Annotated in this window: 104 protein-coding genes, 4 tRNA genes and 3 pseudogenes (1 of these 111 running past the window's edge); 59 read left to right on the top strand and 52 right to left on the bottom strand. The window is 38.6% G+C overall.

The features are described 5' to 3' along the window. Positions 1 to 86, bottom strand: the beginning of a protein-coding gene (gene pheA, locus ACS604_RS05100) for a prephenate dehydratase (protein ID WP_003650703.1). It extends 1,024 nt beyond the left edge of the window; 86 of the gene's 1,110 nt are visible here — the first part of the coding sequence; its start codon is at positions 84 to 86; its stop codon lies beyond the left edge, outside the window. 184 nt (positions 87 to 270) lie between these two features. On the opposite strand from pheA, the gene ACS604_RS05095 reads away from it, so the two are divergent. Both ACS604_RS05095 and ACS604_RS05090 read left to right on the top strand, forming a co-directional pair. Further along, the gene (locus ACS604_RS05095) at positions 271 to 1,215 is read left to right on the top strand and encodes an alpha/beta hydrolase (protein ID WP_474770491.1); all 945 of its coding nucleotides are present in this window, start codon (positions 271 to 273) and stop codon (positions 1,213 to 1,215) included. 108 nt (positions 1,216 to 1,323) lie between these two features. Next, complete coding sequence (locus ACS604_RS05090) at positions 1,324 to 1,950, top strand: hypothetical protein (protein ID WP_474770489.1); 627 nt, start codon at positions 1,324 to 1,326, stop codon at positions 1,948 to 1,950. 51 nt (positions 1,951 to 2,001) lie between these two features. On the opposite strand, the gene ACS604_RS05085 is transcribed toward ACS604_RS05090, so the two are convergent. Together ACS604_RS05085 and ACS604_RS05080 are read right to left on the bottom strand one after the other, a co-directional pair. Then, positions 2,002 to 3,147 (bottom strand): acyl-CoA dehydrogenase family protein, encoded by a 1,146-nt coding sequence (locus tag ACS604_RS05085; RefSeq protein WP_004791229.1) that lies wholly within the window; start codon positions 3,145 to 3,147, stop codon positions 2,002 to 2,004. 163 nt (positions 3,148 to 3,310) lie between these two features. After that, positions 3,311 to 4,669, bottom strand: a complete 1,359-nt coding sequence (locus ACS604_RS05080) for a dicarboxylate/amino acid:cation symporter (protein WP_174759360.1) — start codon at positions 4,667 to 4,669, stop codon at positions 3,311 to 3,313. A gap of 505 nt (positions 4,670 to 5,174) precedes the next feature. On the opposite strand from ACS604_RS05080, the gene ACS604_RS05075 reads away from it, so the two are divergent. Next, a complete protein-coding gene (locus ACS604_RS05075; protein WP_474770487.1) occupies positions 5,175 to 6,188 on the top strand; it encodes a glycosyl transferase family protein in 1,014 nt (337 codons plus the stop codon). Between the two features lie 202 nt (positions 6,189 to 6,390). On the opposite strand, the gene ACS604_RS05070 is transcribed toward ACS604_RS05075, so the two are convergent. Both ACS604_RS05070 and ACS604_RS05065 read right to left on the bottom strand, forming a co-directional pair. Beyond that, positions 6,391 to 6,663, bottom strand: coding sequence for a YeaC family protein (locus ACS604_RS05070; RefSeq protein WP_004791223.1), 273 nt, complete (start codon positions 6,661 to 6,663; stop codon positions 6,391 to 6,393). Further along, complete coding sequence (locus tag ACS604_RS05065) at positions 6,660 to 7,568, bottom strand: NAD(+) kinase (protein WP_003650688.1); 909 nt, start codon at positions 7,566 to 7,568, stop codon at positions 6,660 to 6,662. The genes ACS604_RS05070 and ACS604_RS05065 overlap by 4 nt, the downstream gene beginning before the upstream one ends. A 185-nt stretch (positions 7,569 to 7,753) precedes the next feature. On the opposite strand from ACS604_RS05065, the gene mrcB reads away from it, so the two are divergent. Then, entirely contained in the window at positions 7,754 to 10,150 is a 2,397-nt protein-coding gene (gene mrcB / locus ACS604_RS05060) for a penicillin-binding protein 1B (RefSeq protein ID WP_004791219.1), read from the top strand. A 21-nt stretch (positions 10,151 to 10,171) separates the two neighbouring features. Beyond that, positions 10,172 to 10,720, top strand: a complete 549-nt coding sequence (locus ACS604_RS05055) for a hypothetical protein (protein ID WP_004791217.1) — start codon at positions 10,172 to 10,174, stop codon at positions 10,718 to 10,720. A gap of 22 nt (positions 10,721 to 10,742) precedes the next feature. Here the strand turns inward: ACS604_RS05055 and ACS604_RS05050 are convergent, their stop codons facing one another. After that, positions 10,743 to 11,645 (bottom strand): NUDIX domain-containing protein, encoded by a 903-nt coding sequence (locus ACS604_RS05050; RefSeq protein WP_474770483.1) that lies wholly within the window; start codon positions 11,643 to 11,645, stop codon positions 10,743 to 10,745. 136 nt (positions 11,646 to 11,781) lie between these two features. Between ACS604_RS05050 and hemP the strand changes: the two genes are divergently transcribed. Further along, the gene (hemP, locus tag ACS604_RS05045; RefSeq protein WP_004643472.1) at positions 11,782 to 11,952 is read left to right on the top strand and encodes a hemin uptake protein HemP; all 171 of its coding nucleotides are present in this window, start codon (positions 11,782 to 11,784) and stop codon (positions 11,950 to 11,952) included. A 72-nt stretch (positions 11,953 to 12,024) separates the two neighbouring features. On the opposite strand, the gene ACS604_RS05040 is transcribed toward hemP, so the two are convergent. From ACS604_RS05040 to tfpB, 4 genes are all read right to left on the bottom strand, one after another. Then, a complete protein-coding gene (locus ACS604_RS05040) occupies positions 12,025 to 13,365 on the bottom strand; it encodes a sensor histidine kinase (protein WP_474770481.1) in 1,341 nt (446 codons plus the stop codon). Further along, positions 13,362 to 14,024 (bottom strand): response regulator transcription factor, encoded by a 663-nt coding sequence (locus ACS604_RS05035; RefSeq protein ID WP_474770479.1) that lies wholly within the window; start codon positions 14,022 to 14,024, stop codon positions 13,362 to 13,364. Before ACS604_RS05035 ends, ACS604_RS05040 begins: the two co-directional genes overlap by 4 nt. 107 nt (positions 14,025 to 14,131) lie before the next feature. After that, positions 14,132 to 14,491 carry a NirD/YgiW/YdeI family stress tolerance protein gene (locus ACS604_RS05030; protein WP_004791209.1) on the bottom strand — a complete coding sequence of 120 codons (360 nt, stop codon included), beginning with the start codon at positions 14,489 to 14,491 and terminating at the stop codon, positions 14,132 to 14,134. Between the two features lie 80 nt (positions 14,492 to 14,571). Next, positions 14,572 to 16,329 (bottom strand): type IV pilus assembly ATPase TfpB, encoded by a 1,758-nt coding sequence (gene tfpB, locus ACS604_RS05025; RefSeq protein ID WP_174732310.1) that lies wholly within the window; start codon positions 16,327 to 16,329, stop codon positions 14,572 to 14,574. A 290-nt stretch (positions 16,330 to 16,619) separates the two neighbouring features. On the opposite strand from tfpB, the gene ACS604_RS05020 reads away from it, so the two are divergent. Beyond that, positions 16,620 to 17,891 carry an MgtC/SapB family protein gene (locus tag ACS604_RS05020; protein WP_474770476.1) on the top strand — a complete coding sequence of 424 codons (1,272 nt, stop codon included), beginning with the start codon at positions 16,620 to 16,622 and terminating at the stop codon, positions 17,889 to 17,891. A gap of 6 nt (positions 17,892 to 17,897) precedes the next feature. Here ACS604_RS05020 and tsaA read toward each other — a convergent pair whose 3' ends face one another. Further along, positions 17,898 to 18,632, bottom strand: a complete 735-nt coding sequence (gene tsaA / locus ACS604_RS05015; protein ID WP_474770475.1) for a tRNA (N6-threonylcarbamoyladenosine(37)-N6)-methyltransferase TrmO — start codon at positions 18,630 to 18,632, stop codon at positions 17,898 to 17,900. A gap of 101 nt (positions 18,633 to 18,733) precedes the next feature. Between tsaA and ACS604_RS05010 the strand changes: the two genes are divergently transcribed. Then, on the top strand, positions 18,734 to 19,513 hold the full coding sequence (locus ACS604_RS05010) for a ferredoxin--NADP reductase (RefSeq protein ID WP_174732427.1): 780 nt from the start codon (positions 18,734 to 18,736) through the stop codon (positions 19,511 to 19,513). A gap of 56 nt (positions 19,514 to 19,569) precedes the next feature. Here the strand turns inward: ACS604_RS05010 and ACS604_RS05005 are convergent, their stop codons facing one another. Beyond that, entirely contained in the window at positions 19,570 to 20,439 is an 870-nt protein-coding gene (locus ACS604_RS05005) for a PhzF family phenazine biosynthesis protein (RefSeq protein ID WP_474770473.1), read from the bottom strand. 230 nt (positions 20,440 to 20,669) lie between these two features. Between ACS604_RS05005 and ACS604_RS05000 the strand changes: the two genes are divergently transcribed. The 4 genes from ACS604_RS05000 to abeS all read left to right on the top strand — a co-directional run bounded on the left by ACS604_RS05000 (position 20,670) and on the right by abeS (position 24,393). Beyond that, a complete protein-coding gene (locus ACS604_RS05000) occupies positions 20,670 to 22,136 on the top strand; it encodes an aminotransferase-like domain-containing protein (RefSeq protein WP_474770981.1) in 1,467 nt (488 codons plus the stop codon). A gap of 56 nt (positions 22,137 to 22,192) precedes the next feature. Beyond that, complete coding sequence (trhP, locus tag ACS604_RS04995) at positions 22,193 to 23,563, top strand: prephenate-dependent tRNA uridine(34) hydroxylase TrhP (protein ID WP_474770471.1); 1,371 nt, start codon at positions 22,193 to 22,195, stop codon at positions 23,561 to 23,563. 2 nt (positions 23,564 to 23,565) lie between these two features. Beyond that, positions 23,566 to 23,829, top strand: a complete 264-nt coding sequence (locus tag ACS604_RS04990; protein WP_151963224.1) for a YfhL family 4Fe-4S dicluster ferredoxin — start codon at positions 23,566 to 23,568, stop codon at positions 23,827 to 23,829. A gap of 234 nt (positions 23,830 to 24,063) precedes the next feature. Continuing rightward, complete coding sequence (abeS, locus tag ACS604_RS04985; protein WP_004791191.1) at positions 24,064 to 24,393, top strand: multidrug efflux SMR transporter AbeS; 330 nt, start codon at positions 24,064 to 24,066, stop codon at positions 24,391 to 24,393. Positions 24,394 to 24,468: 75 nt separating this feature from the next. On the opposite strand, the gene ACS604_RS04980 is transcribed toward abeS, so the two are convergent. The 5 genes from ACS604_RS04980 to ACS604_RS04960 all read right to left on the bottom strand — a co-directional run bounded on the left by ACS604_RS04980 (position 24,469) and on the right by ACS604_RS04960 (position 28,735). Then, a complete protein-coding gene (locus tag ACS604_RS04980; protein WP_474770468.1) occupies positions 24,469 to 25,245 on the bottom strand; it encodes an ABC transporter ATP-binding protein in 777 nt (258 codons plus the stop codon). A 9-nt stretch (positions 25,246 to 25,254) separates the two neighbouring features. Next, positions 25,255 to 25,968: an ABC transporter permease gene (locus tag ACS604_RS04975; RefSeq protein ID WP_004791187.1), complete on the bottom strand. Its 714-nt coding sequence runs from the start codon at positions 25,966 to 25,968 to the stop codon at positions 25,255 to 25,257. Then, positions 25,965 to 26,654, bottom strand: a complete 690-nt coding sequence (locus ACS604_RS04970) for an ABC transporter permease (RefSeq protein WP_013197222.1) — start codon at positions 26,652 to 26,654, stop codon at positions 25,965 to 25,967. Before ACS604_RS04970 ends, ACS604_RS04975 begins: the two co-directional genes overlap by 4 nt. Positions 26,655 to 26,745: 91 nt before the next feature. Then, positions 26,746 to 27,531 (bottom strand): ABC transporter substrate-binding protein, encoded by a 786-nt coding sequence (locus tag ACS604_RS04965; RefSeq protein WP_353157294.1) that lies wholly within the window; start codon positions 27,529 to 27,531, stop codon positions 26,746 to 26,748. 175 nt (positions 27,532 to 27,706) lie between these two features. Then, positions 27,707 to 28,735, bottom strand: coding sequence for a LysR family transcriptional regulator (locus tag ACS604_RS04960; protein WP_004791182.1), 1,029 nt, complete (start codon positions 28,733 to 28,735; stop codon positions 27,707 to 27,709). 200 nt (positions 28,736 to 28,935) lie between these two features. On the opposite strand from ACS604_RS04960, the gene adeF reads away from it, so the two are divergent. From adeF to ACS604_RS04945, 3 genes are read left to right on the top strand one after another with little or no spacing between them, the layout of a single operon-like run. Beyond that, on the top strand, positions 28,936 to 30,156 hold the full coding sequence (gene adeF / locus ACS604_RS04955) for a multidrug efflux RND transporter periplasmic adaptor subunit AdeF (protein ID WP_474770465.1): 1,221 nt from the start codon (positions 28,936 to 28,938) through the stop codon (positions 30,154 to 30,156). Positions 30,157 to 30,162: 6 nt separating this feature from the next. Further along, the gene (adeG, locus tag ACS604_RS04950) at positions 30,163 to 33,342 is read left to right on the top strand and encodes a multidrug efflux RND transporter permease subunit AdeG (RefSeq protein ID WP_474770463.1); all 3,180 of its coding nucleotides are present in this window, start codon (positions 30,163 to 30,165) and stop codon (positions 33,340 to 33,342) included. Between the two features lie 12 nt (positions 33,343 to 33,354). Beyond that, positions 33,355 to 34,830: an efflux transporter outer membrane subunit gene (locus tag ACS604_RS04945; protein ID WP_474770462.1), complete on the top strand. Its 1,476-nt coding sequence runs from the start codon at positions 33,355 to 33,357 to the stop codon at positions 34,828 to 34,830. 62 nt (positions 34,831 to 34,892) lie between these two features. On the opposite strand, the gene glyA is transcribed toward ACS604_RS04945, so the two are convergent. Then, the gene (gene glyA / locus ACS604_RS04940) at positions 34,893 to 36,146 is read right to left on the bottom strand and encodes a serine hydroxymethyltransferase (protein WP_032052288.1); all 1,254 of its coding nucleotides are present in this window, start codon (positions 36,144 to 36,146) and stop codon (positions 34,893 to 34,895) included. Between the two features lie 61 nt (positions 36,147 to 36,207). On the opposite strand from glyA, the pseudogene ACS604_RS04935 reads away from it, so the two are divergent. Beyond that, a pseudogene (locus ACS604_RS04935) lies at positions 36,208 to 36,300 on the top strand (hypothetical protein); the annotation flags it as partial. 92 nt (positions 36,301 to 36,392) lie between these two features. Here ACS604_RS04935 and ACS604_RS04930 read toward each other — a convergent pair. Then, entirely contained in the window at positions 36,393 to 37,622 is a 1,230-nt protein-coding gene (locus ACS604_RS04930; RefSeq protein WP_238611716.1) for an alpha/beta hydrolase, read from the bottom strand. 252 nt (positions 37,623 to 37,874) lie between these two features. Between ACS604_RS04930 and ACS604_RS04925 the strand changes: the two genes are divergently transcribed. From ACS604_RS04925 to ACS604_RS04875, 11 genes are all read left to right on the top strand, one after another. Further along, positions 37,875 to 38,561: a 3'-5' exonuclease gene (locus ACS604_RS04925; protein ID WP_474770459.1), complete on the top strand. Its 687-nt coding sequence runs from the start codon at positions 37,875 to 37,877 to the stop codon at positions 38,559 to 38,561. Between the two features lie 147 nt (positions 38,562 to 38,708). After that, a complete protein-coding gene (locus tag ACS604_RS04920) occupies positions 38,709 to 39,341 on the top strand; it encodes a hypothetical protein (protein ID WP_474770456.1) in 633 nt (210 codons plus the stop codon). A 101-nt stretch (positions 39,342 to 39,442) separates the two neighbouring features. Further along, positions 39,443 to 39,519: transfer RNA gene (locus tag ACS604_RS04915), tRNA-Arg, on the top strand. 117 nt (positions 39,520 to 39,636) lie between these two features. Beyond that, on the top strand, positions 39,637 to 40,572 hold the full coding sequence (locus tag ACS604_RS04910) for an ATP-binding cassette domain-containing protein (RefSeq protein WP_312822632.1): 936 nt from the start codon (positions 39,637 to 39,639) through the stop codon (positions 40,570 to 40,572). Further along, positions 40,569 to 41,342 (top strand): ABC transporter permease, encoded by a 774-nt coding sequence (locus ACS604_RS04905; protein WP_004791025.1) that lies wholly within the window; start codon positions 40,569 to 40,571, stop codon positions 41,340 to 41,342. The genes ACS604_RS04910 and ACS604_RS04905 overlap by 4 nt, the downstream gene beginning before the upstream one ends. Beyond that, positions 41,339 to 42,151, top strand: a complete 813-nt coding sequence (gene queF, locus ACS604_RS04900) for an NADPH-dependent 7-cyano-7-deazaguanine reductase QueF (protein WP_312822636.1) — start codon at positions 41,339 to 41,341, stop codon at positions 42,149 to 42,151. Before ACS604_RS04905 ends, queF begins: the two co-directional genes overlap by 4 nt. 23 nt (positions 42,152 to 42,174) lie before the next feature. Next, positions 42,175 to 42,825, top strand: coding sequence for a hypothetical protein (locus tag ACS604_RS04895; protein ID WP_005307108.1), 651 nt, complete (start codon positions 42,175 to 42,177; stop codon positions 42,823 to 42,825). Between the two features lie 127 nt (positions 42,826 to 42,952). Beyond that, positions 42,953 to 44,095 (top strand): rod shape-determining protein RodA, encoded by a 1,143-nt coding sequence (rodA, locus tag ACS604_RS04890; protein ID WP_004791019.1) that lies wholly within the window; start codon positions 42,953 to 42,955, stop codon positions 44,093 to 44,095. A gap of 19 nt (positions 44,096 to 44,114) precedes the next feature. Further along, positions 44,115 to 45,116, top strand: coding sequence for a lytic murein transglycosylase B (gene mltB / locus ACS604_RS04885; RefSeq protein WP_174731569.1), 1,002 nt, complete (start codon positions 44,115 to 44,117; stop codon positions 45,114 to 45,116). Between the two features lie 289 nt (positions 45,117 to 45,405). Beyond that, positions 45,406 to 46,017, top strand: coding sequence for a septal ring lytic transglycosylase RlpA family protein (locus tag ACS604_RS04880; protein WP_004791014.1), 612 nt, complete (start codon positions 45,406 to 45,408; stop codon positions 46,015 to 46,017). A gap of 570 nt (positions 46,018 to 46,587) precedes the next feature. Next, complete coding sequence (locus tag ACS604_RS04875) at positions 46,588 to 47,037, top strand: Mpo1 family 2-hydroxy fatty acid dioxygenase (protein WP_013197214.1); 450 nt, start codon at positions 46,588 to 46,590, stop codon at positions 47,035 to 47,037. 43 nt (positions 47,038 to 47,080) lie between these two features. On the opposite strand, the gene ACS604_RS04870 is transcribed toward ACS604_RS04875, so the two are convergent. From ACS604_RS04870 to rpsB, 6 genes and pseudogenes are all read right to left on the bottom strand, one after another. Next, entirely contained in the window at positions 47,081 to 47,398 is a 318-nt protein-coding gene (locus tag ACS604_RS04870) for an AzlD domain-containing protein (protein ID WP_312822642.1), read from the bottom strand. Between the two features lies 1 nt (position 47,399). Next, positions 47,400 to 48,117: pseudogene (locus ACS604_RS04865) on the bottom strand (AzlC family ABC transporter permease). Between the two features lie 93 nt (positions 48,118 to 48,210). Further along, positions 48,211 to 49,035: a helix-turn-helix domain-containing protein gene (locus ACS604_RS04860; protein WP_312822644.1), complete on the bottom strand. Its 825-nt coding sequence runs from the start codon at positions 49,033 to 49,035 to the stop codon at positions 48,211 to 48,213. Between the two features lie 104 nt (positions 49,036 to 49,139). Next, positions 49,140 to 49,625 (bottom strand): DUF3465 domain-containing protein, encoded by a 486-nt coding sequence (locus tag ACS604_RS04855; protein WP_151963240.1) that lies wholly within the window; start codon positions 49,623 to 49,625, stop codon positions 49,140 to 49,142. A 65-nt stretch (positions 49,626 to 49,690) separates the two neighbouring features. Further along, a complete protein-coding gene (gene tsf, locus ACS604_RS04850; protein ID WP_004791001.1) occupies positions 49,691 to 50,566 on the bottom strand; it encodes a translation elongation factor Ts in 876 nt (291 codons plus the stop codon). Positions 50,567 to 50,703: 137 nt separating this feature from the next. Further along, positions 50,704 to 51,456 carry a 30S ribosomal protein S2 gene (rpsB, locus tag ACS604_RS04845; RefSeq protein ID WP_002118204.1) on the bottom strand — a complete coding sequence of 251 codons (753 nt, stop codon included), beginning with the start codon at positions 51,454 to 51,456 and terminating at the stop codon, positions 50,704 to 50,706. Positions 51,457 to 51,666: 210 nt separating this feature from the next. Here rpsB and map point away from each other — a divergent pair, with 210 nt between their 5' ends. From map to ACS604_RS04825, 4 genes are all read left to right on the top strand, one after another. Continuing rightward, positions 51,667 to 52,491, top strand: a complete 825-nt coding sequence (map, locus tag ACS604_RS04840; RefSeq protein WP_004790999.1) for a type I methionyl aminopeptidase — start codon at positions 51,667 to 51,669, stop codon at positions 52,489 to 52,491. A gap of 207 nt (positions 52,492 to 52,698) precedes the next feature. After that, positions 52,699 to 53,817 (top strand): OmpW/AlkL family protein, encoded by a 1,119-nt coding sequence (locus ACS604_RS04835; protein ID WP_474770447.1) that lies wholly within the window; start codon positions 52,699 to 52,701, stop codon positions 53,815 to 53,817. A gap of 397 nt (positions 53,818 to 54,214) precedes the next feature. Then, complete coding sequence (locus ACS604_RS04830) at positions 54,215 to 55,561, top strand: MFS transporter (RefSeq protein ID WP_312822655.1); 1,347 nt, start codon at positions 54,215 to 54,217, stop codon at positions 55,559 to 55,561. Positions 55,562 to 55,733: 172 nt separating this feature from the next. Beyond that, on the top strand, positions 55,734 to 56,948 hold the full coding sequence (locus tag ACS604_RS04825; protein WP_474770445.1) for an MFS transporter: 1,215 nt from the start codon (positions 55,734 to 55,736) through the stop codon (positions 56,946 to 56,948). A gap of 242 nt (positions 56,949 to 57,190) precedes the next feature. Here ACS604_RS04825 and sthA read toward each other — a convergent pair whose 3' ends face one another. Then, the gene (gene sthA / locus ACS604_RS04820) at positions 57,191 to 58,603 is read right to left on the bottom strand and encodes a Si-specific NAD(P)(+) transhydrogenase (protein ID WP_004790990.1); all 1,413 of its coding nucleotides are present in this window, start codon (positions 58,601 to 58,603) and stop codon (positions 57,191 to 57,193) included. Between the two features lie 196 nt (positions 58,604 to 58,799). On the opposite strand from sthA, the gene lipA reads away from it, so the two are divergent. The 3 genes from lipA (at position 58,800) to ACS604_RS04805 (ending at position 63,044) form a co-directional block, all read left to right on the top strand. Then, positions 58,800 to 59,813, top strand: a complete 1,014-nt coding sequence (lipA, locus tag ACS604_RS04815; RefSeq protein ID WP_003650609.1) for a lipoyl synthase — start codon at positions 58,800 to 58,802, stop codon at positions 59,811 to 59,813. Between the two features lie 278 nt (positions 59,814 to 60,091). After that, positions 60,092 to 62,557 carry an acyl-CoA dehydrogenase gene (locus ACS604_RS04810; RefSeq protein ID WP_474770443.1) on the top strand — a complete coding sequence of 822 codons (2,466 nt, stop codon included), beginning with the start codon at positions 60,092 to 60,094 and terminating at the stop codon, positions 62,555 to 62,557. A gap of 103 nt (positions 62,558 to 62,660) precedes the next feature. Then, entirely contained in the window at positions 62,661 to 63,044 is a 384-nt protein-coding gene (locus ACS604_RS04805) for a carboxymuconolactone decarboxylase family protein (protein ID WP_000043120.1), read from the top strand. A 37-nt stretch (positions 63,045 to 63,081) separates the two neighbouring features. Here ACS604_RS04805 and ACS604_RS04800 read toward each other — a convergent pair whose 3' ends face one another. Next, positions 63,082 to 63,618, bottom strand: a complete 537-nt coding sequence (locus ACS604_RS04800) for a cysteine peptidase family C39 domain-containing protein (protein WP_238611781.1) — start codon at positions 63,616 to 63,618, stop codon at positions 63,082 to 63,084. Positions 63,619 to 63,840: 222 nt separating this feature from the next. On the opposite strand from ACS604_RS04800, the gene ahcY reads away from it, so the two are divergent. The 6 genes from ahcY (at position 63,841) to ACS604_RS04770 (ending at position 73,701) form a co-directional block, all read left to right on the top strand. Continuing rightward, positions 63,841 to 65,223, top strand: coding sequence for an adenosylhomocysteinase (gene ahcY, locus ACS604_RS04795; protein ID WP_004790982.1), 1,383 nt, complete (start codon positions 63,841 to 63,843; stop codon positions 65,221 to 65,223). 74 nt (positions 65,224 to 65,297) lie between these two features. Continuing rightward, positions 65,298 to 66,134 carry a methylenetetrahydrofolate reductase [NAD(P)H] gene (gene metF / locus ACS604_RS04790; protein WP_474770438.1) on the top strand — a complete coding sequence of 279 codons (837 nt, stop codon included), beginning with the start codon at positions 65,298 to 65,300 and terminating at the stop codon, positions 66,132 to 66,134. 18 nt (positions 66,135 to 66,152) lie between these two features. After that, a complete protein-coding gene (locus ACS604_RS04785; RefSeq protein ID WP_474770436.1) occupies positions 66,153 to 66,884 on the top strand; it encodes a 16S rRNA (uracil(1498)-N(3))-methyltransferase in 732 nt (243 codons plus the stop codon). 125 nt (positions 66,885 to 67,009) lie between these two features. Then, a complete protein-coding gene (locus ACS604_RS04780; RefSeq protein ID WP_474770434.1) occupies positions 67,010 to 69,862 on the top strand; it encodes a putative bifunctional diguanylate cyclase/phosphodiesterase in 2,853 nt (950 codons plus the stop codon). A 238-nt stretch (positions 69,863 to 70,100) separates the two neighbouring features. Next, complete coding sequence (locus ACS604_RS04775; protein WP_474770433.1) at positions 70,101 to 72,371, top strand: NADP-dependent malic enzyme; 2,271 nt, start codon at positions 70,101 to 70,103, stop codon at positions 72,369 to 72,371. Positions 72,372 to 72,462: 91 nt separating this feature from the next. Further along, positions 72,463 to 73,701 (top strand): multifunctional CCA addition/repair protein, encoded by a 1,239-nt coding sequence (locus ACS604_RS04770; RefSeq protein WP_151963247.1) that lies wholly within the window; start codon positions 72,463 to 72,465, stop codon positions 73,699 to 73,701. 42 nt (positions 73,702 to 73,743) lie between these two features. Here the strand turns inward: ACS604_RS04770 and ACS604_RS04765 are convergent, their stop codons facing one another. Beyond that, complete coding sequence (locus ACS604_RS04765; RefSeq protein ID WP_474770430.1) at positions 73,744 to 74,919, bottom strand: S1C family serine protease; 1,176 nt, start codon at positions 74,917 to 74,919, stop codon at positions 73,744 to 73,746. 194 nt (positions 74,920 to 75,113) lie between these two features. On the opposite strand from ACS604_RS04765, the gene ACS604_RS04760 reads away from it, so the two are divergent. The 6 genes from ACS604_RS04760 (at position 75,114) to ACS604_RS04735 (ending at position 77,709) form a co-directional block, all read left to right on the top strand. Further along, positions 75,114 to 75,872 (top strand): Nif3-like dinuclear metal center hexameric protein, encoded by a 759-nt coding sequence (locus ACS604_RS04760; RefSeq protein WP_174728093.1) that lies wholly within the window; start codon positions 75,114 to 75,116, stop codon positions 75,870 to 75,872. Positions 75,873 to 76,019: 147 nt separating this feature from the next. Next, a complete protein-coding gene (locus ACS604_RS04755; protein ID WP_003650584.1) occupies positions 76,020 to 76,646 on the top strand; it encodes a superoxide dismutase in 627 nt (208 codons plus the stop codon). A gap of 146 nt (positions 76,647 to 76,792) precedes the next feature. After that, positions 76,793 to 76,868 (top strand) — tRNA-Asn (locus tag ACS604_RS04750). Between the two features lie 8 nt (positions 76,869 to 76,876). Then, positions 76,877 to 76,952 (top strand) — tRNA-Asn (locus ACS604_RS04745). Positions 76,953 to 77,133: 181 nt separating this feature from the next. Further along, positions 77,134 to 77,209 (top strand) — tRNA-Asn (locus tag ACS604_RS04740). 56 nt (positions 77,210 to 77,265) lie between these two features. After that, positions 77,266 to 77,709 (top strand): DUF2726 domain-containing protein, encoded by a 444-nt coding sequence (locus ACS604_RS04735; protein ID WP_107882727.1) that lies wholly within the window; start codon positions 77,266 to 77,268, stop codon positions 77,707 to 77,709. Between the two features lie 11 nt (positions 77,710 to 77,720). Here ACS604_RS04735 and ACS604_RS04730 read toward each other — a convergent pair whose 3' ends face one another. The 5 genes from ACS604_RS04730 to glnA form a co-directional block, all read right to left on the bottom strand. Next, positions 77,721 to 77,921, bottom strand: a complete 201-nt coding sequence (locus ACS604_RS04730) for a hypothetical protein (protein ID WP_151766924.1) — start codon at positions 77,919 to 77,921, stop codon at positions 77,721 to 77,723. A gap of 114 nt (positions 77,922 to 78,035) precedes the next feature. Beyond that, positions 78,036 to 79,340 carry an alpha/beta hydrolase family protein gene (locus ACS604_RS04725; RefSeq protein WP_474770427.1) on the bottom strand — a complete coding sequence of 435 codons (1,305 nt, stop codon included), beginning with the start codon at positions 79,338 to 79,340 and terminating at the stop codon, positions 78,036 to 78,038. Positions 79,341 to 79,452: 112 nt separating this feature from the next. Then, complete coding sequence (gene ubiA, locus ACS604_RS04720) at positions 79,453 to 80,331, bottom strand: 4-hydroxybenzoate octaprenyltransferase (protein ID WP_416661961.1); 879 nt, start codon at positions 80,329 to 80,331, stop codon at positions 79,453 to 79,455. Further along, on the bottom strand, positions 80,328 to 80,837 hold the full coding sequence (locus tag ACS604_RS04715; protein WP_004790961.1) for a chorismate--pyruvate lyase family protein: 510 nt from the start codon (positions 80,835 to 80,837) through the stop codon (positions 80,328 to 80,330). Before ACS604_RS04715 ends, ubiA begins: the two co-directional genes overlap by 4 nt. A 126-nt stretch (positions 80,838 to 80,963) precedes the next feature. Further along, a complete protein-coding gene (gene glnA / locus ACS604_RS04710) occupies positions 80,964 to 82,379 on the bottom strand; it encodes a type I glutamate--ammonia ligase (protein WP_171056845.1) in 1,416 nt (471 codons plus the stop codon). A gap of 732 nt (positions 82,380 to 83,111) precedes the next feature. Between glnA and ACS604_RS04705 the strand changes: the two genes are divergently transcribed. The 6 genes from ACS604_RS04705 (at position 83,112) to ACS604_RS04680 (ending at position 89,930) form a co-directional block, all read left to right on the top strand. Further along, complete coding sequence (locus tag ACS604_RS04705; protein ID WP_474770423.1) at positions 83,112 to 84,671, top strand: peptide MFS transporter; 1,560 nt, start codon at positions 83,112 to 83,114, stop codon at positions 84,669 to 84,671. Beyond that, a complete protein-coding gene (locus ACS604_RS04700; protein ID WP_474770421.1) occupies positions 84,668 to 86,470 on the top strand; it encodes an aminopeptidase P family protein in 1,803 nt (600 codons plus the stop codon). The genes ACS604_RS04705 and ACS604_RS04700 overlap by 4 nt, the downstream gene beginning before the upstream one ends. A gap of 295 nt (positions 86,471 to 86,765) precedes the next feature. Then, positions 86,766 to 87,350, top strand: a complete 585-nt coding sequence (locus ACS604_RS04695) for an anthranilate synthase component II (protein ID WP_003650566.1) — start codon at positions 86,766 to 86,768, stop codon at positions 87,348 to 87,350. 9 nt (positions 87,351 to 87,359) lie between these two features. After that, a complete protein-coding gene (gene trpD, locus ACS604_RS04690; RefSeq protein WP_174729862.1) occupies positions 87,360 to 88,409 on the top strand; it encodes an anthranilate phosphoribosyltransferase in 1,050 nt (349 codons plus the stop codon). Between the two features lie 9 nt (positions 88,410 to 88,418). Beyond that, positions 88,419 to 89,225, top strand: coding sequence for an indole-3-glycerol phosphate synthase TrpC (gene trpC, locus ACS604_RS04685; protein ID WP_474770417.1), 807 nt, complete (start codon positions 88,419 to 88,421; stop codon positions 89,223 to 89,225). Positions 89,226 to 89,234: 9 nt separating this feature from the next. Continuing rightward, positions 89,235 to 89,930 (top strand): Smr/MutS family protein, encoded by a 696-nt coding sequence (locus tag ACS604_RS04680; RefSeq protein WP_004790947.1) that lies wholly within the window; start codon positions 89,235 to 89,237, stop codon positions 89,928 to 89,930. Positions 89,931 to 89,940: 10 nt separating this feature from the next. Here ACS604_RS04680 and xdhC read toward each other — a convergent pair whose 3' ends face one another. The 3 genes from xdhC to xdhA are packed head-to-tail and all read right to left on the bottom strand — an operon-like array spanning position 89,941 to position 94,807. Further along, the gene (xdhC, locus tag ACS604_RS04675) at positions 89,941 to 90,924 is read right to left on the bottom strand and encodes a xanthine dehydrogenase accessory protein XdhC (protein WP_474770415.1); all 984 of its coding nucleotides are present in this window, start codon (positions 90,922 to 90,924) and stop codon (positions 89,941 to 89,943) included. A 6-nt stretch (positions 90,925 to 90,930) separates the two neighbouring features. After that, positions 90,931 to 93,306 (bottom strand): xanthine dehydrogenase molybdopterin binding subunit, encoded by a 2,376-nt coding sequence (xdhB, locus tag ACS604_RS04670; protein ID WP_474770413.1) that lies wholly within the window; start codon positions 93,304 to 93,306, stop codon positions 90,931 to 90,933. 1 nt (position 93,307) lies between these two features. Next, positions 93,308 to 94,807: a xanthine dehydrogenase small subunit gene (gene xdhA, locus ACS604_RS04665; protein WP_474770411.1), complete on the bottom strand. Its 1,500-nt coding sequence runs from the start codon at positions 94,805 to 94,807 to the stop codon at positions 93,308 to 93,310. Positions 94,808 to 95,067: 260 nt separating this feature from the next. On the opposite strand from xdhA, the gene folE reads away from it, so the two are divergent. After that, the gene (gene folE, locus ACS604_RS04660) at positions 95,068 to 95,616 is read left to right on the top strand and encodes a GTP cyclohydrolase I FolE (RefSeq protein WP_001187844.1); all 549 of its coding nucleotides are present in this window, start codon (positions 95,068 to 95,070) and stop codon (positions 95,614 to 95,616) included. Positions 95,617 to 95,764: 148 nt separating this feature from the next. Next, on the top strand, positions 95,765 to 96,916 hold the full coding sequence (blaADC, locus tag ACS604_RS04655) for an ADC family extended-spectrum class C beta-lactamase (protein ID WP_474770398.1): 1,152 nt from the start codon (positions 95,765 to 95,767) through the stop codon (positions 96,914 to 96,916). Between the two features lie 63 nt (positions 96,917 to 96,979). On the opposite strand, the gene ACS604_RS04650 is transcribed toward blaADC, so the two are convergent. The 4 genes from ACS604_RS04650 to hemE form a co-directional block, all read right to left on the bottom strand. Next, on the bottom strand, positions 96,980 to 98,863 hold the full coding sequence (locus tag ACS604_RS04650) for an Lnb N-terminal periplasmic domain-containing protein (protein WP_474770397.1): 1,884 nt from the start codon (positions 98,861 to 98,863) through the stop codon (positions 96,980 to 96,982). Between the two features lie 70 nt (positions 98,864 to 98,933). After that, positions 98,934 to 99,404 (bottom strand): DUF3015 family protein, encoded by a 471-nt coding sequence (locus ACS604_RS04645; protein ID WP_003650547.1) that lies wholly within the window; start codon positions 99,402 to 99,404, stop codon positions 98,934 to 98,936. Positions 99,405 to 99,552: 148 nt separating this feature from the next. Beyond that, positions 99,553 to 100,347: a DUF817 domain-containing protein gene (locus ACS604_RS04640; protein ID WP_004790935.1), complete on the bottom strand. Its 795-nt coding sequence runs from the start codon at positions 100,345 to 100,347 to the stop codon at positions 99,553 to 99,555. Positions 100,348 to 100,352: 5 nt separating this feature from the next. Then, positions 100,353 to 101,426, bottom strand: a complete 1,074-nt coding sequence (hemE, locus tag ACS604_RS04635) for a uroporphyrinogen decarboxylase (protein ID WP_004790933.1) — start codon at positions 101,424 to 101,426, stop codon at positions 100,353 to 100,355. A gap of 304 nt (positions 101,427 to 101,730) precedes the next feature. Between hemE and ACS604_RS04630 the strand changes: the two genes are divergently transcribed. Further along, the gene (locus ACS604_RS04630; protein WP_004790931.1) at positions 101,731 to 102,969 is read left to right on the top strand and encodes a L,D-transpeptidase family protein; all 1,239 of its coding nucleotides are present in this window, start codon (positions 101,731 to 101,733) and stop codon (positions 102,967 to 102,969) included. A gap of 187 nt (positions 102,970 to 103,156) precedes the next feature. After that, the gene (locus tag ACS604_RS04625; RefSeq protein WP_004790929.1) at positions 103,157 to 103,843 is read left to right on the top strand and encodes a pirin family protein; all 687 of its coding nucleotides are present in this window, start codon (positions 103,157 to 103,159) and stop codon (positions 103,841 to 103,843) included. A gap of 33 nt (positions 103,844 to 103,876) precedes the next feature. On the opposite strand, the gene ACS604_RS04620 is transcribed toward ACS604_RS04625, so the two are convergent. Beyond that, positions 103,877 to 104,113, bottom strand: a complete 237-nt coding sequence (locus tag ACS604_RS04620) for a hypothetical protein (RefSeq protein ID WP_128825148.1) — start codon at positions 104,111 to 104,113, stop codon at positions 103,877 to 103,879. 211 nt (positions 104,114 to 104,324) lie between these two features. Beyond that, positions 104,325 to 104,948 carry a helix-turn-helix transcriptional regulator gene (locus ACS604_RS04615; RefSeq protein WP_174758729.1) on the bottom strand — a complete coding sequence of 208 codons (624 nt, stop codon included), beginning with the start codon at positions 104,946 to 104,948 and terminating at the stop codon, positions 104,325 to 104,327. A 255-nt stretch (positions 104,949 to 105,203) separates the two neighbouring features. On the opposite strand from ACS604_RS04615, the gene ACS604_RS04610 reads away from it, so the two are divergent. Continuing rightward, positions 105,204 to 106,172, top strand: coding sequence for a threo-3-hydroxy-L-aspartate ammonia-lyase (locus ACS604_RS04610; protein WP_474770392.1), 969 nt, complete (start codon positions 105,204 to 105,206; stop codon positions 106,170 to 106,172). A 113-nt stretch (positions 106,173 to 106,285) separates the two neighbouring features. After that, on the top strand, positions 106,286 to 107,197 hold the full coding sequence (locus ACS604_RS04605) for an ornithine cyclodeaminase family protein (protein WP_474770391.1): 912 nt from the start codon (positions 106,286 to 106,288) through the stop codon (positions 107,195 to 107,197). Between the two features lie 89 nt (positions 107,198 to 107,286). On the opposite strand, the gene ACS604_RS04600 is transcribed toward ACS604_RS04605, so the two are convergent. The 4 genes from ACS604_RS04600 to ACS604_RS04585 form a co-directional block, all read right to left on the bottom strand. After that, positions 107,287 to 107,907: a M17 family peptidase N-terminal domain-containing protein gene (locus ACS604_RS04600; protein WP_474770389.1), complete on the bottom strand. Its 621-nt coding sequence runs from the start codon at positions 107,905 to 107,907 to the stop codon at positions 107,287 to 107,289. A 17-nt stretch (positions 107,908 to 107,924) separates the two neighbouring features. After that, on the bottom strand, positions 107,925 to 109,385 hold the full coding sequence (locus ACS604_RS04595) for an alginate export family protein (protein ID WP_474770388.1): 1,461 nt from the start codon (positions 109,383 to 109,385) through the stop codon (positions 107,925 to 107,927). 109 nt (positions 109,386 to 109,494) lie between these two features. Then, positions 109,495 to 110,409, bottom strand: coding sequence for a glyoxalase (locus ACS604_RS04590; RefSeq protein ID WP_474770386.1), 915 nt, complete (start codon positions 110,407 to 110,409; stop codon positions 109,495 to 109,497). Positions 110,410 to 110,440: 31 nt separating this feature from the next. Continuing rightward, positions 110,441 to 110,872 (bottom strand): DoxX family protein, encoded by a 432-nt coding sequence (locus tag ACS604_RS04585; RefSeq protein WP_474770385.1) that lies wholly within the window; start codon positions 110,870 to 110,872, stop codon positions 110,441 to 110,443. 276 nt (positions 110,873 to 111,148) lie between these two features. Here ACS604_RS04585 and ACS604_RS04580 point away from each other — a divergent pair, with 276 nt between their 5' ends. Continuing rightward, entirely contained in the window at positions 111,149 to 112,021 is an 873-nt protein-coding gene (locus ACS604_RS04580; RefSeq protein WP_004790914.1) for a LysR family transcriptional regulator, read from the top strand. Here ACS604_RS04580 and ACS604_RS04575 read toward each other — a convergent pair. The 6 genes and pseudogenes from ACS604_RS04575 to ACS604_RS04550 form a co-directional block, all read right to left on the bottom strand. Continuing rightward, positions 112,011 to 112,613, bottom strand: a complete 603-nt coding sequence (locus ACS604_RS04575; RefSeq protein WP_051075340.1) for a TetR/AcrR family transcriptional regulator — start codon at positions 112,611 to 112,613, stop codon at positions 112,011 to 112,013. The two genes, ACS604_RS04580 and ACS604_RS04575, sit on opposite strands and share 11 nt — an antisense overlap. A 751-nt stretch (positions 112,614 to 113,364) precedes the next feature. Beyond that, positions 113,365 to 113,571 carry a hypothetical protein gene (locus ACS604_RS04570; RefSeq protein WP_004790912.1) on the bottom strand — a complete coding sequence of 69 codons (207 nt, stop codon included), beginning with the start codon at positions 113,569 to 113,571 and terminating at the stop codon, positions 113,365 to 113,367. Positions 113,572 to 113,639: 68 nt separating this feature from the next. Next, positions 113,640 to 113,867, bottom strand: coding sequence for a hypothetical protein (locus ACS604_RS04565; RefSeq protein WP_174742652.1), 228 nt, complete (start codon positions 113,865 to 113,867; stop codon positions 113,640 to 113,642). 111 nt (positions 113,868 to 113,978) lie between these two features. Continuing rightward, positions 113,979 to 114,194 carry a cold-shock protein gene (locus tag ACS604_RS04560; protein WP_004790911.1) on the bottom strand — a complete coding sequence of 72 codons (216 nt, stop codon included), beginning with the start codon at positions 114,192 to 114,194 and terminating at the stop codon, positions 113,979 to 113,981. A gap of 631 nt (positions 114,195 to 114,825) precedes the next feature. Beyond that, the gene (gene catC / locus ACS604_RS04555; RefSeq protein WP_075383557.1) at positions 114,826 to 115,116 is read right to left on the bottom strand and encodes a muconolactone Delta-isomerase; all 291 of its coding nucleotides are present in this window, start codon (positions 115,114 to 115,116) and stop codon (positions 114,826 to 114,828) included. Between the two features lie 13 nt (positions 115,117 to 115,129). Continuing rightward, positions 115,130 to 115,343 (bottom strand): annotated as a pseudogene (locus tag ACS604_RS04550) (acetyl-CoA C-acyltransferase); the annotation flags it as partial.

Genomic DNA, 115,343 nt, shown 5'->3' with positions numbered 1-115,343 from the left:
TGAATCTGTTGATCCACGCTATCAATATCTTCGCGAATTTGTTCTAAACTAAGAGAAGTCGTTTTGTTTTGATCATCGTTGATCATTAGAATGCAGCCTCAGTAAAATCATCTTTTAAACGAGAGTATAACAATAGTCTGCTTTGATTTGTTAGGCAATATAGCTGTAAGAGCTTTTTTCATTAACCTTTTTACGCACATTCCTTGAATTGCTTTATTTGATAATGATTTTCATTTATCATTTGCGTAATAAATTTTATTATCACTCATTATGCATAAATCATTTTTCTTTTTACCTTGCTGTTTCCTTTTGAGCTCATTAATAAACAGCTCTGTTTTGGCTCAAACTTCCACACAAAATCAATCAAAAATCGTTTTTCAAAATAATCAGGCACAATTTCAAATTAAATCTAAAAATACAGGCCATGATTATCTTATTCAAATTTATAAACCACCCGTTGCCCCACCCCAACATGGTTATCCAGTACTTTATATATTAGATGGCAATGCCACATTTCCAAGTGCTGCCAATATTGCCCAGTCTATTGGTGCAGGTTCAGCAAAATTAGGCCTAGACCCACTCATGATAGTCGCGGTTGGTTACCCGCAGCAAAAAACTTTTGATGTGCAAAAACGCGCTTATGATTACACACCAAAACCTTCTGCTGAATTTCAGGCACAAGGTAAATATAAATATGGTGGTGCTGACAAATTCATCAATTTCTTAAATGATGAACTCAAACCAGAAATTGCAAAACAATTTCCAGTTAATAGTCAACAACAGAGTCTATATGGACATTCTTTTGGAGGCTTGTTGGTTCTTTATCATTTTTTTCAAAAGCCAGATGCATTTCAGCGTTATTTTGCTGCCAGCCCTTCTCTTTGGTTTGACCAAGGCATGTTATTTCAAAAGTTAAATCATTGGCAAAGTCAAAAACAAAGCAATTCTCCGATGCTTTTGACCACGGTCGGTACACATGAACAAGGCGGGCCACGTACTCAACTTGATAATAAATTTAACGAAACAGATTTCTTTAAAGCTCTGGAAAATAAACGTTCAGATCAATTTACTTATTGGCATTTTTATAACCCGGCTGAACAACACATTACAAATTTGTATGCAAGTCTACCCAAAGCACTTATGTTTGCTTCGTGCAAAGACCTAGAAAGCTGTAAATCCTTGTTTGATGGGCCAGTGCAGCAGCCAGCCAAGTAAAAACATAATTATATTTAAATATGATTATTTCGTTGTTCTTAAAGATAGACCTCTTAATGCATAGATTGGTTATACTGACCCAATATGTCATAACAACAGTAAAATAGAATGAATAAAATTATTGTTTTAGGCTTACTGGGTCTTACAAGTTTTAGTTTAACGGCTTGCGGCGGTTGCCCCTTAATCGCAGGATGCAATGGTACTGATAATTCTCCATACTATATGACAACTGTCAGTAATCAAGTTCGCGGTATTCCAATTCCACCTCAAACCAAGCTGACCTATCAGGCCCAAAATTTCAGAGAGAAATTTGAGCAAACGCATGCTTTAAAAGAGAAAAATTTATCAGGCATTGCTTTACCAGAAAATACAGCAATCATTTGGGGCGGTATGCCAGTAGACATGTTTATACAGTTTTCTAATCCCGAAATGAAAGGCTTCTCGGTCTATCCAGCACGAGGATTTAAAGCAGAGTTATCAAATGATTTTTTACGTTTATGGAAAAGCTGTGAAAGTGATTTAAACATTAACTTAAAGAATCCAAATGATTGGTCATTTAATCCTGAAAATATGAAAATAACTGGTTGTGGTGTCGTCTTTCAAGAACGTAGTGAATACACCGAAGATTCATTTCATCAAGATGAAGCAGATGAGTTTTTAAGAAAGATGAATCATGAATTACAGCAATTACCGAAACAACAAGACTATCCTGTCATTCAACAGAAGACTAAATAGCTAAAAACAAAACAGCCTGTTCTAAGACAGGCTGTTTTGTTCTATGCTTAATTAGGCTTTGCCAATTAATCCACGCGCTACGATTTCTTTCATAATTTCATTTGTACCACCGTAAATACGTTGGATACGGGCATCTACAAAGAAACGTGAAATTGGATATTCAGTCATATAACCATAACCACCAAAAAGTTGGAGTAAGTTGTCTGCAACCTTCATTTGCATATCACTACTGAAACTTTTCAATGCTGCAGCTGTTTCTACATCTAGTTTGCCTTCTTGATATAAGGCAACGTTTCTTTCATAAAAAGCTGCTGTAGCAAGCTCATCAATTTTTGCTTGTGCTAAAACAAAACGAGTATTTTGGAATTGTGAAATGGGTTGACCAAATGCTTGGCGCTCTTTTACATACGCTGTTGCCAAATCAATTGCACCGCGAATTGCACCAATTGCAGTAGATGCGATTGCAGTACGTTCACGAGGTAACTCTTGCATTAAATAAGCAAAACCTTGCCCAGCTTGACCAAGTAATTGGTTTTTAGGTACTTTCACATTGTCAAAAAACAGCTCAGATGTGTCTTGAGAATGTAGGCCGATTTTGTCGAGGTTGGTACCTTTTTTAAAGCCTTCCAGATGTGTATCTGCTAATAATAATGACACACCTTTTGCACGGGCTTGAGGATCAGTTTTTACTGCAAGCACGACAAGATCAGCATGCTGTCCATTTGAAATAAATGTTTTTGAACCATTTAATAAATAGTGATCGTCTTGCAAAATGGCGCTGGTACGCATTGATTGTAAATCCGAGCCTGCTCCAGGTTCAGTCATACCAATTGCACCAACAACTTCACCTGTTACCATTTTCGGTAACCAATATTGTTTTTGCTCTTCTGTCCCAATGTGTAAAATATACGGCGCAGCAATTTCAGAGTGACAAGAAATAGCTGTCGATAATGCACAAAAACCAGCACGTGCAGATTCTTCAACTAACATTAATGAATAGTAAGTTGGAACCCCATAACCACCATATTCTTCTGGAACATCTACACATAAATAGCCATTTTCACCCAGTTGATTCCAAACGGAACGAGGCATGATTCCTTCGCGTTCCCATTGATCGTAGTGAGGTGCAATATGCTCACTCATAAAACGTTTAAAATTATCACGGAATAATTCTAAATCTGCATCGTATGCCAACATAATATTTTCCTTCAGCTTTATTGTTTTATCGAATCTCATTGCTGTGCATGCTAATCATTTTTTTAGCAACTGTCATGGCATAGCTGCTCATTAAAACTGTACTTTTCAGTCAGCCAATAAAAAAGGAAGCTAAAGCTTCCTTTTTTATATAGGTTTATTTGAATTAATCTAGACCTTCAGCGACTTGAGGACTTTTTGGTTCCATCATTTTTCTGTCGACTTCATCTGGATTATTTAAAGCATCATTGAGCTTATCTTTATCTAAAGCACCGACCCATTTAGCAACAACAATTGTCGCTAAAGAGTTACCAACAAGGTTAGTTAAAGCACGTGCTTCTGACATGAAACGGTCAATACCTAAAATCAATGCCAAACCTGCAACTGGAATATGTCCTACAGCAGACAAAGTTGCCGCCATCACAATAAAGCCAGAACCTGTTACACCCGCCGCACCCTTAGATGAGATTAAGAGTACTAGTAACAAAGTAATCTGATGCTGAATATCAAGCTGTGTATTTGTTGCCTGAGCAATAAAGATTGCAGCCATGGTCAAATAAATTGACGTACCATCAAGGTTAAATGAATAACCTGTTGGTATCACCAAACCAACTACAGATTTTTCACAACCTGCAATTTCAAGTTTACGCAACATGCGAGGCAAAACTGATTCAGAAGAAGATGTACCAAGTACAATTAATAACTCTTCACGAATCATGCGAATCATTTTGAGAATACTGAATCCACTAACACGGCTGATTGTACCCAAAATCAAGAAGATAAAGAGTAGACACGTAATATAGAAGCAGAGAATTAATTGCCCTAATTGTACAAGTGAACCAACGCCATATTTACCAATGGTGAATGCCATTGCACCGAATGCACCAATCGGAGCCAGTTTCATGATCATGTTCACAATGTTAAAGAACACATGTGCAACTTGATCAATAAATTTTAAAACTGGACGTCCTGCATCACCTAACTTATGTAAAGCAAAACCAAAGAGAATTGCAAAAAGAAGGACTTGTAAGATTTCACCATTTGCAAATGCGCCAACAACCGTATCTGGAATGATGTGCATTAAGAAATCAATAGTAGATTGTGACTCACCAGAACTGACGTATTTTTGAATGCCCGAGGTGTCTAGAGTTGTAGGGTCAATATTCATCCCTACACCCGGTTTAGCAATGTTAATTACAACAAGGCCAATCAGAAGTGCAATTGTTGAAACAACTTCAAAATATAACAACGCGACGCCGCCAGTTTTTCCGACTGACTTCATGCTTTCCATGCCAGCAATACCGCTGACCACGGTACAGAAAATAACTGGAGCGATGATCATCTTGATCAAACGAATAAAGGCATCACCTAATGGCTTGAGTTTCTCACCTAAACCTGGGATATGCTGTTCAACACCATTGACAATTTGCGTTGAGCTTGGGGAAAAATGCCCTACCAAAACACCCGCAATAATCGCAATAATCACCTGAAAATAAAGTGATTTATAAATCGGTTTTTTAGCCATAACTTTACTTCAATCTATATTTCCAAGTCCGTTGGAAATACCAAAATGAAACGTCTATTCTTTACGAATACACAGCCCTAACCTTTCACATGAACACCGCAAAAGGGAAACGGTTCTTTGTAAACAAAAAACCTTCCTACTACCTCAATGAAAACAAAAAAAGTTGTTTTCTAAAACAGGAGAATACCTGAAGTTTCTAACCACTTTGAGTAGTTAGAAATAACCTCTTACTTTTTCAATAAAAAGCTGAAGATATAGGAGAATCACAGAAAATTATGATATGAGTGCTCAAAAAAGCACGGGAAAGTGTACTCGAATTAAATAATGATTCGGTTAAATTTTTAGCTAATACGCGCAAAAAACACTCATGCAGCCTTAAGACTTTAGTATAAGAAACATTTTTGATATTTTTTCGACAGTTTTTTATGTCATATTGATTAAATACTTGTGGACATTTCATTCTGAGCTGCCTACATCCCATCATTTTTATTGTTTTTGAACCACGATGAATACTAAACGTAATATCTATAAAGATGCTGAACACCCATTCGCTCAATATGTCCGTATTTTAGGTAAGGGAAAAAGTGGTTCACGCTCTTTAAGCTATGAAGAAGCTTATCAAGCATTTAGCATGATTTTAAAAGGTGAAGTGCTTGATGTTCAGTTAGGTGCTTTTTTAATGCTACTTCGTGTTAAAGAAGAATCTATTGATGAACTCGCGGGATTTGTTCAAGCCACTAGAGATCAACTCAATTTTCAACCTTTGGAAGTTGATTTAGACTGGTCATCTTATGCGGGTAAACGTAAACATTACCCATGGTTTTTGTTAGCAGCTCTCACACTTGCCCAGCATGGCTATAAGATTGTTATGCATGGTGCATCAGGCCACACGCTTAACCGCGTCTATACCGAGCAAGTTTTAGAATATCTGGGTTATCAAATTTGTCATTCTGAACAAGAAGTACGAACACAAATAGCAGAGCAAAATTTCGCATATTTACCACTAGATGTGATTTCACCAGTTTTAAGTGAACTAATTTCTTTAAGAAATGTAATGGGCCTACGCTCACCTATCCATACTTTAGCCCGCTTAATCAATCCTTTTAATGCTAAAGCCACCTTACAAGCTATATTCCATCCAGCTTATCGAACTTCACATCAACATAGTGCATTGCGGTTAGGCTATCAAAATAGTGCTGTCATTAAAGGTGAAGGTGGTGAGTTTGAACGAAATCCAGATGCAAAAACACTCATTTGTGGCATTAAAAATGGTGAGCTCTATGAACATGAGTTACCAAAGCTCACCCCTGTACGCAGTCCAATTGAAGAAGAGTTAGATTTAGCAACTTTTAAAGCAGTATGGTTAGGTCAACAGCACCATGAATATGGAGAAATGGCAGTAACAGAAACAATGGGAATTGCACTATATACTATGGGAGTTGTTGCGAGTTTTGAAGAGGCAATGCAGAAAGCAAAAGTATTATGGGAAACACGAAATTTAAGCAATCTTAGTTCGTAGTTAAGAAATGCTATCGTGAAGGTCGACATGGATGTCGACCGTATCACTGCGATACATGGAAGTATCGTCAGTGATACAAAGGATTTTTTGTTACTTTTGATCCTTCAAAAGTAATAAAAGCCTATATGCTATAACTCATGAAAAACATGGTATTCAAGGCTATATGGAATAACAAAAAATAAGTTTTCTGTCTTATAAAATTTTAAACAAAACGAATTGGTTTAAATTCTGGCTCATGTTTGTGGTGATCATCTTCACAAACCTCACCCTCTTCTTTCGTACCGCGGTCAATATAACCACTACGTTGCTCTTCTGGTAAGTTCTTTAGCTCCCAAGCGATTACAGCTTGCATACAAGTTTCACGCTGCTCTTTTGTTAAAACAACGCCATTTGGCCATTTACCAATTTCTACTGCTGTTTTTAAACGCTCTACAATCTCAGGGTTTAAAATAGATAGCATTTGTTCAATATTCATGATTCATCTCTTTGGAAAGATTCAAAATCTTGGTTCCAACCAAGTTTGGTACGGCAGGCCATATAAAAATCATAACCTGGTGGATGCAATAAACTTAGTTTAAATGGATGTTTGCGGATGTGTAAACTATCTCCAACATTGAGCGATATGCTATGTTGACCATCTGCACTCACCATCGGTAACACCCGATTTTCGCGAATAACAATCTTAATTTCGCTTTGTCCACCGACTACGATAGGACGTGATGACAATGTGTGGGGATGCATTGGAACTAATGCAATAGCATCCATACTTGGATGTAAAATTGGTCCACCACCTGACAACGCATACGCTGTTGAACCAGTTGGAGTCGAAACAATTAAACCATCACTATGCTGGCGATAAACATATTGGCCATCAATGTTGAGTTCAAAGTCAATCATGTGGACCGACTTACCCGAATGCAAAACGACATCATTTAAAGCAATGGCATCATAAATGACTTCGCCATTTGTTCGCACTTCCATTTCAAGTAAGAAACGGCGATCAAGTTGAAAATGCCCTTGAAGCACTTGGTCAAGTTTAAAAATCGCTTCTGACGGTTTGATATCGGTTAAAAAACCTAATCGCCCACGGTTGATACCAATAACAGGGGTATTGTAACGAACCAAAGCTCTTGCCGCGTGGAGTAAAGAACCGTCCCCGCCAACTACAATAACTAAATCAGCAACTTCACCTAATAAATGACGGCTTACTATCTGTGCATGATCATAAGGCACTAATTCAGCAGTTTCCTGATCAAAAATGGGGTTTAAGCCTAGGTTCAATAAATGATCATGAATTAAACATAGTGTTTCTACAACTGATGATTTATCTGGTCGACCGATTAACCCGACGTTTCTGAAGGACTTATGTGAAATTTGCACGAATGAGTAAGCTCCGCTGCGATACTTGCCTATAATAACATTAACCTGATTAATTTAAAAAAACATAACTACAAGATGCTGTAAAATTCAATCTAAGTTTTCCAATTATTCACAGTTTTATCATTGCAAATTGATGACAAGCTATCGCATCATTACAGGCATTGTTAGGGTTTTATCTCATTTTTATGAAGTTTGAACGTGGTATCGGTTTCTTTGCACTAATCTTTTCCATTTTGGTCATTGGTGCTTTTATTGCTCTTAGTATCTATCTGATTCGTTTAGATAATATTATCCGTGAAAAATTTGAAGGACAGCGGTGGGATATTCCTGCCAAAGTGTTTGCACGACCTCTGGAAATTTATAACAACGCGCCTATTTCCCAAGCAAATTTCACTCAAGAATTGAAGCTACTGGGTTACAAAACTTCAAGTAATTATGACAAGTCTGGAAGTTATGTTGCTCAAGGCAGCAACATGTATATTCACACACGTGGTTTTGACTACGGCGACAGTGTTGAACCTGAACAAGTCTTAGAGTTAAGTTTTGCAAATGATCAAGTTGTTGAAGTTCGAAGTACTAAACCTTCTTCAACTGGCGTTGCACGCTTAGAACCGTTACTCATTGGAGGAATTTATCCTCAACACAATGAAGACCGTGTACTCATTAAATTGAATAATGTCCCTAAACCACTCATTGAAGCTTTAATTTCTACAGAAGACCGCAATTTTTATCATCATCATGGTATTTCAATTCGCGGTACGGCTCGTGCACTAGTGAGTAATATCACGGGTGGAAAGCGTCAAGGTGGCTCAACCCTGACTCAACAATTAGTTAAAAACTTCTATCTCACACCTGAGCGTACATTAAAACGTAAAGTTAATGAGGCTTTAATGGCTTTGCTCATCGAGCTGCATTACAGCAAAGATGAAATTTTAGAAGCCTATTTAAATGAAGTGAATCTGGGCCAAAACGGTAGCTACTCAATTAATGGCTATGGTTTGGCTTCACAATTTTATTTTGGTTTACCATTACGTGAGCTTAGTGTTGCTCAACAAGCTTATTTAGTAGGTTTGGTACAAGGTCCTTCTTTATATAATCCTTGGAAAAACCCTGAAGGTGCAAAAAAACGCCGCGATACCGTATTAAATAACATGCGTGTGATGGGTTATTTAACTCAAGCCGAATATGAAGATGAAATTGCACGTCCTTTAAATGTATTAAGCAAACCAAGTTTAGGGCCTGCAAAATTCCCAGACTTTTTAGATATTGTACGTCGTCAATTGCGTACAGAATATCAAGAAAGTGATTTAACCAATCAGGGCTTACGTATTTTTACGACCTTAGACCCAATTACTCAAACTCAAGTTCAAAATGCATTTAAAGCTTCAGTAGACCGCTTAGCAAACAGCAACCCAGCACGTTTGAAAAACCTCCAAGGTGCTGTACTGATTGCGCATCCTGAAAATGGTGAGCTTGTTGCAGCAGTTGGCTCTACACAAGACTTTACTGGTTTTAACCGTGCTTTAGATGCAAAACGCCAAGTCGGTTCTTTATTGAAACCTGTAATTTATTTAAGTGCGATTGAATCTGGACGTTATAACTGGGCAAGCCAAATTGAAGATGCTCCAATCAGTGTTCCTGTAGACGGCGGTAAAAGCTGGACACCTAAAAACTATAGTGGTGGTGGACATGGTGTAGTAAGTCTGAGCGAAGCATTAGCAAACTCATATAACCTTTCTGCTGTACGTTTGGGTCAAGAGTTTGGTTTATCAACATTTAGCAATAATCTAAGAAAGTTTGGTGTTGAATCAACGATTCCTGCCTACCCTTCTATTTTCCTTGGGGCAGTCAATATGTCACCAATGGAAGTGCTCGGGATTTATGAGAACTTCGCTACAGGCGGTTTTAAATATCCAACTCGTGCAATTCGATCTGTGGTAGATGCGAATGGTCGTTTACTTGACCGTTATGGCCTGAATGTTCAACAAACGATTGATCCGGCTGTTGGCTATATCATGAACTATGGTTTACAACAGGTCATGTCTTCGGGTACTGGTCGTTCAGCCTACAGTAGCTTATCTCCAGCTTTAAAATTGGCAGGTAAATCAGGTACGACTAACGATACACGTGACTCATGGTTTGCTGGTTATTCGGGTAACCATGTCGCTGTAGTATGGTTAGGCTTAGATGACAACAAAGTAACTGGTCTAACAGGTTCATCTGGTGCATTGCCAGTATGGACTAACGTGATGAAACAGTTACGCCAAACTCCTGTGAATATACGTCAACCAGACACTGTACAGTGGCAGTGGATTGATCGTGCAACGGGTGATTTATCTGCTCAGGCTTGTGATGGCGCTATGTATATTCCGATGCTAACCCATACGGTTCCGCACCGTGCTACTCCATGTGGAGCACCTTATTATCAAGTTGATCCAACATATACGCCACAAAGTGATAACACAACGCCTGACTCTCAGGATGATAATACCGACAGTTATATTCGTGAGAGTGAAAGTCAGATGCAACAAGATCTGTCAAATAACTCACGTGTAATTTCAAGTGGTAGTTATAACAACTAAGCGTAAACAGGAAATTAGGATATGTTGAAGAAAGGTGTTTTTTATATTGGTGCTGTTCTTATGGTCGGCTGTACAACTTTGCCTGATCATTCTGACTCCAAAGAGAAAACACCTACTCCTCCAGTCAAAAAGACGGAAAATCCATCGGGTGTAAAAATTACACCTTATGATCATCCGGAAATTCAACGTAAAAATTTACAGGTGATTGTTCCTCAACAGAAAAAGCCTCAACATTTTAGTGATGATGGCAGCCAGTTACCTGCATTTAAAGTCTTAATGCAAAAAACACAGCAGGCTTATAAAAACCAGCAATGGTCAGAAGCTGAACGCTATGCACTTCAGGCACAGCGTTTAGCACCGCAAGCAGCTGAGACTTATTTATTTCTTGCACTTACTGCAAATCATAAACAGCAATATTCTAATGCTGAGTCTCTTGCCAGACGTGGTTTGAGTTTTGCCCAAAGTCAGGCCATGAAAAAACAGCTTTGGCTAACTATTTTAAAAGCTGGGCAACAACGTAATAATCAAAAAACTGTTCAAGAAGCACAGCAAGCATTAAAAGCGCTCTAGCTTTTAATGCTTTTATGTTTTATTAAAAATTACGAATACCCGCCAAGCCATACGCACCGTGTTGCTGTGCTGTGGCTAAATCATCAGGACTCATACCTCCCAAAGCGAATACGGGAATCTGGCATTTTTCAATCAAGTCAGTTAAACGATCCCACCCTAATGCGCTCGCATCTGGATGGGTCTCTGTCACTTTGACAGGACTTACAAAAACAGCATCACAGCCAATTTGCTGAGCATGCTGTAAAGAAACTGCATCGTGGCAAGCAGCAATAAAACGTACTCCCACTTCTAAGTCGCCTTTATGCAACCTCATTAATTGGGATTGCTTAAGATGTACTGTTTTTATATGAGTTTTTAACTCAGGTTTTAGCTTGTGCCAAACATCGAAATTCACGATTAATTTTGAAAGCTGATTAGAATCCAAAATAGCTAATTTTTCTAGATCTACCTGATCAAAACTATCTTTTTCACTACGCCAATATACTAAAGTGTCATCATTTTCGACTGGTGCCAGTGTAGGACTAATTTTAATAAAATGTGGCCAATATAATCTTTTTATGATGTCTTTATTGGCTTTTGGAAAGTTTAAGTGAAGTAATTGTTCACGTGTGTACCATGCCCATGGTTGATGAATAAGATTTAATAGTTCATCAGGCACATAACTATGGAATAAATGTAAATTGACGATAATGTCGTCATATTCATGATGAATATAATCAAATTGATACCAATCTTTTAAACCAATACCCACTTCTTCATAGATTTCACGGCGACAGGCTTCTTCGGGTGTTTCACCTTGCTCAACCTTCCCCCCCGGAAACTCATGCTTTCCACCTTGATGCTGCTGCTCTTCGCGCCATCCAACTAGTATTTTTCCACGATGGATCAAGATTGCTATAGCGACATCGACGATTGGTTTGGGCATTTTTTTACTCTCTAAAACTTTTCTCAAGTGTAAGCAAATTTTATCATTTTATAAAATCTTAAAAATCTCATTGACAGATCTATTCGATAATGATTATCATTTAAATCGTTCAAGAACATACCACGGAGCACAACAAATGAACGCACCTTTTAGCTTATTTACTCGTAACAATGAAACAGCTCATGCCTTACCAATGTTACATTCTAATAACCTCTTTGCATTAGGCCGTGAAATCCGCATTATGCATGCTGGCGAGGAATATCGTTTACGCCTCACTCGCAATAATCGCCTAATTTTAACTAAATAAAAAATACACTCGCGTTTCAATAATATTCGTGGGAAAACAAAAAATGGATAGCATGGGTAACCATGCTATTTTTTATAATGGAAGATTAACCTCTACCCTCAAACCACCCTGTTCAGCATGCATAAAACGCAATTCACCATTGTGCAATTCAATAATTTTTCGAGTAATGGAAATTCCCAACCCTGAACCTTGCTGCTGAGTACCTAATACTCGAAAAAAACGCTGCCCTAAACGTTGCAATACCTCATCATCTACACCATTTCCTGTATCTTCTATAGCGACCTTAATTTGCTGTTCGTCCTGACTAATCTCGACATGAATAGAACCTAAATTCGGGCTATAACGAATGGCATTATCAAATAAATTTCTAAAAGCAATAAACAGTAATTCTTCATTCGCAAAGGTTTTAGTTTCTGTCGATAAGGTATTTGTCTCTATCAACATCTGTTTAGCTTTCGCATCTAAATCTATAGTTTCAATCACTCTTGCCAATAAGTAATTTAAATCGATAACTGTCTTAGGAAGTTGTGGCTGCTCAGCTTCATTCGGTTCCAAACGAGCAAGAAGTAGTAAATTTTCAAGTATCTTTGTACTTCTAGAAACGTCTTCTTGTATACGTTCAAAATCTTGATGTAGCTCCGGAAGATGCTGGTATTTACGCTGTAAAACCTGAAGACGCATTTGTATGGCAGATAACGGAGAACGTAGCTCATGCGAAGCATCTGCGGTAAAACGCTGCTCAGCAACGAGAGCCCTTTGCAATCTTGCAAGTAATTGGTTTAAAGCATCTATAACAGGTTGAATTTCTGTAATGACATCTGGTTCTTGAATCGGTTCTAAATTTGATGCAGTTTTTTGAGCAATACGTTTTGAGAGTAAATTTAGTGCAGCCAATTGATGCTCGGTACGCCAACTTACAATGACCCATTGTAGTAGCCAGAACAACACCATAAGACCACTATATCCGGCAAGTGCTTTGAGTACTTCTTCAATACGTGTACTCATTGGCTGAAAAACTTCAACTTGGAGTTGAGAGTCATCTTGTTGTGCAGCCAGACTACGCCATAATTGACCATCAAACCAAAAATATGAAAAACCTTCTGACAAGTTACCTTGTTCAAAAAGTTCATGCTGATAACTATGAGAATGAGTAAGTAATTGCCCAGAGCTTAATAATTCATATTGAATATCAAATTCATCACTGAGCTGATCAAACTGTTTCATAGAATGTTTAGAAAGGTCAGAAACCAGCAAAGTATCTGAAATTTCATCCATGATTTCGTCTTGCACTGACATGTTGTGGTAAATGGAAAATATGGTAAGTAAGCTTAAAGCCACCAAACCCACCACCACACTACTCCACATGGTGGTTTTAACCAGTTGCGACTGCAAGGATGAGCGATTCGATTTCATTTTACATCTCCCATACGGTAGCCTAGCCCCCGTATGGTTTTAATACTGTTACTTCCAATTTTTTTGCGGAGCTGATAAATAAATACTTCGATGGCGTTACTTTCAATTTCCTCACCCCATGCATAGAGTGCTTCTTCTAATTGATCACGGGTAATAATATGCTCGGGCTGCATCATAAGCTTACGCAATATTTGGAATTCTTTTGCCGTTAAATCAATAGACTTGCCCGCACTTAATACAACTTTTGCTTGTGTATCAAGTTGCAGGTCACCCCACGTTAAAATTGATTGCTGACTCAAAGTTTGTTTGCGTAATTGAGCACGGATACGAGCAGATAACTCTTCTAAACTAAAAGGCTTAACCAAATAGTCATTTGCACCTAAATCTAGTCCTTCTACCCGATCATGAATGCTGTCACGTGCAGTAATAAAAATAACAGGAACATTTTTTTGTTTATGACGGATCGTTGTTAAAACTTTTTCACCAGCCAATTGCGGCAGTCCCCGATCAAGCAAAATACAGTCATAGTTATGCTGTTCAATTGCCGTAAGCGCATAATCACCTCTTTCGACCCAATCGACCTGATAACCATCTAACTCTAACCATGATTGAATACTTTCAGCTTGAGAGCGATCATCTTCTGCAAGCAAAATTCTCATCTATTTTTCCTGTTATATCCTGATTTGATCTTGCCAAGCCTTTATAAAAAAAGCAAAGCCGCATCATTTAAATGCGGCTAAAAGTAGTAGATCTACAGACTCATGAATTAAAACTGAACTTGATCCACATCAATTTCTACACGTTTTAAAGGTTTATAGTCGATATCTACTTCACCAATTAGAGTGACATTTGTATTTGCTGAAATAGGACGACCCTGCCAAAGTTCATCATCTACATCAATTGTAATGCTACCTGTCTTGTCACGAAATTGATATTTTTCATCACCTAAAGACTTTACAACCTGACCATGTAATTTGACTGGTGTATTATCTTTCGCCGTTAATGCATGCTTAACAGTTGTCAGAGTTGCTGGAGCAATTGCTGCCTGATTCACAGGCGGGTTTGCCATAGCTACACAAGTAACAGTTAGACCTGTAGTCATTAATATTGCTTTAAGTATTTTCATATTATTACCCTCTGTTTATGGTTCCCTCTTGGGATAAAGCAATTAAATCAAGCATAAATGAGGTGAATCTTAAGAAAAACTTAATTTAATGGCACAACCCGCAATACCTCTTCTAATGTCGTAAGACCATCAATCACCTTACGGGCCCCAGCAATTCTTAAAGGTTCTATACCTTCTTTTTTAGTTTGCGTTCTCAAATCATTTAAGGTCATATGGCTACTAATAAGATGCTTAAGCTCAAGACTAACTGGCATAAATTCATAAATACCAACTCGCCCTTTATAGCCGGTATGACGACATTGTTCACACCCAACTGCCTGATAAACTTTTTCTGGCATATCCATAATGTAGTCAAATGTTAAATGTTGCCATTCATCTTCATTAATATGAGTTTGCTGTTTGCAGAGTGGACAAAGTTGTCGTACTAAACGCTGTGCCAATACACCTAAAATAGTTGCTGCTGTTAAAAATGGCTGCACACCTAAATCATGCAATCGAGTCAAACTGGACGGCGCATCATTGGTGTGTAAAGTTGATAACACCAAATGACCTGTGAGTGCCGCCTGAATGGCCATATTCGCTGTATCTTGATCGCGAATCTCCCCAATCATAATAATGTCTGGGTCTTGTCGCATAAGTGCACGAACACCGTCTGCAAAACCTAATTCAATTGCATTATTGACCTGCATTTGGTTAAAACTAGGCTCTAACATTTCAATCGGATCTTCAATGGTACAGACATTAACCTGATCTGTTGCAAGCTGCTTTAACGAAGAATATAGCGTTGTGGTTTTACCGGAACCTGTTGGCCCCGTGACTAAAATAATCCCATGGCTATTTTTTGTTAATTGCTGCCACTGTTGTAAGAGGCCCTCTTCAAAACCAAGTTGATGAAAAGAACGTACCAACACATCGGGATCAAAAATACGCATGACCAGTTTCTCACCAAACGCTGTTGGTAAGGTTGATAAACGGAGTTCAGTTTCTTGACCTTTAGGTGTCCGTGTTTTTAATCGACCATCTTGCGGTTTACGTTTTTCCGCTACATTTAAACGCCCTAAAATTTTAATTCGGGAAATCACGGCAGTCAGTGTATTTGAAGGCATGTTATAAATAGTGTGCAACACACCATCAATACGGAACCTGACTTTACCATTGTCTTTACGTGGTTCCATATGAATATCACTGGCACTCTGCTCAAATGCAAACTGTAAAATCCAGTCAACCAATTTCACAATATGCTGATCATTTGCATCTGGATTTTGACTATCGCCAAGCTGCAAAAGAGCTTCAACATTTTTAGTGTCACGTTCATGAGCTGCATCTTTTTGAGCGGAATTTACCGCACGGCTGACCTGATAATATTCACGCAAATAGCGTTGCAACTGTTCAGGGTTAAGTAATACCCGCTCAATTTTTTTAGGTGCTAGACTCCGCTCTAAATTGGTTAGCCAATCTGTTTGAAATGGTTGATCTGTTCCAATCACGATTCGGTCGGCACGAATTTCAACAGCTAAAATATGATTGCGAATGGCAAACTCTTGTGACATTACTTGCGTTAAAGCACTGACATCTGCTTTTAAAGGATCAATCACGAATAAAGGGAGCTGAACCAGATCTGCAAACCATAAACATAAGCGGTTTAAACTTAAATGAGCATGTGTGTGCTGCTGATCTTTTAAATTAAAATGTGCAATCCACTGTAATGGGTGCCACTTTAATTGGTCTTTTTGACGGTGGCTTGACTGTACCAGTAATTTATCTCGTTCTGTAATACGACCTTCTTGTAATAATTGTTCTAGACACCAATACGTATCTATTTGTACATGTGCATTCATGCGTTATCCCCAATATATTTTTATAATATAGCAGAGATATTTTTGATTTAGCTCGTCACAAAATTGCTAAACTGTACTTTTAAATATTCTTTAACTTCAAATCATTAAACCAATTCTCAACTTAATATTTTTTTTGCGTCATAGTTCACATTTATAAAAAAACTGTGTATGTGGTTTTGTCTAGAAAAGGTACTATGCTCATTATAATAAAAAGCATAAACTGAACGTGAATATATGATTTTTAAAACGATTCAAATCGACTTATAACAATAAACCAAAGAGGAAGTAACATGGAGCTTCCAATGACAATGTCATTACAAACAACTTCATTTGAAGAATTCATTACCGTGATTGCTGCGGCGCTCGGTTGTGGCTTATTAATTGGTTTAGAACGTGAGAGAAGTAAGCTTAAACATGAATACAAAACGTTTGCTGGATTTCGATCTTTTGCAATTAGTTCATTATTAGGCGCCATCTGTTTTTTATTCGGCACTGAAATTGGAATTGTAGGCGCTCTCCTTATTGGCGCGATCAGCATTGCCTCTCTCAAAAATCAGCCCAATGACCCTGGTGTGACCACCGAACTTGCCTTTATTATGACTTACTTTATTGGAGCGCTGTGCATTTGGAATATATCATTGGCGGCTGGACTTGCCGTAATCATGACGATTATTTTATTAGCTAAACAATCTATGCATGGCATTGCCAGTCAGTGGATTACTGAATCAGAATTACGTGATGGTATTTTCCTACTTGCCTTACTGTTAATAGCGCTGCCTTTAGTACCTAATAAGCCTTTCTGGGGGCCAGTCCTAAATCCACATGTGATTTTAAAATTACTGACTTTAATCTTATTTGTGCAAGCCCTCGCCCATATAGCAAAGCGGCTTTTGACATCTAAAAATGCTTTGTTGCTTTCTTCTTTAGCTTCTGGATTTGTTTCTAGTACAGCGACTATTGCCAGTTTAGGCTTAGAGGTACGCTCAGGCAAAGCCAATGCAACGACAAATGCAGGTGCTGCATTGATGTCTTGCGTTTCAACACTCATTCAAACTTTAATTATTGTGATTGGAATTAGCTTTGCTTGGTTTAAACTGATTATATTTCCTACACTTATTGCATTAGTAGTTTTAGCAATCTGGGCCTTCATTTTATTACGTAAAGCAGAGCCCAGTACAACTTCGCCCGAACTCGACTCAAGAATGTTCAGCTTAAAAGAAGCAATTATTATTGCCAGCACACTCACTCTCATTCAGATTGGAGTATATGGCCTAAGTCTATATTTGGGAGATGCGGGCTTAATCGCTGGAACCCTACTTGGCTCTTTGTTTGAAATACACGCAGCTATTGCGGCAGTCATTGTGCAAGGTGAACCTGATAGCACGCATATGACACCTTTATTAATTGCATTTTTAGGAGGTTTCGCAGTTCATGCCCTTGCCAAAAGTGTGAACTCTGCAATTTCGGGCGGGCTACGCTATGCCCTTGCTTTCGTTCCAGCCCAACTCATTCATATGGCTATTTTTATTAGTTTACTTTGGCTCAACATCCATTGGTTTTAAAAATTTCTATTGCGCAAGCGAAGAAGTCTTCACCACATCAACGACAGTAACTACAAATTGATCAACTTTAAAATGAATATCAAAGTCTGAAAATTTCATTTTATAGATTCGTTCAGCGTCTTCTTGGTAGGCAGGCCGAGGATCTAAAGATAAAACTTGCTCAAGCTCATCAATGTACTGTGAATTCATTTCATTATTTTGCAGAAAATATTTTTGCGCTATTAACGCAGCTTCTGACCAAACGACCGACTTCCGTTCAGGTTCTGCATGTGCATAACCACTTTCTGCATCAATAATTGCATCAGAATACTGAATATAAGGTTTGATATCTAAAATTGGAGTGCCATTTAATAAATCACTTCCTGTGATATAGACTCGAACAGACTTACCGACTTTTTCCACTTTATTCAATTTTACAACTGAAAGCCCGATTGGAGATGGTCGATACATGCTACGTGTAGCAAACACCCCAATTTTCTCATTACCGCCTAATCGTGGTGGACGAACCTGTGGACGGAATTTATCAGCACTCTCCTGGTTTTTATTGTCATGAAACTGCCAAACTAACCAGAGATGACTGAACTGCTCAATTCCCTCAAATGCTAATAAGTCATTATAAGGTTCTGCCATTTCGATATAAGACTCAATATTTACCAAATTAGGCTGACGTGGAATGCCAAATTTTTCACGATATGGGGAACACATGTGGCCAATTATGGGGAAGGTGACAGAGTTGATCATCACTTTTTCTTATAAACACAATTAAATATATTCAGTTTATCGGGAATGAAATTAGATTAGAATAGCAATCTGTTTTCTTTTAATCGTGATCGAGACCTTTAATGGCTGCTTTTAACGTCGAACGCATTACTCATGTTCATCACTGGAATGACACCCTTTTCAGTTTTAAAACTACACGCGACACTAGCTTACGTTTTAAAAATGGTCAGTTCGTAATGATCGGACTAGAAGTGAATGGCAAACCGTTAATGCGTGCGTATTCGATTGCAAGTGCAAACTACGAAGAAGAGTTAGAATTTTTCTCAATTAAAGTACAAGAAGGTCCTTTAACTTCGATTTTGCAAAAAGTACAAGTTGGTGATGAAATTTTAATTTCTAAAAAACCGACAGGTACATTGGTTCATGATGACCTTTTACCGGGTAAAAACTTGTACCTTTTATCTTCTGGTACTGGGCTTGCACCATTCTTATCAATTATTCGTGACCCAGAAACTTACGAACGCTTTGAAAAAGTAATCGTTGTTCATGGTACACGCTATATTTCTGAGTTAGCTTATCAAGACCTTATCTTGAACGAATTACCAAACCATGAGTTCTTTGAAGAGTTAGGTATTAAAGACAAACTAGTTTACTACCCTACTGTTACTCGTGAGCCTTTCCACACTCAAGGCCGTGTAACAACTGCAATTGAAACTGGCGCTTTATTTGAAAAAATCGGTTTACCACGTTTCAACCGTGAAACTGACCGCGCAATGCTTTGCGGTAGCCCTGCATTCTTGAAAGATGTTGCTGCATTACTTGATCAACATGGTTTAGTTGAATCACCTCGTATGGGTGAAATGGGTGACTACGTGATTGAACGTGCGTTCGTAGAAAAATAATATTTTTCTCATTAAAAAAACCGAGGTAATGTCCTCGGTTTTTTATTTCTGTTTTTTTATAAGGTGATACTGCCATTAATACAGGTAACAGCGGTTCCACCCACTAATATTTTATCTTGATACAAATTTAGTTGAAGCTGTCCGTCACGACCTAAAGCCCGCCCTTGTGAAGAAAGAACTACATCATTTTGTGCTGGTAAAATACCATAGTGACGAATGAAAGACGCCACACTGCCATTACCACTGCCACAAACCGGATCTTCATTTATTCCACAAGCAGGCCCAAATGAGCGAACTTCTATATGTTTTTGCTCATCATTATTTTCATAAAAACCAAAAACTGTCGCGCCCGTAACTTTCATTTCTAAATCATGTTGTTTTAAGGCTGCAAAGTCTGGTTGAGCCGCTAAAACAGCTTGGGCATTCACCGCTTGTAATACAACCCAACGCGCGCCTACATCAACCAATGTGGCATTCCATTGAGTATCAATTTCACATTTTAAAATTTCTGCTAATTTCTCAGTATGCGTTGCATCTAATGGTGTAATTTTGGGCTTAGGGAGTTCAAATAAAATATGCCCCGAGTCACTCACGGTAAGCGTTACCAAACCCGCAGCACATTGCTGTACCAGTTTACCATCTTTAGCTGTCACGAGGCCCGCTTCAAGCAAAGCATAGGCAGTACCAATTGTAGGATGTCCTGCAAATGGCAACTCACTTTGCGGAGTAAAAATTCGAACCTGATAATCCGCTTGCGAATCGGTCGCAGGGAGCACAAATGTCGTTTCAGAAAGATTGGTCCAGTTCGCAATTTCCTGCATCTGTTCAGACGTTAAAGTACTGGCATCCATAATGACTGCGACAGGATTCCCTTTAAATGCTTGTGAAGTAAAAACATCAACTTGTTTAAATGCAACAACAGACATAGACCACTCCTACTGATTTTTAAAATTAAAAAATATGGTTTTTAAGTCCTTACCATTTTTTGATCTTACTGATTTATTTTTAATGGTCACAGTATCAGTTAATATGAAAAATAATAGACACAGTTTTTAAGTTTAGATTTGTGTTAAATGAACTAATCAAAGCAATCACAATATTTGAGTTAAATAAAAGATCACTATAAAGTGTGTCCAATACTTTGGCTTTTTAATGAATTGACATGTACAAATATAAAAAAGTGAGTGATGACCTAACCCTTCAAATTCAGAATGGCAGGCAGCCTATCGGCTCTCGTTTACCATCAATCAGAGACTGCGCAAATCATTATCAGGTCAGCATTAACACCGTAAAAGAAGCTTATCGCCAGCTTGAAGATCAAGGTTTAATTTCAGTTCGTCCACAGTCTGGTTACTATGTTTGCCATGCACCTTCAAACTTACTAGAACTCGAAGAACGTTATGTCAGTGAAGAAAAAGTATCTCTTTCAGGAATTAGCTGTTTTCTCGCACAAATTGTTAAAAAGCAGATGGATCCCGACTATGTTAATTTGGCCTTAGCTTGCCCTACAGGAGAAAACTTCTATCCAATTGAACGCTTAAAACGCTTAACTGCTCAAGTTTTACGGACACAGCCAGACATTTTTAAAAACTATACTTTACCGCCCGGCTCTATACGTTTACGCACTCAAATTGCGAGGCGAAGTTTACAGCTTGGTATGTTTCTTTCAGCAGATGATATTGTACTCACTCATGGCACCATGGAAGCTTTAAGTCTCGCGATTATGGCAACCACTCAAGCGGGTGACAGCATTGCTCTTGAGATCCCTACTTTTCATAACCTATACCCACTCCTTCATAATTTAGGCCGAAAAATTGTAGAAGTGCCGACCTCGCCGCATACAGGTATGTGCCTAGATGCTCTTGAAGAACTGTTAAAATCTAAAAGTGTACAAGCCATTTTAACCATTCCAACAGGACACAATCCTCTCGGTTTTAGCATGCCTGAAAGTAACCGTCTTCGCTTGGCAGAGTTAGCTAATCAGTTTCAAATTCCCGTCATTGAAGATGCAATGTATGCCGAATTGCAACTCACTGAACCACTCTTACCCAACATTAAGGCGTTTGACCAGAACGGATGGGTACTCGTATGTGGTAGCTATACCAAGACTGTGGCACCCGACTATCGAATTGGTTGGCTAGAAGCTGGGCGCTTTCGTAATATTGTGCAGCAAATTAAATTAACAACGACAGTTGCCGAGCCAGCTTTACTTACAGAAACTTTAGGACTTTTCTTAGAAAATGGCGGTTATGACCTACACTTAAGGCATCTTAAAAAACGCTATCAACAACAAATTGACACTATCAAATCTTATATTTGTCGTTATTTTCCACTCGGTACTCGAGTCAGTCGTCCGCAAGCGGGATTTATTTTATGGTTAGAATTACCCGAATCGATAGATACATTAGAACTTTTTCACCAAGCAATAGACGAAAAAATTTTATGTATGCCGGGAATTCTATGTTCGGCTGATAAACGTTTTAGTCATTGTTTACGTATAGCTGCGTGTTTCGAGCTAAATCTTAAAATGTTAAATGCTTTGATGCGCTTAGGAGAGTTAGCAAAAAATATGCTGCCCATACAAAAAGATATAGGTCAAATCCCTACTAATTCAGTAGGTTGAATCAAAAATACAGAGTTAATAAAATAAAGCCATATATTTTTTATGCCTTTTATTTTATGAAAACCGAACTCCTCTCTCCCGCAGGTTCACTAAAAAACATGCGCTATGCATTTGCCTATGGAGCAGATGCCGTATATGCAGGCCAACCACGTTACAGTTTACGTGTGCGTAATAATGCTTTTGATCATGACAACTTAAAAATTGGGATTGATGAAGCGCATGCTTTAGGTAAAAAGTTTTATGTTGTGGTGAATATCCAACCACATAACAGCAAATTAAAAAACTTTATTCGCGATCTTGAACCGATTGTGGCTATGCAACCAGATGCTCTTATTATGTCTGACCCAGGCTTAATTATGATGGTGCGTGAGCATTTCCCAGAAGTACAAATTCATCTATCTGTCCAAGCCAACGCCATTAACTGGGCCACTGTTAAATTTTGGAAAAATTACGGTTTAAGCCGTGTGATTTTATCTCGTGAGTTGTCATTAGAAGAAATAGAGGAAATCCAGCAACACGTGCCAGATATTGAACTCGAAGTTTTTGTACATGGCGCACTATGCATGGCCTACTCAGGCCGTTGCCTACTTTCAGGATATATGAACAAACGTGATGCCAACCAAGGTGCATGTACTAATGCTTGCCGTTGGGACTATAAATTGCATGAAGCTCAAGAAGATGCAAACGGCGATGTTATTCCAGTCACTCAGCTCAATAAACCTGAAAAATCTTGCTGCTCATCAGCACAATCAGAGACAACTTCAGCTCAAACTTTGCTTGTACAACGCAATGATGAAGAAATGTTTGCTGCCGAAGAAGATGAACACGGCACCTATTTTATGAACTCCAAAGATTTACGTGCTGTACAACATGTAGATCGTTTAACCAAAATGGGCGTTGCTTCACTGAAAATTGAAGGCCGTACTAAATCCTATTTTTATTGTGCTCGTACTGCTCAAATTTATCGAAAAGCCATTGATGATGCTTTAGCAGGCAAACCATTTGACCCAAGCTTAATGGCTCAGCTCGAAGGGTTGGCAAACCGTGGTTACACCGAAGGTTTTTTAAGACGTCATGTCCATAGCGAATATCAAAACTATGCTGATGGTTCATCACATTTTGACTACCAACAATTTTGTGGAGAGGTTTTAGAACGTCACGGCGATTATATTCGCATTGAGGTGAAAAACCGTTTTGTGGTTGGCAACTCACTTGAACTCATGACACCTCAAGGCAACATCACCTTTACCTTAACCGAAATGCGTGATTTAAAAGGTAACCCGATTACAGATGCTAAAGGTTCTGGGCATTTCGTTGAAATTCCACTCTCACAAAATGTTGATATCAGTTATGCCCTACTCGTACGCAATTTGCCGCATGCGAAAGAAAGTATTACTGCATCTACATTGGCTTATTCAGCGAGTTAAACATGGCGCTTTTGATTACCAGTGACTGCATTAACTGTGATATGTGCTTACCTGAATGCCCTAACATCGCCATTTTTGAAGGGAGCAAAGTTTATGAAATTGATCCACTTCGTTGTACCGAGTGTGTAGGCTTTTACGATGCCCCAACATGTAAGGCGGTCTGTCCAATCGATTGCATAAAAACAGACCCTGCGCATATTGAAAATAAAGAGCAACTGCTAGAGAAATTTAAAGGGTTAAATTTACTCGGCGAATCTATTTCTTGAAAGACTATCGAGGATCAGGCTAAAGTCGCAGATCCTCTTAAATGACTATGCAGCTCAATGATTAAATAAATGAATAAATAGCTGAGAACACTTTGCTAGTGATAAAATCAATTTATCAGTTCAGTTTGATTTACTGGTAATTTTGTACCAAAAAAATTAAACAATCGTTAAAACTGCCAAACCATTTCAACATTTCATGTAGATTGATTAAAACTCATTCTGGCGCAGCTCTCCATGTCTTATCTTTATTTAGCAATTGCGATTGCTTGTGAAGTCATTGCAACTTCAGCTTTAAAAGCATCTCAAGGTTTTACTGTTCCCATTCCATCCATCATTACAGTTGTGGGCTATGCAATTGCTTTTTATTTATTGTCCCTTACACTAAAAACGATTCCGATCGGAATTGCATACGCCATTTGGTCGGGCGCGGGTATTATTTTAATTTCTGCAATTGGCTGGATATTTTACAAACAGCATTTAGACTTGGCGGCCTGTATTGGTCTTACTTTGATGATTGCAGGTATTGTGATTATTAATGTGTTTTCTAAAAATACTCATCTATAAAATATAATTAAAAAAGTAACCGAGTAAGATGCAAATCCTTTTTTAAAAAATTTCACCTTACTCGGTATGAGCAGCTTATTTCAAACTGCCAGTCAAAAATTGTTTTAAACGCTCACTTTTCGGATTGTTGAGTACTTCATCAGGATGGCCTTGCTCCTCAATTTTCCCTTGATGCAAGAAAATCACTTGATTAGACACATGACGTGCAAAACCCATTTCATGTGTCACCACAATCATGGTACGGCCTTCTTCAGCCAAACTCTGCATAACCTTGAGTACTTCACCCACCAGCTCCGGATCAAGTGCACTGGTTGGCTCATCAAATAGCATCACTTCCGGTTCCATTGCCAAAGCACGAGCAATCGCTACACGTTGCTGCTGGCCACCAGATAAAAATGCTGGATATTTATTCTCAACGCTTTCAGGCAATCCAACTTTGCGTAGATATTTCCGCGCACGCTCTTCGGCTTCAGCACGCTTCACCCCAAGCACATGAATTGGCCCTTCAATGACATTTTCAAGCACTGTCATGTGTGACCATAAATTAAAGTGCTGAAACACCATCATCAGTTGAGTACGCATTTTTTGTAGTTGCTTTGCATCAACCACTTTTAAATTGCCTTTTTTATCAAAGACTGTGCGTAATTTTTCACCATTGAGTTTAATGGTGCCATTGCTTGGTTGTTCTAAAAAGTTGATACAACGCAGCAAAGTGCTTTTACCTGAACCGGATGAACCAATAATACTAATTACATCGCCAGCATTTGCATCAAGTGATATTCCTTTCAGTACTTCATGATCACCAAATGTTTTGTGTAAATCACGAATCACTAGTTTTGCAACGTGTTCCATTTATGTCTCCTAATGATTCGATGGCTTTAAAAATGCCAACCAACGTTTTTCCAACTTTCGAAATATCCAAATCAAAATGAATGCCAACATCGCATATAACACCGCGGCAATTCCAAAAGCATTGAAGGTGTCATAGGTTGCCGCATTTACATCACGCGCAATTTTCAAAATATCTGGAACAGTGGCTGTAAATGCAATGGTTGTCGCGTGCAACATCAAAATGACTTCGTTACCGTAAAATGGCAAAGCACGACGTAACATCGACGGAATGATAATACGTGTGTAGAGTTTCCATTTTGACATTCCAAAAGCTTGGGCAGCTTCAATCTCACCATGTGGAATAGAGCGAATCGCTCCAGCGAAGATTTCAATCGTATATGCACCAGTATTGAGCGCGAACGCCAAAATGGTGCAATTTATGCCCTCTCGAAAAAATGCATCGAGTGTTTGATGTTCATGGATGTAATCAAAGCTGTAAATACCTGAGTAAATAATCAACAATTGGATGTACAGGGGCGTGCCACGAAAAACGTAGGTAAACAACCAAACTGGACCACGCAACCAAAGATTTTCTGATACTCGTGCAAGTGATAAAGGCACAGCAAGCACAAAGCCAATACCAATAGAAAGTACCAATAACCAAGCAGTCATTGCGACACCGGTCATTTGTAGGCCATCGGTCCAAAGGTATGCCTGCCAATATTGTTGAAGGATTTCAATCATAATTGTCCCTTCCTCACACCAGCAGAATAACGACGTTCAAGCCACATTAAAATGAGGTTCGACACGGTGGTAATTGCCAAATAAATCGCAGCAGCCACGATGCTGAAAAAGAACAATTGCATGGTACTTCTACCCGCATCTTGCGTAATTTTTACAATATCAGTCAGGCCAATAATGGAAACAAGTGCGGTTGCCTTAATCAAAACTTGCCAATTATTACCAATACCCGGCAGTGCAAAACGCATCATTTGAGGGAATAAAACACGTCGAAAAACCTGCCAAGGGGTCATACCATAGGCCATTGCTGCTTCAATTTGACCCGTTGGAACCGATTGAAATGCACCACGAAAGGTCTCTGTAAAATATGCACCATAAATGAACGCTAAAGTAATAACACCAGCCACGAATGGGTTGATATCAATCTGGTCCATTTGTAATGCTTCAGTGATTTGGTTTAAGCCTAACTGCAAACTATAAAATAACAGCAGCATAATCACCAAATCAGGCACACTACGAATGAGCGTGGTATAAGCAGTCGCAATATAACGTAAAGCTTTAATATTAGAGAGTTTTGAACTCGCACCAATTAAGCCAATAATGACAGAAAGCAAAAGTGACAACAGCGCAAGCTGTATGGTCATCCATGTTCCGCTGAGAAGGAGTGGCCCATAGCCAGATAAAAACATGACTCATCTTCTCCTTAAAAACAATATCTAATATTGATGAGATGAGAATAGATCTAAAAATGTCGGCACTCAGCCGACATTTTTCACATCATTAGTAAATGTTAAAGGAGAAATATTTTTTCTCGAGTTTCTTGTATGTGCCATCCGCAATGATTGCTGCAAGAGCTTTATCAATATTCGCTTTCAAATCTGCATCTTCTTTGCGTAAACCAATCGCTGCGCCTACACCCAGTGTTTTTGCATCAACCACATTGCTACCGACAAAAGTAAAGTTCTTGCCTTTTGGTTGTTTTAAGAAAGCACCATCAACCATGATTGCATCTTGTAAAGTTGCATCTAAACGTCCAGACATCATGTCTTGGTAAATCAAGTCTTGAGTTGGATAAGGAACAACGCTCACACCTTTTGGTGCCCAATAAGCTTTAGCGTAAGTTTCTTGAATTGTGCCCTGTTGTACCCCTACACGCTTACCTTTCAATGATGCAGCTGTTGGTAATAACGGTGAGCCTTTTTTTGCAACCATACGTGTTGGCGTATTGTAGATTTTGCTACTAAATAAAATTTGTTTCGCACGTTCATCAGTCACCGTCATTGATGAAAGAATACCGTCAAATTTTTTCGCTTTAAGTGCTGGAATCATCCCATCAAAAGAGTTTTCAACCCAAACACATTTGGCTTTGAGTTTTGCACAAATGGCATTACCCAAATCAACGTCAAAACCAGTTAACTTGCCATCTGGTGTTTTATATTCAAACGGCGCATAAGAGGACTCAGTCCCAAAACGAATCACCTTCCAATCCTTTGCTTGTACATTCGTTGCAACAGCAGCCAAAACTAAGGTTGTTGAAACGAACATTTTTTTCATAAAGCTTGCCATCTTGAAGCTTCTCCTTAAAATCCAAATAAGGTGATAAAAATTTGAGTATTTCTAAATTACTCTTCTGCCGAAATAATTGCAATTTCTATACCAGTAAATTAAGGATTTATGAAGATGACTAAACAGTGGATTGTATTAACTGATTAAATGTTGAAAAATCACTCAAAATATGAAGCTAATTTTTGAGTGTATAAGCTTCTGCCATATTTTCATTTTCGACCAATGTCCGAATCGTATATTCATGGTTATGTTCTTTGGCACTGGCAAATTCACATTTCTGATCCCATAACATTGAGCAACCACTCAACAATGGACAACCTGCAAATAATTCAGCTACCCAGTCAACAAACACGCGCACTTTAGGTGATAAATGACGGTTTTGTAGATATACGACTGATATTGGCATAGGTGCTGGCAACCATTCAGTGAGTACTTCCTTGAGTGTTCCATCTTCCAGATGTTTAGCTACCATATAATATGGACATTGAATTAAGCCAAACCCCTGTACAGCCAAATCAACATATGAGTCGCCATCGTTGACAGAAACGCGACCTTTCACACCAACGCTATGAATTTCACCATCTACCATAAAATCCCAGTCAATATTGCGTCCGGTACGACTGTTAAAGTAATGCACAACCTGATGTTTTTTTAAGTCATCAATAATTTTGGGTTCGCCATGTTCCGCCAAGTAACGCGGTGCAGCAACCGTCACACACTGAATTGTTCCAATACGACGTGCAACCAAACTTGAATCTTTCAACTGACCAATACGAATGACACAGTCCACCGCATCTTGTACCAAATCGACCGGACGATCACTCATTCCAATCACCAAATCAATATCTGGATAACGTGTATGGAAGTCACAGAGCATTGGAATTAAGATCATGCGTCCAATCGAAGCTTTAACATCAATACGCAGTCGGCCTCTCGGTCCACGTTCCGAATCATGAAAATTTGATTCTACGTCTTCGACATCGGCTAAAATTCGCGAAGAACGTTCATAATAAACCGCCCCATCTGGTGTCAAACTCAATTTACGGGTAGTTCGGTTTAATAAACGAACCTGTAGATGTTTTTCTAAACCCTGAATGGTTGTAGTCACAGAAGCACGCGGTAGGCCTAAACTGTCAGCCGCTAAACTGAAACTATTTGTTTCGACAACTTTGTTAAATACTCTCATCGCATGAAATAGATCCACACGCACACTCCTATCAATTCATGCATTTTTCATTCAAACACATCAATTGTTATAAAAATACGAATAGTGTTATCAAATTTAATATATTTATTCGTGATTGACAAACTTTTATGCTCCGTCCATCCCATAAACCCTGTTTCTCCCATACGGACCATAATTAAAAGTCTGAAAACAGGTATCCAGATGATTAGGAGCACCTCATGTCATTTTCACGCAAACAGTTCGCACTGTCTGCCATCTTTGTTGCCATTTTAGCAACAGGAGGCAGTTTTATATTTTTACATGAAAATGCCGATGCAAAAGCTGCACCGACAACAGCCCAACAAGCTGCTACTGTTGATATTTCTAATGTCATTAGCAAAACCATTACCGATTGGCAAGAATATTCCGGTCGCTTAGAAGCCATTGATCAAGTCGATATTCGGCCTCAGGTTTCAGGTAAACTCATTGCTGTACATTTCAAAGATGGCAGTCTGGTTAGAAAAGGCGAGTTACTTTTTACCATTGACCCACGTCCTTTCGAAGCAGAACTCAATCGTGCCCAAGCTCAACTTGCTTCAGCTGAAGCACAAGTGACTTATACAGGTTCTAATCTTTCTCGTATTCAACGTTTAATTCAAAGTAATGCTGTATCTCGTCAAGAGTTAGATCTAGCTGAAAATGATGCACGCTCAGCCAGTGCCAACCTGCAAGCCGCGAGAGCAGCCGTTCAATCTGCACGTTTAAATCTTGAGTACACGCGTATTACTGCACCAGTCAGCGGTCGAATTTCTCGTGCCGAAGTGACTGTGGGCAACGTGGTCTCTGCGGGTAATGGAGCACAGGTTTTAACAAGTTTAGTCTCTGTATCTCGCCTTTATGCATCTTTCGATGTTGATGAACAAACTTACCTCAAATACATCAGTAATCAGCGTAATTCTGCACAAGTTCCTGTCTATATGGGGCTTGCCAATGAAACTGGGTTTTCTCGTGAAGGAGTCATCAACTCAATCGACAATAATCTAGATACAACCTCAGGTACGATTCGTGTCCGCGCGACTTTCGACAATCCAAACGGAGTTTTATTACCGGGTTTATATGCCCGAATCCGTCTGGGTGGTGGTCAACCTCGTTCAGCAATTTTGATTAGTCCAACCGCGGTTGGCGTCGATCAAGATAAACGTTTTGTTGTGGTAGTCGACGCTAAAAATCAGACCGCTTACCGTGAAGTAAAACTTGGCACACAACAAGATGGCTTGCAAATCGTAAATAGCGGATTACAAGCGGGTGACCGTATTGTGGTAAATGGTTTACAGCGGATTCGTCCGGGTGACCCTGTTACCCCGCATCTTGTTCCAATGCCAAATGCACAAATCACTGCGAGCAGCACCACTCCTCAACCTCAGCCAAAAGAAAAAACATCAACTCCGGCAAAAGGTTAATCACATATGAATATTTCTAAATTCTTTATTGATCGGCCGATCTTTGCTGGTGTGTTATCAGTATTGATTTTACTCGCTGGTCTGCTTTCGGTATTTAAATTACCGATTTCAGAATATCCGGAAGTTGTTCCCCCATCTGTAGTCGTACGTGCTCAATATCCGGGGGCAAATCCAAAAGTGATTGCTGAAACTGTTGCTTCTCCGCTTGAAGAATCCATCAATGGCGTTGAAGACATGCTGTATATGCAATCTCAGGCAAACAGTGACGGTAACTTAACCATTACAGTGAACTTTAAGCTCGGTATCGACCCTGACAAAGCTCAGCAATTGGTTCAAAACCGTGTATCTCAGGCCATGCCTCGCTTACCTGAAGACGTACAGCGTTTAGGTGTCACTACGTTAAAAAGCTCACCGACTTTAACCATGGTTGTGCATCTGACTTCGCCAGATAATCGCTATGATATGACCTACTTACGTAACTACGCGGTGCTTAACGTAAAAGACCGTTTGGCGCGCTTACAAGGTGTAGGTGAAGTCGGTTTATTTGGTTCGGGTGACTATGCGATGCGTGTGTGGCTCGACCCACAAAAAGTTGCGCAACGTAATCTCACCGCAACTGAAATTGTGAGTGCAATCCGCGAACAAAACATTCAAGTTGCAGCAGGTACCATTGGTGCATCGCCAACTAATTCTCCTGTACAACTTTCAGTGAACGCTCAAGGTCGTTTAACGACTGAGCAAGAATTTGCAGATATCATTTTAAAAACTGCACCAGATGGTGCTGTCACTCGCTTAGGTGATGTTGCTCGTGTTGAACTTGCAGCTTCACAATATGGCTTACGTTCATTACTCGATAATAAACAAGCGGTCGCGATTCCAATTTTCCAAGCACCGGGTGCGAATGCTTTACAAGTTTCTGATCAAGTGCGCAGCACGATGAAAGAACTTTCAAAAGATTTTCCATCTTCAATTAAATACGACATTGTTTACGACCCAACTCAGTTCGTACGTGCAAGTATTAAAGCGGTTGTTCATACCTTACTTGAAGCGATTGCACTGGTTGTTGTGGTTGTTATTTTATTCTTACAAACATGGCGTGCTTCAATCATTCCATTGCTTGCTGTACCAGTTTCAATTATTGGTACATTCGCGCTCATGCTCGCTTTTGGTTACTCAATCAATGCGCTATCACTATTCGGGATGGTACTTGCCATCGGGATTGTGGTCGATGACGCGATTGTCGTCGTCGAAAATGTCGAGAGGAATATTGAAGCAGGCTTAAGCCCAAGAGATGCAACTTATCGCGCAATGAGAGAAGTGAGTGGGCCGATTATTGCCATTGCTTTAACACTGGTTGCCGTGTTCGTTCCACTTGCCTTTATGACAGGCTTAACAGGGCAATTTTATAAACAATTTGCCATGACCATTGCCATTTCAACTGTTATTTCGGCATTTAACTCACTGACGCTCTCGCCTGCTTTAGCAGCTATGTTACTGAAAGGACATGATGCTAAACCTGATGCATTAACACGTCTTATGAACTGTGTATTCGGACGTTTCTTTGCGCTGTTTAACCGTGTGTTTACCCGTGCATCAGATAACTATGGTAAAGGCGTAAGTCGTGTTATCTCCCATAAAGCATCGGCAATGGGTGTATATGCTGCACTTTTAGGTCTAACCATTGGTATTTCTTATATTGTTCCAGGTGGCTTTGTTCCAGCTCAAGACAAACAATATTTAATTAGCTTTGCTCAATTACCAAACGGCGCTTCATTAGATCGTACCGAAGCAGTCATTCGTAAAATGAGTGACACTGCACTTAAACAGCCGGGTGTAGAAAGTGCTGTTGCCTTCCCTGGCCTATCAATTAATGGTTTCACCAACAGCTCAAGCGCTGGTATTGTCTTTGTAACCTTAAAGCCATTCGATGAACGTAAGGCGAAAGACTTATCTGCCAATGCAATTGCTGGTGCTCTCAACCAGAAATATTCAGCTATTCAAGATGCCTATATTGCGGTTTTCCCACCGCCACCAGTGATGGGTTTAGGTACTATGGGCGGCTTTAAACTCCAACTCGAAGACCGAGGTGCCTTAGGTTATTCAGCGCTGAATGATGCTGCACAGAACTTTATGAAAGCAGCACAATCAGCTCCTGAACTTGGTCCAATGTTCTCAAGTTATCAAATTAACGTACCTCAACTAAACGTAGATCTGGACCGTGTAAAAGCTAAACAGCAAGGTGTTGCAGTAACAGATGTTTTCAACACCATGCAGATTTATTTAGGTTCTCAGTACGTTAACGACTTTAACCGCTTTGGACGTGTTTATCAGGTTCGAGCACAAGCCGATGCACCTTTCCGTGCTAACCCTGAAGATATTTTGCAGCTAAAAACCCGTAACAGTGCCGGACAAATGGTGCCGTTATCTTCGTTGGTGAATGTAACTCAAACTTATGGTCCTGAAATGGTAGTGCGTTACAACGGCTACACATCAGCCGATATTAACGGTGGGCCTGCACCGGGTTATTCATCTAGCCAAGCAGAAGCTGCGGTTGAACGTATTGCTGCTCAAACGCTACCACGTGGTATCAAGTTTGAATGGACAGATTTAACTTACCAAAAAATCTTGGCTGGTAATGCAGGACTCTGGGTATTCCCAATTAGTGTATTACTCGTTTTCTTAGTCTTAGCAGCACAATACGAAAGCCTCACCTTACCATTAGCCGTGATTCTGATTGTGCCAATGGGTATCTTGGCGGCTCTGACAGGAGTCTGGCTAACAGGTGGAGATAACAACATCTTTACTCAAATTGGTCTGATGGTACTGGTCGGGCTGGCCTGTAAAAATGCCATCTTAATTGTCGAATTTGCGCGGGAACTTGAAATGCAAGGTGCGACTGCATTCAAAGCTGCTGTTGAAGCAAGTCGTCTACGTTTACGTCCAATTTTAATGACTTCTATTGCATTCATTATGGGTGTCGTACCACTGGTTACTTCAACTGGTGCAGGTTCTGAAATGCGCCATGCCATGGGTATTGCCGTGTTCTTCGGCATGATCGGTGTAACGCTGTTTGGTTTGTTTCTGACCCCTGCCTTTTATGTCCTGATTCGCACATTGAACAGCAAACATAAATTGCATTCGGCAGCAGTTCATGAAGCACCTTTATCTACCCCACATGATCATTAAGGAGGACATTTGATGGCTACAGCAAAACAAAGCTTATTATTGTCCTCACTCATGGGAAGCCTGCTGCTTGCAGGCTGCTCTTTGGCACCGGAATATCAACCTGCAAAGGTCATAGTTCCCGTCAAATTTAAAGAGTCTGACCCTAAACTTGAAAACAATAACTGGAAAATTGCTCAACCTGCCGATCAGCAGGTTCGAGGTGAATGGTGGCGTGTTTTTAATGATGCTCAATTAAATGAGCTCGAACAACAAGCCATTTCTGGAAACCAGAGCCTTAAAGCGGCAGCGGCTAATATTCAGGCTTCACGTGCGTTACGTTCCGCAGCACAAGCTGAACGTTTGCCAAATATTGGTGCTGGCTTTGGCCCAACTCGTCAAAAACCCTCTCCTGCTTCATTAGGTTTAGATGATAACGCTCATACATCTGCACAAACCTTATGGCGTGCTCAAGCAAATGTTTCATATGAGCTCGATTTATTTGGTCGAATCGCCAGTAGTGTCAATGCAGCAACATCTGATGTACAGCAACAAGAAGCTTTATATCAGTCGGCACTTTTAGCCTTACAAGCAGATGTTGCCCAAGGTTACTTTCTCATTCGTCAGCTTGATGCTGAACAAGCAATTTATAATCGCACTATTAAACTGCTTGGCGAGACAAGAGACTTAGTTCAAACACGTTTTAGAAATGGTTTAGTCAGTGAATTAGATGTTTCTCGCGCACAGACCGAGCTTGCTACAGCACAAACCAATGCACTGAACATTGCTCGTAACCGAGCCAATGCAGAGCATGCACTTGCAGTATTGTTAGGTAAAACACCTGCTGAGTTTAGCTTGGCAATTGAACCTTTAACTGCAAACAGCCTCCGTCTGCCAGCAGGCTTACCTTCTGCTTTACTTGAAAGACGACCTGACATTGCTGCTGCCGAGCGTGCTATGGCAGCAGATAATGCGCGTATTGGAATTGCACGCGCTGCCTTCTTCCCAAAACTGGATCTAACAGGTGCACTCGGTTATGAATCATCAACTTTAGGTGATTTAGGTAAATGGTCGAGCCGTACATTCTTACTTGGTCCAGTCGCAGGCACTATTTTATCTTTGCCATTATTTGACGGCGGGCAACGTAAAGCTGGAGTCGCTCAAGCGCGAGCTGCCTATGAGGAAAGCGTTGCGAATTATCGCCAAACTGTATTGAATGCATTTCGCGAGGTTGAAAATGGTTTATCTGATCAAAGAATTCTCGATCAGCAAATTCAGGCTCAAAACCAAGCACTTTCTTCTTCTCGTCATGCAAATCAGCTGTCTCATTTACGTTATCGAGAAGGTGCTATTAGCTATCTTGATGTGATTGACTCTGACCGGACTATTTTGCAACAAGAGCAACTTTCTGCACAGCTTAACGGCACTAGAATGATGGCTAGTGTAAATTTAATCCGCTCATTAGGTGGTGGCTGGCATAATGCCGAGTCATCGGTAAAATCTGAAAGTTAATTCTTATCTAATTAACTTGATATAAAAAAAGCGCCATACGGCGCTTTTTTTATATTTACAACTTATTGTGCATATACAGGGAATTTTGCACAAACAGTTTCAACTTTCGCTTTTACGTCAGCAATAACTTTTTCGTCACCTTTGCTGTCAATCACGTCAGCGATCCAACCAGCAAGTTCACGAACTTCAGCTTCACCGAAACCACGAGTTGTTACCGCTGGAGTACCGATACGGATACCAGAAGTCACAAATGGAGAACGTGGGTCATTTGGAACTGAGTTTTTGTTCACAGTAATGTGAGCAGCACCTAACCAAGCATCTGCATCTTTACCAGTTACATCTTGCTTGATTAAAGATAACAAGAATAAGTGGTTTTCTGTACCACCCGAAACAACGTCATAACCACGAGCGATTAACACTTCAGCCATAGCTTGAGCATTTTTTACAACTTGTTGTTGGTAAGCTTTAAACTCATCAGACATTGCTTCTTTGAAGCAGATTGCTTTAGCAGCAATCGCATGCATCAATGGACCACCTTGGTTACCAGGGAATACGGCTGATTGAAGTTTTTTCTCGATTTCTTCATTCGCTTTCGCAAGGATTAAACCAGAACGTGGACCACGAAGTGTTTTGTGAGTCGTAGTTGTAGTTACGTCAGCAATTTGAACTGGGTTTGGATATACGCCAGCAGCTACAAGACCTGCAACGTGAGCCATATCAACAAAAAGGTAAGCGCCAACTTTGTCCGCGATATCACGGAAACGTTGCCAATCTACAACACGGCTGTAAGCAGAGAAACCAGCAACGATCATACGTGGCTTGTGCTCTAATGCTAAACGTTCAACTTCTTCATAATCGATCTCGCCAGTTTCAGCGTTTAGACCGTATTGAACAGCATTATAAGTTTTACCAGAGAAGCTTACTTTAGCACCGTGAGTCAAGTGACCACCGTGAGCCAAGCTCATACCTAAAACAGTATCGCCTGGGTTAAGAAGCGCTAGATAAACAGCAGAGTTAGCTTGTGAGCCAGCGTGTGGTTGAACGTTTGCGTAATCTGCACCAAAAAGTTCTTTAGCACGATCAATCGCCATTTGCTCAATGATATCCACATATTCGCAACCGCCATAATAGCGTTTACCTGGATAACCTTCTGCATATTTATTCGTAAGTTTTGATCCTTGCGCTTCCATCACAGCAGGAGAGCAATAGTTTTCAGAAGCAATTAACTCGATATGTGCTTCTTGACGCTCACCTTCAGAAGCAATTGCTTGAGCTAATTCTGGATCAAATTCAGAAATGGAAATATTGGCAAACATTAGCGGGGGTCCTATAAAATTAGGGCTTTTAAGCCGTGCTAAGATTGCGACATATTGTAGCATGAACTTTATAATTAAACAGAATGAAGTTAGCTCAGTTTTAAATAAAAATGGCTCAAGTTTTATAAAAAATGAGCCATTGTTTATAAATCAATAAAAAAGCTGCTTTAAAGCTTATATTTTAAATTTTCTCTTCATTCACTTTAGCTTACAATAATGTTAAAAATACTTTAAATATCAATAACTCTATTGCGCTGTTAGCAAGGTCTGAACATTTCCAACAATGTTGTCTACATTACTACTCATCGCCGTATTATGGTCCCAGTTACCAGTCACATAACTATTAATTTTAGTACCTAATGTAGTGGCATTAAATATCAATAGATCAGTTGCTAATTTAGGCACTGTAGGATCAGCTATCCCTTGATAAATGATGATTGGTGTAGTGACTTTTACTTGTAAAGGCTGTGAATCTTTTTCCAAAAACGTCTTAACTAGCGGCACTGCCATAAAATTAGGTTGTGTACGTGTAAAGCCATCTAGTGTGCCATTATGGTCTTTAGCATAATTACTCATACCTTCATAAAAGGCTTCATACAATGGTCCAGAACAAAGGTTTTCTGCTTGTGCGGCAATACTTGAAATTTGTGAGGTAAATACTTGTCCATAATCAAAGCTCGGCTGTGTGTTGCGAATACCAGCTGTAACCAAAGCTGTATATGTATCAAGCTGTGCATAGGTTGCAATTTTAATGTCTATCGGTGCATTCGCAACTTGTGCCTCTCCAGCCACTAAAATATTCCCTAAATTAGAAGCAGGTGCTACCGCTACAGTACCTTTATAATCTAGTTGTGCACGGCTAGCATATTGTGCAGCACCTAACGCAGCATTCCCACCCTGAGAATGTCCTACTGTTAACCATTTTTTTGAAGTTAATAAATTACGTTGTAATAAATAGTTACGTGTTGCAACCACTGCATCTGTAATTGAGAAAGCCTCACTTTTAACATTTAAAAATGGATGTATGCCTGGAGTACCTAAACCCTCATAGTCAGGTGCGACCACAACATAACCTGCGGCTAGTAATTTACTAATTAAATCTTTTGTACTGTCTGTTAAAGCTGCCTTACTTGGTGCACAGGCATCTGCAACACCCGTAGTGCCATGTGCCCAAACGACAATTGGCCAACCGCCTGTTGGTGGAGGAGTATTTGGTGTGAATACTAAACTGGTTGCCTGCACTTCTTGGCCACTTTGGCCTAACATTTTATAGGTCAGAATACTACTTTCTGCGGCAACTGATCCTAAGTTCGTGCTCGTGTAAGCATCTACTTTAACAACTGGATTTTTAATATTATTGGTTGGAGTACCTGATGGGTCAACAATGGCTGAGTTATCATCATTACTCCCTCCTCCACAAGCGACTAAAAATAAACTCGTGCTAAGAACGCTCGTCATTAATAGTTTCATTTTCATTGGTATATCTTCCCTTAAATTCCATTTTTGTTGTGCTTTAGTTTTTTAATCAACATTTTCTAATGCCTTAAAAACAATTACGCCTAAACTTAATTTTTGGCAAGTCATATTTGAGCAAAATTAATCCATGAGAGACTCTATTTTTGAGCATGAATTGTCATTCTCGCTAATTTCTGGCTCTACTCCATGTTTTAAAGTGAATAGCCAACTGTTACCATTCATAGCTACTCGTAATTATTTGAAAGGCCAAATATGCAAGCCATTATTTTAGATACAGAAACACATACACTAAATGGTTTGCCTATTGAAATTGCGTATGCCCCGATTGAACTTAATGAAGGCAAACTCACCTTAGATAAAAGCAAATTGTTTGATCAGCTCTATCAAGTGGGTACTCCTATTTCTTACGCGGCTATGGCAGTTCACCATATATTAGAGTCAGATTTAGAAAACCAGCCTCACTATAAAACGTTTAAATTACCAGAGACCACAACTTATATTATTGGTCACAATATTGATTACGATATTGCCGCGATTGCTCGTTGTGGTGTTGATGTATCGAATATTAAACCGATTTGCACTTTAGCTTTAGCACGTAAAGTTTGGCCTGAAGCAGAAGCACATAATATCTCCGCCCTCATCTATATGATTTCGCAAGGCAGCAGTAAAGCTCGTGAATTACTCAAAGGTGCACACCGTGCCGATGCAGATATTATTTTGACTGCTAATATTTTGATGCATATTGTCTATCATTTAAATATTCAAGATATTGAAGAGCTATACCGAGTTTCTGAAGAAGCACGTATCCCCACAACGGTTAACTTTGGTAAGCATAAAGGCACAGCAATTGCTGAACTTCCTAAAGACTATATTCAATGGTTATTACGCCAAGATGAGCTTGATATTTACCTTCGCAAAGCATTAGAAAGTGTACTTTAATGACTTAAATAGATGATATTCATCAATTCTTCATCATATTGTCATTTTTGAGTTTTATGGTTAACCCCATTTATATTTTATTAAAAACAGCACTGTTCAACTCAGAAAATTGAACAGTCTGATTTATTTTTATATTGGGGAAACATCATGGCTGGTTTTTATAGAACCAATTTAGGAAGAGTTGCGCTTCAACAACGCAATATTGTTTTAAATGCAAAACAAAGACGTTTATTACTCTTGATAGACCATGAAGATTTTCAAAACTTAAATGGTGAATTTAAAAAGCGCATTGCTTCTCCAGAATTGATTCAACAGCTTGTCGACTTAGAACTTATTGCCCCAACTGTCTCTACCGAAACATTAACTGATGAAGAAATTATTTTAAAAACATCACCAATAAATAAAGTAGAAGAAAATCAAAAAGAATCTGTTGGTAGCTCCATAGCACATTCGCCGAATCTTGTTGGCGAAATCCAGCTTTCCGAGCAAAAAACTTTAGATCAGTCCAGTACTACATATTTTCAACCAGTAATATCTTCTAAGGCTCTTTCTTTCGAAGAAATACAACTATTAATGATGAAAATGCTTAGCAGTTATTGCGGACTAATGACGAAACCACTTGTTCAAAAAATAGAGAAAGCCACAACAATACAAGAGCTTAAATCATGTCAAATGCAATGGATTACCAGTTTACAAGAATCACGAATTCCTCCTCAGGAACTTGCAAGTGCTTTACATACAATTAACTATTCAATTCAGCTTCTTCAAGAAAGTATATAAAATATTAAACAACTTGCTGTTTAATTAAGCATTAAATTCACTTGGCACGTATTTCGTGCTTTACCTGCCAGTGTTTTTTTCCTATGATGTGCCCCACGCATGCGCTCGTAGCTCAGTTGGATAGAGTACAGGTTTCCGAAACCTGGGGTCGTGGGTTCGATCCCCGCCGGGCGCACCAGCTTTTATATAATAATTTCATAAATTTATCTCAATTTTATAAAATTCCGACTATTTTACTTGGTTTATTAATCATTATCGCTCAAAATATACCCCTCTTTCATAATGTGAGAATTTCATGACTGATGCTTTGGTTTTAAGAGATTTGTCCAAAACATATCGTAATGGTTTTCAGGCGTTAAAAAGTATTAACCTCACTGTGCCTGAAGGTGAATTTTATGCGTTGTTAGGCCCAAATGGTGCCGGCAAATCAACAACCATTGGTATTATCAGCTCCCTCACGAAAAAAACCTCAGGAACAGTTGAGATTTTTGGGCACAATCTCGATACTCATCCATCTCTGGCAAAACAGCAGCTTGGTGTCGTTCCTCAAGAATTTAACTTTGGACAGTTTGAAAAAACATTCGATATTTTAGTCACTCAAGCTGGCTATTATGGTATCCACAAAAAGATTGCAGAAAAACGTGCCGAACATTATTTAGAAAAGCTCGGCCTATGGGAAAAACGTAATATACAAGCACGCATGCTGTCTGGTGGTATGAAGCGTCGTCTGATGATTGCCCGTGCCATGATGCATGAGCCTAAGCTTCTTATTCTAGATGAACCTACTGCCGGTGTAGATATTGAATTACGCCGCTCTATGTGGGACTTTTTGACTGAAATGAACGAAAGCGGTACTTCTATTATTTTAACGACCCACTATTTAGAAGAAGCAGAAATGTTGTGTCGTCAAATTGCGATTATTGACCGCGGTGTAATTAAAGAAGATACCAGCATGAAGAGCTTCCTTAATCAGCTCAATGAAGAATCATTTATCTTCGATTTAGCCGAACCGATTGGGCCGCTTCAGTTAAATATTATTGGTGTAAAGTTTAACTTAATTGATAGCAATACATTAGAAGTAACGATGGATAGAGCGCATACATTAAATGACCTATTCCAGCTATTAGAATCTCAAGGTATTCGTGTTCGTAGTATGCGCAATAAATCGAACCGTTTAGAAGAGTTATTTGTCAAAATGGTCGAGAAAAATCTTGAAGGAGAGGCAAAATGAATTTTAGCCAACTGCAAATTGCTCTCTGGACCATCGTTCGTAAAGAAGTACGCCGTTTTCTACGCATTTGGCCACAAACCTTATTACCACCGGCAATTACAATGAGTTTGTACTTTGTCATTTTCGGTAATTTGGTGGGTTCACGCATTGGACAAATGGGTGGTGTGAGCTACATGCAATTTATTGTGCCCGGCTTAATTATGATGGCGGTCATTACCAATAGTTATGCCAACGTTTCTTCAAGTTTCTTTAGTGTAAAATTCCAAAAAAGTATTGAAGAACTCATCATGAGCCCCGTGCCACTCCATATCATTTTATGGGGCTATGTCATTGGTGGTATTTGCCGCGGTGTATTAGTGGGCGCTATTGTGACTGCAATGAGCATGTTCTTTACTGACCTTTTCATACACAACTGGTTCGTAACTATATATACAGTCTTAATTACGTCGGTTCTTTTCTCATTAGGTGGTTTTATTAATGCAGTCTATGCAAAATCATTTGATGATATTTCTATTATTCCCACCTTTGTTCTTACACCCTTAACTTATTTAGGTGGCGTGTTTTATGCCATTAGTGCACTTGGTCCTTTTTGGCAAAAACTTTCTTTAATTAACCCTATTGTTTATATGGTTAATGCTTTCCGTTTCGGCATTTTAGGTCATAGTGATGTGAATGTTTCATTCTCTTTAATCATTGTGACATCATGCTGTGTTGTACTTTACGGAATTGCTTACTATTTACTTGCTCGTGGTTCAGGAATGCGTGAATGAGTGTCGAACAGTCTTTATTGGGTAAAGAAACCCAATATCCAACTAATTATCAACCTGATGTTTTATTTCCAATTGCCCGTGCTCAGTCTCGTGAAAGCTATTCACATATTGAAGGCATTACTCAAGGTAAAGATTGGTGGCATGTTTTTGAAATCTCATGGTTAAACGCTCATGGTATTCCACAAGTTGCGATTGGCAGAATTACACTGCCCGCTTCTTCACCGAATTTAATTGAGTCAAAGTCATTAAAACTTTACTTCAATAGTCTTAATTTCACTCAATTTGATTCGAAAGAGTCATTCATTGAAACGGTTGAAAAAGATCTCTCAGCTGCTGCGGGTGCAAAAGTTGAATTAACCTTATTTCAGGTTGATGATTTAGATATTTCTAAACCTCAAGGCATTTGTATTGATGACCTTACTCCAGAACGTTTAGAGCAACATCCGGATGCGACTCTTTTAAAACGAGATGAGTCTGGTGAAGAAGTTGAAATTGAGCTGTATTCTCATCTTTTGAGAAGTAACTGCCCAGTCACGGGACAGCCGGATTGGGGTACAGTTTTTATTCGTTTTAAAGGCAAAAAACCTTGTTATCGTAGTGTTTTAGCTTATATTATCTCGTACCGTCAGCATAACGGCTTTCACGAACAGTGTGTCGAACAGATCTTTGCCGATATTTGGCAAAATCTAGAGCCTGAGAAGCTGATGGTTTATGCAACTTATACTCGTCGCGGCGGACTTGATATTAACCCTTGCCGAGTATCGGATCTATCATGGATGCCAAAACCGATTCGATTGGCACGACAATAAAACGAATAATTTGAGGATACACCATGCCGTTTTTTGGTTTTACCCCTTCTGAAGGCTTATTGAACGATATACAAACTGGAATTGCGAATAAAAATTCTAGCGAACCTTTATATCCACTTCGCGATAAGATTGCTTTACAACTTAATGAAGAGATTATTGATAATGTCTTAATTCAGTTAGTTCAGCATTTTCCTGCAAGTGAAAAGCGCGATACTGCCGAAAAACTAGCAGGCTATGTCAAATCAACTGTTGCTGTTCTTTTAAAGCAATTGTTAAGCAAAGCACCAAATGATGTGGTTAAACAATCAGTAGAGTTTTCTGAAAAAAGCTTATTTAAAGACCCACAAGGCCAATATAAAGTAGGCGTAAATTTAGATGCAGGTTTAGTGACTAACCTTAAGCATAACTTTACTGAACTTGAAGCAGGCAATGACATTAATAAAGCTGCTTTAGCTGAGTTATATAAACAATTTGGCGATGCCATGATTAAACACTTCATGTCTGATTTTAATAAAACATTAGACTTGGGCATGATTAAGCGTAAAGCAGCCGATATTGGTGCAGCAGCTGTAACAAAAGCTGTTCACATCGCAATCGACAAACTGATTCCAAGCTTAAATCGCACTGAACTGAAAGCGATGGCTGAATATCATGATGGTTTATTCTTTAACTAATAAAAAATAGACTATCGGAAACCTAGCGAAAGCTAGGTTTTTTTATTGCAAAATATTGATATACATTGCCATTAACCAAGTTTATGTTAGCATGCGCCAAGCACTGATTGACCTTAGTTAACGCCGCATGTCTCCTAGTCCGCAATATAAATTTTTACGCCAAGCTCCTCGAGATGGTCTTAGCACTGCTATGCAACCTTCAAAGTGGCAACAACTCCATGTTGACCCTTGGCTATGCCTATTTCTGCTCTTAAATGCGCTATTAGGTTTAACCGTACTATATAGTGCTTCTGCACAAGATGTGGGGTTAGTAAGTAAACAAGCCATGAGTTTTGGTATTGGTTTTCTAGTGATGATTGGCCTAGCCCAAATTCCACCTAAGGTCTATCAAGCTTTTTCACCCTATTTTTATTTATTTGGCTTATTTTCACTTTTGGCAGTCATGATATTTGGTGAAGTCCGAATGGGTGCTCAGCGTTGGATTGATATTCCTGGTTTCGGAAGTGTGCAACCCAGTGAATTCATGAAAATCGGCATGCCCATGATGATTGCCTGGTTTTTAGCACGTAAACCCCTTCCCCCTAGTTTTTCACAAGTTGTTTTATCATTAATGTTAATTGGTATTCCTTTTTTACTGATTGCAGAACAACCTGACTTGGGAACATCACTTTTAGTATTAGCAAGCGGTATATTTGTTTTATTTTTAAGTGGACTATCGTGGCGTATGATCGGTGCTGCGGGAGCTTGTGCCGCGGTGGTCATTCCTATTGCTTGGGAATTTCTTTTACACGACTATCAACGTCAAAGGGTTTTAACTTTACTTGATCCAGAGGCAGATGCGCTCGGTACAGGTTGGAATATTATTCAATCTAAAACTGCAATTGGCTCTGGTGGTTTTTCAGGTAAAGGGTTTCTTGAAGGCACCCAATCACATTTGCACTTTTTACCTGAAGGTCATACCGACTTTATTATTGCTGCGTATTCCGAAGAGTTTGGACTCATCGGCGTACTTATTTTAGTTATTCTTTATTTTGCTATTATTTTTAGAACATTCCAAATCGGTTTACAAAGCTTCCATAATTATGGACGTTTAGTTGCTGGCGCCTTTGGTTTGTCTTTTTTTGTGTATGTATTTGTAAATGCGGGAATGGTCAGTGGTATTTTACCTGTAGTAGGTGTTCCTTTACCTTTTATGAGTTATGGCGGAACAGCTATTATTACTTTAATGGCCACCTTTGGTTTAGTCATGTCCATTCATACACATCGATAATCTGGAATTTTAAAACGATATGTTGTCTCAACACTTAAATAAAACTTTAAAAATGCTCGCTTTGTGTACTGGTTTAATCAGTACAAGTCACTTCGCTCAGGCCAACGATTTTGCCACGCATCCTGATTATGTAAATTTTAAACAAAAAACGATGAGTGCTTATGGTTTAAGTGGCGATCAAGTTGATGCAGCCATGAATGGTGCAAAAAATTTACCAAACATTCTAAATATTATGACTCGTCCAGGTGAAAGCAAACCTTGGTATGACTATCGCTCTATGTTTTTGGTTGAAGGAACAATTCAACGTGGTGTCCGTTTTAAAAACCAATATGCAGATGCTTTAAACCGTGCTGAACAACAATATGGTGTATCTCAAGCTGTCATTTTGGGCATCTTGGGTGTTGAGACAGGTTATGGCGCAAATAAAGGTTCATTTATTACACGTGATGCATTAGCCACACTTGCTTTTGGCTACCCTCGCCGTGCTGAATATTTTGGTGATGAACTCGCGGCTCTTATTGCATGGACCTATAAAGAAGGTTATCCAACAAATAGTATTGTAGGTTCCTATGCAGGTGCAATTGGCTATCCACAATTTATGCCGAGCAATATTAGTAAATATGGGGTCGATTATGATGGTAATGGACACATCGATTTAAGAAACTCTGCAGAAGATGCAATCGGTTCAATCGCAAATTACTTAGCAAAACAAGGATGGCAACGCGATCAACCTATCGGTTTCATGGCACGTTACACAGGGTCAAATCCAGACAGTGTTATTGCTAAAGATTTAACTCAACCTTTTCCATATGGTGCATTAAAGACACTCGGGGTTTCACCCTTAAATCCTTTAGTTAAAATTGATGATCTAGATATGGTGAATGTTATTCAATTACAAGACTATAATGGTCCAATTTACTATTTGACTTACCCGAATTTTCAAGTGATTACGACCTATAATAAGAGCCGTATGTATGCTACTGCTGTATGGTTATTAGGCACTGAAGTGGCTAGCCGATAGGCTAGCTTTTTTATTAGTTATGTAAAAGTCAATAAATATTTTTGTTAAATAGATCACAATACACACAAATTTAATATTCTGTTACACTTTTGATCATTTTTTAACCCAGAACTGTAAGTTTTTGCCCTTTTTGTAACTATTTCTCGTTAAAGACTAGACACTCTCCGTAAGCGATGAATATTATCCACCCCAATGTAGCAATTGCAAAAGTGAATAATAAGACATGTTCACTTTAAATTTCAGTCAATCGCTGAAAGAAAAAAGTACATGTTCTCAGGAGTTTATACAAATGCAGTTATCGCTGAAATACGTTCTTGCACTGACGGCTAGTTTAAGCATAGCCCCATTGCACGCTGAAATGGTGCAATCTTCATCATTAAATAGTGATGTAGATGGTTCTAATTTAGCAGCTCGTGTATTGAGTAAAGATACTCAAAATTTTAATTCTCGTTTTTCTAACATTAACAGTCTTTCAATCACTGAACGTTCTGGCGATCAAATCCGTCGTCAAGCGATCGCAGCAAAAATTGAAATCCCTGAAGATGAGCCTTCAGTGATTGAAAAACTTAACACAGTAGCTTCAAACACTGTTCGTAAGTTTAGCCAAACTGGTATGGCTTCATGGTATGGTCGTCAATTCCATGGTCGCAAAACAGCAAGTGGTGACACATTCGATATGAATGCACTTACTGCTGCTCACCGTAGCCTACCGTTGAACTGTTACATTCGAGTAACGAATAAAGACAATGGCAAAAGTGTGGTTGTAAAAGTAAATGACCGTGGTCCTTTCCATGGCAATCGTGTACTTGACCTATCTTACGGTGCAGCTAAACGTCTTGGTATTACCAATGCTGGAACTGCAAAAGTAAATATTGAGCGCGTTGATGGTCCAACTTCATAAGTTATAGACTCTAGAGCTCATGTAAAAAGCCGCAATTTTTCTGCGGCTTTTTTATTTTTTCAACTATAAAAATAATTCCTAACTGAGGGTAAAAAAATTAGCTTTTTTAGCTCTTCTTCAACCCCAGTTTTGGATATTCTTTGAACAAAAAATTGCTTTTATTTTATCAAAGTCTATTTCGCCTCTAAATTGCGCTTAGAGCGACTTTAATAAATTTGCGCTACCCTAGTACCATTTTTCTAAAATAAGGGCTATTTATGGCGTTTTTAGAGTAGATGAGTAGAGCTTTTTCACACAATTTTCCCACCCATCTCAAAATTACAATTTTTTTGGTGTTTTCATCATTGAGCAACACAGAAAAAATATTATGAAATATTGCACCCTTTTTTGAGTTCGAATGGACTATTGTTTCAATCATTGCCATATTATTTTTTCACCTACCCGCTCCAAAGTTTTTACTGCCAAGTTGCTATAGTTGAATAGTGTTGGTTTCTTGTCGAATTCCTCCAGAACAGGCTAAAATATATCCAGAAAAAATAAATCAAAGTAAAAACAAGGAGTGTGCCATTAATGAAATCCGTTACAGAATGGTTTGACGAATATAGCGAAAGCCATCAAAACCCAACTAACAAACAAATTCACTGGCTCTGCGTTCCTGCCATTTTATTTTCTATTATTGGAATCATTGCCCATTTCAGCACCTTGCTCACTGCTCTATTACTTGTACTCACTTTAGTATTTTATGCTCGTTTAGATCTTGTACTTGCTGTTGCAATGGCAGCTTTACTTGTTGTTATGGCATGGCTCATTTACACCCTACCTGTAGGAGTAGGATTTTATATTGCTATTTTTGTGATTGCTTGGATCGGACAATTCTATGGCCATAAAATTGAGGGCAAAAAGCCATCGTTCTTTAAAGATTTACAATTTTTACTCATTGGCCCCGTCTGGTGCATGGATGCCTATCTAGGAAAAATCTTACCTAAATGGAAAAGTAGACAAAAACACGCAATATCCTAATTGTTGAATTAAAGCTGGATCATCTCGATTCAGCTTTTACATTTTAGTAATTTATTAGAAAATTTATAAAATAGAAAAAAACCAAACTAGCAATAACACTTAAAAGCACTTTCTTCAGATAAAGGGCAATCACAATACAAACGATTGCTGCATAAATATAAGGATTATCAATAATTCCTTTTAAATTATCGCCATCAAAAAAAACAACTGGAATACAAATTGCGGTTAATAAACAAGGTGCAGAATAATTAAGCATCTTATTCATAATAAGCGGTAATTTAATTTTAACGTTAGGTTCTAAAAAATAATATCGATTAAAAAAGACGATTGCTGCCAAACCTAAAATCATAAACCAAGACATATTATTGCTCCTTACCTATTTTTTTCAGTTAACACTGCAACCAACATCCCGATTAACCCTGAAAGTAAAACAGCTCCTTCAACTTGATATAATTTAAAGAAAAATCCGCTTAAACAAGTCATTAGCACACCAGCAATTACAGGCATTCCCTTACATAGCGGCACTATCATGGCAATAAAAATAGCCACAATGGAAAAATCTAAATGATAATTTAGTAGATCTGGAATCACTGTTGCCAAAAGTATTCCAACCAAGCTAAAAACTACCCAGAATAAATAAAAAGACAGACCTGCACCTAACAGATATTCTGGCTGTCTTTTTTCACTGGATGCACACACCGCAAATAATTCATCCGTTAATAAAAAACCTAAACTTAACCGTTTCGAAAGAGACAAAGCAGAAATGTCATTTCTTAAAGTTAATGCATAAATAAAATGCTGAGCCGTTAAAAAGAAAATCGTCACATAAATTGTAAAAATAGATGCCCCTTCCATTACCATGCTTAAACTAACTAATTGAGCTGCTCCAGCAAAAACAATTCCCGACATCGCAAGGGCTTTATAAAAAGATAAACCTGCATGAATTGCCATAGAGCCTGCCAAGATTGCCCACGGAATAACAGAAATTGATAAGGGCAAAATATCCATTGCACCACGTAAAAAAAGATAGGATGGCTTATTTTTTGGAAACCTCACCAACTGATGAAGCTGAATATTCATATATAAAATCCAAGATAAAAGATCTCTCTATAAAATGCGTAATGAGAGTTGATTTATATTGAATAAAATTGCTGTAAATAAATTTTTAATAATCTAGTTATTTAGGCTAGCTACATATTGAGTAGGCGTCACTCCCATTGCTTTTTTAAAGTGACGATTAAAATGGCTTTGATCAGAAAAACCACATTGCTGTGCCACCATCGCAATTTGGTCACCCTGTTTTAATAATTGTCTTGCTTTTTGTAAGCGTGCTTGAACAAGCCAAGCATGAGGTGGCAAGCCCACATATTTTTTAAATTGTCTTAAGAAATGCCATGCACTTAGACCCACCATTTCAGCCAGATCTTGCAAAGAAAAATTCGTTTCAGGCATTTCTATTAGTAATTCTTTAACTCTTAATATTTTTGAATAGGCTTCTGGCAACTCACAAAAAGTATGATTTGATTTACCATGTCGCTTCATTAGACAGGCTAAAGTTGATAAATACATTGTTTCTTTAAGCAGGAAATTATCTTTTTGTTCTAATAAATCAAAGAGTAAACAAAGTTGCTGAGCCAAACCTAAGTCACGAATGACAGCTTGAGGAAACCATGGAGCCCCGCGTGAATTTTCAAAAAAATCTTGGCTGACTTCTGCCAACATTTCAGGTGTAGGATAAATTGCCCGATATCGCCAACCTGACTCAACAGCAGATGAGCCCGTATGAATTTCGTCAGCGTTTACTAAAATAATGTCGCCTTTGGGAGCCACATGCAGCTGGCCCGTCCTAAAAAAAGACTGTGCTCCCTCTTCAATTACACCAATACAGTACCCTTCATGAGTATGCTTCGAAAATTGTGTTTGGTGATAATGTGCTTTTAGTAACTCTAAACCGCCCAGCTCTCGCACATGCAGATAATCGGCTTGCTCCCGCTGCATAAATACGTCTCATCTATTCAATAAAAAAACCATAGCATGTTTTAAGAAACTGAATAGAATAAAATTGCTCTATAAAAATAATCTCTTTATTTGTTTATTCGGCTTTATTGGTAGATTTGCCCATCATGTTTGAGCCAACCGCTTTCATGACGATTTTGTGGATCACGATGAGTCCAGTGCAATACACCACCTTTTGGGTTATATTCATATTCACCGTAAAAATCTACGACATCACCTTTTTTCAGATTAGGAATTTTAGGTGCTAAATCAATATTATGTGCGACTAAAATTGAAATGCCATTTTTTAGTACAAGAATAAATTTCTGGTGTCTCGACCCATCATTATCATCTCTTAAAATTGCTTTTACTCGGCCACTTCCCTGCACTTGAACATTACTTTGTCTCTGCTCATAAGCAGCTTTTATTGTATCCGCCCCATTATTTGAAAGTGTAGTTTCAGTATGCTGAGCTTCGGGTATGACTGATGATGGCGATTGATTTTGCTTATGCCCAGATAAATCCAGACCAAAATATGCAGCAATCAATAAAATTATGACACCACCAATACTGAGATTCTTTTTATTTGTCATTTTCTACCCTTAACTTAACTGAGATAAAAAAAGCCCCAATGGGGCTTTTTTTATTGTGATACGAATTACTTCGCAGCAGCTTGAGCAGCAGCAACTTCTTCAGCGAAGCTCATTTCTGCTTTTTTCTCAATACCTTCACCAACTTCGAAACGTACGAAGTTAGCAACAGTAGTACCAGTTGCTTTTAATACATCAGCAACTTTTTTGTCGTTGTCAATTACGTACATTTGACGATCAAGAGCAACTTCGTTCAAGTATTTATCAACTGAACCAGTTACCATTTTCTCAACGATGTTAGCTGGCTTACCAGATTCTAACGCTTTCGCTTCAGCAATTTCTTTTTCTTTAGCGATAAGGTCAGCAGGAACAGCTTCAGCATTTACAGCTACTGGGTTGAATGCAGCAACGTGCATTGCAATACCTTTACCAGTATCAGCATCACCAGTATAAGAAACTACAACACCGATTTTTAAACCGTGTTTGTAGATAGCCAAGTTTTCGCCTTCAACGATTTTCGCACGACGAACTTGGATGTTTTCACCGATTTTTTGAACAAGCGCAATACGAGCTTCTTCAACTGTTTGACCGTCTGCTAATTTTAATTCAGCGATTTTAGCAGCATCAGTTTCACCAGCAGCTAAAGCAGCAGTAGCAACAGCTTTAGAGAAGTTAGAGAAGTTTTCGTCTTTAGCAACGAAGTCAGTTTGACAGTTAACTTCAACTAGGATTGCTTTGTTGCCTTCTTGAACGATTGTGATTGCACCGTCAGCAGCAATGTTACCAGCTTTTTTAGCAGCTTTAGCTTGACCAGATTTACGAAGGTTATCAATAGCAAGCTCGATGTCACCGTTCGCTTCTGTTAATGCTTTTTTGCATTCCATCATTGCAAGACCAGTACGGTCACGTAATTCTTTTACCATGCTTGCAGTAATTGCAGTCATGTTGATCTCCTAAAATCGGTAGAAAATAAATCTTTTCAACAAAAACGGCCCAAAGAAACTCTGGGCCGTTTGCACTCTCGACGCTTAATTTGCCACCATTACATGTCGCAAAAATGACAAGCCTGCGTCAAAACGCATTAAGCCTCAGAAGCGTCTTTCGCAGCGTCATCGCCTTTTGCTTGAGCGTTCGCTTGAGATTGAGCGTATTCTTTACCAGCAAGAATTGCGTCAGCCATAGCTGAAGCATATAGAGTTACTGCACGGATCGCATCGTCGTTACCCGGAATAACGTAATCAACGTTGTCTGGGTTAGAGTTTGTATCAACGATACCGATAACAGGAATACCTAAGTTCTTCGCTTCTTTGATTGCAATCGCTTCGTGATCAACGTCGATTACAAATAATGCGTCAGGTAAACCACCCATGTTTTTAACGCCGCCTAAAGAACGCTCAAGTTTTTCCATCTCACGAGCACGTTCTAAAGCTTCACGTTTAGTAAGCTTAGCAAAAGTACCATCTTGAGATTGAGTTTGAAGATCTTTTAAACGGTTGATAGATTGGCGAAGTGTTTTCCAGTTCGTCAACATACCACCTAACCAACGGTGGTCTACATATGGTTGACCAGCGCGTTGAGCTTGTTCACGGATGATGTTAGAAGCAGCACGTTTTGTACCAACGAACAAAACTTTGTTCTTTTTGCTTGCTAATTGGTTAGCGAAGTTCAAAGCATCATTTAACGCAGGAACAGTGTGCTCAAGGTTGATGATGTGAATTTTGTTGCGCGCGCCAAAAATGTATTGACGCATTTTTGGGTTCCAGAAACGAGTTTGGTGACCAAAGTGCGCACCTGCTTGAAGAAGGTCGCGCATGCTTACGTTGTAATCTGCCATTTTCTTTACCTTAAAAGTTGGGTTAGGCCTCCATATATCCGCATTCTCCACCCTTTTACAGGCACCCAGAGTAATGTGACGATATATGTGCGGATTTTTTACTCCACCTATCAAATTTGTTCGTAAAAGATATTCACGAAAAGCATTTGATAAAATGGGCGGCTATTTATACCATAGACACTTGTAAATTACCAAAAGTTTTTAGAGATCATGAACAGTACTTATACAGCTCCACGTCGATTAATCAAAACTCCAGATGAAATTGAAAAAATGCGCATTGCAGGACGACTGGCGGCTGAAGTTCTAGAGATGATCAAGCCGTATATCAAGGCGGGTGTAAGTACACTTGAACTTGATACCATTTGCCGTAATCACATTGAAAATGTACAACATGCTATTCCTGCCTGTGTCGGCTATGGTGGCGCTCCTGGACGCCCTGCTTTTCAGCACTCTATTTGTACTTCGGTTAACCATGTTGTTTGCCATGGCATTCCTTCTGAAAATAAGACGTTAAAAAACGGCGATATTTTAAATATTGATGTAACTGTGATTAAAGATGGTTATCACGGCGATACAAACATGATGTATATCGTCGGTGGTGAGACATCTATTTTAGCCAACCGTCTATGTAAAGTTGCTCAAGAAGCAATGTATCGAGGCATGGCAACTGTTAAAGATGGTTCATATTTAGGTGACATTGGTCATGCAATCCAGAAATATGTCGAATCAGAACGTTTTAGTGTAGTACGTGAATATTGTGGCCACGGTATTGGTACCGTTTTCCATGATGAACCTCAAGTATTACATTATGGTCAAGCTGGAACAGGTATGCGTCTGGAAGCTGGTATGACTTTTACTATTGAACCTATGGTAAATGCTGGCGTATGGCAAACTAAACTATTAGGCGATAAATGGACTGTTGTAACGAAAGACCACAAACTTTCAGCTCAATATGAACATACTATTTTAGTGACTCAAACAGGCATTGAAGTTTTAACTGCACGCCCTGAAGAGGACTTATCTCGCTTTAATTAATAGTTTAACAAACTTAAATAAAAGGCTGCTTTATGTAGCCTTTTATTTTTTATTTTGTACTTTTTATTAATAAAACTTTCCAAATATAAACAAATATTTCAAAAAAATTACAATTATTAATTTTTAATAAACAATCATTTTAATAAAACGCGGTATGGTTGGCTCAATAAAAATCAGTAAACAAATGTTCGGACATGGAGTCCTTTTATGATGAAAAAGTCATTATTTTGTATGACAGCTGCCTTTTTTGCCCTGCCAACAATCACTAACGCCGCTTCGCCCTATTTTAGTTTAAAGGATGGTGATGGTTTTAAACGTTTTTCTGTATCTGCTGGCTGGTTACATGCAATGCCTCAAGGCTCAGGAAACCCTGTCAATATCAATACTAGCGTTGCAGAAGGTACAACATCTAAAGTTGGAGATGTATCTACAAAAGCAGTTTTAGATGCAATCGACCAAAGCAAAACTTCAGGAAAATTCTGGTATAGCACTATTGGTCTTCTTGATAAGTTTACAGATACTCTTCCCTCCTCACTTGCAGGTACAGCAGAAGTTAATGGTCTTTCTCAATGGGAACAACAAGGTTCTGGCTTAGAAGCTAGTGATGTTGATACTGTTGGTCTTATGTTTAACTACAACTTTACGGACAATTTATCTTTAGAAATTAAAGGTGGTATTCCCCCTAAAGTAGATATTAATGGAAAAGGTAATATTTACGCTCCTCTTTCTGGAAAAGCGACTCCATTAAAAGATGGGTCTTCGATTGGAGAAATCATAGGAGGTGGAATTTCCGAGGCAGGTGGAGATATTCCTTTAAAACAAGACCTTCATATTACTGATCTTTCTCAGGGAGGCAAAGCTGCGACCGCACGCGCATGGTTACCAGCCGTTGAACTACATTATCAATTTGGTAAAACAGGTGTAAATAAGTTCCGTCCTTATATCGGAGCTGGCGTGATGTATGCATACTTTAATGATTTAAAAATGAATTCTGGTATTGAAGCTGATTTAATTCAAGCGGGCCACATGATCCAGAATATCCATGATGGTAAAGCTGGGGCAGCGTTAGATCGCAAAACATCATCAGCAAATCCTATCGTGAAACTAGAAGCGACCGATACTTTTGCACCTATTGTAACTTTAGGTGCAACTTACGACTTCAACCCAAATTGGTTTGCTGTTGGTTCAGTTTCTTATTCCAAAATGAATAGTGAAGCAAAAATCTATGTAACTGACCAAAATACAGGTAAAGAGCTAATTAAAGCGAATACCAAAATTGATATTGACCCACTCATTTCATATGTTGGTATTGGTTACCGCTTCTAACCCCGCATAAAGCTATAAAAACTTATGCACGTTTTTATAGCTTTCTTTCTATCTACATTTTGCTTCTTTTTAAATCAAAATGCTAAAAAAATGAGCATTTTTTATAAAAAATACAGATATAAAAAACCTTTTCAATTTTTTATTAATACCCTCTTATTTTTTCCAATTTTTTTATTATTTTATATTCACAAACTAACTCAATAAAATTAGAAAGTAATTTTTCCTTTTTAGTAAAATTCATTTTTTGGCACAAGCTTTGCTTTATTCATTGCATGATGAATCAATGATGATTCAATGAATAAACAAAGACGGCCAACGATGTCCGCTCTGATCAGTCTGCAGATAGGCAATAAATTGCCATGCAAATTAAATTTCGTTCAGTTCAGAGGGACGGCGTATGTCTTCAAATATCCAATTAGATGCAAAAAAAGCAACTGAAATCAAATTATTTAGTTTTTCAACTCCAGCAATGCGTGCCTTCCACATGACATGGCTCGCTTTCTTCGTATGTTTCTTTGCATGGTTTGCTTGCGCACCCTTAATGCCCGTCATTAAAGGGGAATTTGGCTTAACAAAAGACCAAATTGCTAATATTAATATTGCTGCTGTTGCTATTACTATTTTAGTGCGGCTTATTGTCGGACCACTCTGCGACAAATATGGTCCACGTATTACGTATACCGCCCTTCTATTAGTTGGCAGCATTCCAGTATTTGGTGTAGCTGCTGCCAATAGCTATGAATCTTTTCTATTCTTTCGCTTACTTATTGGTGCGATTGGGGCAAGTTTCGTCATTACTCAATACCATACAAGTGTCATGTTCGCACCTAACGTTGTAGGAACAGCAAATGCGGCAACGGCTGGCTGGGGAAATGCTGGCGGTGGAGCAACACAAGCTTTAATGCCTTTATTACTTGGCGCAATTGTGATGTTTGGTGTTGAACAAACCATGGGATGGCGCGTGGCATTAATCGTACCTGGCGTAATGATGGTTATTGTTGGCATTCTTTACTGGAAATTAACTCAAGACTGTCCTCAAGGGAACTTTAAAGAAGTTCGCGCACAAGGTATTGAAGTCGGAAGTGGTAAAAAAGGTGGTACTGCCATTTTAATGCAAGCCGCTCGCAACTATCGTGTCTGGATTTTATTTTTGGCATATGGTGCAAGTTTTGGTATTGAGATTTTTATCCATAACGTTGCAGCAATGTACTATGTTGATCAGTTCAAAATGGATTTAAAAACCGCTGGTCTAACTGCCGGAATCTTTGGTCTGTTGGCATTATTTGCTCGTGCACTGGGCGGTATCATTTCCGATAAAGTCGCACTCAAAAAAGGCTTAGATGGTCGCACGAAAGTACTTGTACTCATGATTTTAGGTGAAGGGTTATTCTTAATACTCTTCTCACAAATGAATGCTGTTGCGCTCGCAATTATTTCGATGACTATTTTTGCATTGTTTACGCATATGGCATGTGGTGCAACTTACGCTCTCGTACCATTTATCGATCGTACTGCATTAGGTGGAGTCGCAGGAATTATTGGTGCGGGTGGTAATGTTGGCGCTGTGGCAGCAGGTTTCCTACTCAAAGGTTTACTTGATGTCCAAACTTGCCTGTTTATTTTAGGCGGTCTGGTTATGGTCGCAGGATGTAGCGTAATTTTGATTCGCTTCACAACTGAACATAAAGAAAAAGAACAAGTTCTTTTTGAGCAAGCATTACTTGAACGTAATTCAACAGCTTAATTTTTATAAGAAGCAGAGATCAAAATGGTGTCTGCTTCTTCAAATTTCTTATCATAAAATATTAACATTAGTTACTTTTTAATTCTTCTTAAATATTCTTGCCATCTATATCGATATTCCTCGATATATCTTCTACAATAAATGACCACATTATTATAATTTTCCATTAATCATGACTAAAACTGCTCACAACTTTTCCCAGCCACTTATCTATATGCTGATTGGTAGTGCCCTTATTTTGGCACTTTCTTTAGGCGTTAGGCATGGTTTTGGACTATATTTGGTCCCAATGAGTCATGAATTTGGTTGGGGACAGCATGTTTTTAGTCTCGCAATTGCGATGCAAAACTTAATCTGGGGAGCTCTGCAGCCTTTTACTGGTGCAATTGCAGATAAATATGGCAGTAAAATTGTAGTTGCTGTTGGCGGATTGCTTTACGCCCTCGGCTTACTCTTAATGGCCTTTAGCTCAAGCATCTTAATCTTAAATTTAAGCCTAGGATTGATTATTGGCCTAGCTTTATCAGCCACCTCTTTTACAGTTTTACTTAGTGCAGTAGGTCGAGCGGCACCTCCAGAAAAAAGAAGTATGGCAATGGGGATTGCAAGTGCAGCAGGTTCTTTCGGTCAGTTTATTATGCTGCCATCTACCCTTCTCTTACTCAAGAATGTTGGATGGTCGTCAGCCCTAATGGTCAGTGCGCTGTTAATTGCTCTTATTATTCCGCTTGCGTGGATGTTAAAAGGACCAAGCAATCAAACACCAAAAGCAATTGCACAACCCCAGCTTACATTTAAACAAGTACTGAATATTGCCAGAAAACATAAACCCTTTTGGTGGTTAGCTTTAGGTTTCTTAGTGTGTGGATTCCAAGTTGTTTTCTTAGGCGTACATTTACCCGGCTATTTAATCGACCACGGCTTTGATGCAGCTACAGGAACTGTGTTTCTGGCACTAGTTGGACTATTTAATATTGTGGGGACTTATGGTGCTGGTTGGTTAGGAGATCGCATCTCAAAACCTAAATTATTAATGGCACTTTACGGTAGCCGTGGCATAGCGATCATTGCCTTTCTGTTATTACCTTTAAGCATTTATACGGTATATGCTTTTGGAATTATTATGGGCCTTTTATGGCTCTCCACTGTTCCGCTCACCAACGGTATTGTGGCAAATATGTTTGGCGTTAAATATCTTTCAATGCTCAGCGGCATTGTGTTTTTCACTCATCAAGTCGGTTCTTTCTTTGGTGGTTGGCTTGGCGGTGTTAACCATGACTTAACAGGTAATTACAATGCAATTTGGCTATGCTCTATTGCATTGAGTATATTAGGTGTAATCGTACACTTCTTTGTGAATGAGGAGGCTGTTATTCATGATGCATAATGCCTTACTTTTGAAAACAATTATGACTTTTATCCTAGTCACGCTTTTGGTGCTTTCTATAATTTTATGGAAACAAACACCAGATTTATTTGAATATTTTAACCAAGCATTTTGTCCACACTAGTAGGATGAAAAGCTAGAATCATCCTTTGGATGTCATAAAAATATAAAAAACTTATGGTCTAATGAAAATAAAAAAGCCCGCAGATTTGCGGGCTTTTTTATTAAAAACTTATTTAAAATCAAAACAAACGATTCATACCATTAAGTGCAGCTACACGATATGCTTCAGCCATTGTTGGATAGTTAAATGTCGTTTCAACGAAATATTTCAAGGTATTATTTGGGCTGTGCATAACTGCTTGCCCAATGTGGATAATTTCGGCAGCATTATTACCAAAACAGTGAATACCTAAAATTTCCATAGTGTCGCGGTGGAAAAGAATCTTTAACTCACCTACTGTATCGCCCGTAATTTGTGCACGAGCTAAGTGACGGAAAGAAGCTTGACCCACTTCATACGGAATTTTCTCTTCCGTTAATTCCTGTTCATTTTTACCAATTGATGAGATTTCCGGAATGGTATAAATACCAGTTGGAATGTCTCGTACTGGTTTAGCATCTTCACCACTCATGTTTGCGCCAGCACAGCGCCCTTGGTCATAAGCAGCAGAAGCAAGTGATGGCCAACCAATCACGTCACCAGCAGCATAGATGTTTTCAACTTCAGTTTGGTATTGATCATTTACAGAAAGCTGACCACGGTTGTTTGGAACTAACCCAACGTTCTCAAGACCTAAGCCTTCTGTATTACCTGAACGGCCATTACACCAAAGAATGGCATCGGCTTTAATCTTTTTACCACTTTGTAGATGTAAAACAACATGGTCATCAAACGTTTCAAGATGATCCATTTGTTCATTGTGACGAATCAATACACCTTGTTCACGTAAGTGATAAGACAAAGCATCAGCAATTTCATCGTCCAAATAACTTAAAAGTTTTTGCTGAGTATTGATCAAGTCAACTTTATGATCTAGACCAATAAAGATTGAGGCATATTCACAGCCAATAACGCCCGCGCCGTAAATAATGATTTTTTGAATTGAATAATCAAGATCAAGAATCTTGTCCGAATCAAATACGCGAGGATGATCAAAGTCGAGACCTTGTGGATGATAAGGACGACTACCTGTCGCAATCACGATTTGCTTACAGATAATTGTCTCTTTAATGCCTTCGTGGCTAAAAACTAAGACTGTATTTTTATCTTGAATATATGCACGACCATGGAAGACACCAATCTTGTTACGGTCATAAAAACGTGTATGTGTATCAACCTGTTGTTGAATCACTTTGTGTGCATTACGCAAAACCTGTTTCATGGTGAACTGCTTCCATTCACCTACTTTTTGAAACATTGGATCACGCTGATAGCGAATAATACTAGAAACTGTTTGACGTAATGCTTTACTTGGAATCGTTCCTACGTGTGCACAGTTACCACCAAGTTGATCACGCACATCTACAATTGCAACACGCTTACCAGCTTTTGAAAGCTTCATTGCCGCGCCTTCACCCGCAGGTCCAGAACCGAGAACTACCGCATCGTATTTAACGAAATTCCCACTAACGACCTCTTTTTTACGTGGCATTGAAAGCTCCTTCCTCACTTGAATGACCATATTTTATAATAAATTATGGCTAATATGCGGTGAATTTATGTATTTCTCAACCCTATATTTCTGAATAGCCACATTTATTATATGAATAGTTATTTTCCGCTATTAACTGAAGAACTTCGCTATAATACAATGTCAATGTCTCTGTAAACGAGTGGAAAAGTTAGATATGTCAGAACACCGTAAACCTGAACAGGGTGTAAAACTTCGTGGCGCAGAAAAAGTCGCAAGAATTCCTGTAAAAGTTGTACCTACGGTTGAAGTGCCGCGTAAACCTGACTGGATTCGTGTCAAGATGACGGCACCAGAAGAAGTTCAGCGTATTAAAACGACTTTACGTGCTCAAAAACTCCATACCGTTTGTGAAGAAGCTGCTTGTCCTAACCTACCAGAATGTTTTGGTGGCGGTACGGCAACATTCATGATTATGGGCGATATTTGTACACGCCGTTGTCCTTTCTGTGATGTAGCACATGGTCGTCCAAATGCACTCGATGCTGACGAACCTCGTCACATGGCAGAAACCATTTCTAACCTAAAACTCAAGTATGCAGTAATTACTTCAGTTGACCGTGATGACTTACTTGACGGCGGTGCACAACACTTTGTGGACTGTATTAAAGAAGCTCGCGCACTTAGTCCGACGACATTGCTTGAGATTTTAGTACCTGACTTCCGTGGACGTATGGATATTGCTTTACGCATTATGACTGAATGTCCGCCAGACGTATTTAACCACAACATTGAGACTGTACCTCGCTTATATAAAGCAATGCGTCCAGGTTCAGACTATCAACACTCTTTAACCTTATTAAAAATGTTTAAAGAATACTGCCCTGACATTCCAACAAAATGTGGTTTGATGGTCGGTATTGGTGAAACTGAAGAAGAAGTTATTGCATTGCTTGATGACTTACGTGCTCACGATGTTGACTATGTGACGATTGGTCAATATTTACAGCCATCTAAACAACATGCGCCAATCGACCGCTTTGTAACGCCAGAAGAGTTCGAACGTTATGCAGAGCATGGCCGTAAACTTGGCTTTAGAAATATCTGGTCTGCACCAATGGTTCGTTCAAGTTACTTTGCTGATCGTCAATACCACGGTGAACCAGTACCAGAAGTCCGTCGTAAAGTAGATCCAGCTAAAAAAATTGCTGTTCAAGTTGTCGAAGCTTAAAAGTTAAATATCTACGAAAGCCCTCTACCTCAGAGGGCTTTTTATTTGTATAAGAAAATCAATAACATTTCTTGACAAATCGATAAAACAAGCCATTACACTTTCACTGAAAAATATCTTATACCTAAAAGTACGATATATCCCTGCTCTAGCATATACATCAATTGCGATATAAAAAATTAAATTTAAACAGCATTAAAATTAGCTAGTTAAGCCTTAAATCTCTCCTCGCTTTTTTGTAACTTCTAACTTGAGGGCTTATCTAGCAAGGAGCAAGTATGATTTTCCTACTCTTTGTTTTAAGCATTGTCATTCAGCTTTTTGCAATATGGGCAATTTTCTTTTTTAACCTGAATCGAATCATTGGTAGTGTAATTACGATTGCAGTAGCTATATTTACTGCACTCATATTAACCCCATGGGCTCTCATTTTAGGTATCCCCCTCATTGCCCTTAGTATCATTATTTTATTTGCACCATTACGCTTTAACCTGATTACCAAACCAGCCTATAAAACTTTAGCGAACTCAATGCCAAGCATCAGTACGACTGAACAAGAAGCTTTAGAGGCAGGTACCAGTTGGTGGGAAAAAGAGTTATTTATGGGGGCACCTGATTGGTCCCAATTTGAAAAGTATCCCTACCCAATATTGTCAGAAGAAGAACAAAGTTTTATTGATAATGAAGTTGAATTACTTTGTAGCATGCTCAATGAGTGGGAAATTCATCATCACTTAAAAGATCTTCCACCAGAGGTTTGGCAATTTATTAAAGACAAAGGTTTTTTAGGTCTCATTATTCCAAAATCCTTTGGCGGCAAAGAATTTAGCTCATTTGCCCAAAGCCGTATTATGAGCAAAATTGCTTCACGCTCGCTCACCACTGCTGTGAGTTGCATGGTTCCTAACTCATTAGGACCGGGTGAGCTACTCATGCACTACGGTACTGATGCTCAAAAGCAACAATATTTACCGGGCCTTGCTAAAGGCGAAGAAATCCCATGCTTTGGTTTAACCAGCCCAGAAGCAGGTTCAGATGCTGGTGCCATTCCAGATTCGGGTGTTGTTTGCTACGGCGAACATGAAGGTGCTCAAATTCTTGGTCTCCGCATGAATTTCTCTAAACGCTGGATTACGCTTGCACCAATTGCCACCGTTGTTGGTCTAGCATTTAAACTTTATGACCCAGAAGGCCTACTCGGAGATAAAAATAAAACAGAATACGGCATTACTTGTGCCTTAATTCCTGCAAGTCATGCGGGTGTGAAAATTGGAGCACGACATTTTCCAGGTTCTCCATTTATGAACGGAACTGTAGAAGGAGAAGATGTTTTCATTCCTATTGACTGGATTATTGGTGGGCAAGAAAATGCCGGTAAAGGCTGGCGAATGCTAATGGAGTGCTTAGGTGTTGGCCGTGGTATTTCCCTTCCAGCCTTAGCAACAGCAGCAGGTGAAATGAGCTATTTAACCGTTGGTGCTTTTGCGAAAATTCGTCAACAATTCAATATTTCAGTAGGTAAATTTGAAGGCGTACAAGAGGCAACCAGTGAAATTGCAAGTGATGCCTACATGCTTGAAGCATTCCGTTATTTAGTGACATGTGGCCTAAACCAAGGTGGAACACCTGCTGTAATGACTGCCATGGCAAAATATTATGCAACTGAAACGATGCGTAAAGTCGTCAATCACGGAATGGATATTGCTGGAGGACGCGCAATTCAACTTGGACCACGTAACTTCCTTGCCCTTACCTATCAAGCGATACCAATTGCGATTACGGTAGAAGGCGCAAATATTTTGACTCGTTCATTGATGATTTTTGGTCAAGGTTCAATGCGTTGTCACCCTTATCTTTTTGAAGAATTACAACTCCTTCAATCTGAGGATAAGAATGATTCAGTCAAAAAATTCGATGATTTATTATTTAAACATTTAGCCTATACCTTTAACCGTGGTGCAAAATCATTTGCTTATGGTTGGACAGGTGGCTCAAATGATGCTCCACAATCAGTAGATCAATTTACTGCCAGTTACTATAAGACCATCAACCGTTTTAGTGCCAACTTTGCACTTGTTTCGGATATGTCACTTGGTTTACTTGCAGGAGACTTAAAACGCAAAGAAATGTTATCAGGACGCTTGGCAGATATTCACGCGCACCTCTTTATTTCTACAGCAATTTTAAAATTTTATGAAGCTGGACAAAAAACTGAAGCTGAACAACTTCACGCCAAATTAGCTCTACAAAAAGCTTTCTTGAATATTCAGGAAGCATTTTGGGGATTATTTGAAAACTTCCCAGCTAAACTTCCAGCAGCATTTATAAAATGGATCTGTTTTCCTCTTGGCCGTGTCATTTCAAAACCTGACGATGAGTTAAAACAACAAGTCGCTGAACTTATGATGCAAGAGCATCCTTTCAGAGAGCAGCTTAAACATCACGTATTTTATTCAACTAAAGCCGATGATGTGACTGGACGTTTAGAACATGCATTTCAAATTTTACGAACGCTTGAGCCTCTTTGGGATAAGTTTAAAAAAGCTGAATCTAAAGGCAAATTTACTGGACTGACTTTCGAAGAGAATATTCAACAAGCGATAAAAGAAGGTTTTATTACTGAAAGCGAAGCTCAACAATTATTGCAATACAATGCAATTCGATTCGACAGCATGCTTACAGATGTATTTGATAAAGATTTAAATAAAGATCTTCCTTTGTCAAACCCTCATCGAATTGTGTGACTGATGCCTCCACTAATTCACTATTGCAATCACACTTGATTCGCATTAATTAATAAACAGCTATAAAAGCGTCAATCGACGCTTTTATTTTTAGGAGAAATTAATGTCTAAGCAAGATTACGAAAATGGATTAAAAGTTCGCACAGAAGTGATGGGAGAAGCTTTTGTAAAACGTGCCCAAGAAAACACCGTGCCCTTTACCCAGCCTTTACAAGACTGGATCAACGAGCATGCATGGGGATCGACTTGGCAGCGTGAAGGTGTGCTACCACGTAAATATCGTTCATTAATTACTTTGGCAATGTTAACTGCACTTAAGTCACCAACCGAACTCAAAGGCCATGTTCGTGGTGCGCTCAACAATGGCTGTACAGTTGAGGAGATTCAAGAAACTTTATTACATAGTCTGCCATATTGCGGCGCGCCTGCTACACAAGAAGCTTTTCGTGCTGCTTTAGAAGTGATTCAAGAATATCAACAAAAATAACTTCAATATGAGCCAGCACCCTACTGGCTCTTTTAAGCTAATTCAATTTAGTCGAATGTATCTGAAAATTACGGTCATCAATCACGATAGCCTGACGACAAATCCCTTCTACTTGACGTTGCTTTTCAAAAACTGCTGCTGACATCGGTTCAAAATTATCAAAAAAGCAGATTTCTTTTGGGTCAATAGAATAGATAAGAGACTGATTTCCGACACCCTCTAAAGTATCGTAATAGACAATCACCATTTTGCCATGTTGAATTTCAGCTTGAATATCTTGATAGCTCAACGCAGGTCCTGTCGGTATTTTCAGTACCTTTGCTTCTTTATAGCTCATTCGTTCGCTTGGGCTAATATTAGGATCTTCATCTGAATGAAATGACACGTTAAATCCTAATTTCTTTAATGCAACAGCTAAGGCAATAGTATAGGTGCCCCCTTCGTCGTGTCGGCAAACTTTAATCAGCTCTGCAATATCAATTTGTACTCCATGATGTTGAAGCACCATCCAAACCGCAAAAACACCACAGTTTGCTTCGAGGTTTGCTAGAGCTTGGGGAATATTTACTGCCATAATTTGAATCTATAAGGATAATTAGGCAGATAATAAACAAAACTGGATTGGCACTAAAAGCTTTTCCAAGTACAATGTTTCGCTAGTCGAGGGATGCTGCGACAAATGATCGGCACTAAAGATCAATTTGCCAGGCTCGACAATCGGTTAAACACTCGTTTTAACCAACAACGGCATCCGCGAACAGAACGATCCATACTATTTTTTCCCTAGGAGATCCTGATGAACGCGGTTAATGCTTCATTTACAGATTATAAAGTTGCTGACATCTCTCTTGCTGACTACGGTCGTAAAGAAATCAAACTTGCTGAAGCAGAAATGCCGGCTTTAATTGGTTTACGTAAACGTTATGCAGCGTCTAAACCACTTGCTGGTGCAAAAATCCTTGGTTGTATTCACATGACCATTCAAACAGCGGTTCTTATTGAAACGCTTGTTGAATTAGGTGCTGAAGTTCGTTGGACTTCATGTAACATTTTCTCAACTCAAGACCATGCTGCTGCTGCAATTGCTGCTCGCGGTATTCCTGTTTTTGCTTGGAAAGGCGAAACTGAAGAAGAATATGTATGGTGTCTTGAACAACAAGTGAATGTTAATGGTCAGCCTTGGGATGCCAACATGATCTTGGATGATGGCGGTGACTTAACTGCTCTTGTTCATGAAAAATACCCTGCTCTTTTAGAATGCATTCACGGTATTACTGAAGAAACTACAACAGGTGTTCAACGTCTTATCGAAATGTGGAAAGACGGTTCTTTGAAAGTACCTGCAATTAACGTAAATGACTCAGTTACTAAATCTAAAAACGACAACAAATATGGTTGCCGTCACTCATTAAATGACGCAATCAAACGCGCAACTGACATGCTTTTGTCAGGCCGCCGTGCGCTTGTGATCGGTTATGGTGACGTTGGTAAAGGTTCTGCTCAATCTTTACGTCAAGAAGGCATGATCGTTCGTGTAACTGAAGTTGACCCAATTTGTGCAATGCAAGCATGTATGGACGGCTATGAAGTTGTATCTCCATACAAAAACGGCGTACAAACAGGCAAAAAAGAAGATATTAACCACGACTTACTTGGCAACACTGACCTTGTTGTAACGACTACTGGTAACTACCACGTATGTGATGCTGCAATGTTAGATAGCTTAAAAGCTGGCGCAGTTGTATGTAACATCGGTCACTTCGACACAGAAATCGACACAGCTTATTTACGTGGTTACAAGTGGGTTGAAGTTAAGCCACAAGTTCACCAAGTTTATCGTTCAGAAGACGAAAACAACTACCTCATTCTTCTTTCAGAAGGTCGCCTTGTAAACCTAGGTAATGCAACTGGTCACCCATCACGCGTAATGGACGGTTCTTTTGCTAACCAAGTGTTAGGTCAAATTCACTTATTCCAAGAGAAATTTGCTGACCTTCCTGCAAACGAAAAAACTGCAAAAATTCGTGTAGAAGTTCTTCCTAAGAAACTTGACGAAGAAGTTGCTGCAGCAATGGTTGCAGGTTTTGGTGGTGTACTTACTCAGTTAACTCAAGAGCAAGCTGGCTATTTAGGTGTTGCTGTTGAGGGACCATTCAAGTCTGACGCTTACAAATACTAAGAACTTAAGGGCAGACGGTGAACCGACTGCCCTTTTTTCTAAAAATATTGTTTCGCTGTTTACAAGGATTTGACATGACTAAACGTATACCTATTTCTTTTGAGTTTTTCCCACCGAAAACTGATGCCGGTGCTGAAAAACTTCGTATTGTTCATCAAGAATTACAACTATTAAATCCAGATTTTTTCTCGATTACCTATGGTGCTGGTGGTTCTACTCGCGAACGTACTCTTGCTGCTATTGACGATTTCAATGGTAAAGGTACACCAGTTGCGCCTCATCTTTCATGCATTGGTGATGATAAAGCGCGTATTGCTGAGTTACTAGATTTATATAAAACTCAAGGTATTAACCGTATTGTCGCTTTACGCGGTGACTTACCTTCTGGTCAATTCGGGCTTGGCGAACTTCCTTATGCTCAAGATTTAGTACGTTTTATTCGTGAGCACTCAGGTGATCATTTTCATATTGAAGTTGCAGCTTATCCTGAAATGCACCCTCAAGCTGAAAACCTTGATTCAGATATCCAACGTTTTATTGAAAAAGTACAAGCTGGCGCTAATGCAGGAATTACACAATTCTTCTTTAATCCAGACTCATACTTTTATTTTATTGAGCGTCTGGAAAAAGCTGGAGTTAATATTCCGGTGGCTCCTGGCATCATGCCGATTACCAATGCCAGCAATTTAATTCGCTTTGCTGATGGTACAGGTGCTGAAATTCCTCGCTGGATCCGTAAACAATTACAAACCTATGGCGATGACAGCGAGAGTATTAAAGCTTTTGGTCATGAAGTTGTTGTGAAGCTATGTGAACGCCTAATCGCAGGTGGTGCACCAAGCTTACATTTCTATTCAATGAATCAAGTCGAACCAACTCGTCAACTCGTTGTTGATCTTGGTTTAAATTAATTTTGTAAGGCGTACCCAATGAATCGTTTTTTTATCGAAACTGAACTTACAGTTGGTTCAACTATTCAACTAACTGAATCAGTATTTCATCATTGGGTGCGTGTCTTACGTGCACAATTACAAGAACAAGCGACTCTATTTAATGGCCAAGGTGGCGAATATCTCGCGACACTGACCGAAATTAATAAAAAAAATGCGTTTGTCACCATTGAGAATTTCAACCCTAATAACCGTAATGCCCCATTTAAAGCAGTTCTTGGTCAAGTCATGAGTAAAGGTGACCGAATGGATTATGCCATTCAGAAAGCCACTGAACTTGGCGTAAGCAAGATTCAGCTTTTAACCAGTGACCGCTGTGAAATGCGTTTAAAATACGACCGAGATCAAAAAAAATTAGATCACTGGCAAGCTGTTGCAATTGCAGCATGCGAACAATGTGGTTTGAACTTAGTCCCAGAAGTATTAGCACCTATTTCTCTTAATGAATGGTTAAGCTCTTCAGAACTTCCTCAATCTAAATTTGTTTTAGCACCAGAAAAAGAACAAAAAGATGTATTAGCAGGCATACAACCTGAACTTGCCTTGTTGATTGGACCAGAAGGCGGTTTAAGCGAGGATGAAATTACTCAAGCCAATCAAGCTGGTTTTATGAACTGGTGTATTGGTGACCGTGTTTTACGTACAGAAACTGCACCAGTCGTCGCCTTATCTATTTTAAATTATCGGTTTTTATCCACCTCAGTTCATTGAACATTGATTAAATCGCTATTTAAAGTTAATTTACTTTTATTGTATGAATAAAATTTCAAATTCTTTATCACTGATAAATCAGATTCTTTCTGTGTATATGTAAAAAAATAGGATAGAAAAATCTTATGTCTGGGCTTCAGGAAGAATATTTACAGCATCAAACAAAAATTGAGCAGCTAAAACTTTCAATTCAATATATACGCTGGTATTTAGTTAGCTTAATACTGCTATGTCTCATTTCATACGCTATTTTTTCTTATTATTTTTCATCTTCAATAACAATATTTAACTGGTCTATGGGCCTGACTATTGCATCTCTTACCTGCCTATTATTTGTTCCAAATGTTTTAACGCACTATCGTACTATTAATTTTATTAAAAAAGCTGATCTTATCTTACAAAGTATTTGTTTTATTTCAGGAGTTTTATTAGGGGCAACCGTTACGGTTATTCATTTTTATCTTCCTCAAGAGCTAGTTACCCTACCAGATACTCATATTTTAATTGCTTTGTTTATCACTTCTGCCCATATCATTGGACTGACTTTTTTAACGCAACAACCTCGATACTTTTATCTCTTATTTATTCCCAGTACATTACCCCTATTAATCGCTCAATTTACACACACCCCCATTACTCAGCTGCCTTTTTATTTCGCCTATAACATTGCTTTTGTAGCTACCATACTTTGTGCATACGCCACTCAACGTAACTATCAAAAAATTTCTCAACTATTATTCAGAAATAAACAGCTCATTCAAATTTCAGAACAACATACCCAGTGGGCTGAAGAATTATGTGTACAACTTCAACAAGAAGTGAATAAATCTAAAGATATTGAAGCCCAGCTCCAATTTAATAACCATTTACTAGAACAAAAGGTACGTGAACGTACATACGATCTCACAAAAATGAATGAGCAACTCGAAAGCCACCACTACAATTTAGCTTTTGCAAATGAAACGGCAGGCATTCGACCTTGGGACTGGGATATTGAAAATCAAAAATTAGAAATTACGTTTTTTGATCAACAAAAGCAGACACAAACGACTGTTATTCATCTAAATACTATTTTAGACCGCGTACATCCCAGTGATAAAAAACTGTTTAACGAGCGTTTAAAGCAACATCTGGAAGGAATTACAGATCATTTTAATATTAATTTCAGGATTTTACGTCGAGATGGTTCATGGCGATGGATTCATGATGTAGGTCGTGTCATTACCAGAGACCCCAAAACACAAAAAGCGCTCCGTATGGTTGGGATGACCCGAGATATACATCAAGAGAAAAAAGACCAAGAACACTTAAGACTATCAGCAATTGTGCTTGAACAAGCAGCAGAAGGCATATTCATTTTAGATGAACACCTAAACTATATTGATATTAACCCTTACTACGAAAAATTAACCGGATTTTCTAAATCAGAACTTCTAAATAAAGAATTATTTAGCATTGCGATTAATCAAAAAGAATTACAACAACAATTTCACACCTCAATTACCCAACAGCTCCTAGAGACTGGAGAATATATGGGTCAATTCGATGAAAAATTTAGTTCTGGCAAAAGCGTCTATTTGTGGTTACACATCAATGTCGTCAAAGATGAGTTCCATCAAATTACAAATTATATTGGATTTGCACGTGACCTCACTGAGCAAAAACGTCAGGAACAACACCTATCCTATTTAAAAAATTACGATAGTCTCACCCACTTACCTAATCGCCTTTACTATTACAATCAATTACATCAATATCTTGTAAATCCTTCATATAACATTAAAAATCTAGCATTGATACGAGTAAACATTGACCGTTTTCGCGCGTTTAATGAATTTTTAAATAATGATAGTGGTGATGAACTTCTTAAACAGTTCGCACAACGATTACGCCTAATTAATATTAATGCAATTTTAGTTGCCTACTTAAATAGTGACGATTTTGCGATTATTTATGAAATCTCTCCAATTCATCCAAATATTGAGCAATATTGCCAAAACATCCTGCAAGCGCTCAACGCACCTTTTTATATTGATAATCACGAATATTTTATTACAGCTTCTATCGGTGTGGCATGCTTTCCTGAGCATGGCCGACAAATTGATCATCTTAATAACCATGCAGAACAAGCACTTTCAGAAGCAAAGCGCTTAGGAGGCAATACCATTTCTTACTATTGTAATAAAGCAGAACATCCATATAAAACTGCTGATTTAGAACAAGAGTTACGTAAAGCCATTCAAAATGATGAATTTGTCATTTATTACCAACCCAAAATTAGTCTATTAGATCAATCTATTATCGGTTTTGAAGCATTAATCCGTTGGCAACATCCTGAAAAAGGATTAGTCATGCCAAATATGTTTATACCTTTTGCTGAGCGTAGTAGCCTGATTTCAGATATTGGTAAAGTCGTTTTAGATAAAGTTGGAAAACAATTACAAGAATGGAAAAACGCGGGCTACACAAACGTTCAAGTCTCTGTAAATATTGTTGCTCAGCAAATACATCGTGGCTTATTACTCAGCGATTTAGATGAGGTTTTGCAAAAATATAATATACAAGGTTCTGATCTTGAACTTGAAATTACTGAGTCGGCTTTATTAGACAATACGGATAACGTCAAAACGCTATTACATGCGATAAAACAACGAGATATTTCAATTGCTCTAGATGACTTCGGTACAGGTTACTCCTCTTTGGCGTATCTAACTGAATATCCAATTGATGTACTAAAAATTGACCGTGCTTTCATTTCTAAAATTGGTGATCACAAACAAGAAGCGATTGTAAATGCAATGATTGCAATGGGTAAAAGTATGGGCCTTAAATTGGTCGCCGAAGGTGTAGAAACAGAAGAACAAGTTACCTATTTGCAAAAACAGCAATGTGATTTTTTACAAGGCTATTTCTTTAGCCGCCCTATTCCAGCTGAGCAGATTATTCCTTATCTACAAACAGATTCGCATATTTATTAATTGTTCCAACTCTCTATTTTTACATATGCTGCTTTTTCCAAAAATGAGCGTTTTTGACTGTGAGAAATAAAGAAGTAGTGTTATATTCTTTAGCATTTAGCTCACTACAGGGCTATTGGCAATTCGTCTACTATTCTCTTAATTGGTAAAAATTAAAGCATAGTAAAAGAACTGAGTTGCCTTCTCCCTGAATGAGTGATTTGACTAGTTTGCTTTTTTGTATCAAATAGAGACTCAGATGGACGATCAATCTTTAAAACAGGCCGCTTTAAATTACCATGAATATCCAAACCCAGGGAAAATCAGCGTTACCCCAAGTAAGCAACTTGTCAACCAACGAGATTTGGCTTTAGCCTACTCACCCGGAGTTGCTGCGCCATGTTTAGAGATTGAACGTGATCCTTCAACTGCTGCTAAATATACAGCTCGCGGAAACTTGGTTGCTGTAGTAACTAACGGTACCGCTGTTCTTGGTTTAGGTAATATTGGCCCATTGGCTTCTAAACCTGTAATGGAAGGTAAAGGCGTTCTCTTCAAGAAGTTTGCTGGTGTAGATGTATTTGACATCGAAATTGCAGAAAACGATCCAGATAAAATTGTAGATATCGTTGCCTCTCTTGAGCCAACTTTCGGTGGTATCAACCTCGAAGATATTAAAGCGCCTGAATGTTTCTATATTGAAAAGAAACTTCGTGAACGCATGAAAATTCCTGTATTCCATGACGATCAACATGGTACAAGTATTATTGTAGGTTCAGCTTTGCTCAATGCATTGCAACTTGTAAATAAGAAAATTGATGAAATCAAAATCGTAGCTTCAGGTGCAGGTGCAGCAGCACTTTCATGTTTAGACTTGCTTTGTGCGCTTGGTGCTAAAAAAGAAAATATCATTGTTGCCGATTCTCGTGGTCTATTAACCACTTCACGTGAAGGCTTAGACGATTCTAAAAAACGTTATGTTCAAGATATTGCAGCATCTCAGCTTCATGAAGTAATGGCTGGCGCTGATATGTTCTTGGGTCTTTCTGCTGCTGGTATTCTCACCAAAGAAATGGTGAAACAGATGGCTGAGAACCCTATTATTTTTGCTTTGGCAAACCCAGATCCAGAAATTTTACCTGAACATGCACATGAAGTACGCTCTGACGTCATTATGGCAACTGGTCGTTCTGATTATCCAAACCAAGTAAACAACGCATTATGTTTCCCATACATTTTCCGTGGTGCACTTGATGTGGGTGCAACTACCATTAATGAAGAAATGAAGATTGCATGTGTACATGCAATTGCGCGTATGGCTCATGTTGAAGCTGATGCAGCAACATATGGTGAAAAATCTGCTTCATTTGGTCGTGACTATTTAATTCCACGCCCACTTGATCAACGTTTAATTTTAGAAATTGCACCAGCAGTTGCTAAAGCTGCAATGGACTCAGGTGTAGCAACTCGTCCTATCGAAGATTTCGCTGTATATCGTCAAAAATTGTCTGAGTTTGTATATAACTCTGCATTCTTGATGAAACCAATTTTTGCTCAAGCAAAAGCTGATCCAAAGCGTATTGCATATGCGGAAGGTGAAGACGAGCGCGTATTACGTGCAGTACAAATTGCTGTTGATGAAGATTTAGCTAAACCAATTTTAGTAGGTCGTACTGCTGTAATTGAAGCAAATATCAAAAAATTAGGCCTACGTTTACAACATGGCGTAAATATTGAGATCGTAGATCAAGAACAAAACCCAATGTATGAAGAGTTTTGGAAAGATTACTATCAAACAATGCAACGCAAAGGCATCACAGTTGAATATGCTCAACGTGAAGCTCGCCGCCGTTCAACGTTAATTGCATCTCTACTGGTTAAATTCGGTAAAGCAGACGGTATGTTATGTGGTACTTACAGTAGCTATAACATTCACCTTGACTTTGTACGCAATGTTATCGGCCTTAAAGAAGGCATGAACAATTTCTTCACGTTAAATGCATTAATGCTTGAAGATCGTAACTTGTTTATTGCAGATACCTATGTAAACACTAACCCGACTGCTGAACAACTTGCTGAAATGACTATTTTAGCAGCTGAAGAAGTACGTCGTTTTGGTATTACTCCACGCGTAGCACTTCTTTCTCATTCAAGTTTTGGTAGTGACCAAACTGATTCAAGTGCTCAAAAAATGCGTGAAGTTTATCGGATTTTATCTGAGCAAGCTCCTGAGCTTGAAGTTGAAGGTGAAATGCATGGTGATGCAGCATTAGACGAAAATATTCGTCAATTTGCATTCCCTGGTTCACGTTTTAAAGGTTCTGCAAACTTGCTCATTATGCCAAACCTAGATGCAGCAAATATTTCATTTAACTTGTTGAAAGCGACTTCTGGTAACAACGTTACTATTGGTCCAATTTTGCTTGGCGCAGCAAAACCTGTTCATATTTTGACACCGACAGCAACTACTCGTCGTCTTATCAATATGACTGCTTTAACTGTTGCGGAAATCCAACAACAAGAAAAGTAATTTAGAAAGAGCTTTTTACGAAAAGCCTGTCTAATGACTTGAGAAAACCTCTATTCTGTAGCATGATTGCTTGAAGAATAGAGGTTTTTTCATGCAAGTGTATTTAGTAGGCGGTGCCGTCCGAGATTCTCTACTTGGGCATCCCTATCAAGAAAAAGACTATGTTGTGGTCGGAGCAACACCTGAACATATGCTCGCCCAAGGTTTTCAACCTGTAGGCAAAGATTTTCCTGTGTTTCTTCATCCTGAAACGAAAGAAGAATATGCACTTGCACGTACTGAGCGAAAGTCCGGTAAGGGCTATCACGGTTTTCAGTTTTTTACTGATACCACAGTAAGTTTAGAAGAAGATTTAATTCGCCGTGATTTAACCATCAACGCCATAGCAATGGATCAAGATGGCACATTATATGACCCCTATGGTGGTCAAACTGATTTAGAAAATAAAACCTTACGACATGTTTCAGAAGCTTTTGCTGAAGATCCTTTACGTGTTTTACGTGTCGCACGCTTTGCAGCTCGATATTCTGCATATGGTTTTCATATTGCACCTGAAACCTTACAACTCATGCAAACGATGGCTGAATCAGGTGAACTTGATGCATTAACACCAGAACGTGTGTGGAAAGAAACTTCACGTGCTCTTTTAGAAGATCATGCAGATATTTATTTTCAGACATTACGCGATTGCGGTGCGTTAAAGCATCTTTTCCCTGAAATTGACGCCCTGTTTGGTGTACCACAACGCCCTGAATATCATCCTGAAGTAGACTGCGGCATACATACTCTCATGTCTTTGCAACAAGCGTGTAAGTCAAACTACTCGCTTGATGTTCGATTTGCTGTTTTAGTACATGATTTGGGTAAAGCATTAACGCCAGCTAACGAACTTCCTCGCCACATCATGCATGAAGAGCGTGGCGTGAAACCAGTTACCGAGCTATGCGAACGTTTAAAAGTTCCAACTCAAACTCGACAGTTAGCATTATCGGTATGTAAAGAGCATTTAAAATGTCATCAGATCATGTCTTTAAAACCAGGAACTGTATGGCGTTTATTACAACGTCTTGATGTATTGCGTCGTCCTGAAAGAGTGGAAGCTTTTGTACAGGCATGTGAGTGCGATGCTAGAGGAAGACTAGGTCTAGAAGATCGCCCCTATCCTCAAGCTCAATATATGTTAGATGCAATGCAAGTGGTTCGCTCTATTAAAGTTCAGGATTTACCAGAAAATATTAAGGGCGCTGAAATTGGCGAAATGTTAATTCAATATCGCATTGATGCTTTAACTGAGTTCAAACATCAACATCAGACACCGACACATTCTTAATTTAAGCTAATAAAAAAAGCCTCATTACGAGGCTTTTTCGTTTTACTGTTTAGGTAACGGTATATATTGAGATTGACTATTTTGGTTTTTTCTTTCGCCAACTGTTACTACAAAGTTTTCTTGCTTCCCAGCTCGCTCAACCACTACATTAATTTCGCTATTAGGCGCTTGTAATGCAACGTAATTAATCAAATGAGATGCCGAAGTGATTGGTTCATTATTGACCTGAACAATCTTATCTCCAACTTTTATACCTGCTGAAGCCGCTGGACCACTTTTTAATACATCAGCAACAACTACACCAATTTGCTGTTTTGGTGCCAAGACATCGTCTTGTGTAGGTGGTACTAAACTAATGCCTAACCATCCACGAACTACACGACCATCTTTCAAAATCGAGTTTAATACTTGTTGGCAAATTTTAGCTGGAATTGCGAAGCCAATACCTAAAGAGCCACCCGACTGAGAGAAAATAGCAGTGTTTACCCCAATTAAGTTACCAGCAACATCAATTAATGCACCACCTGAGTTACCTGGATTAATTGCGGCATCGGTTTGAATAAAGTCTTCATAGGTATTAATGCCCAAATCAGAGCGTTCAGTGGCAGAAATAATACCTTGAGTTACCGTTTGCCCTACACCAAATGGGTTACCAATCGCCAAGACAACATCACCCACTTCGTTACCGCTGAGCTTAAATGGCAACACAGGTAATTTATCTAAATCGATTTTAATGACTGCTAAATCTGTATCAGGATCTGTTCCAACAATCGTTGCTTCTGCACGGCGTCCATCACGCAATGCCACTACAATTTGGTCAGCCTGAGCAATCACATGATTATTGGTAAGAATATAACCATCAGCACGTACAATAACCCCAGAGCCTAAACTATTTTCATTTTGCTGTTGTTGTTCAGGAACCTGATTTCCAAAAAATTCGCGGAATACGGGATCGCTTAACAATGGATGATTTTGTTTAACTTTCTGGGTCGTAAAAATATTAACAACTGCCGGCGCTGCAACTTTTACCGCAGCACTATAAGACACCACCCCGCCCGTTCGTGAAGTATCAACCAATGGCTCAACTTTCTCAGCAGGCATTTGTACCCCATCAACTGCAACAGTTGGTTTTGGTTGATGGTATTTTTGCCATGCAATAAAACTGACAATTACAATAATAAGTAACACCCAAGGTAACCATGTAAAGGTGCGGCGCACGTTTATATCCTCTACGAAAAGAAGTTTTTAATTAAATTAATATATTGAACAAAAAGAGTTTTCAGTTAAGCATTTTAAATTAAATATGTCGATATACACAAAAAACTCAAAAAAGATTTGTCTAGCTTTAGTTACACAACAAAATATGTTTCTATAGCTTTAGCAATTTTTTACTACTCAATTCAGGAAATATCATGGCGAATTTGCATGAAATTATTCAGTGGTGCGACCAGACCTTAAAAGCAGCAGAATTTAAAGATTACGCACCAAATGGCCTGCAAATTGAAGGTTCAACTGAAGTAAAACGTATCGTTTGTGCGGTTACTGCTTCCGAAGATGCGATTGATGCAGCAATTGCTCAAAATGCGGATCTATTACTTGTACATCATGGTTATTTTTGGAAAGGCGAACCGTACCCAATTACAGGAATGCGTGGTAACCGCATTAAAAAACTCATTCAAAATAATATTTCATTAGTCGCTTATCATCTGCCGTTAGATGCGCACCCAACTTTGGGCAACAATGTAGCCATTGCAGAGAAATTAAATTTACAGAATTTAGAACCACTTGATTTAACTGAGAGACATCCGATTGGTAATATTGGATATTTAGAGCAAGCACTTTCTGTGGACGAATTTAAAGCAAAACTACAAAACAGTTTTGATTTTAAGGTGATTCATTTACCTGCTGGAAAACAAAGCATTCAAAAAGTAGGTTTCTGTACAGGCGGCGCTCAAGATTTTATTGCTAAAGCAGCTTTGCAAAATTGTGATGCCTATATTTCAGGCGAAGTCAGTGAACGAACTTTCTATGAAGCAAAAGAATTAGGTGTTCACTATTTTGCTTGTGGTCATCATGCAACTGAACGCTATGGAGTTCAGCGATTGGCACAAGCAATTTCACAGCAGTTTGCAATTGAAACCGAATATTTTGAATTGAATAATCCGATTTAATTAAGTCTTTTTTTCAATCTGTGTTATGCGTATTAATTAGATCTTTATTGTGTATAGTTCTTTAAAACGATGCCCTATTGTGAACAGAATCATTTACAATAGAGCCACTTAATATTGTATAACCCAGCAAATGCAAGGAATAGGAACATGACAACCATTACTTTACCTGCACTTCCATATGGCTATGATGATTTAGCGCCACATATCAGTAAAGAAACTTTAGAATACCATCACGATAAACACCACAATACCTATGTTGTTAACTTAAACAACTTAATCAAAGGAACTGACCTTGAAGGTAAAACTTTAGAAGAAATCATCAAAGCAACTGCTGGTGATGCATCTAAAGCTGGTATTTTCAACAACGCTGCTCAAGTTTGGAACCATACATTCTACTGGAATTCTATGAAGCCAAATGGTGGTGGTAAACCTACTGGCGCAATCGCTGCTAAAATTGAAGAAGCTTTTGGTAGCTACGAAAAATTTGCAGAAGAATTTGCTGCTGCTGCAACAACTCAATTCGGTTCAGGTTGGGCTTGGTTAGTTGCGGACGAAGTAAACGGTAAATTATCTATTACTAAAACTTCTAATGCAGACACTCCACTTGCACATGGTCAAATTGCTGTATTAACAATTGACGTATGGGAACATGCTTACTACATCGATTTCCGTAACTTACGTCCTAAATACATCGCGACTTTCTTAGAAAGCCTAGTGAACTGGGACTATGCAAATGCAAAACTTGCAGGTCAACCAGCAGGTGTAGAGAAATAATTTTATTTCTTTATAAAAAACCACCCTATTTTGGGTGGTTTTTTTATTTTTAGTACCACAAAAGCATATTAATCAAGCAAACGATTCATTTTCTTTAATATTCTTATTGACGCTTTTAGATTTCATCCATAAAATGCGCATCAGATTCTCCAATAGCTCAGTCGGTAGAGCGACGGACTGTTAATCCGCAGGTCCCTGGTTCGAGCCCAGGTTGGAGAGCCATCTACTAATCTCCCATAGCTCAGTCGGTAGAGCGACGGACTGTTAATCCGCAGGTCCCTGGTTCGAGCCCAGGTGGGAGAGCCAAGATTCTAAAAGCCCGCATCTATTGCGGGCTTTTTCTTATCCAATCATTTAATAATTTTCTATTATTTTTAATAAAATCAATGTTTCGAATATTTTTAAACCAAACGATTAGATATTCTCACTAATTCTGTTATTAAGACTTGACCCAGCCCCCTTTCCTCCCTAAAATCCTTTTCCAGATTCTCCAATAGCTCAGTCGGTAGAGCGACGGACTGTTAATCCGCAGGTCCCTGGTTCGAGCCCAGGTTGGAGAGCCAAGATTCTTAAAAACCCACTCATCATGAGTGGGTTTTTATTTGTATGATGCCTTCACATGTTCGAATCGAGTCACTTATTTTTTATTGTTTTAGGTTGCTTAAGCACCTGCATTTTTCTTGTTGTTTGTTTACGCCCTTATTTATTTCCAAAACAAAAATTCTTTGCTCGTCCTGTCATTACCAACTTTGAAACTCAGATGTTTATTCGTTTAAAACAAAGTTTTCCAAGTTATCATGTTTTAGCACAAGTGGCTTTTAGTGCTTTGATTACCAGCAATGACTATAAAATTCGTAGTCAGTTCAACCGTAAAGTAACCGACTTCGTTGTGCTTAACGACAAAATGGAAGTAATTGCTATTATTGAACTAGATGACCCTACCCATCTTGAAAAAGCAGAAGAAGACCGTATTCGTGATCAAATGCTTACAGAAGCAGGTTATATAGTAAGACGCTATACAAACATCCCAAGTGTACGTCAGCTACAAAAGGATATTCATTAAAGGCATTGCTATTATTTCTTTTCAGAACTTGCTGCTTCTTTTTCAGCTATTCTTTTTTCCATCTCTAAACGTTGCTGTTCATATTGTTTTTTAGTCTTAGCATCACTTTTTGCAGCCAAGAAAAGTATTCCAATAATTAAAAAAGGAATAAGTAAACCTAATCCCATTAATAACCAAGGAACAGATTTTTTTTCAACAGGTTGCTGGCTCATGACTACTTCAAACTCAAACGATATCAATTTTAATATGCGTAACAATATAACAAAAAGAGCCGCTATAAAGTGGCTCTTTTTTTAAAGCTAATTTTTTAAATAGATAATTAAATCTTAGAAGTTACCTGTGCAGTGAGGACTTTGGCTAGCATCTATTACTGATGGATCAAGCACGATATTTGTTTTAGCTGGCATCTTAGATTGAACAAATTGATAAATTTCAGCATTTCTACATACAATCGCTTGAGTATGAGCAGCCCCTAGAACAGGCACAAATGTCACATCAGTTCCCATTTTTTTAAGCCCCTCTTGCAAGGCAAGAGTAACAGGATATGGTACAGCCATATCAGCAGTACCTTGAACAATCATGACAGGTGAATTAATTTTTTTAGTAGCTGGCTGATTATCGTCTAAGAACTTTTTCACAGTTGGATTTTCTTGGAAATTACCAGCTAAACCAGGATAATCTAAAACTGTTTTGCCAGCATTAGTCGCAAGAAAATCACGAATGTCATCTGCAAATTTATTATGCAAATCAGTTAAACATACGCCATTTTCACCAGTAGTCCCTTCTGCGAACTCAGCTACACTCTGAGAACGTTGTTGGAAAATTTCACGATAATTAAATTTAGGCTCATAAGCAGTAATACCTACTGTGGTATATGCAGCATACGCGAGTAGCTCAGCATACACTTCTACAGCCGTACCAACAGGTGCTGTACCAGCCTGCTCTTTATCAAGAATGTCTTTAATTGCTTGCGGAGCAACTTTAGAAATAATATAACCAAGGCTAGAAGCTGGTGCCGTTGCAACCGCTCCTTTATAGTTAGTGTCGTTATTAGCAAATTCAGCTGTTCCTAATGAAGCATGGCCTCCTTGAGACTGCCCAATTGACATCCATGAACTATTTAACTGACTACCGTAATGATCCTTAGCAGCTTTAACCGCTGCAATTGCAGATTTAGCCTCACTTCCTAAATTAAGGTATGGATGCATGCCTCGCGTACCCAAACCTTCATAATCTGGAGCAATTACAACATAGCCAGCTGCCAATAATGTATCCGCTAGAATTTTAAAGCGTGGATTAATCGTAGTATTGCTTGGCGCACAACTATCCCCTACACCTACAGTGCCGTGCTCCCATACCACTACGCGATAACCGTCTTTAGGCTGAGTCACTTTAGGGAACATTACCAAAGCAGTTGCTTCAGCTGTTTTTCCTTGTACATTGACCATGTTATAAGTCATAACTTTTATAGATGAAGCACCGCTTAAGCTATCTTTAGAATAGGCTTTTTCAGACACATAAGTTTTATCGGGATTTACACCAATATAATCATCATCATTGTCATTACATGCTGCAAGAAATAATGTTGAAACCGATAATGTTATAGCTAAAGCAATTTTTGACCGTTTCATAGAATATCCTTTTTTATGTATTATTTATTCCGCATATTTTTTTATGCACGAATATTAAGACATAAAAAAAGTGCTCTGCATAGAACACTTTTCAACCTTGCGGTCATTTTTACTATATGAAATTTAAAAATATTCCTAGAAAAATGATTAATCCAACCCAGCGATTGTGACGGAATGCCCAAAAACATACTTGAGGGTTGCGGTCTTTGGTTTTAATTGTTTGATATATAAAATCGAATGCAACAACAATTAAAGCAATGATCGCCCATGGAAATAAGATATTTTCTAAATACAGTGCAGCCCCAATCAAAACAAGGCTAGTTGCCTGTAAGAGTGCAATAATCTGGATGTCATACCGACCAAAAAGAATAGCAGTAGATTTGACGCCAATCTTTAAATCATATTCACGGTCTGTAATTGCATATTGAGTGTCATAAGCCACTGTCCAAGCCAAATTACCAAAATAAAGTAGCCAACATGTTATATCTAAAGGCTTACCCATTGCTGTAAATGACATTGGAATACCCCAAGAAAATGCCATACCTAAAACTACTTGCGGCAAATGGGTATAACGTTTCATGAAAGGATATACAAACGCTAAAACTAAACCTCCTAATGCACAGTAGAAGGTCGCTATAGGTAAAAAGAACAGTGTACAAGCACTGGCAAATACTAGTGCTAAAAATACATACACCGCTTCTTTTGGACTAATTACCCCTGTTGCTAAAGGACGTGTTTTTGTCCGCTCAACATGGGCATCTACTTTACGGTCTGCAAAATCATTAATTGCGCAACCCGCAGCACGCATAAAAATTGTACCTAATACCATCGCCAAAAGAATATGTAGAGGCGGCATTCCCTCTGCTGCAATCCAAAGCGCCCACATGGTTGGCCAAAAAACCAGTTCAGTACCAATTGGCTTATCAAATCGACATAGATAATAATAAGCTTCTAATCGCTGACGCCATGTTGTGCTTGTTGCAGTCGTCATAGTAATTCCTTGTCGTGCTGCTGATTTAAAAAAGCTTCAAAAGCCGGTAAGAATGTTTCTTGAACAATAAATTTACACCCATGCCAAGTATAGCAACTTTGTCTTGTCCAACCTTCTGGCAAACGAATGACACGGCGGTCACAAAGTGGTGTTGTTCTTTGAAATAGAAAAAAGCCAATGGGCTTAGAACCAATGTGCTGAAATATACGGGCTTTTTTTTGTAAACTTTGAATTGGAAAAATACTTTTTGCTTTAACCCATGGTTCTGCTTCACAGCCATATAAATAGGTTTCCCTTACCCACGAAGTGTGAGCATGAGACATCTTCATCCACTGACTATCTGCAAAAGTTAAACGCTGAAAATGTTCTTGAAAAGGCTTTACACTAAACTGGCCACCGCCAAGTTCAGTCAATTGTTGGGTCAGTGAACCAGACGCATACAACCATGTTTTCAATTCAGGATTTAAAGTCTTTTCCTGTTTAAGTACTGGTTGTCGTTTACGCATAATCTGCTCACATGAAAACTCGCACCTAGTTTACCCCAATTTTTTGATAAAAAACGTAGAGAATTCAATCAACATTCCAAGCAATAAAAAAGCCTGCATAAGCAGGCTTTTTTATGAAAATATGTATTACAAGCTGTAGTACATATCGAATTCAACTGGGTGAGTAGTCGTGTTAAGACGACGTACATCTTCAGTTTTAAGTTCGATGTATGCATCAAGCATTTCTTTAGTGAACACGCCGCCTTTTAACAAGAATTCGTGATCTGCTTGAAGTGCTTCAAGAGCCATATCTAAGCTATGAGCAACTGTTGGGATTTTTGCTTCTTCTTCTGGAGGAAGATCGTACAAGTTCTTATCAGCAGCTTCGCCCGGATGGATCTTGTTTTGAATACCGTCGATACCAGCCATTAACAATGCAGCGAAACCTAAGTACGGGTTCATCATTGGGTCTGGGAAACGAGCTTCGATACGCTTACCTTTAGGGCTAGAAACGTATGGAATACGGATAGACGCAGAACGGTTACGTGCTGAGTAAGCAAGCATGATTGGCGCTTCGAAGTGAGGAACCAAACGCTTGTATGAGTTTGTAGATGGGTTTGTGATTGCGTTCAATGCACGAGCATGCTTGATAACACCACCGATGAAGTATAATGCCATTTCTGAAAGGCCTGCATATTCATCACCAGCAAACAAGTTCTTGCCATCTTTAGAGATAGACATGTGAACGTGCATACCAGAACCGTTATCACCTACCATTGGTTTAGGCATAAAGGTTGCAGTTTTTGCATATTGGTGAGCAACGTTCCAAACAGCATATTTGAACTGTTGAACTTCGTCAGCTTTACGTACAAGTGTATTGAAGCTCACACCAATTTCTAACTGGCAAGAAGCAACTTCGTGGTGATGTACTTCTACACGACCTGGGCCCATGATGTCTTCGATTTTTGCACACATTTCTGCACGCATATCTTGTGAAGAATCAACTGGAGGAACTGGGAAGTAACCGCCTTTAACACGTGGACGGTGACCAGAGTTACCAGACTCGTAATCTTTACCAGTAGACCAAGCAGCTTCTTCAGCGATTAATGTATGACGAGCGCCAGACATATCGATGTCCCACTTCACTTCGTCAAATACAAAGAATTCTGGTTCTGGACCAAAGAATGCAGTATCACCGATACCTGTAGATTTTAAGTATTCTTCTGCACGGCGAGCAATCGAACGTGGGTCACGCTCATAACCTTGACCAGTTGAAGGTTCAATAACGTCACAAGTCACAACTACAGTTGGTTCAGCAAAGAACGGGTCGATGAAACCAGTTTCTGCATCTGGACGTAAAATCATGTCAGATGCTTCAATGCCTTTCCAACCAGCGATTGAAGAACCATCAAACATTTTACCGTCTTCAAAAGTATCTTCATCAATAGAATCAGCTGGGTAAGTTACGTGCTGTTCTTTACCCTTAGTATCAGTAAAGCGAAAATCGACCCATTTTGCGCCACTTTCTTGTATGAGTTGAAGGACCTTGTTCGCCATGCTCATTTTGCTCCAATGAAATTTTGTTGCACTTGTTAAGTGCGTGTTAATTGCTGGTATTTATATAGCAATTCTCATACCAACTTTATAAGACTTACCTAAAACATTGAATTGCTTATAACTATCCATGATTTAGGCCCCTTGTCTTGAACCCATTATACTGTTTGCATAGTTAAATGCACCATATTCAGACATTTTCAAATTATGGCATACAAGAATAGCTCGCAATCGCCCTAATTTAGTGCAAAATTGTTGCGCCAATATGAATCACCGCATCAATATCTAACAGTCATTCATGATCATAATACTTTCTCATATAGAAAGCTGACTTTCTTATTACAAAGAATGAAAATAATAAAAGATGACTTATAAAATTTTAACCTTTAGCAGCCCCCTTCTATATCTATCCATGCCTTTGCCAAAAGCTCTAACGCAAATATCACTTCAAAGAATAGTTCTCAAAAACTTAAAAACGTCAGCGATCGAATCATCCCCTTACCTCAATAAATACTAAAGTTTTATAAAATTAGTTTTCTTTCGCTTATCAACTTCTCTGCGGTGAAGTAAGTTTTGATCAGCTTTGGTGCAGTAAGAAATTAAAGGGATTTTTTACCATTTGTTATATACCTTTTTTATACATGACAAACTTGCTTTTAAAATTAAAAAAATCTAAAAAATAAAACATAACTTTTTTTTATAACTAAACAAACTAAAAGTTTTGTTTTTTAAACTACAAATATGCTCAAAGGATTTGAAATGAAGCATGAACTCGAACAATATGACAAAGCTTTTTTCGGCCATCCCAAACCATTAAAAACTTTATTTTTTACAGAGCTTTGGGAAAGATTTTCTTATTATGGAATTCGGCCTTTACTCGTTCTTTATATGATTGCAATGGTCAATGATGGTGGTTTAGGTCTTGACCGCCCAACCGCAGCAGCAATTGTTGGGTTATTTGCAGGCTCCATGTATTTAATGACCGTTTTTGGTGGTTGGATTGCCGATAACTGGTTAGGTCAGGCCCGGTCTGTTTGGTATGGTTCTATTATTATTGCGCTAGGTCATTTATCAATTGCCCTCACTACCATTTTTGATCAATTCTTTTTTTATTTTGGTTTAGTTCTTATTGTTCTTGGATCAGGTTTATTTAAAACCTGTATTTCAGTGATTGTCGGAACATTATACAAAGCGCAAGATAGTAGACGAGATGCCGGTTTCTCCATTTTTTATATGGGGATTAATATGGGATCGTTTATTGCCCCGCTTATTACAGGTATATTGGCTCGCGATCATGGCTGGCATCTAGGTTTTGGGATTGGCGGCCTTGGAATGTTGATTGCATTACTCATCTTCCGTGCATTGGCCATTCCTCAGCTACAAACTTTTAATCAATTGCGTGAAGAAACTGATAACTGCAATAGACCTGTGGTAGAAAATAAAAATGCGCCCAAAATTGCTTTCTCATTTTTATTAAGTGTCGCAGTCGTTATCGCTCTTACTTTCTTTGGCGTTATTCATATCAATCCAGTCGCGGTAGCAACTTATTTAACAGTTGCACTAGGCATTGGGATTATTACTTATTTTGCTTATTTATTATTTTTCTTAAACTTAGAGCAGCATGATAAATTCAAAATTATTATTTGTTTCGTTTTATTAGCAGCATCTGCCCTATTCTGGTCGGCGTTCGAACAAAAGCCCACAACTTTTACTTTATTTGCTCAAGATTATACAGACCGTATTGTTTTCGGATTTGAGATCCCGACGGTATGGTTTGAATCAATCAATGCCCTATTTATTATTGTTTTTGCTCCAGTTGCAGCTTGGCTATGGGTGAAGCTAAGTAAGGTAAATAAAGACCCAAGCTATATCAGCAAATTTATTATTGCATTGTTATTCGCAGCAGGTGGCTTTTTGCTCATGTCTCTTGCCAGTCATTTTGCCATTAATGGCGGGGCAGTTTCACCATTTTGGTTAGTTGGTACTTTATTTCTTCTTACCCTAGGCGAACTTTGTCTAAGCCCAATTGGCTTATCAACCATGACTAAACTTGCACCTGATGTCATACGTGGTCAAATTATGGGTCTATGGTTCACAGGTTCAGCTTTAGGTAATCTTATCGCTGGTTTAATTGGCGGGCACGTATCGGCAGATGGTATTAATCATTTACCTTCCCTCTTTATGCGATGTGTTTTAGCGTTAGTGATTGGCGCAATCGTGTTATTTTTATTAAAGAAACCTATCAATAGATTAATGAACAAAAGTACCAGTAAAGTTCAACCTGAGTTGGAAATTATATGAGCGTTTTAACTGTTCCAGAAAAACTTGAGAAACTTCGTGAACTCATGCGCAATCAGCATGTTGATGCTTTGATTGTGATGAGTGCCGATCCACATATGTCAGAATATTTACCAGACTACTGGAAAGCAAGGCAGTGGTTAAGCGGTTTTAGTGGTTCGGTTGGTACACTCGTCGTGACCCAAAACTTTGCGGGCCTCTGGGCAGATGGTCGCTATTGGGTACAAGCCGAGCAACAACTTATTGGAACTGGCTTTGATCTTCAAAAATTAACAAGTGATGAATCTTCAACACATCTCGCTTGGATTGAAAAAAATCTACAACCAGAATCAGTTATTGCGGTAAATGGGCATACTTTATCAATTCAGCAATTTAAGGCACTCGAACATACTGCACGAATTAATAATTATAAACTCGAAACACAGCAAGATTTAGTTGGAGAGATTTGGTTAAATCGCCCAGAACTTCCATCAAAGAAAATTCATCTCATGCCTGAAGGGTTAAATGCCCTATCTCGTAAAGAGAAAATTCAGGCTATTCGTGAGACATTAGCTAGCAAGAATATTGCGGGTCATTTCATTTCATCTTTAGACGATATTGCATGGGTCTTAAATGCGCGTGGGCAAGATGTAGAATATAACCCTGTGTTCCTTTCACATTTATATATCAGTGCAAAACAAACTATTCTTTTTATTGATGCTGAAAAAGTTGATGTAAGCATTCAGCAAGCTTTAGCAGCCGATGGTATTGAAATTCGTAACTACCAAGATACAGCTAAGTTTTTAGCGAATATTTCTGATGCCTCTGTACTTTTAGATCCAGCCAAAGTATCGATTTATCATGAACAAGCCATCGCAAAAGATATTCAGGTTGTATACGACATCAACCCGAGTACGCTTTTTAAATCGCGTAAACATGAAAGTGAAATAGCTCATATCCGTCATGCAATGGTTAAAGATGGTGTTGCCCTTTGCCACTTTTTCCACTGGCTAGAAAAAGCACTTCATCATCGTGAAAACATTTCAGAACTAACCATTGATGAAAAGATTACAGCTTTCCGTGCTCAGCAAGATGGATTTATAGGACCAAGTTTTTCAACTATTGCTGGCTTTAATGCCAATGGTGCTCTCCCCCACTACCGTGCAACTGAGGAGCACTATTCATTTATTGAAGGCGATGGATTATTGCTTATTGACTCAGGTGGGCAATATGTAAATGGAACAACAGATATTACTCGTGTAGTTCCAGTAGGCACGCCAACAGGGCAACAAAAACGTGACTATACCTTGGTTTTAAAGTGTCATATTGCTTTGGCAAAAACGATTTATCCAGAAGGTTTAGCTGCACCGCTACTCGATTCAATTTGCCGCCATACCTTATGGCAACATGGTTTAGATTATCGCCATGGAACAGGACACGGCGTAGGCTTTGCGCTTAACGTACATGAAGGGCCACAAGTACTTTCTTATTACGCGCCAGTTCATGCTTACAGCAAACTACGCGCGGGAATGATTCTTTCCAATGAACCGGGCTTATACCATGAGGGACAATACGGTATTCGCATTGAAAATCTGGTGGTAAACCGTCTTCACTCTGGGTTTGAAAAAACTTATGGGGAATTTTTGGAGTTTGAAACGCTGACCCTTTGCCCGATTCATTTAGACTGTATCGTAGTTGATATGCTAACTAATGAAGAGAAAGACTGGCTAAATCATTACCATCAAACAGTCCAAGAAAGACTCGCTGAACATTTGTCTGGAGAAGTTTTAGACTGGCTGATTTACAACACTAGAGCGATTTAATCTTCTTTTTTAACTCAGGCAGAATAATTTTCTATTTCCAATGAAAAGCTTATTCTGCCCGAGTTGTAGTTATCTATTATTTCAAAAAGTCTCACTTCTCAAAGTCGTTTTTTCTGCAAATTTCTAACGAATGAAATAGTTAAACTGGTTACTTCTTTTTTTGTTATATTAGCCGCTTAGAAAGCGGCTTTTTATTTGATCAAATAAAGGTACTTTTTAAAAAGTGAGCAATATTGTGAGTAAATCTCTAGTCACTTATTAAATATATATTAACTATCATGAGGTTAAGTTCATCATGCTTTTAATGATCGACAATTACGACTCTTTTACCTACAACATCGTCCAGTATTTTGGCGAGTTGGATCAGGAAGTAAAAGTTGTTCGCAATGATCAAGTCACATTAGAGGATATTGAACGATGGCAACCTAAATATCTCGTGATTGGTCCTGGCCCTTGCTCTCCAAGCGAAGCTGGTATTTCAATTCCTGCAATTAATCACTTTGCCGGAAAAATTCCTTTGCTTGGCGTATGTTTAGGGCATCAAAGTATTGGGCAAGCTTTTGGCGGAAACATTGTAAGAGCCAAAACGGTTATGCACGGACGTTTATCTGATATGTACCACAGTAACAAAGGTATTTTCAGTAATCTTCCTAGCCCATTCTCAGCAACTCGTTATCACTCTTTGGTTATTGATCAGCAAACACTGCCTGATTGCCTTGAAGTAACGTGTTGGACCAATGAAGCAGATGGCTCAATGGAAGAAATCATGGGTGTTAAACATAAGACATTGCCTGTTGAAGGCGTGCAGTTCCATCCTGAATCAATTTTGAGTCAACATGGCCATCAAATCTTTAAAAACTTTTTAGATATTTATGCATAAGTGATCACTATGAATATTCAACAAGCACTTAACCATATTACAAAAAATATTCACCTGACTCAGCCGCAAATGGAAGACATTATGCGTAGCATCATGCAAGGTGAGGCAACCGAAGCACAAATTGGTGCTTTGATGATGGGCCTTCGCATGAAAGGTGAAAGTATTGACGAAATTACTGCTGCCGCACGTGTTATGCGTGAATTCGCGATTAAAATTGATGTTAGCGATATCAAATATTTAGTTGACATTGTCGGTACTGGTGGTGATGGACAAAACTTATTTAATGTCTCTACTGCTTCAAGCTTTGTGATTGCAGCAGCAGGTGCAACCATTGCAAAGCATGGTAACCGAGGCGTTTCGAGTAAATCAGGTTCATCAGACTTACTTGAGCAAGCAGGAATTAATCTAGATTTAGACATGCAACAAACTGAACGCTGCATTCGTGAGATGGGTGTAGGTTTTTTATTTGCTCCAAACCATCATAAAGCAATGAAATATGCTGTCGGCCCACGTCGTGAGCTTGGTGTTCGCAGCATTTTCAATTTACTCGGCCCGCTTACGAATCCGGCTGGTGTAAAACGTTTTGTGATTGGGGTATTTTCAGATGAGCTTTGCGGTCCTATTGCAGAGGTAATGAAGCAACTCGGTGCCGAACATGTCATGGTAGTTCATTCAAAAGATGGTCTTGATGAAATCAGTCTTGCTGCTCCTACTGCTGTTGCCGAACTGAAAGACGGCGAAATTACTGAATGGATGCTTAATCCTGAAGATGTCGGAATTGAGTCACAAACTTTAAATGGCTTAGTGGTTACAGACGCAGCGGCAAGCTTAAAGCTAATTAAAGATGCGTTAGGTAAAAATAAAACTGCTATTGGTGAAAAAGCAGCAAACATGATTGCACTTAATGCGGGTGCTGGTATTTATGTAGCTGGTATTACCAAAACCTATGCTCAAGCTGTTTCCTTCGCTCAAGATATTATTTACGGCGGACAAGCTTTAGAAAAAATGAGCGTTTTGGCTGAATTTACCAAAACACTGAAACAATGTCAGGCAGATTAAGGATTTCTCATGATTAATATTCAAAATACCATTTTAGGTAAAATTGTTGACCGTAAACATGAGGAACTTGCTGCGCGATTAAAACAACGTAATTTGCAAGACGTTGAAGAATTAGCAAAATCTGCGACTCCAGTGCGTGGCTTTGCAAATGCTTTACAACATAAACGTCCGGGTGTGATTGCTGAAATTAAAAAAGCATCTCCATCAAAAGGAGTTATTCGCGCAGACTTTAATCCTGCTGAAATTGCCCAGCAATATAAACAAGCTGGAGCAGCCTGTTTATCGGTACTGACAGATGTTGATTTCTTTCAGGGTGCAGATGAAAATATTGCGATTGCTCGCAATCATTGTGCCCTGCCTGCTTTACGTAAAGACTTTCTGATCGACCCATACAATGTAGTTGAAGCACGTGCTTTGCATGCTGACTGTATTTTATTAATTGTTGCTTGTTTGTCTGACCAGCAACTCGAAGAAATGTCGAAAACTGCGTTTGAACATCAACTCGATGTATTAGTTGAGGTTCATGACGAAGAAGAAATGGAACGCGCTTTAAAGCTTTCTGAGCAATGTTTATTAGGTGTGAATAACCGTAATTTAAAAACGTTTGATGTGGATTTAAATACATCCATTCGATTGAAAAAATTACTTCCGACCTCACGTTTATTAATTACTGAAAGCGGTATTGCGACACCAGATGATGTGCATATGATGCAAGAGCATAATATTCACAGCTTCTTAGTCGGCGAAAGTTTTATGAAACAACCACGTCCAGATCAAGCTTTTACTGCTCTTTTTGGACAACCTCAAACGGTTTAATAAAGATATATGAGTAATAAAGATTCATCGCTTTCTAAAGAGCAACAGAAATTATTGAAGCAATTTAAAAAGCAAATCTCCAATCCTCATTCAAGCAAAATCGCAAATCAGCCTGAGACTAAAAAATCTCAGGCTGAGCCTGAAGAATTGGAAGATACACATTTGTTTCAACAAGCTGTTGCAGGTGTTAAACGCATCAACAATAGTAATGTAGCTAATGTCAAACTACCTCGTGCCAAAAAAGTTGATGCTCAAACATTAGCAAAACGTGCAGCTGCCGAAGGCGGTCGTGACACTGAGCATGCCGAGCTATCAGACACTCAAGCTGCTTTAAATCCTGTCGCAAGCCAAGCAACGTTAAGCTATCGCATTGCGACTCTTCAACATAAGGTTTTTGAAGACTTAAAAGCAGGCAAGATGCGCTGGTTTGAGGCTGTAGATTTACACGGCTGTACCATTGAACAAGCACGTGACGCAGTTTTACAAATTATCCAGATGGCAAAAGATGAAAATCAAAATGTCATCAAAATTGTGCATGGCAAAGGCCCAGAAGCAGTCTTAAAAACCTATGTCAACGGATGGTTACGTCAACACCGCGATGTTTTGGCCTTTGTAAGTGCCCCTGAAAATCAAGGTGGTACAGGTGCCGTTCTCGTACTGCTTAAACGTGCAGAAAAAAATCCTAAGTTCGAACAAAAAAAATGATCCTTTGGGATCATTTTTTTACATCAAATGCCTGTAATAATTGAGCAACTACTGCAATGGCAATCATTGCAGGTTGTTTCGATGAAATCCCTTCTATCCCGATCGGGCAAACTAAACGTTGTAATTTTTCCTGAGTATAACCTCGCGCCTGCATACGTTTTTCAAAAATAGCCCTTTTACTTTTTGAGCCAATCATCCCAACATAAGCAAATGGTTTTGCCGCAGGTTTCAAGGCTGAAAAACATAGTTGCAAATCTAATTGATGATCATGAGTTAATATTAAAATTGCGCCTGAACGATCAAAATGCTCAATCTCAGCTTCAAGCGTATCAGTCGTTAAACATTGAACATTTTCCAGTAAGTCTGATGGGAAAATATCATCACGTGGATCAATCCATTTCACCCGAACGCCAATAGGCATTAAACAACGGACAATTGCTTCACCCACATGCCCCGCGCCACAAATCAGCACTTGCATAGCATAAGGTTGAATCTGCTGGCCAAATTGCCATTCTTCACTGTTACCAGAATGAAACTCGAAACTTGATTGTTGTTCCATATCTCTAGTCTGCCAAGTGGATGCATATTGATGTGAGACGGTACGCCATATATGCTTTCCGCCTCGCCATGCTTGTAAACTCGCAGATAAATCCAATGCGATCTCAGCGGGTGATATTTTCTCAAACAATAACCACACTACTCCGCCACAACACTGTCCCAGCCGAGCACTAAGGTTAAAGCGTTCAATACGCCTTACAGAAGTTTCCGTTTCTTTTAACATTGCTTTAGCAATATCAATAGCCTGAAACTCTAGATGCCCACCGCCGATCGTATCGGATTGCTGCCATTGCTGTTGCAAATTAAACCGCAATAACATGGTTGCACCAACTTCTCGTGGTGTTGAACCATCAGCGCGGACCACCGTGACCAATACCATAGGCAGAGCATCGACTTGCCATGCCACAAAATCAGTCCACCATTGTAAATGTTGCATAATCTTCTACATTTTAGCTTGTGGGCGGTCAGCCAAAGCTTGTCCTCGTCCAATCGCAATTGCACGTAAAATCTCTTCGGCAGTTGCTGGAGCATTGAGTACGAGCGGTGCATTTTCCGGAATAGCCGCCTGTACCGCCTGGCGAATTGCAGAAAAAACTGATAATGCCAACATAAATGGCGGTTCACCTACCGCTTTGGAGCGGTAGATGGTGTCTGCCTGATTTTGGTTATCAAACAGTTTCACATTAAAAATATGAGGAATATCCACACTGGTCGGGATTTTATAAGTTGAAGGTGCATGGGTAAACAAACGGCCTGCGTGTGGTCCTTGTGGCTGCCAATACAACTCTTCTGTCGTGAGCCATCCCATCCCTTGTATAAAACCACCTTCAATTTGTCCAATATCAATTGCAGGGTTAATTGACCGTCCAACATCATGCAAAATATCGGCACGTAATACTTTCATTTCCCCAGTTAGCGTATCTATTGCGACCTCACTGACCGCTGCACCATAAGCGTAATAGAAAAATGGACGCCCCAAATGGTTGACCTGATCATAGTGAATTTCTGGCGTTTTATAAAAACCGCTGTCCCATAGTTGTACACGCGCCATATATGCCCGTTGAACCAAATCAGGAAAAGTCCATGAATGACCATTCGCTGTTGAAACCATACTATCTTCAAACTGGACTTGGTGAGCCGCACTGTCACTTATTTCTGCTGCAAGTTTTGCCAGACGCTCACGAATTTTAATACAGGCATTTTGAACAGCTTTACCATTTAAATCTGCTCCACTCGATGCTGCCGTTGCTGAAGTATTTGGAACCCGAGAAGTATCAGTTGCAATTAAACGAACACTATCGATTGGTAAACCCAACTCATGCGCAGCAACCTGACGTACTTTGGTATATAACCCCTGTCCCATTTCCGTACCGCCATGTGTAATAGAAACAGTACCATCCATATACACGTAGACCAGTGCACCTGCCTGATTGTAATGTACGGCATTAAACGAAATACCGAACATTAATGGAGTTAACGCAATACCACGCTTAATGATGTCATTGTTCTGATTAAAGGCATGAATGCTCTGTTTGCGTTTCGCATAGTCACTACTTTGCAATAGTTCGGCTACTAATTTTGGCGCAACATTATCACGGACTTCTGCCCCATAGTGCATACGGTCACGTCCAGCACCAGGCTGCTCGGCAAAGAAATTACGTTGACGAATTTTAACTGGGTCACAACTTAAATAACGAGCAATGTCATCAATAATATTTTCAATGACAAACATGCCTTGCGGTCCACCGAAACCACGATATGCCGTGTTAGAAACAGTGTTAGTTTTACAGCGTAAGTTACGCAACTCAACTGCATTTAGATAATAGGCGTTACCAATATGGCAAATCGCTCGTTCATTAACTGGGCCAGAAAGATCAGCCGAAAAACCGCAGTTTGAAGCCAGTTGCACCTTTAAGCCTTGCAGAACACCACTGTCATCAAAAGCCACAGACCACTCATAAGCAAAACCATGACGTTTGCCTGTAGCACTCATGTCATCATCACGATCTAAACGTAATTTACACGGACGACCTGTTTTTTGTGCTGCCAAAGATGCAATGCATGCCCACTGCGCCGATTGCGACTCTTTACCACCAAAACCACCACCCATACGGCGACTTTCCACACTCACCTGATGCATATTCATGCCTAATGCATGACAAATCAGCAGCTGCATTTCGGTTGGATGTTGTGTCGAGCAATAGACTTTTAAGCTCTGATTTTCTTGTGGAATCGCATAGGAAATCTGACCTTCTAAATAAAAATGCTCTTGGCCGCCAAGCTCAATAGCACCTGAAAGTTGATGGGCTGCATTTTGAAATGCCTGTTCAACTTCACCATGGCTAAAATCAACAGGCGGTAACACCCACGATTCTTTTTCAATCGCATCTTGAATCGTTAAAATTGGAGTTTCAGGCACATACTCAATTTTTGCTAAGCGAATTGCCTGACGCGCTTGCTGATAACTCTCAGCAACAACCACAAACAGGGCTTGTCCATAAAATTCGACCTGCTCTTCGGCAAAAATTGGGTCGTCTTTTACAATGGGTCCCCAATTATTTTCAACATCAATATCCTTTGCCGAAAAAACTGCATGGACACCATTAGCCTGACGTACTGCATCCAAATCAAATTTAATAATTTTACCTTTGGCACAATTTGAAAATCCGACCGCCAGATGCATGGTATTTTCAAGCTCTGGTAAATCATCGATATAAGTTGCTTGCCCAGTTACATGTAAATGTGCGCTCTCGTGTGGAATCGAATCACCTGCTTTAGCGGATTTTTTAGAAACTCTTAAGTCAATGGTTTGGTTCATGTTATATCTCCACCATAGCAATCAAATCACTCACACGAGTAATCGTTTGAGACAGGACTTTTTCTACATAAAAACGCTGTAAACAGTTTTTCGCGACGTGCAAACGATATGCCGAACTAGCACGTCCATCATCCAAGGGTTGATAGTCTTGCGACAATGCCTCTTGAGCCTTAGCTATCAATTCTGCTGTAAGTTGCTGACCTTCCAATATAGCTTCTGCATATTTTGCACGTTTGGGAATAGCCGCCATGCCACCAAAAGCAATTCTCACATTGTGAGCGACATGATGAGCATCTAACTCGCATGAAATAGCAGCACATACCGCAGAAATATCCTGCTCAAAACGTTTGGCAATTTTATAACTGGCAAATTTAAAACGCGTCTGCCCTTCACGAAGCGGAATAACAACTGCTTCAACAAACTCACCAAGCTGTAATGCTGTTTTTTGATAATCGAGGTAAAAGTCTTCCAAGACAATTTCACGGGTTTGTTCACCTACACGCAAAATCAATTGTGTACCTAGGGTAATTAATGCCGGCATTGAGTCGCCAATAGGCGAACCATTCGCAATGTTTCCACCTAGGGTTCCTGCATTTTTAATCGGCATAGAAGCAAAACGGCGCTGTAGTTCTTGAAAATCAGGATAAAACTCTGAAATTTTGATAAGTGCATCACTTAAACTGACATTTGCCCCAATCGTTAAAGCATGGTCTGTGACTACAATCTTTTTCAGCTCTTCCACCTGACCGATATAAAGCATATCGCCTAAATCACGCCCCTGCTTTGTTACCCACAAACCGACATCTGTACTACCCGCAACAATACGCGCTTGCGGCAACTGTAAGCGTAATGCGGCAAAATCCTGCAAATTCTTTGGTGCAAAGAATTGTTGACCATGATCATTTAAATGTAACGCAGGTAACGTTCTGATCTCTTTTAATACATCAATTATTTTTTGACGGTTTAATAAAACACGCGGATAGTCATATGCTTTTTGTGCTGCCTCTAAAATAGGGCGATAGCCTGTACAGCGACACAAGTTTCCAGAAATATAATCGCTGATTTGATCTTTGCTTGGAGGTTGTTTTTCATTTTCATACATTGACCATAAGGACATGATAAAACCGGGCGTACAAAAACCACATTGTGAACCATGCATGTTCACCATTGCCTGTTGTACTGGGTGAAGTGTTCCATCTTGTGCAGGCATTAAATTATGCAGATCTTCTACTGTAAATAGGGCTTTACCATCTAAAGTCGGTAAAAACTGAATACACGCATTCACACTGCGCAATTGCAGGTTGTCGTTGACCAACTCACCAATCACTACGGTACATGCACCACAATCGCCCTCAGCACAGCCCTCTTTTGTACCAGTCTGCCGAGTCTTACCCGTTTGAGTATATTCTCGCAAGAATTGTAAGACTGTCATGGTGGGTAATACATTTTCTACTTGTTGCTGACTACCACGAAAAAAAAAGGTGATTGGACGTTCTGACATGTTTTATCCTTATGCTCTATAGTACGGCATATTTGCAAATATGATGCCATCAGGCGATCATTTATAACTTAACCATATTAGTTGCACATTTCATGCTCAAATAATTGACTATTAACGATAAAAAACATGAAATTTATTCACCATTTATCTAATGCGCGCCGAACAGGATAAATATAGTGCGACGAGTTATGAACATCAGGTCATGTTTCTGATACAATGCCGAGCTTGTCTAATAGAGTAAATTTATACGCCTTATGTCAATGCAGCAATCGTACGCAAACATTCTGACTGCCGTCGGTGAAGACCTTAATCGTCCCGGCCTTAAAGATACGCCTGTGCGTGCGGCTAAAGCTTTTTCATATTTAACTTCTGGCTATAGTAAAACTTTAGAAGAAGTCACCAATAATGCGGTTTTCCCATCAGATAACCATGAAATGGTATTGGTGAAGAATATTGAATTCTATTCGCTTTGCGAACATCATCTCCTCCCGTTCTATGGCCGTGTTCATGTTGCCTATTTACCAGAAGGCAAAGTTCTTGGCTTATCTAAATTTGCGCGTATTACCGAGATGTTTGCTCGTCGTTTGCAAATTCAAGAAAATTTAACTCAGCAAATCGCTGAAGCTGTAGCTGAAGTGACTGGCGCACGTGGTGTTGCTGTCGTTATCGATTCTGCACATATGTGTATGATGATGCGTGGTGTAGGTAAACAGGAATCTACAACTCGTACAGTTTCATTTGTCGGAGATTTTAAAACTGACAAAGAAGCACGCCGTGAATTTTTAAGTGCAGTACCAGAAAGCTACTAATCTGGTGACTACTGCAAAAAAGCCCGACTCAGTTGGGCTTTTTTTATATTTAGATAAAGCACTTACTCTATAAAACATAACAATCAAATTATGTGATTTTTGTTATAAAAGTACACATCTTTAATTTTAAATAATTTATGAGTTAATCATGCGATTTAACAAAATTTCTTGCTTACTTTTATCCCCTCTTTTTATTTTTAATACCTCAATTTATGCAGAGAATACACCCAAAGAGCAAGAAATTAAGAAACTGGTTGATCAAAATTTTAAACCTTTATTAGAAAAATATGATGTGCCCGGTATGGCTGTTGGCATCATCCAAAATAATAAAAAGTATGAAATGTATTATGGTCTACAATCCATTCAAGATAAAAAAGCCGTAAATAGCAGTACCATTTTTGAGCTCGGTTCAGTCAGTAAATTATTTACTGCTACAGCTGGCGGATATGCCAAAATAAAAGGAACAATCTCTTTTAATGACACACCCGGAAAATATTGGAAAGAACTAAAAAATACACCAATTGATCAAGTGAATTTACTTCAACTTGCTACTTATACAAGTGGCAACCTTGGCTTACAGTTTCCAGATGAAGTCCAAACAGATCAGCAAGTTTTAACTTTTTTCAAAGACTGGAAGCCTAAAAACTCAATCGGTGAATATCGACAATATTCAAATCCAAGCATTGGTTTATTTGGAAAAGTTGTTGCTTTGTCTATGAACAAACCTTTCGACCAAGTCTTAGAAAAAACCATTTTTCCAGATCTTGGCTTAAAACATAGCTATGTAAATGTGCCTAAAACTCAAATGCAAAACTATGCTTTTGGCTATAACCAAGAAAATCAGCCGATTCGAGTTAACCCCGGCCCGCTAGATGCACCTGCGTACGGCGTTAAATCGACCTTACCTGATATGCTGAGTTTCGTTAATGCCAATCTAAATCCACAAAAATATCCAGCAGATATTCAACGCGCAATTAATGAAACACATCAAGGTTTCTACCAAGTGGGTACGATGTATCAAGCATTAGGTTGGGAAGAGTTCTCTTATCCAGCACCATTACAGACTTTATTAGACAGTAATTCAGAGCAAATCGTAATGAAATCTAATAAAGTGACAGCTATTTCAAAAGAACCTTCAGTTAAGATGTTCCACAAAACTGGTTCGACCAACGGTTTTGGAACATATGTTGTCTTTATTCCAAAGCAAAATATTGGTTTAGTCATGTTAACCAATAAACGTATTCCAAATGAAGAACGCATTAAAGCTGCCTATGCAGTGTTGAATGCAATAAAGAAATAATCTTTTGCTTAAACAAAAAGAGAAATGAATAATCTCATTTCTCTTTTTTTATGGGCTTATTCTTTAAAAGAACCAAACATATCCTAGACTTGATTTCATCCAATCTCGATGATTTTGTTGTTCATAATCCCAGTTTAATCGAACGGTATTATTACTATTAATCACATATTGCCACTGAGTATTTACTCTCAAATTCCATTGGTTTTGGTCTTCCCAATAGGGCAATTCAATTTGTACCACAGAGTTAAAGTGTTCAAACCACTGATTCATACAACCTAAAGTCGGACCCATTCCCACACGCCATCCTTTATCTAGATTTGAGCCGGCTTGTAGATAGGTTTGTAGTTGCCCATAGCAAACATGTTGGCGCTCATAGTCAGCAAAGCTATATCCGACTTGAGCATTAAAATTCGCTACACCATGCTGTTTTTCTTCACTAAAAGTACCATCATGAATCGCTTCCTGACGCCAACCTAAATTAAATCCCCAACTCAGCGGTGTTTTAAAAGGTTGAATCGGGTTATAAGAATTTACTTCGAGTAAATCAAGACGTTCTAGTTTTAAATGGTCATCTCGCCACTGTGCATTGCCATTTAAAAAGAGTAATTGAGTTCCCGCACGATATCCGCCTTGAGGATCTATTAAGTCATGGTAGGCTTGGCGATGACCAATTTCGATAAACTTGTCTCCTTGAACCTCGCCTGCTTTGACTGAAAGATTACGCGCATTGTGACCTTGAGTTGGCTCTTTTGTTGGTCTTTTAGGTTCTTGACGCTGTTTGTCTAAATCAATCTGACTTCTTAAAGCTAAAAGCTGACGCAACTGCGGCTGAGCAACGCTTTCTTCTATTTTACGGCTCGTAAATTGAAGATATAAATCATCGTAAGCCATCTCTAAAATTTTAGCCTGATCCTGCTCAGTAAATGATTTTAAAATCTGAGAAGACTGCTGAGTGGGCATCATCGCAATTTGATGAGCTACCTTCGCCAAAGATTCGCCATGCTGATGAGCTTGAGCCAATAGCTGAGTTTCTAAAGCAGGTCGATATACAGGAGCTTTGGTTAACCCTTGCTGCTGCATCGATTTAATGGTTTCCATCGGGATAGAAGCATGAGTGAATTTTTCTTGCAGATGAGACTCTGGTTTTACTAAATCAACCAACCCTAACAATCGATAGGCGCAGTTATCACTCACAAAGTAATAAGGAAAGCTCACATGCTGCATTTCCCAAATATGAGACACTAAAAACCGCGTTTCTTCAGGTGTTAAATTTAGCTCATATTCCCATAAGTCACGGCTTTCAAAATCGCCGTACTCTTTTACTTTACGGTAATAAGGCATCAGTGAATATTCACCCGGATATTGCCCTGTTAAACCTTTCCATGCATATGACCAGTTGTCGTTTCCAGCCACAGTTGCTGCATAATTTACAGCGTAGGAAACTAAATTTAATTGTTGCTGATCTTTAGGGTCTAAACGTAATAAAGTATGGCCAAACATGGAGCTTGGATTGCCCATAAAATCTGTCGCATAAATTAATGTCGCTTTATGTGGCTTAATCTGCCCAATCCAGTTTTCAAATTCTGAACACTTCACTTGAGGCAATTCATTTTCTTGAATGCCTACTTTTTTTATAAGCCATTGACTGCGTGCCGGAAATTTACAGCGAATCGACTGATTATCTTGAGCGGGCATAAATAATGCCGAGATATCCGCTTTCAGTTCTTCTTTTAAATTATTTTTCCCATTTTCCGACATGAAATAGCCAGAATAAGTCACTTCACTTTTCTGGTTTTTATTGGAATACATGAGCCTTTGCCATGTAATGTCTTGATCTAAGTTTTTCTGTTCTGCAATTGACCAATATTTTTGAATAGATGGATTTATATCTGCTGAATACGCAATATTCACTGCCAAAGAGGCAAAAACTAAAACAAATGACTTCATTAAGCTCATCAATTTTTATCATTAAATATAAGAAAAACCCTGCCAGACGACAGGGTTTTCAATTTCAAACTTATACGTAAGCTTTTAAAACGTCGTCTTTAGCCATTACAGTTTGTAATGATGCTAATACTTGAAGGGTATTTTGGTTGTTTGCAGAATAGATTTCACCAAAGTTTGCTTTTGAAACTTTGAAGAAACGGTCTTTATCTTGAGGTTTGATTTGCATTAACTCAGCAAGTACATTTAGGCTTTCACCTTGGCCTACAGCCATATCACGTGCTAAAGCTTCTGCATTTTCATTTGTGAATGTAACTACTTGCGCTGTTACTGTTCCGCCTTGACGGCAGCCTAAAGTACCGAAAGTGATCCCTAGTAATTGGTTAGTAAAAATACCGTTTGTTGTCGCAGCAAGAATTTTAGGCGCTACTCCTTTTTTGCCAGCCCATACTTGTGTACCCACACCACAACCTACGTCGTTGTCAGCCATTGCAACACTTGAACCAGCTGCTAATAAAGCAGCTAAAGCTAATTTTTTTAACATAGATGTAAATCTCCAAAATGATTATTGATTGTTTCTTATGTGTTGTATTGTTATGTGTAATTTTTATTACACGCTATTAAAGATAGCGAGATGGTTGTGAATTAGCAATTAAAAAATAAACAATATGATAAAAAGTGCAAAAGAAAAATTATCTTAAATTCCAGTTACCTTGATTATCCCTACTACCTAATATTTTGAGCACGAGTACGAGACTTAAAATTAATAATAAATACCACGATCCTAGCTTGCCCCAACCGACCATATGCCAAGCATCGACCTGACTTGGGTAAAGCCAGATTTTATAAAATGTACTTATATTTTCAGCAATCCAGATTAGAAACGCGAGTGTAAACAAAACAGGTAACATCGGGATTTTAAATTTATGTTCATTTAACTGGAAATAAAGTTTTGTTTTCCAAAAAATAAAAATACTAATCGCGAATAAAATATAGCGAATGTCTGGAACAAAAAATTTACTCATAAAATTTATATATGAGAAAAATGCTAGTAATAGCATAGCTCCAAAACTTGGAAGTTTTTCAAAAGACACTTGAAACAGTCGTATTGAGCGTGCAAAAAAACTACCTACAGCCGAATACATGAAACCTGCAAATAGAGGCACAGTTAAAATTTTAAATACGGCGGGCTGTGGATATTGCCACGATGCAATCGCAGGATGTGTTAGGAATATTTCCATGCACATCGCCATAACGTGAAATAAAGCAATAACCTTGGCTTCTGCCCATGATTCCAATTTTAAATAGAGTAAGCAGATCTGGATTAAAAGTGCATAGACGAGTAAATAATCATAACGATAGAACCCTATGTATTCATGGCTTCCCATCGGTGCTGTTAAAGCAAAAGCAATTAAAAGCAGAATACCAAACAAGGCTGCCGAGACAGCCTTGCCGATAAATTGAAACGGTAAAGTTAGATATTGCACAAAAACTATCCTAGATATTTAGCACTATACTCATGCACTGTATCTACAAAGATTTTTGGTTGTGCAGGGTCTACCCATTGAGTAATCCCATGGCCCAAGTTAGCAATGTAACCGGTCTTTTCGCCATTAGCGTAGGCATCGTCCAACATCGCTTTTACTGCTTTCTCAATTGAAGCAGCCGAACCATATAAAACAGCCGGATCAAGATTCCCTTGCAGAGCGACACGTCCAGCCACTGTAGTTCGAGCCGTATTTAATGGTGTCGTCCAATCTAAACCTAAAGCATCCGCACCTGTTGTGATCATTGGCTCTAACCATTGACCGCCACCTTTAGTGAACACAATAACAGGAATACGTCGGCCATCTTTCTCACGTTGTAAACCTGCAATGATTTTATTCATGTAGTTTAAAGAGAATTCGACATATTCACGGTGTGCTAATGCCCCACCCCAGCTATCAAAGATCTGGATGGCCTGAGCACCAGCATCAATTTGAGCATTTAAATAGTCAATGACTGAGTCTGCTAAATGATCAAGCAAAGCATGTAAAACTTCTGGTTGAGCGTACATCATCTGCTTGGTAAAACGGAATTCTTTACTTGAACCACCTTCAACCATATAAGTTGCAAGTGTCCAAGGGCTTCCAGAGAAACCAATCAGTGGAACTTGACCATCTAAAGCAGAACGAATTGTACTTACCGCATTCATCACATAATCAAGATCTGATTTTGCATTTAACTTTGGTAAATTTGCGACATCTTGTTCGGTACGTACGGTCTTTTGAAACTTAGGGCCTTCGCCAGTTTCAAAATAAAGTCCTAAACCGAGTGCATCTGGAATAGTTAAAATATCTGAAAATAAAATTGCTGCATCTAAGTCGTAACGACGCAAAGGTTGTAAAGTCACTTCACAGGCAAAATCTGTATTTTTACATAAAGATAGGAAATCACCTGCTTTTGAACGTGTTTCACGATATTCAGGCAAATAACGCCCTGCTTGACGCATCATCCACACTGGTGTGGTATCTACAGGTTCGCGTAACAAAGCACGGAGGAAACGATCATTTTTCAAAGTCGTCATTACCAATCTCTATCTTCTTTATGTGGCAGCATCATATCAAAAATAGAGACATTTTTATAATTTCAATTTCACACAAAAAACTCGTCAATCTACTAAAAAATGCATATTTACACAAAAGTCTACTGCAAGCCTTGGGGTTTTCTGCAATACTTGCAACATGTTACATTGGGGTTATTGGATATTCTTTTAATCACTAAATTACCAATCTTGGGCTCATAGAAATGAGTTATTGGTAATTTTATGCACTTTGAGATTAGATCAATCCCCCCTATTGCTTATATGAAAATTCTTAAGGTTGAATTACATGTTTGTTCGCTCATTACTCGCTATGAGTTTAAGTTGTATTATTGCTAATGTTGCTTTTGCTGCTTCAACAACTGAGCAACCCCTGAACCCTAAAAAGGTATCAGCTCCTGTAGAAGATCCGATTGATCCTTTAGCAGTAGATGCAGCTTCAACTGTAAAAGCTCAAGCTTCGACACAAATTACCGCTCAAGAACAAAATGACTTAAACCGAGCGTCAACAACATTACAAAATTTACAGAAAACTGAAGACCCAAATGCTGAATCAGGCATCGCGGCGTCTACTCCAGCTGTTGCTAAAAGCAGCACTGCGTCTACGGCTCCTGCGACAACCGCTGCATCATGGACTTTAGATAGCTTAAACTCGGCAGAATGGTCTGAAAATATTGGTAAAGGCCAACTTCCAGTTTATGCGCGTGCACATGTAATGCTCAATAATGCACATGCTTCGCCAGGTGCGATTGACGGCATGAGCGGTAAAAATACATTAAAAGCAATTTCTTCATTCCAACAAATGAATGGTTTATCACCTACTGGTGACCTGACCAAAGAAACTTGGGATGCATTGGTTGCTAAACAAACCAAGCCAGCATTTATTGAATACACAATTTCTGATGCTGACCTAAAAGGCCCATATGCTGAGTCGATTCCTTCTGACTATGCATTACAAGCTAAAATGAAAGGTTTGTACTACACGCGTGTAACCGAAATGTTGGGCGAGAAGTTTCATATTGATGAAGCTTTCTTAAAGAAAATTAACCCAACTGCGACATTCAAAAAAGCGGGTGAAAAAATCATTGTTCCAAACGTACGCAATGATTTACCAGAAGATATTCATTTGATTATTGCCCATAAAGGTGCAAAACAATTGTATCTCTTCAATAGCCGGAACCAAATGATTGCCTCATTTCCTGCAACAATTGGCAGTACTGATACGCCTTCTCCGGCCGGTACTTACAAGGTAGTTGGTGTGGCTCGTAACCCTTGGTACAGCTATTCACCTTCGAACTTCGTACAAGGTAAAAACTTAAAACCTCTTTCTTTACCACCTGGCCCGAATGCTCCAGTGGGTAATATCTGGATTGGTTTAAGTAAAAAATCTTTCGGTATTCACGGAACACCAAATCCATCTTTAATTTCTAAAACAGCATCACACGGTTGTATCCGTTTAACAAACTGGGATGCAAACGATTTAGGAAATAAAGTACGTTCTGGCGTAACTGTTAAATTCCTTGAGTAATCCATATATTCTTTAAAAGACCTGCCTTCATGGCAGGTTTTTTTTATTCTTAAAAAATTGATCAATAAAAAAATTTACAACCATATCAATTATGCAACGACATGTTGCAGTTAGCCTATTTTTCTAGTCTCCATAGAACATTAATATATTTCTCAAGAGATAAATAAAAAATTTGGGAGATTAAATCATGAATACTTATCTACATCGTGGTGAAGATCGAGGTCATGTAAAAGCGGGTTGGTTAGAGTCTTATCATAGCTTTTCATTTGGTAGCTGGTACGATCCTAAATATATGGGTGTTAGTGCATTACGTGTGATTAATGACGACAGAATTGATGCGCATAATGGTTTTGGTACGCACTCGCATGACAACATGGAAATCTTAACCTGTGTGCTAGATGGTGCTATTTCACACCGTGACACCATGGGAAATGAAGGTCAGATTAAAGCAGGTGAATGGCAGCTCATGAGCGCCGGCACAGGTGTTGCCCACAGTGAAATCAACAACACTGATACGCCTGTACATTTATTACAGATCTGGATTATTCCAAATGAAAGAGATGCCGAGCCAAATTATCAACAAATTAATTTGGACCCACGTAAAGAACCAAACAAATGGCATTTAATTGCAGGACCTGATGCAAATGCACCAATGCATATTCGCCAAAATACAGAGATAAAATCAGCTGTATTGGAAAAAGGACATGAGTTAAACGTTGAGCCAGTTAAAAAATTGAACTATGTTCACGTGATTTCAGGTGTAATCCGTATTGGTGATCAAGAAGTCAAAGCTGGCGATGCTTTCGTGTTTGAAGGTAAAGCGACGATTCAGGCAACTGAAGATAGTCAATTTATCTGGTTCGATTTACCTTAAATCATTAAAAGCCCTTTGCATAAAAGGGCTTTTTTAATCTCCACCGCCGCCGCTATCGCAGCTACCTGAATCTGAAGATGATGAACAATCATTTGAATAACTAGAGCTATGATGACTAGGACTACTATCGTGAAAATGATGTGTTGAAGAAGATGAATAATCGTGTTCGCCAGATGACGAATTGTTTTTTAGATTTTTGAGTAGAGCAATTAAACAGATCAGTCCAATACTAGAAAAAATTGCAATAAATATAATAATAAATAACTTCAAATAACGACCTCCTCATAAAGCATCAGAGATGTGTGTGTTCCTATTTCATTATTTAAATGAGTCATGCTGAAGAAACAAGTTGTTTTTTGATAAATAAGATACAACTTATAAAACAGAAAAATTGGCAGAATAACCTTTTAAAAAGCACAAAGGTTACGCAATACCAAGTTCAGAAAAATCATGTTCAATCTTATAAATGATGGAAAATATTTTAATTTTCCTTTACATATAAATAAGCACTTGCTCTTGATATACCTAAATGTTGTGCAACTGTCTCGACAGCCTTTTTAATATCTAACAAACCATTATTCTTTAACTCATGTATTAATTGTTTTCTCTCATTGAGTTTTAGCATACGCGGTGTAGTGGCATGTTTTGAGGCAAATTGATCGATATATTTCCGGATTGCTTCAGTGCCACTCGGCTCCAAATTTTCAACAATGTTATCAGTTTCAATTTTAGTGAAATGCTCTAAAGCGCTTTGCATCCCTCTAAATAGGGTTAAATCAATATTCATGCATAAAGCAGCCACATACTGGCCCTCTTCATCTTTAATTCCAATAGACGTGCTTTTTGCGGGACGGCCATCTGCAAACTGATTTGCATAGTTTGAAATAAGGTTTGGAAATTCTGGAGACATGATTCTAGCCAAACCTAATTCAGTTGCTGGATCTCCAACTTTTCGACCAGATAAATTGTTATGTATAGAAAGTATGGCATGTTCAGGATTTGTTAAGTCATGGACCACAACTTCGCAAAAAGGAGATAGCGTTTCACTTAATCCCTTTGCAATTGTATCTAGCTGAGTGAGTAAATGTTTATCACGATTGCCCAATGTATTTCCTCCTAATGACTTACTTACTATTTCAAACCCTAGCGTAAAGCATGCAATAGTAATTTAGACTTTTTATCTAATTTTAAACTTAATGTAAATCAGAATCTTATATCTCATTGTTATCACATTAGAAAATAAAATTAGACATTTTATCTAAATATATATATTTTATCTAAATAAGGTCAATACATTGTGCGTTGCTTAAGCAATAGTAAATCTTGCATCCAAAAACATTGAATAGAATTAGGTTTAATTATGAAAAATTTAACCCTTCCCACTTATGAAGATGTCGCAGCCGCTGCTGAACGTATAAAAGGTTTTGCAAATAAAACTCCTGTTTTAACTTCACGTACTGTGAACAATGAATTTGAAGCAGAAGTATTCTTTAAATGCGAAAATTTTCAGCGTGTTGGCGCTTTCAAATTTCGTGGTGCAATGAATGCACTTTTGCAATTTAATGATGCTCAAAAAAAAGCGGGGGTAGTCGCTTTCTCTTCGGGAAACCACGCGCAAGCGATTGCACTGTCAGCAAAAACTCTTGGTATTCCAGCCATAATCGTTATGCCACAAGATGCACCTGCCTCAAAAATGGCAGCAACGCGAGAATACGGCGCCGATATTGTTGAATTTGACCGCTATACAGAAGATCGGGAAAAAATTGGAAAAGAGATCGCCGAAAAAAATGGCCTGACACTCATTCCATCTTATGACCATCCGCATGTAATTGCGGGTCAAGGAACGGCTGCTAAAGAGTTATTTGAAGAAGTGGGTAACCTAGATTATCTGTTTGTATGTTTAGGTGGTGGTGGTTTATTGGCAGGTTCTGCCCTGTCTGCTCGCAAGCTCTCTCCAAACTGTAAAATATATGGTGTTGAACCTGCTCTAGGAAATGATGGACAAATGTCTTTTAGAAAAGGAGAAATTGTTCATATTGATACGCCGCAAACCATTGCCGATGGCGCTCAAACTCAATATTTAGGCAAATTAACATTCCCTATTATTCAAAAGAATGTTGATGACATTTTGACAGTAGAAGATGAAGACCTGATTAACTGTATGAAGTTCTTTGCTGAAAGAATGAAGATGGTGGTTGAACCGACAGGATGTCTCGGATTTGCTGCTGCACGTAATTTAAAGCATGAGTTAAAAGGCAAACGTATAGGCATCATTATTAGTGGCGGGAATGTCGATATTTCTAAATATGTAGAGTTTTTATCCGCTTAATAAAAGCCAATGTCTATCTATGATGTCAGTTAGTACGTCATAGATAGGTATGACATGCTATTCGTCTCTCGACTTGCTCGTGTCTTAATTTAAATAAACTTTTGGAGATGGTGATGAGATTTATTTCTGAGTCTGAATCTTCTGCTCTCATCAATCATGAACTGGCTTATGATGCCATTTACCAAGCTTTAATTGCCGTAACTCAACCAGAAACTAAAAGTTTTGCTGTAGTTCATGGTCAAGGGTCTGATAGCAAAAATACCTTTAGTGTTAAGTCATCGGCGACTCAGCACTTAGCTGGTCTTAAAGTTGGTTCTTTTTGGGAAGATAACCCTAAAAATGGTTTGCCTCGCCATAACGCACTCATTTTATTATTTAATCAGACCAACGGAAAAATGGCAGCAGCTATCGAAGCAGGCAAAGTAAATGCATTTCGTACAGCCGCTTCTAATGCAGTTGCGACCAATATATTGGCAAGAAAAGATTCAAAGGTATTGGCTATATTTGGTACAGGAAATCAGGCCAAATATGAATGTGAGGCGCTAGCGAGAATTAGAAATTTCGAGCAGATTTTGATAGTAGGACGCGACTTAAATAAAGCTGAAAAAATGGCTGAAGTCCTCAAGCCCTTAGGTATTCAGCTTAATATTACGAGTGCAAAAGAAGCCTGTGAACAAGCCGACATTATTGTGACAGCAACGTCCTCCCACACTCCTCTTTTCAAAGTAGAATGGGTCAAAGCTGGCACTCATATTTCATCTATGGGTTCAGATAAACAAGGCAAACAAGAACTTCCGCCAGAGTTATTTTCACATTGTGGTTTATTTTGCGATCTTAATGTTCAGTCTAAACTCATTGGTGAATTTCAACATGCGCCTGAGTCTGCAACGTTAATCAATATAGGTGATGTGCTTTTAGCAAATGCTCAAGGTAGACAGTCTCAGGAACAAATCACAATTTATGACAGTTCAGGGCTATCGATTCAAGATTTATATATCGCCCAGAAAATTTTAGAAATTTCTTAATTTTTACATTTAACTGCATCATTCAGGCTGATGCAGTTAAGTTAAAACATCTTTCTTTTTATAACGTTTTACGAATTCTGTTTTTAAAATCAGAGTTCATCTTGAGTAAAAACTTTGGCAAAAGACTTTATATATTGCTCAGCCTTAGCCTCATAATTTTGAAAACCCGCATCAAAAACCCATCTTTCAATTTCAGATTTTTTGACTAAATTTTGCAAATAAAGCTGATGATGTTTGTCTAACTCTTCTTTTAAACTTCTTAACATCAGTTCATTTAAACCAGCGGGAGGATTCAGACCTGTATCTAAAATACTCGGGGCAAATGCCACACTTTTGAGTTCCAGTTGATGAGCTGTTTTCACAACAGTTTTTATCGCAGTCTCGATTCGATCTATCGTGAAATCTTCTGGCGCTCCCATGCCTATAAGCAAAACTTTAGGTGCTTGTATGATTGAAGGCGTTTGATTTAGTAAAAGCGAATCACCAATTTTTGCGCTAAACCAATTATTTTTTCGTATCAGATCTAATCTGCCATTTAGGGCTTCATCTAAATGTGCCAAACCGCCTGAAAAAGAACGATTATTCATTTCATGTTCAAAAATACAAGCACAAGAAAGTTCAACCTCGGCCGAAGCACAGTCCCAAGTCACGAGTTCGATATCTAGATTTTGATAGTGACCAATTTTTATTTGCTTTATATCTGTGCTCATATTTTTCTCTTCTATTTTTACCATGCATATTTAAGTTCAAGACCTAAATAATTTGAGTCTTTACCACCTGCTTTCTTAATCGTATCTCCGACTTCAAAGTGCACTCCTTCGGCAGCAACAGACAAATTAGAATTTATTTTTTGATCTGCTCTTAGTTGAATATATGCCCCTGTCCAACTTGAACCTTGTCCTGCTGTGTTTGCCATGCTGTTATTACCTTGGAAATAAACTGCATCATTGGTGGTTTCACGCCACTGAAAACCTAAAGCACTTAACAGAGTAAGTTTATCGGAAGGCTTAAGTGTCAGAGATGGTTTTATGTGAATAATATTGCTGTAGCCACTGTAACCCGCCAAAGTAAAGTATGAGCCGTTTGCAAAGAGCTGGTTAAAGGTATTGAGTTCATTATCGTTGGCGTTTTTATCACCTGTGGCAATATCAAACTGGACGCCTAAACGCGGTGACCAAGCTTGGTCAGCAAATGTGTACCCTGTAATACTACTGAGTCCCCATGCTTGAATAGTTTGTCCACCAATCCTTCCATGTTGCAGCATGCCTTCAACATCCCAATCGATATTATTCTTTTTACCCATATGGCGAACGTCGTATAAGTCTCGAATTTCATTGCCCTTAACACTTGTAAAAGATGCATTATCTCGTTCATAACGTGAGTAATAACCAGATAACTCACCTCCCCACACATTTTGTTTATCTACGCGAAAGCCGCTAAAACTTAAATTACGTTTCGAGTGGTCGTTAAAAGTTGAATCTTTTTCAATTTGAACAGGTCTGGTGAGATAGCCTAAAACTCTCCAATCACCATATTCATAACCCGACCAAATGCCATCAAAGGCTTGCCTAACGTTTGGCCCCTCGCGATTTGAAATAAAGCGTTGCAAGTCAAAAGCCATCTCTTGACGGCCCACTCTAAATTTAAAAGTTCCATTGTTTAAAGGACTCACCCAAGCAATAAAAGCTTGCTCTACATCGAGTCTATTCTGATCGGTACTGCTAATATTCTTTTTATCAAACGCTCGTGCATCACTAAGCTGAGTAAATAATTGTAAGTGATCGCCAATACGTGCATCTGCATGAACTTGTAATCTTTGAATTAAATAGCGATCGGCTTGATTATTTCCGCTGCCAAATCTCGCATTATTATTGATTTCAAAACGCTCGCGAATATTCGCACCCAATGACAAATAATTATTATCGCCAAAGGGTATATATTTAAAATCATCACCTATTTTCTTTGGTACACACGAGTTTTTTAAAACATCCCAATTTTCTTGCCACCGATTCGTTGAGATTTTTGGACGAGCTGGACATGCATTTGTATTTGAAGCTTCATTTTCTGCATGAGCAAATTCATAAAGAAATAAACTCCCCGTAAGCAAGACGCTCATTTTTATAATTTTAAGATAATTTTCGGAGGTCTTAATGCGATATTTTCTATCATTAGAAATAGGCTGAGCCATATGGTTATCCAAGGTAATAAACAGGTCATTGCAGAGACTTCGTCTTTTACACTCACACCGCCCATAGGCAATATGAGTATCAGTTTCTATCTATCATTAAGCGAATAAATTACTTTGTAGCGGCATGAATTTCGGCAATATAACCACCCGGAAACTGTACCATCGCCGCCTCACGACCATCTGATTTATAGGCATTCACCAAAACTGTTGCACCCGCTTTTGTGGCTTTATCTAAAGTCTCAGATAAATTTTTGACTTCATAACCCGTCATATCGTGCCCATATGGATATGGAAGATGACCATCGGTGACCAACACTGTCATTTTGCCGAAATCAGATTCAACGCGAATACGTCTATATGTTTCATTTAGACGTCCAATCTCTACACCAGCCGCTTTAGGGTTATCTGAAACCACTTTGCCATGCGAGAAATTGACGAACTTTTTAACGAAAGAATCGGCACTTTGTTTTGAAACATAAATACGATTTTCTGGAACAGTTTCAAGTTTGTTATAGCTCGGTTTAGTCGTGTGCCAATAAAGCTGCATATTTACGCCACCCGGCCACTGGATGACTGCATCCCGCCCGATTGGGTCAGGAAATGCATCAACAATCACATCTGCGCCATTCGCTTTGGCAGACTGGACGGCTGCGTCCATGTCTTTGACTAAATAGCCTGTTCTTTCTAAACCAAAAGGATGTGGAATTGGAGTTTTAAAACCAAATACAGACAGTGTTCCTACTGGAGTCAATACAAGCTGGGAAATGGTCTGGCTTGGTGTTGGCGTCACCTGAAAAATGCCCTGTTTAGATTTAGTCCCACCAAAAGTGGCCACTAAGCTGTCGGTAAATTTATCGAAGTCTTCTGGGTTAACATATACATGCGTTGTATCGTATTGAGGAGCTACCCCAGGCGCTTCACTTTTTACACTGGTTGTTGTTTTGGCAAAAACTTGAGGAACAATGGCAACATTTGTGCCCACTAGCATGGTGCTTAAAAGCAAGGCTGATAATGATTTACGCATAAAAGACTCCGTAAGAATTGAGTACTACAACTTATTGTGACTTTGTTTGTTGATTAGAAAGAATGGTGACCATCACTAGAGCTGCAATGAGGCCAAGATGTTCAAAGAAACTATTAAACGTGCTAAAAAATGCCGGACCTGTGTGATTCCAAAAATCGTTTGCAACCAGCATCGCTATGGCGGTTAGACAGCCTAAAGCACCTGCTCCCAACCAGACAAAACGATTAAAAATAACCAAGAGCGAACCCACAATTTCAATCACAATCGCTGTAGATGCCCAGAGCCAAGCAGGCTGTAAACCGAAACTTGCCTGCTCATCAATCGCCGCATGAAATCCGATGAATTTATTCATTCCGCCGACTAAATAGGCTGAAACTAATGCAACTCGAAGAAGTGACAGCAATCCACGAATTGATAAGATCTTTTTTACCCACACAGGATTATTATTAATTAAGTCACTCATCTATTTACCTCATTGGTATTTCGATTTTTAACAACCCTATAAAGTTATAAAAATATTAATATTTACAAGAACCATGATTTTAATTTAGATATTTAAAATAATTATTTAAACAACTCCAAAACAAACTTAATTAGCAGCCTATATAAAATCAAAAATAACTGTAAACTACTAGATATTCATTTAAATACAAACTGTATCCTCAAAAGATACAATGATTGATAAGTACAAAATCATAATATAGTTTAGCGGCACACCAATTTAGCCTTTCAAAATTTAATGGATAAAATAGACTGTATTAATACTTTCATAAGTGTTGTAGAAACTGGAAATTTTAGTCATGCCTCTAGAAAATTAGGTGTTACTAGAGATCAAGTTTCTAAAAGAATCCTTTATTTAGAAAGTCTATTTAGTACATCATTATTTACACGTAACACCAGAAAGATGGACCTTACCCGCTCAGGGGAAAAGTTCTATCAACGTTGTAAAGTCATTGTTAAAGAATTAGATTTAGCTGCCAATGACTTCATCTACGATCAAAAGTACCCTGAAGGCATATTAAAAATTAGTGCTCCTCATGCTTTTGTACAAACATGCTTCTCAGAGATTATTTCTAATTTTCTAAATCAATACCCTAATATTGAAATTGATCTTTTATTTTCAGAAAATTCAATACATATTAACGAACATAAATTTGATATTCTTTTAAAAACTGAAGAAGAAATTAAAGAACAAAACATCTTTCTACTAGATACTTATAAAAGAAACTTTTATGCCACACCTGCATTCTTAAATAAAAATGGAAAACCTAAAAGCATAGAGGATTTAAGAAAATATAATATATCGCTATATTCAAGATCAGATTTAAAAAATAATTTCATTGATTCAATCCCTCAACTCATTTGCAATAATATAGAAATTCTTTTAGATTTTTGCCAAAAGAACCAAAGTATTTTATTTCTTCCTGATTTTTTAGCAAAAAAATATGAAGATGCCGGCATTATTATTAATTGTTCGCAGGACATCTTTTCATCACCAGTTTATTTTTATGCAACCACGCCGTATGGATCAAAAATTCCAAAAAAAGTTCAGCTTTTTTTAGACTCGTTAAAGCAGCATTTTCAGCCTATCACTGATCGCTCTATAATTTAATTTTTGAATCACATACAGCTATGCATTTTTTATTAACCACAAATTCCCCCTTCCAAAAACAATCCACCACCTTTTCTTGCTCGATTGACACATCCGAGCTTAAAAGCTGAATGATTGCGCCTTCAATCATATATAAAAAGAGTTTGGCATCCTGAAAATTTGCATCATTTTTGAGTGTTCTAAGCTGGCTATAAATCTCATTAATGAGCCATGTTCGATATCTCACTGCCACTTGATAAGCTTTGGGATAAGTCAGTTTCGTTTCAAAAATGGCTTTAAATAATAAATAGTACGGCCCTTCTAAATCGGTATGTAAGAAATAAAGTTTCTTTAATTGAACAATTACGTTGGTGGGGTTGACCTCGTTAGCAATTGAAACCACTTTTTCTTTTAAGCGCTCTTTTTGCACGGTTAAACAGATTTCAATAAACCTCTCTTTGGAGTGAAAGTAGTTATAAAAAGTCGCTTTTGGAATTTGTGACTCTTTCACAATTTTGTCGATGCCCACGGTATGAAATCCGTGATGGTGAAACAAATGAATTGATGTATTAACAACTTTTATGGCGCGCGTTGGGAGAACTAAATTTCGCATATTTTTTACCGTTATAAATTTTTGTTGTTTCTAAGTGAGATAATTTTTGGGAGAAAAAAAGGCATAGCAAAGCCGTAAGACTGTGCTTGGCACATCTCAAGTTTTATTGTTGATACAAGTTTTTTTGAGCCGTAATGACTTAAAGCCTGAAAACCCTAAAGGTTAACAAGCTGATAGATCTAATTTAAGTCGTGTCGTTATAGCTTTTGGCAAAGGCTGCCAAGAAATTAAGAATGTGCAAAGCCAACTCCTTTTTATAGGGAGTTCTGCCAGACATTTATAGAATTATGGTGGCAGAACGAAAGAGGGTTGACAGACTGGCTTTGAGAACCCAGCACGCACAAAGGCGTCCCCCTTCCGTCCTACCGCTACAAAAAGGGAGACGAACGGGTCTACATTAAAAAAAGATTTTTTCAATGTACTCAAAGAACAGCCTGTCAAAGCCGGCTGGCAATGTGGCCAGCAGGCAAAGGATAGTGCTCTGCCCTTTAGCAGTCAAGCACACAAAATGACATTTGTTTTAAATTAGATCATTAAAAAGTAAGGATAAATAATGAGTTGGTTATTGTTTAATACGGGTTTATAAAGCTGGGTTTTGTGAAGTAGGAATACGCTAGTGTGGCTTTCACCACCTGCGCTTTATTATTAAAGTTATTGTTTAATTGATTATTTACAATATGCTCTAGAACGATGAGAGTTTTATATTTTTGAAGAACTCTATCCTGTCATATACAGGTTCTATATTGATAAATTAATTTATCTTATCAATTTTAAAAATTTTACCACTTAAAGTACTTTGAAAAAACATTTCAAAACTCGGTCGTATATCTTCACCTTCAACTGTAATGTATTTCAAATTAGAAAAACATTGAGTATTAGCGAAATAATTATCTACAGTTGCCTGAATGACGTATTTAATTCCGAACTGGTCTTTAACACTGATATTTTGTTTAAGCATAACGATATCCTAATAAAATTATGGCAGAAATAATGGACCCGCCTAAATATCCAATAGCAAACTGAGTTTTAACTAACTCTATAATCTAATTTAAATAGTTGATTTATAGACGCATAAAAGGTACGCCCATCTAAATTTAAATCAACTTCAACTCCAGAGGAAAGGAGAACCCTTTTTCCAACTTCAACAGTTTTAAAACCTTCACGTGTATTTTGTATTCTATTTAGAGGAATTAAAGACACTAGAATTTCTGTACCATTTTTAGATTTTGCAATTAAGTCATTTATTTTTAACAATTTATATCCTAAATTAAAATTTACTTATAATCTTAAAAAAACTTTAAAATTATTTAAAAACCAAAATAAAAGCACCCATTAGTGCTTTTATTTATTAGTGCTTATAATTATTTATAGAGCAACAATATTTACAGCATTTGGGCCTTTTTGGCCTTGTGTAACACTGAATTCAACACGTTGACCTTCAGCAAGAGTTCTGAAACCTGAGTTAGCGATTTCGCTAAAATGAGCAAAAACGTCTGGTCCTGATTCTGGTTGGATAAAACCGAAACCTTTAGCTTCGTTAAACCACTTAACAGTACCTTTCATGATATTTGAATTAGACATAATACATCCTAGTTTTTTTAAAAATTTAAACCATTTTATTGGTTATGAGTAACATCGAAATAATAAAGAATGGAGCTGAAAATCTAAAAAAACGAAGGATTATGACTAATACTGCGGTACTTAGAGAAGATTTACCAAACATGACTTTTTCTAGTTAAGTTCATTGTATACGAAAAATAAAATTAATCAAGTTTTCTAATATATATATTTATTTTATTTATAAAATATAGCGTACCTCTTCGCTTACCTTATATAGAATGCAACAAATAGGCATAAAAAAGGGCCTACACGTTATGAAACGATGTAAACCCTTTATAAATCTTGGTAGGTATATCCACTACCAAACAAATCAACAAGTAATTGAAAATAGATTATTTATAAAAACAAAATATATCTGTGATACAAGCCATGATACAAAAATATTTCTACTGTCTTTACTATGAATTTGATCACTACCTCTCTTCTCACTTTAAGTTTAAGAAAAAACTAAATTTTAGAGGTTACAAAGGTTACTGAGGTTACAGCCTTATGTAGTAAGGCTTTCAGGATGTAACCTTTTAGAAAAATGAAAAGGTTACAGATTTCTGAGGTTACATATGGATACTTCATAAACAATCATTTAATTCAATAGTTAAAAATCACCTTCCCTCACTGAAGATGGATGCCTATTTAAAGCGATCACTTCAATTTTCATGTAAGGGTAAAGTGGTAAACCTTGTAATAAGTTATGTAGTTCTTCATTGCTTTCGACATCAAAAATACTAATGTTTGCATACTGCCCTGTTATTCTCCATAAATGGCGACATTTACCTTGTCTTTGAATTTCTTGAGAATAAGCACGTTCTCTTGCTTTGATATCTTCAATTTCCTGCTCAGATAAATGGCTAGGTAAAATCACATCTTTTCGTACATAAAATAGCATTAGTTCTTTCCCTTTAAATAACACGTTCAATAATCAATGCAATACCTTGGCCTACACCAATACACATTGAACACAAGGCATAACGACCACCCGTTTGTTCAAGCTGGTTTAGGGCTGTGGTCACTAGGCGTGCACCTGATGCACCAAGTGGATGACCTAATGCAATTGCACCACCATTTGGATTTACCTTGTCAGAATCATCTGGCAAACCTAAATCACGGGTCACA

It is taken from the genome of Acinetobacter sp. Li1LvA2 (assembly GCF_056156705.1).
Note: the sequence above shows the minus strand (reverse complement) of the source record. Positions and strands in the feature narration are given on the sequence as shown.

Coding starts and splice junctions, on each gene's coding strand:
- ACS604_RS05095 (WP_474770491.1), top strand. CDS start 271: ATGCATAAATCATTTTTCTTTTTACCTTGCTGTTTCCTTTTGAGCTCA.
- ACS604_RS05090 (WP_474770489.1), top strand. CDS start 1,324: ATGAATAAAATTATTGTTTTAGGCTTACTGGGTCTTACAAGTTTTAGT.
- ACS604_RS05085 (WP_004791229.1), bottom strand. CDS start 3,147: ATGTTGGCATACGATGCAGATTTAGAATTATTCCGTGATAATTTTAAA.
- ACS604_RS05080 (WP_174759360.1), bottom strand. CDS start 4,669: ATGGCTAAAAAACCGATTTATAAATCACTTTATTTTCAGGTGATTATT.
- ACS604_RS05075 (WP_474770487.1), top strand. CDS start 5,175: ATGAATACTAAACGTAATATCTATAAAGATGCTGAACACCCATTCGCT.
- ACS604_RS05070 (WP_004791223.1), bottom strand. CDS start 6,663: ATGAATATTGAACAAATGCTATCTATTTTAAACCCTGAGATTGTAGAG.
- mrcB (WP_004791219.1), top strand. CDS start 7,754: ATGAAGTTTGAACGTGGTATCGGTTTCTTTGCACTAATCTTTTCCATT.
- ACS604_RS05055 (WP_004791217.1), top strand. CDS start 10,172: ATGTTGAAGAAAGGTGTTTTTTATATTGGTGCTGTTCTTATGGTCGGC.
- ACS604_RS05050 (WP_474770483.1), bottom strand. CDS start 11,645: ATGCCCAAACCAATCGTCGATGTCGCTATAGCAATCTTGATCCATCGT.
- hemP (WP_004643472.1), top strand. CDS start 11,782: ATGAACGCACCTTTTAGCTTATTTACTCGTAACAATGAAACAGCTCAT.
- ACS604_RS05040 (WP_474770481.1), bottom strand. CDS start 13,365: ATGAAATCGAATCGCTCATCCTTGCAGTCGCAACTGGTTAAAACCACC.
- ACS604_RS05035 (WP_474770479.1), bottom strand. CDS start 14,024: ATGAGAATTTTGCTTGCAGAAGATGATCGCTCTCAAGCTGAAAGTATT.
- ACS604_RS05030 (WP_004791209.1), bottom strand. CDS start 14,491: ATGAAAATACTTAAAGCAATATTAATGACTACAGGTCTAACTGTTACT.
- tfpB (WP_174732310.1), bottom strand. CDS start 16,329: ATGAATGCACATGTACAAATAGATACGTATTGGTGTCTAGAACAATTA.
- ACS604_RS05020 (WP_474770476.1), top strand. CDS start 16,620: ATGGAGCTTCCAATGACAATGTCATTACAAACAACTTCATTTGAAGAA.
- tsaA (WP_474770475.1), bottom strand. CDS start 18,632: ATGATCAACTCTGTCACCTTCCCCATAATTGGCCACATGTGTTCCCCA.
- ACS604_RS05010 (WP_174732427.1), top strand. CDS start 18,734: ATGGCTGCTTTTAACGTCGAACGCATTACTCATGTTCATCACTGGAAT.
- ACS604_RS05005 (WP_474770473.1), bottom strand. CDS start 20,439: ATGTCTGTTGTTGCATTTAAACAAGTTGATGTTTTTACTTCACAAGCA.
- trhP (WP_474770471.1), top strand. CDS start 22,193: ATGAAAACCGAACTCCTCTCTCCCGCAGGTTCACTAAAAAACATGCGC.
- ACS604_RS04990 (WP_151963224.1), top strand. CDS start 23,566: ATGGCGCTTTTGATTACCAGTGACTGCATTAACTGTGATATGTGCTTA.
- abeS (WP_004791191.1), top strand. CDS start 24,064: ATGTCTTATCTTTATTTAGCAATTGCGATTGCTTGTGAAGTCATTGCA.
- ACS604_RS04980 (WP_474770468.1), bottom strand. CDS start 25,245: ATGGAACACGTTGCAAAACTAGTGATTCGTGATTTACACAAAACATTT.
- ACS604_RS04975 (WP_004791187.1), bottom strand. CDS start 25,968: ATGATTGAAATCCTTCAACAATATTGGCAGGCATACCTTTGGACCGAT.
- ACS604_RS04970 (WP_013197222.1), bottom strand. CDS start 26,654: ATGTTTTTATCTGGCTATGGGCCACTCCTTCTCAGCGGAACATGGATG.
- ACS604_RS04965 (WP_353157294.1), bottom strand. CDS start 27,531: ATGGCAAGCTTTATGAAAAAAATGTTCGTTTCAACAACCTTAGTTTTG.
- adeF (WP_474770465.1), top strand. CDS start 28,936: ATGTCATTTTCACGCAAACAGTTCGCACTGTCTGCCATCTTTGTTGCC.
- adeG (WP_474770463.1), top strand. CDS start 30,163: ATGAATATTTCTAAATTCTTTATTGATCGGCCGATCTTTGCTGGTGTG.
- ACS604_RS04945 (WP_474770462.1), top strand. CDS start 33,355: ATGGCTACAGCAAAACAAAGCTTATTATTGTCCTCACTCATGGGAAGC.
- glyA (WP_032052288.1), bottom strand. CDS start 36,146: ATGTTTGCCAATATTTCCATTTCTGAATTTGATCCAGAATTAGCTCAA.
- ACS604_RS04930 (WP_238611716.1), bottom strand. CDS start 37,622: ATGAAAATGAAACTATTAATGACGAGCGTTCTTAGCACGAGTTTATTT.
- ACS604_RS04925 (WP_474770459.1), top strand. CDS start 37,875: ATGCAAGCCATTATTTTAGATACAGAAACACATACACTAAATGGTTTG.
- ACS604_RS04920 (WP_474770456.1), top strand. CDS start 38,709: ATGGCTGGTTTTTATAGAACCAATTTAGGAAGAGTTGCGCTTCAACAA.
- ACS604_RS04910 (WP_312822632.1), top strand. CDS start 39,637: ATGACTGATGCTTTGGTTTTAAGAGATTTGTCCAAAACATATCGTAAT.
- ACS604_RS04905 (WP_004791025.1), top strand. CDS start 40,569: ATGAATTTTAGCCAACTGCAAATTGCTCTCTGGACCATCGTTCGTAAA.
- queF (WP_312822636.1), top strand. CDS start 41,339: ATGAGTGTCGAACAGTCTTTATTGGGTAAAGAAACCCAATATCCAACT.
- ACS604_RS04895 (WP_005307108.1), top strand. CDS start 42,175: ATGCCGTTTTTTGGTTTTACCCCTTCTGAAGGCTTATTGAACGATATA.
- rodA (WP_004791019.1), top strand. CDS start 42,953: ATGTCTCCTAGTCCGCAATATAAATTTTTACGCCAAGCTCCTCGAGAT.
- mltB (WP_174731569.1), top strand. CDS start 44,115: ATGTTGTCTCAACACTTAAATAAAACTTTAAAAATGCTCGCTTTGTGT.
- ACS604_RS04880 (WP_004791014.1), top strand. CDS start 45,406: ATGCAGTTATCGCTGAAATACGTTCTTGCACTGACGGCTAGTTTAAGC.
- ACS604_RS04875 (WP_013197214.1), top strand. CDS start 46,588: ATGAAATCCGTTACAGAATGGTTTGACGAATATAGCGAAAGCCATCAA.
- ACS604_RS04870 (WP_312822642.1), bottom strand. CDS start 47,398: ATGTCTTGGTTTATGATTTTAGGTTTGGCAGCAATCGTCTTTTTTAAT.
- ACS604_RS04860 (WP_312822644.1), bottom strand. CDS start 49,035: ATGCAGCGGGAGCAAGCCGATTATCTGCATGTGCGAGAGCTGGGCGGT.
- ACS604_RS04855 (WP_151963240.1), bottom strand. CDS start 49,625: ATGACAAATAAAAAGAATCTCAGTATTGGTGGTGTCATAATTTTATTG.
- tsf (WP_004791001.1), bottom strand. CDS start 50,566: ATGACTGCAATTACTGCAAGCATGGTAAAAGAATTACGTGACCGTACT.
- rpsB (WP_002118204.1), bottom strand. CDS start 51,456: ATGGCAGATTACAACGTAAGCATGCGCGACCTTCTTCAAGCAGGTGCG.
- map (WP_004790999.1), top strand. CDS start 51,667: ATGAACAGTACTTATACAGCTCCACGTCGATTAATCAAAACTCCAGAT.
- ACS604_RS04835 (WP_474770447.1), top strand. CDS start 52,699: ATGATGAAAAAGTCATTATTTTGTATGACAGCTGCCTTTTTTGCCCTG.
- ACS604_RS04830 (WP_312822655.1), top strand. CDS start 54,215: ATGTCTTCAAATATCCAATTAGATGCAAAAAAAGCAACTGAAATCAAA.
- ACS604_RS04825 (WP_474770445.1), top strand. CDS start 55,734: ATGACTAAAACTGCTCACAACTTTTCCCAGCCACTTATCTATATGCTG.
- sthA (WP_004790990.1), bottom strand. CDS start 58,603: ATGCCACGTAAAAAAGAGGTCGTTAGTGGGAATTTCGTTAAATACGAT.
- lipA (WP_003650609.1), top strand. CDS start 58,800: ATGTCAGAACACCGTAAACCTGAACAGGGTGTAAAACTTCGTGGCGCA.
- ACS604_RS04810 (WP_474770443.1), top strand. CDS start 60,092: ATGATTTTCCTACTCTTTGTTTTAAGCATTGTCATTCAGCTTTTTGCA.
- ACS604_RS04805 (WP_000043120.1), top strand. CDS start 62,661: ATGTCTAAGCAAGATTACGAAAATGGATTAAAAGTTCGCACAGAAGTG.
- ACS604_RS04800 (WP_238611781.1), bottom strand. CDS start 63,618: ATGGCAGTAAATATTCCCCAAGCTCTAGCAAACCTCGAAGCAAACTGT.
- ahcY (WP_004790982.1), top strand. CDS start 63,841: ATGAACGCGGTTAATGCTTCATTTACAGATTATAAAGTTGCTGACATC.
- metF (WP_474770438.1), top strand. CDS start 65,298: ATGACTAAACGTATACCTATTTCTTTTGAGTTTTTCCCACCGAAAACT.
- ACS604_RS04785 (WP_474770436.1), top strand. CDS start 66,153: ATGAATCGTTTTTTTATCGAAACTGAACTTACAGTTGGTTCAACTATT.
- ACS604_RS04780 (WP_474770434.1), top strand. CDS start 67,010: ATGTCTGGGCTTCAGGAAGAATATTTACAGCATCAAACAAAAATTGAG.
- ACS604_RS04775 (WP_474770433.1), top strand. CDS start 70,101: ATGGACGATCAATCTTTAAAACAGGCCGCTTTAAATTACCATGAATAT.
- ACS604_RS04770 (WP_151963247.1), top strand. CDS start 72,463: ATGCAAGTGTATTTAGTAGGCGGTGCCGTCCGAGATTCTCTACTTGGG.
- ACS604_RS04760 (WP_174728093.1), top strand. CDS start 75,114: ATGGCGAATTTGCATGAAATTATTCAGTGGTGCGACCAGACCTTAAAA.
- ACS604_RS04755 (WP_003650584.1), top strand. CDS start 76,020: ATGACAACCATTACTTTACCTGCACTTCCATATGGCTATGATGATTTA.
- ACS604_RS04735 (WP_107882727.1), top strand. CDS start 77,266: ATGTTCGAATCGAGTCACTTATTTTTTATTGTTTTAGGTTGCTTAAGC.
- ACS604_RS04730 (WP_151766924.1), bottom strand. CDS start 77,921: ATGAGCCAGCAACCTGTTGAAAAAAAATCTGTTCCTTGGTTATTAATG.
- ACS604_RS04725 (WP_474770427.1), bottom strand. CDS start 79,340: ATGAAACGGTCAAAAATTGCTTTAGCTATAACATTATCGGTTTCAACA.
- ubiA (WP_416661961.1), bottom strand. CDS start 80,331: ATGACGACTGCAACAAGCACAACATGGCGTCAGCGATTAGAAGCTTAT.
- ACS604_RS04715 (WP_004790961.1), bottom strand. CDS start 80,837: ATGCGTAAACGACAACCAGTACTTAAACAGGAAAAGACTTTAAATCCT.
- glnA (WP_171056845.1), bottom strand. CDS start 82,379: ATGAGCATGGCGAACAAGGTCCTTCAACTCATACAAGAAAGTGGCGCA.
- ACS604_RS04705 (WP_474770423.1), top strand. CDS start 83,112: ATGCTCAAAGGATTTGAAATGAAGCATGAACTCGAACAATATGACAAA.
- ACS604_RS04700 (WP_474770421.1), top strand. CDS start 84,668: ATGAGCGTTTTAACTGTTCCAGAAAAACTTGAGAAACTTCGTGAACTC.
- ACS604_RS04695 (WP_003650566.1), top strand. CDS start 86,766: ATGCTTTTAATGATCGACAATTACGACTCTTTTACCTACAACATCGTC.
- trpD (WP_174729862.1), top strand. CDS start 87,360: ATGAATATTCAACAAGCACTTAACCATATTACAAAAAATATTCACCTG.
- trpC (WP_474770417.1), top strand. CDS start 88,419: ATGATTAATATTCAAAATACCATTTTAGGTAAAATTGTTGACCGTAAA.
- ACS604_RS04680 (WP_004790947.1), top strand. CDS start 89,235: ATGAGTAATAAAGATTCATCGCTTTCTAAAGAGCAACAGAAATTATTG.
- xdhC (WP_474770415.1), bottom strand. CDS start 90,924: ATGCAACATTTACAATGGTGGACTGATTTTGTGGCATGGCAAGTCGAT.
- xdhB (WP_474770413.1), bottom strand. CDS start 93,306: ATGAACCAAACCATTGACTTAAGAGTTTCTAAAAAATCCGCTAAAGCA.
- xdhA (WP_474770411.1), bottom strand. CDS start 94,807: ATGTCAGAACGTCCAATCACCTTTTTTTTTCGTGGTAGTCAGCAACAA.
- folE (WP_001187844.1), top strand. CDS start 95,068: ATGCAGCAATCGTACGCAAACATTCTGACTGCCGTCGGTGAAGACCTT.
- blaADC (WP_474770398.1), top strand. CDS start 95,765: ATGCGATTTAACAAAATTTCTTGCTTACTTTTATCCCCTCTTTTTATT.
- ACS604_RS04650 (WP_474770397.1), bottom strand. CDS start 98,863: ATGAAGTCATTTGTTTTAGTTTTTGCCTCTTTGGCAGTGAATATTGCG.
- ACS604_RS04645 (WP_003650547.1), bottom strand. CDS start 99,404: ATGTTAAAAAAATTAGCTTTAGCTGCTTTATTAGCAGCTGGTTCAAGT.
- hemE (WP_004790933.1), bottom strand. CDS start 101,426: ATGACGACTTTGAAAAATGATCGTTTCCTCCGTGCTTTGTTACGCGAA.
- ACS604_RS04630 (WP_004790931.1), top strand. CDS start 101,731: ATGTTTGTTCGCTCATTACTCGCTATGAGTTTAAGTTGTATTATTGCT.
- ACS604_RS04625 (WP_004790929.1), top strand. CDS start 103,157: ATGAATACTTATCTACATCGTGGTGAAGATCGAGGTCATGTAAAAGCG.
- ACS604_RS04610 (WP_474770392.1), top strand. CDS start 105,204: ATGAAAAATTTAACCCTTCCCACTTATGAAGATGTCGCAGCCGCTGCT.
- ACS604_RS04605 (WP_474770391.1), top strand. CDS start 106,286: ATGAGATTTATTTCTGAGTCTGAATCTTCTGCTCTCATCAATCATGAA.
- ACS604_RS04600 (WP_474770389.1), bottom strand. CDS start 107,907: ATGAGCACAGATATAAAGCAAATAAAAATTGGTCACTATCAAAATCTA.
- ACS604_RS04595 (WP_474770388.1), bottom strand. CDS start 109,385: ATGGCTCAGCCTATTTCTAATGATAGAAAATATCGCATTAAGACCTCC.
- ACS604_RS04590 (WP_474770386.1), bottom strand. CDS start 110,409: ATGCGTAAATCATTATCAGCCTTGCTTTTAAGCACCATGCTAGTGGGC.
- ACS604_RS04585 (WP_474770385.1), bottom strand. CDS start 110,872: ATGAGTGACTTAATTAATAATAATCCTGTGTGGGTAAAAAAGATCTTA.
- ACS604_RS04580 (WP_004790914.1), top strand. CDS start 111,149: ATGGATAAAATAGACTGTATTAATACTTTCATAAGTGTTGTAGAAACT.
- ACS604_RS04575 (WP_051075340.1), bottom strand. CDS start 112,613: ATGCGAAATTTAGTTCTCCCAACGCGCGCCATAAAAGTTGTTAATACA.
- ACS604_RS04570 (WP_004790912.1), bottom strand. CDS start 113,571: ATGCTTAAACAAAATATCAGTGTTAAAGACCAGTTCGGAATTAAATAC.
- ACS604_RS04560 (WP_004790911.1), bottom strand. CDS start 114,194: ATGTCTAATTCAAATATCATGAAAGGTACTGTTAAGTGGTTTAACGAA.
- catC (WP_075383557.1), bottom strand. CDS start 115,116: ATGCTATTTTATGTACGAAAAGATGTGATTTTACCTAGCCATTTATCT.